106 protein-coding genes and 2 pseudogenes are annotated in these 111,583 nt (G+C 71.6%); 51 read left to right on the top strand and 57 right to left on the bottom strand.

What is annotated here, in order from left to right; all coding sequences use genetic code 11:
• Nucleotides 1-125: 125 nt before the first annotated feature.
• Nucleotides 126-497, top strand: coding sequence for a DUF6479 family protein (locus tag AB0L95_RS23025; RefSeq protein ID WP_365163979.1), 372 nt, complete (start codon nucleotides 126-128; stop codon nucleotides 495-497).
• A gap of 95 nt (nucleotides 498-592) precedes the next feature.
• Here AB0L95_RS23025 and AB0L95_RS23030 read toward each other — a convergent pair whose 3' ends face one another.
• Nucleotides 593-1,558: an ATP-dependent DNA ligase gene (locus AB0L95_RS23030; RefSeq protein ID WP_365163980.1), complete on the bottom strand. Its 966-nt coding sequence runs from the start codon at nucleotides 1,556-1,558 to the stop codon at nucleotides 593-595.
• A 135-nt stretch (nucleotides 1,559-1,693) separates the two neighbouring features.
• Nucleotides 1,694-2,587, bottom strand: a complete 894-nt coding sequence (locus tag AB0L95_RS23035) for a Gfo/Idh/MocA family oxidoreductase (RefSeq protein ID WP_365163981.1) — start codon at nucleotides 2,585-2,587, stop codon at nucleotides 1,694-1,696.
• A gap of 163 nt (nucleotides 2,588-2,750) precedes the next feature.
• Here AB0L95_RS23035 and AB0L95_RS23040 point away from each other — a divergent pair, with 163 nt between their 5' ends.
• On the top strand, nucleotides 2,751-4,202 hold the full coding sequence (locus AB0L95_RS23040) for a M1 family metallopeptidase (protein ID WP_365163983.1): 1,452 nt from the start codon (nucleotides 2,751-2,753) through the stop codon (nucleotides 4,200-4,202).
• Here AB0L95_RS23040 and AB0L95_RS23045 read toward each other — a convergent pair.
• Nucleotides 4,180-5,736 carry a phospholipid carrier-dependent glycosyltransferase gene (locus AB0L95_RS23045; protein ID WP_365164202.1) on the bottom strand — a complete coding sequence of 519 codons (1,557 nt, stop codon included), beginning with the start codon at nucleotides 5,734-5,736 and terminating at the stop codon, nucleotides 4,180-4,182. The genes AB0L95_RS23040 and AB0L95_RS23045 overlap by 23 nt on opposite strands.
• Nucleotides 5,737-6,027: 291 nt before the next feature.
• A complete protein-coding gene (locus AB0L95_RS23050; RefSeq protein ID WP_365163984.1) occupies nucleotides 6,028-6,528 on the bottom strand; it encodes a hypothetical protein in 501 nt (166 codons plus the stop codon).
• A 250-nt stretch (nucleotides 6,529-6,778) separates the two neighbouring features.
• Between AB0L95_RS23050 and AB0L95_RS23055 the strand changes: the two genes are divergently transcribed.
• Nucleotides 6,779-7,309 (top strand): hypothetical protein, encoded by a 531-nt coding sequence (locus AB0L95_RS23055; protein ID WP_365164204.1) that lies wholly within the window; start codon nucleotides 6,779-6,781, stop codon nucleotides 7,307-7,309.
• Between the two features lie 259 nt (nucleotides 7,310-7,568).
• Here the strand turns inward: AB0L95_RS23055 and AB0L95_RS23060 are convergent, their stop codons facing one another.
• A complete protein-coding gene (locus tag AB0L95_RS23060; protein WP_365163985.1) occupies nucleotides 7,569-7,829 on the bottom strand; it encodes a hypothetical protein in 261 nt (86 codons plus the stop codon).
• 152 nt (nucleotides 7,830-7,981) lie between these two features.
• Nucleotides 7,982-8,374, bottom strand: coding sequence for a helix-turn-helix transcriptional regulator (locus AB0L95_RS23065; protein ID WP_365163987.1), 393 nt, complete (start codon nucleotides 8,372-8,374; stop codon nucleotides 7,982-7,984).
• A 234-nt stretch (nucleotides 8,375-8,608) separates the two neighbouring features.
• Between AB0L95_RS23065 and AB0L95_RS23070 the strand changes: the two genes are divergently transcribed.
• The 6 genes from AB0L95_RS23070 to AB0L95_RS23095 all read left to right on the top strand — a co-directional run bounded on the left by AB0L95_RS23070 (nucleotide 8,609) and on the right by AB0L95_RS23095 (nucleotide 13,742).
• A complete protein-coding gene (locus AB0L95_RS23070; protein ID WP_365164205.1) occupies nucleotides 8,609-8,821 on the top strand; it encodes a hypothetical protein in 213 nt (70 codons plus the stop codon).
• Nucleotides 8,822-9,029: 208 nt separating this feature from the next.
• The gene (locus tag AB0L95_RS23075; RefSeq protein WP_365163988.1) at nucleotides 9,030-9,248 is read left to right on the top strand and encodes a hypothetical protein; all 219 of its coding nucleotides are present in this window, start codon (nucleotides 9,030-9,032) and stop codon (nucleotides 9,246-9,248) included.
• Nucleotides 9,249-9,327: 79 nt separating this feature from the next.
• Nucleotides 9,328-11,214, top strand: coding sequence for a hypothetical protein (locus tag AB0L95_RS23080; protein WP_365163989.1), 1,887 nt, complete (start codon nucleotides 9,328-9,330; stop codon nucleotides 11,212-11,214).
• 137 nt (nucleotides 11,215-11,351) lie between these two features.
• On the top strand, nucleotides 11,352-12,026 hold the full coding sequence (locus AB0L95_RS23085) for a hypothetical protein (RefSeq protein ID WP_365163990.1): 675 nt from the start codon (nucleotides 11,352-11,354) through the stop codon (nucleotides 12,024-12,026).
• Between the two features lie 332 nt (nucleotides 12,027-12,358).
• Complete coding sequence (locus AB0L95_RS23090; protein WP_365163993.1) at nucleotides 12,359-13,009, top strand: DUF4360 domain-containing protein; 651 nt, start codon at nucleotides 12,359-12,361, stop codon at nucleotides 13,007-13,009.
• A gap of 217 nt (nucleotides 13,010-13,226) precedes the next feature.
• A complete protein-coding gene (locus tag AB0L95_RS23095) occupies nucleotides 13,227-13,742 on the top strand; it encodes a YceI family protein (RefSeq protein ID WP_365163995.1) in 516 nt (171 codons plus the stop codon).
• 92 nt (nucleotides 13,743-13,834) lie between these two features.
• Here the strand turns inward: AB0L95_RS23095 and AB0L95_RS23100 are convergent, their stop codons facing one another.
• Both AB0L95_RS23100 and AB0L95_RS23105 read right to left on the bottom strand, forming a co-directional pair.
• Nucleotides 13,835-14,302 (bottom strand): peroxiredoxin, encoded by a 468-nt coding sequence (locus AB0L95_RS23100; protein WP_365163997.1) that lies wholly within the window; start codon nucleotides 14,300-14,302, stop codon nucleotides 13,835-13,837.
• Nucleotides 14,299-14,679: a hypothetical protein gene (locus AB0L95_RS23105; protein ID WP_365163998.1), complete on the bottom strand. Its 381-nt coding sequence runs from the start codon at nucleotides 14,677-14,679 to the stop codon at nucleotides 14,299-14,301. Before AB0L95_RS23105 ends, AB0L95_RS23100 begins: the two co-directional genes overlap by 4 nt.
• A 228-nt stretch (nucleotides 14,680-14,907) precedes the next feature.
• Between AB0L95_RS23105 and AB0L95_RS23110 the strand changes: the two genes are divergently transcribed.
• On the top strand, nucleotides 14,908-15,726 hold the full coding sequence (locus AB0L95_RS23110; protein WP_365163999.1) for an SAM-dependent methyltransferase: 819 nt from the start codon (nucleotides 14,908-14,910) through the stop codon (nucleotides 15,724-15,726).
• Nucleotides 15,727-15,776: 50 nt separating this feature from the next.
• On the opposite strand, the gene AB0L95_RS23115 is transcribed toward AB0L95_RS23110, so the two are convergent.
• Together AB0L95_RS23115 and AB0L95_RS23120 are read right to left on the bottom strand one after the other, a co-directional pair.
• Nucleotides 15,777-16,697, bottom strand: coding sequence for a helix-turn-helix transcriptional regulator (locus AB0L95_RS23115; RefSeq protein ID WP_365164000.1), 921 nt, complete (start codon nucleotides 16,695-16,697; stop codon nucleotides 15,777-15,779).
• Nucleotides 16,698-16,794: 97 nt separating this feature from the next.
• On the bottom strand, nucleotides 16,795-17,061 hold the full coding sequence (locus AB0L95_RS23120) for a DUF397 domain-containing protein (protein WP_365164001.1): 267 nt from the start codon (nucleotides 17,059-17,061) through the stop codon (nucleotides 16,795-16,797).
• 262 nt (nucleotides 17,062-17,323) lie between these two features.
• On the opposite strand from AB0L95_RS23120, the gene AB0L95_RS23125 reads away from it, so the two are divergent.
• From AB0L95_RS23125 to AB0L95_RS23140, 4 genes and pseudogenes are all read left to right on the top strand, one after another.
• Nucleotides 17,324-17,797: a hypothetical protein gene (locus AB0L95_RS23125; RefSeq protein WP_365164002.1), complete on the top strand. Its 474-nt coding sequence runs from the start codon at nucleotides 17,324-17,326 to the stop codon at nucleotides 17,795-17,797.
• 5 nt (nucleotides 17,798-17,802) lie between these two features.
• A pseudogene (locus AB0L95_RS23130) lies at nucleotides 17,803-17,990 on the top strand (SpoIIE family protein phosphatase); the annotation flags it as partial.
• Nucleotides 17,991-18,051: 61 nt separating this feature from the next.
• Nucleotides 18,052-18,213, top strand: coding sequence for a hypothetical protein (locus AB0L95_RS23135; protein WP_365164004.1), 162 nt, complete (start codon nucleotides 18,052-18,054; stop codon nucleotides 18,211-18,213).
• Between the two features lie 420 nt (nucleotides 18,214-18,633).
• On the top strand, nucleotides 18,634-19,086 hold the full coding sequence (locus tag AB0L95_RS23140) for an ATP-binding protein (RefSeq protein ID WP_365164006.1): 453 nt from the start codon (nucleotides 18,634-18,636) through the stop codon (nucleotides 19,084-19,086).
• A gap of 263 nt (nucleotides 19,087-19,349) precedes the next feature.
• Here the strand turns inward: AB0L95_RS23140 and AB0L95_RS23145 are convergent, their stop codons facing one another.
• The gene (locus AB0L95_RS23145; RefSeq protein WP_365164206.1) at nucleotides 19,350-19,781 is read right to left on the bottom strand and encodes an ATP-binding protein; all 432 of its coding nucleotides are present in this window, start codon (nucleotides 19,779-19,781) and stop codon (nucleotides 19,350-19,352) included.
• 332 nt (nucleotides 19,782-20,113) lie between these two features.
• Here AB0L95_RS23145 and AB0L95_RS23150 point away from each other — a divergent pair, with 332 nt between their 5' ends.
• Complete coding sequence (locus AB0L95_RS23150; RefSeq protein WP_365164008.1) at nucleotides 20,114-20,581, top strand: MarR family transcriptional regulator; 468 nt, start codon at nucleotides 20,114-20,116, stop codon at nucleotides 20,579-20,581.
• Nucleotides 20,582-20,621: 40 nt separating this feature from the next.
• On the opposite strand, the gene AB0L95_RS23155 is transcribed toward AB0L95_RS23150, so the two are convergent.
• From AB0L95_RS23155 to AB0L95_RS23180, 6 genes are all read right to left on the bottom strand, one after another.
• The gene (locus AB0L95_RS23155; protein ID WP_365164011.1) at nucleotides 20,622-22,388 is read right to left on the bottom strand and encodes a SpoIIE family protein phosphatase; all 1,767 of its coding nucleotides are present in this window, start codon (nucleotides 22,386-22,388) and stop codon (nucleotides 20,622-20,624) included.
• Nucleotides 22,385-23,455 (bottom strand): ATP-binding SpoIIE family protein phosphatase, encoded by a 1,071-nt coding sequence (locus AB0L95_RS23160; protein WP_365164012.1) that lies wholly within the window; start codon nucleotides 23,453-23,455, stop codon nucleotides 22,385-22,387. Before AB0L95_RS23160 ends, AB0L95_RS23155 begins: the two co-directional genes overlap by 4 nt.
• Complete coding sequence (locus AB0L95_RS23165) at nucleotides 23,452-23,847, bottom strand: anti-sigma regulatory factor (RefSeq protein WP_365164209.1); 396 nt, start codon at nucleotides 23,845-23,847, stop codon at nucleotides 23,452-23,454. Before AB0L95_RS23165 ends, AB0L95_RS23160 begins: the two co-directional genes overlap by 4 nt.
• Nucleotides 23,848-23,894: 47 nt before the next feature.
• Nucleotides 23,895-24,314 carry an STAS domain-containing protein gene (locus AB0L95_RS23170; RefSeq protein ID WP_365164015.1) on the bottom strand — a complete coding sequence of 140 codons (420 nt, stop codon included), beginning with the start codon at nucleotides 24,312-24,314 and terminating at the stop codon, nucleotides 23,895-23,897.
• A complete protein-coding gene (locus AB0L95_RS23175) occupies nucleotides 24,311-25,210 on the bottom strand; it encodes an STAS domain-containing protein (protein WP_365164016.1) in 900 nt (299 codons plus the stop codon). Before AB0L95_RS23175 ends, AB0L95_RS23170 begins: the two co-directional genes overlap by 4 nt.
• Nucleotides 25,211-25,469: 259 nt before the next feature.
• On the bottom strand, nucleotides 25,470-26,636 hold the full coding sequence (locus AB0L95_RS23180) for a SpoIIE family protein phosphatase (RefSeq protein ID WP_365164018.1): 1,167 nt from the start codon (nucleotides 26,634-26,636) through the stop codon (nucleotides 25,470-25,472).
• An 84-nt stretch (nucleotides 26,637-26,720) separates the two neighbouring features.
• Here AB0L95_RS23180 and AB0L95_RS23185 point away from each other — a divergent pair, with 84 nt between their 5' ends.
• The gene (locus AB0L95_RS23185; protein WP_365164019.1) at nucleotides 26,721-27,257 is read left to right on the top strand and encodes a MarR family transcriptional regulator; all 537 of its coding nucleotides are present in this window, start codon (nucleotides 26,721-26,723) and stop codon (nucleotides 27,255-27,257) included.
• Between the two features lie 265 nt (nucleotides 27,258-27,522).
• Here AB0L95_RS23185 and AB0L95_RS23190 read toward each other — a convergent pair whose 3' ends face one another.
• Together AB0L95_RS23190 and AB0L95_RS23195 are read right to left on the bottom strand one after the other, a co-directional pair.
• On the bottom strand, nucleotides 27,523-27,900 hold the full coding sequence (locus AB0L95_RS23190; RefSeq protein WP_365164020.1) for an STAS domain-containing protein: 378 nt from the start codon (nucleotides 27,898-27,900) through the stop codon (nucleotides 27,523-27,525).
• Between the two features lie 247 nt (nucleotides 27,901-28,147).
• Complete coding sequence (locus tag AB0L95_RS23195; RefSeq protein WP_365164022.1) at nucleotides 28,148-29,374, bottom strand: hypothetical protein; 1,227 nt, start codon at nucleotides 29,372-29,374, stop codon at nucleotides 28,148-28,150.
• Between the two features lie 282 nt (nucleotides 29,375-29,656).
• Between AB0L95_RS23195 and AB0L95_RS23200 the strand changes: the two genes are divergently transcribed.
• The 3 genes from AB0L95_RS23200 (at nucleotide 29,657) to AB0L95_RS23210 (ending at nucleotide 31,888) form a co-directional block, all read left to right on the top strand.
• On the top strand, nucleotides 29,657-31,024 hold the full coding sequence (locus AB0L95_RS23200; RefSeq protein WP_365164025.1) for a transaminase: 1,368 nt from the start codon (nucleotides 29,657-29,659) through the stop codon (nucleotides 31,022-31,024).
• A 25-nt stretch (nucleotides 31,025-31,049) separates the two neighbouring features.
• Nucleotides 31,050-31,490 carry an Lrp/AsnC family transcriptional regulator gene (locus tag AB0L95_RS23205; RefSeq protein WP_365164026.1) on the top strand — a complete coding sequence of 147 codons (441 nt, stop codon included), beginning with the start codon at nucleotides 31,050-31,052 and terminating at the stop codon, nucleotides 31,488-31,490.
• A 143-nt stretch (nucleotides 31,491-31,633) separates the two neighbouring features.
• Nucleotides 31,634-31,888 carry a DUF5133 domain-containing protein gene (locus AB0L95_RS23210; RefSeq protein WP_365164028.1) on the top strand — a complete coding sequence of 85 codons (255 nt, stop codon included), beginning with the start codon at nucleotides 31,634-31,636 and terminating at the stop codon, nucleotides 31,886-31,888.
• 103 nt (nucleotides 31,889-31,991) lie between these two features.
• Here the strand turns inward: AB0L95_RS23210 and AB0L95_RS23215 are convergent, their stop codons facing one another.
• The gene (locus AB0L95_RS23215) at nucleotides 31,992-32,198 is read right to left on the bottom strand and encodes a hypothetical protein (RefSeq protein WP_365164029.1); all 207 of its coding nucleotides are present in this window, start codon (nucleotides 32,196-32,198) and stop codon (nucleotides 31,992-31,994) included.
• A gap of 275 nt (nucleotides 32,199-32,473) precedes the next feature.
• Between AB0L95_RS23215 and AB0L95_RS23220 the strand changes: the two genes are divergently transcribed.
• Together AB0L95_RS23220 and AB0L95_RS23225 are read left to right on the top strand one after the other, a co-directional pair.
• The gene (locus AB0L95_RS23220; RefSeq protein ID WP_365164030.1) at nucleotides 32,474-32,965 is read left to right on the top strand and encodes an Lrp/AsnC family transcriptional regulator; all 492 of its coding nucleotides are present in this window, start codon (nucleotides 32,474-32,476) and stop codon (nucleotides 32,963-32,965) included.
• A 180-nt stretch (nucleotides 32,966-33,145) separates the two neighbouring features.
• Complete coding sequence (locus tag AB0L95_RS23225; protein WP_365164031.1) at nucleotides 33,146-33,631, top strand: DUF2000 domain-containing protein; 486 nt, start codon at nucleotides 33,146-33,148, stop codon at nucleotides 33,629-33,631.
• Nucleotides 33,632-33,656: 25 nt separating this feature from the next.
• On the opposite strand, the gene AB0L95_RS23230 is transcribed toward AB0L95_RS23225, so the two are convergent.
• The 7 genes from AB0L95_RS23230 to AB0L95_RS23260 all read right to left on the bottom strand — a co-directional run bounded on the left by AB0L95_RS23230 (nucleotide 33,657) and on the right by AB0L95_RS23260 (nucleotide 40,780).
• On the bottom strand, nucleotides 33,657-35,153 hold the full coding sequence (locus AB0L95_RS23230; protein ID WP_365164034.1) for a multicopper oxidase family protein: 1,497 nt from the start codon (nucleotides 35,151-35,153) through the stop codon (nucleotides 33,657-33,659).
• Nucleotides 35,154-35,363: 210 nt separating this feature from the next.
• A complete protein-coding gene (locus tag AB0L95_RS23235; RefSeq protein ID WP_365164035.1) occupies nucleotides 35,364-36,158 on the bottom strand; it encodes an N-formylglutamate amidohydrolase in 795 nt (264 codons plus the stop codon).
• Between the two features lie 57 nt (nucleotides 36,159-36,215).
• A complete protein-coding gene (locus AB0L95_RS23240; protein ID WP_365164036.1) occupies nucleotides 36,216-37,064 on the bottom strand; it encodes a fructosamine kinase family protein in 849 nt (282 codons plus the stop codon).
• Nucleotides 37,065-37,231: 167 nt separating this feature from the next.
• Nucleotides 37,232-37,426: a DUF2795 domain-containing protein gene (locus tag AB0L95_RS23245; RefSeq protein WP_365164037.1), complete on the bottom strand. Its 195-nt coding sequence runs from the start codon at nucleotides 37,424-37,426 to the stop codon at nucleotides 37,232-37,234.
• Between the two features lie 103 nt (nucleotides 37,427-37,529).
• Nucleotides 37,530-38,093 carry a hemerythrin domain-containing protein gene (locus AB0L95_RS23250; RefSeq protein ID WP_365164039.1) on the bottom strand — a complete coding sequence of 188 codons (564 nt, stop codon included), beginning with the start codon at nucleotides 38,091-38,093 and terminating at the stop codon, nucleotides 37,530-37,532.
• A 188-nt stretch (nucleotides 38,094-38,281) separates the two neighbouring features.
• Nucleotides 38,282-39,304 carry a cytochrome d ubiquinol oxidase subunit II gene (locus AB0L95_RS23255; RefSeq protein WP_365164041.1) on the bottom strand — a complete coding sequence of 341 codons (1,023 nt, stop codon included), beginning with the start codon at nucleotides 39,302-39,304 and terminating at the stop codon, nucleotides 38,282-38,284.
• A gap of 66 nt (nucleotides 39,305-39,370) precedes the next feature.
• On the bottom strand, nucleotides 39,371-40,780 hold the full coding sequence (locus AB0L95_RS23260; protein WP_365164042.1) for a cytochrome ubiquinol oxidase subunit I: 1,410 nt from the start codon (nucleotides 40,778-40,780) through the stop codon (nucleotides 39,371-39,373).
• Nucleotides 40,781-41,046: 266 nt separating this feature from the next.
• On the opposite strand from AB0L95_RS23260, the gene AB0L95_RS23265 reads away from it, so the two are divergent.
• Entirely contained in the window at nucleotides 41,047-41,574 is a 528-nt protein-coding gene (locus AB0L95_RS23265) for a hypothetical protein (RefSeq protein WP_365164044.1), read from the top strand.
• A gap of 21 nt (nucleotides 41,575-41,595) precedes the next feature.
• A complete protein-coding gene (locus AB0L95_RS23270) occupies nucleotides 41,596-41,754 on the top strand; it encodes a hypothetical protein (RefSeq protein ID WP_365164045.1) in 159 nt (52 codons plus the stop codon).
• Here the strand turns inward: AB0L95_RS23270 and AB0L95_RS23275 are convergent.
• From AB0L95_RS23275 to ppk2, 4 genes are all read right to left on the bottom strand, one after another.
• Nucleotides 41,703-43,058 (bottom strand): glycosyltransferase, encoded by a 1,356-nt coding sequence (locus AB0L95_RS23275; RefSeq protein WP_365164046.1) that lies wholly within the window; start codon nucleotides 43,056-43,058, stop codon nucleotides 41,703-41,705. The genes AB0L95_RS23270 and AB0L95_RS23275 overlap by 52 nt on opposite strands.
• A complete protein-coding gene (locus AB0L95_RS23280; RefSeq protein WP_365164047.1) occupies nucleotides 43,055-44,020 on the bottom strand; it encodes a glycosyltransferase in 966 nt (321 codons plus the stop codon). The genes AB0L95_RS23275 and AB0L95_RS23280 overlap by 4 nt, the downstream gene beginning before the upstream one ends.
• 289 nt (nucleotides 44,021-44,309) lie before the next feature.
• The gene (locus AB0L95_RS23285) at nucleotides 44,310-45,209 is read right to left on the bottom strand and encodes a DMT family transporter (protein ID WP_365164048.1); all 900 of its coding nucleotides are present in this window, start codon (nucleotides 45,207-45,209) and stop codon (nucleotides 44,310-44,312) included.
• A gap of 58 nt (nucleotides 45,210-45,267) precedes the next feature.
• Nucleotides 45,268-46,071, bottom strand: a complete 804-nt coding sequence (ppk2, locus tag AB0L95_RS23290; RefSeq protein WP_365164050.1) for a polyphosphate kinase 2 — start codon at nucleotides 46,069-46,071, stop codon at nucleotides 45,268-45,270.
• A gap of 221 nt (nucleotides 46,072-46,292) precedes the next feature.
• On the opposite strand from ppk2, the gene AB0L95_RS23295 reads away from it, so the two are divergent.
• Together AB0L95_RS23295 and AB0L95_RS23300 are read left to right on the top strand one after the other, a co-directional pair.
• Entirely contained in the window at nucleotides 46,293-47,036 is a 744-nt protein-coding gene (locus AB0L95_RS23295) for an SOS response-associated peptidase (RefSeq protein WP_365164052.1), read from the top strand.
• A gap of 104 nt (nucleotides 47,037-47,140) precedes the next feature.
• A complete protein-coding gene (locus AB0L95_RS23300; protein WP_365164054.1) occupies nucleotides 47,141-49,951 on the top strand; it encodes a SpoIIE family protein phosphatase in 2,811 nt (936 codons plus the stop codon).
• 12 nt (nucleotides 49,952-49,963) lie between these two features.
• Here the strand turns inward: AB0L95_RS23300 and AB0L95_RS23305 are convergent, their stop codons facing one another.
• Nucleotides 49,964-52,396 (bottom strand): SpoIIE family protein phosphatase, encoded by a 2,433-nt coding sequence (locus AB0L95_RS23305; RefSeq protein ID WP_365164055.1) that lies wholly within the window; start codon nucleotides 52,394-52,396, stop codon nucleotides 49,964-49,966.
• A 282-nt stretch (nucleotides 52,397-52,678) separates the two neighbouring features.
• Here AB0L95_RS23305 and AB0L95_RS23310 point away from each other — a divergent pair, with 282 nt between their 5' ends.
• The 4 genes from AB0L95_RS23310 to AB0L95_RS23325 all read left to right on the top strand — a co-directional run bounded on the left by AB0L95_RS23310 (nucleotide 52,679) and on the right by AB0L95_RS23325 (nucleotide 55,146).
• Nucleotides 52,679-53,059, top strand: a complete 381-nt coding sequence (locus tag AB0L95_RS23310; protein ID WP_365164056.1) for a hypothetical protein — start codon at nucleotides 52,679-52,681, stop codon at nucleotides 53,057-53,059.
• A gap of 346 nt (nucleotides 53,060-53,405) precedes the next feature.
• The gene (locus AB0L95_RS23315) at nucleotides 53,406-54,098 is read left to right on the top strand and encodes a hypothetical protein (protein WP_365164057.1); all 693 of its coding nucleotides are present in this window, start codon (nucleotides 53,406-53,408) and stop codon (nucleotides 54,096-54,098) included.
• Nucleotides 54,095-54,385, top strand: a complete 291-nt coding sequence (locus tag AB0L95_RS23320) for a BON domain-containing protein (protein WP_365164059.1) — start codon at nucleotides 54,095-54,097, stop codon at nucleotides 54,383-54,385. Before AB0L95_RS23315 ends, AB0L95_RS23320 begins: the two co-directional genes overlap by 4 nt.
• Nucleotides 54,382-55,146, top strand: coding sequence for a metallophosphoesterase (locus tag AB0L95_RS23325; RefSeq protein WP_365164060.1), 765 nt, complete (start codon nucleotides 54,382-54,384; stop codon nucleotides 55,144-55,146). Before AB0L95_RS23320 ends, AB0L95_RS23325 begins: the two co-directional genes overlap by 4 nt.
• Before the next feature lie 64 nt (nucleotides 55,147-55,210).
• Here AB0L95_RS23325 and AB0L95_RS23330 read toward each other — a convergent pair whose 3' ends face one another.
• Together AB0L95_RS23330 and AB0L95_RS23335 are read right to left on the bottom strand one after the other, a co-directional pair.
• Nucleotides 55,211-55,987, bottom strand: a complete 777-nt coding sequence (locus AB0L95_RS23330; protein ID WP_365164061.1) for an HAD family phosphatase — start codon at nucleotides 55,985-55,987, stop codon at nucleotides 55,211-55,213.
• Between the two features lie 269 nt (nucleotides 55,988-56,256).
• A complete protein-coding gene (locus AB0L95_RS23335) occupies nucleotides 56,257-57,105 on the bottom strand; it encodes a ScbA/BarX family gamma-butyrolactone biosynthesis protein (protein WP_365164062.1) in 849 nt (282 codons plus the stop codon).
• A 210-nt stretch (nucleotides 57,106-57,315) separates the two neighbouring features.
• On the opposite strand from AB0L95_RS23335, the gene AB0L95_RS23340 reads away from it, so the two are divergent.
• The 3 genes from AB0L95_RS23340 to AB0L95_RS23350 all read left to right on the top strand — a co-directional run bounded on the left by AB0L95_RS23340 (nucleotide 57,316) and on the right by AB0L95_RS23350 (nucleotide 61,401).
• Complete coding sequence (locus AB0L95_RS23340) at nucleotides 57,316-58,029, top strand: ScbR family autoregulator-binding transcription factor (protein ID WP_365164064.1); 714 nt, start codon at nucleotides 57,316-57,318, stop codon at nucleotides 58,027-58,029.
• A gap of 96 nt (nucleotides 58,030-58,125) precedes the next feature.
• On the top strand, nucleotides 58,126-60,591 hold the full coding sequence (locus AB0L95_RS23345) for a SpoIIE family protein phosphatase (protein WP_365164066.1): 2,466 nt from the start codon (nucleotides 58,126-58,128) through the stop codon (nucleotides 60,589-60,591).
• 18 nt (nucleotides 60,592-60,609) lie between these two features.
• Entirely contained in the window at nucleotides 60,610-61,401 is a 792-nt protein-coding gene (locus AB0L95_RS23350; RefSeq protein WP_365164067.1) for a DUF429 domain-containing protein, read from the top strand.
• 68 nt (nucleotides 61,402-61,469) lie between these two features.
• On the opposite strand, the gene AB0L95_RS23355 is transcribed toward AB0L95_RS23350, so the two are convergent.
• The 4 genes from AB0L95_RS23355 to AB0L95_RS23370 all read right to left on the bottom strand — a co-directional run bounded on the left by AB0L95_RS23355 (nucleotide 61,470) and on the right by AB0L95_RS23370 (nucleotide 66,523).
• Nucleotides 61,470-63,539, bottom strand: coding sequence for a SpoIIE family protein phosphatase (locus tag AB0L95_RS23355; RefSeq protein ID WP_365164069.1), 2,070 nt, complete (start codon nucleotides 63,537-63,539; stop codon nucleotides 61,470-61,472).
• A gap of 277 nt (nucleotides 63,540-63,816) precedes the next feature.
• Nucleotides 63,817-64,335 (bottom strand): hypothetical protein, encoded by a 519-nt coding sequence (locus AB0L95_RS23360; protein WP_365164070.1) that lies wholly within the window; start codon nucleotides 64,333-64,335, stop codon nucleotides 63,817-63,819.
• Between the two features lie 122 nt (nucleotides 64,336-64,457).
• Nucleotides 64,458-65,840, bottom strand: coding sequence for a HAMP domain-containing sensor histidine kinase (locus AB0L95_RS23365; RefSeq protein ID WP_365164071.1), 1,383 nt, complete (start codon nucleotides 65,838-65,840; stop codon nucleotides 64,458-64,460).
• Nucleotides 65,837-66,523, bottom strand: a complete 687-nt coding sequence (locus tag AB0L95_RS23370) for a response regulator transcription factor (RefSeq protein WP_365164072.1) — start codon at nucleotides 66,521-66,523, stop codon at nucleotides 65,837-65,839. The genes AB0L95_RS23365 and AB0L95_RS23370 overlap by 4 nt, the downstream gene beginning before the upstream one ends.
• Nucleotides 66,524-66,878: 355 nt before the next feature.
• Between AB0L95_RS23370 and AB0L95_RS23375 the strand changes: the two genes are divergently transcribed.
• Nucleotides 66,879-69,320, top strand: a complete 2,442-nt coding sequence (locus tag AB0L95_RS23375; protein WP_365164073.1) for an MMPL family transporter — start codon at nucleotides 66,879-66,881, stop codon at nucleotides 69,318-69,320.
• Nucleotides 69,321-69,322: 2 nt separating this feature from the next.
• Nucleotides 69,323-70,057 carry an LmeA family phospholipid-binding protein gene (locus AB0L95_RS23380; RefSeq protein WP_365164074.1) on the top strand — a complete coding sequence of 245 codons (735 nt, stop codon included), beginning with the start codon at nucleotides 69,323-69,325 and terminating at the stop codon, nucleotides 70,055-70,057.
• Between the two features lie 24 nt (nucleotides 70,058-70,081).
• On the opposite strand, the gene AB0L95_RS23385 is transcribed toward AB0L95_RS23380, so the two are convergent.
• Nucleotides 70,082-70,774: a hypothetical protein gene (locus AB0L95_RS23385; RefSeq protein WP_365164075.1), complete on the bottom strand. Its 693-nt coding sequence runs from the start codon at nucleotides 70,772-70,774 to the stop codon at nucleotides 70,082-70,084.
• 274 nt (nucleotides 70,775-71,048) lie between these two features.
• Nucleotides 71,049-72,287, bottom strand: a complete 1,239-nt coding sequence (locus AB0L95_RS23390; RefSeq protein WP_365164076.1) for a PP2C family protein-serine/threonine phosphatase — start codon at nucleotides 72,285-72,287, stop codon at nucleotides 71,049-71,051.
• A gap of 251 nt (nucleotides 72,288-72,538) precedes the next feature.
• Between AB0L95_RS23390 and AB0L95_RS23395 the strand changes: the two genes are divergently transcribed.
• Both AB0L95_RS23395 and AB0L95_RS23400 read left to right on the top strand, forming a co-directional pair.
• Nucleotides 72,539-73,351, top strand: a complete 813-nt coding sequence (locus AB0L95_RS23395) for an SAM-dependent methyltransferase (RefSeq protein WP_365164077.1) — start codon at nucleotides 72,539-72,541, stop codon at nucleotides 73,349-73,351.
• 248 nt (nucleotides 73,352-73,599) lie between these two features.
• The gene (locus AB0L95_RS23400; RefSeq protein ID WP_365164078.1) at nucleotides 73,600-74,589 is read left to right on the top strand and encodes an aldo/keto reductase; all 990 of its coding nucleotides are present in this window, start codon (nucleotides 73,600-73,602) and stop codon (nucleotides 74,587-74,589) included.
• 178 nt (nucleotides 74,590-74,767) lie between these two features.
• On the opposite strand, the gene AB0L95_RS23405 is transcribed toward AB0L95_RS23400, so the two are convergent.
• The 7 genes from AB0L95_RS23405 to AB0L95_RS23435 all read right to left on the bottom strand — a co-directional run bounded on the left by AB0L95_RS23405 (nucleotide 74,768) and on the right by AB0L95_RS23435 (nucleotide 81,132).
• Nucleotides 74,768-76,765, bottom strand: coding sequence for a collagenase (locus AB0L95_RS23405; RefSeq protein ID WP_365164079.1), 1,998 nt, complete (start codon nucleotides 76,763-76,765; stop codon nucleotides 74,768-74,770).
• A gap of 162 nt (nucleotides 76,766-76,927) precedes the next feature.
• Nucleotides 76,928-77,887 (bottom strand): LysR family transcriptional regulator, encoded by a 960-nt coding sequence (locus tag AB0L95_RS23410; RefSeq protein ID WP_365164080.1) that lies wholly within the window; start codon nucleotides 77,885-77,887, stop codon nucleotides 76,928-76,930.
• A 129-nt stretch (nucleotides 77,888-78,016) separates the two neighbouring features.
• Nucleotides 78,017-78,988 carry an ATP-grasp ribosomal peptide maturase gene (gene tgmB / locus AB0L95_RS23415; protein WP_365164081.1) on the bottom strand — a complete coding sequence of 324 codons (972 nt, stop codon included), beginning with the start codon at nucleotides 78,986-78,988 and terminating at the stop codon, nucleotides 78,017-78,019.
• A gap of 16 nt (nucleotides 78,989-79,004) precedes the next feature.
• Nucleotides 79,005-79,196, bottom strand: a complete 192-nt coding sequence (tgmA, locus tag AB0L95_RS23420; RefSeq protein WP_365164082.1) for a putative ATP-grasp-modified RiPP — start codon at nucleotides 79,194-79,196, stop codon at nucleotides 79,005-79,007.
• A gap of 285 nt (nucleotides 79,197-79,481) precedes the next feature.
• Entirely contained in the window at nucleotides 79,482-80,408 is a 927-nt protein-coding gene (locus AB0L95_RS23425; protein WP_365164211.1) for an anti-sigma factor RsbA family regulatory protein, read from the bottom strand.
• A gap of 5 nt (nucleotides 80,409-80,413) precedes the next feature.
• Entirely contained in the window at nucleotides 80,414-80,764 is a 351-nt protein-coding gene (locus tag AB0L95_RS23430) for an STAS domain-containing protein (RefSeq protein ID WP_365164083.1), read from the bottom strand.
• A 194-nt stretch (nucleotides 80,765-80,958) separates the two neighbouring features.
• Nucleotides 80,959-81,132, bottom strand: a complete 174-nt coding sequence (locus tag AB0L95_RS23435; protein WP_365164085.1) for a CsbD family protein — start codon at nucleotides 81,130-81,132, stop codon at nucleotides 80,959-80,961.
• Nucleotides 81,133-81,307: 175 nt separating this feature from the next.
• Between AB0L95_RS23435 and AB0L95_RS23440 the strand changes: the two genes are divergently transcribed.
• Nucleotides 81,308-82,210, top strand: coding sequence for a hypothetical protein (locus AB0L95_RS23440; RefSeq protein WP_365164086.1), 903 nt, complete (start codon nucleotides 81,308-81,310; stop codon nucleotides 82,208-82,210).
• A gap of 99 nt (nucleotides 82,211-82,309) precedes the next feature.
• Here the strand turns inward: AB0L95_RS23440 and AB0L95_RS23445 are convergent, their stop codons facing one another.
• Nucleotides 82,310-83,221, bottom strand: coding sequence for an SGNH/GDSL hydrolase family protein (locus tag AB0L95_RS23445; RefSeq protein WP_365164088.1), 912 nt, complete (start codon nucleotides 83,219-83,221; stop codon nucleotides 82,310-82,312).
• A 255-nt stretch (nucleotides 83,222-83,476) separates the two neighbouring features.
• Here AB0L95_RS23445 and AB0L95_RS23450 point away from each other — a divergent pair, with 255 nt between their 5' ends.
• Both AB0L95_RS23450 and AB0L95_RS23455 read left to right on the top strand, forming a co-directional pair.
• A complete protein-coding gene (locus AB0L95_RS23450) occupies nucleotides 83,477-84,457 on the top strand; it encodes a D-cysteine desulfhydrase family protein (protein WP_365164089.1) in 981 nt (326 codons plus the stop codon).
• A 131-nt stretch (nucleotides 84,458-84,588) separates the two neighbouring features.
• Nucleotides 84,589-84,795, top strand: a complete 207-nt coding sequence (locus AB0L95_RS23455; protein ID WP_365164090.1) for a DUF6417 family protein — start codon at nucleotides 84,589-84,591, stop codon at nucleotides 84,793-84,795.
• Nucleotides 84,796-84,845: 50 nt separating this feature from the next.
• On the opposite strand, the gene AB0L95_RS23460 is transcribed toward AB0L95_RS23455, so the two are convergent.
• Nucleotides 84,846-86,567, bottom strand: coding sequence for a SpoIIE family protein phosphatase (locus AB0L95_RS23460; RefSeq protein WP_365164091.1), 1,722 nt, complete (start codon nucleotides 86,565-86,567; stop codon nucleotides 84,846-84,848).
• A gap of 236 nt (nucleotides 86,568-86,803) precedes the next feature.
• Here AB0L95_RS23460 and AB0L95_RS23465 point away from each other — a divergent pair, with 236 nt between their 5' ends.
• Complete coding sequence (locus AB0L95_RS23465) at nucleotides 86,804-87,868, top strand: biotin/lipoate A/B protein ligase family protein (RefSeq protein ID WP_365164093.1); 1,065 nt, start codon at nucleotides 86,804-86,806, stop codon at nucleotides 87,866-87,868.
• Nucleotides 87,869-87,940: 72 nt separating this feature from the next.
• Here AB0L95_RS23465 and AB0L95_RS23470 read toward each other — a convergent pair whose 3' ends face one another.
• Nucleotides 87,941-88,396 carry a hypothetical protein gene (locus AB0L95_RS23470; protein ID WP_365164094.1) on the bottom strand — a complete coding sequence of 152 codons (456 nt, stop codon included), beginning with the start codon at nucleotides 88,394-88,396 and terminating at the stop codon, nucleotides 87,941-87,943.
• An 88-nt stretch (nucleotides 88,397-88,484) separates the two neighbouring features.
• The gene (locus AB0L95_RS23475) at nucleotides 88,485-89,066 is read right to left on the bottom strand and encodes a GNAT family N-acetyltransferase (RefSeq protein ID WP_365164096.1); all 582 of its coding nucleotides are present in this window, start codon (nucleotides 89,064-89,066) and stop codon (nucleotides 88,485-88,487) included.
• Between the two features lie 736 nt (nucleotides 89,067-89,802).
• On the opposite strand from AB0L95_RS23475, the gene AB0L95_RS23480 reads away from it, so the two are divergent.
• From AB0L95_RS23480 to sbnA, 5 genes are read left to right on the top strand one after another with little or no spacing between them, the layout of a single operon-like run.
• Complete coding sequence (locus AB0L95_RS23480; protein ID WP_365164099.1) at nucleotides 89,803-92,412, top strand: Pls/PosA family non-ribosomal peptide synthetase; 2,610 nt, start codon at nucleotides 89,803-89,805, stop codon at nucleotides 92,410-92,412.
• Nucleotides 92,413-92,424: 12 nt separating this feature from the next.
• On the top strand, nucleotides 92,425-95,688 hold the full coding sequence (locus AB0L95_RS23485; RefSeq protein WP_365164101.1) for an amino acid adenylation domain-containing protein: 3,264 nt from the start codon (nucleotides 92,425-92,427) through the stop codon (nucleotides 95,686-95,688).
• A 42-nt stretch (nucleotides 95,689-95,730) separates the two neighbouring features.
• Nucleotides 95,731-96,735 carry a TauD/TfdA family dioxygenase gene (locus tag AB0L95_RS23490; RefSeq protein WP_365164102.1) on the top strand — a complete coding sequence of 335 codons (1,005 nt, stop codon included), beginning with the start codon at nucleotides 95,731-95,733 and terminating at the stop codon, nucleotides 96,733-96,735.
• Nucleotides 96,732-97,802: a 2,3-diaminopropionate biosynthesis protein SbnB gene (gene sbnB, locus AB0L95_RS23495; protein ID WP_365164104.1), complete on the top strand. Its 1,071-nt coding sequence runs from the start codon at nucleotides 96,732-96,734 to the stop codon at nucleotides 97,800-97,802. Before AB0L95_RS23490 ends, sbnB begins: the two co-directional genes overlap by 4 nt.
• Nucleotides 97,803-97,840: 38 nt before the next feature.
• A complete protein-coding gene (gene sbnA / locus AB0L95_RS23500) occupies nucleotides 97,841-98,869 on the top strand; it encodes a 2,3-diaminopropionate biosynthesis protein SbnA (protein WP_365164106.1) in 1,029 nt (342 codons plus the stop codon).
• Nucleotides 98,870-98,927: 58 nt separating this feature from the next.
• Here sbnA and AB0L95_RS23505 read toward each other — a convergent pair whose 3' ends face one another.
• The 3 genes from AB0L95_RS23505 to AB0L95_RS23515 all read right to left on the bottom strand — a co-directional run bounded on the left by AB0L95_RS23505 (nucleotide 98,928) and on the right by AB0L95_RS23515 (nucleotide 102,496).
• Nucleotides 98,928-100,667, bottom strand: coding sequence for an MFS transporter (locus AB0L95_RS23505; protein ID WP_365164213.1), 1,740 nt, complete (start codon nucleotides 100,665-100,667; stop codon nucleotides 98,928-98,930).
• 77 nt (nucleotides 100,668-100,744) lie between these two features.
• Entirely contained in the window at nucleotides 100,745-101,212 is a 468-nt protein-coding gene (locus tag AB0L95_RS23510; RefSeq protein WP_365164108.1) for a MarR family transcriptional regulator, read from the bottom strand.
• Between the two features lie 45 nt (nucleotides 101,213-101,257).
• The gene (locus AB0L95_RS23515) at nucleotides 101,258-102,496 is read right to left on the bottom strand and encodes an MFS transporter (RefSeq protein ID WP_365164109.1); all 1,239 of its coding nucleotides are present in this window, start codon (nucleotides 102,494-102,496) and stop codon (nucleotides 101,258-101,260) included.
• A 236-nt stretch (nucleotides 102,497-102,732) separates the two neighbouring features.
• On the opposite strand from AB0L95_RS23515, the gene AB0L95_RS23520 reads away from it, so the two are divergent.
• The 4 genes and pseudogenes from AB0L95_RS23520 to AB0L95_RS23535 all read left to right on the top strand — a co-directional run.
• The gene (locus tag AB0L95_RS23520) at nucleotides 102,733-103,320 is read left to right on the top strand and encodes a hemerythrin domain-containing protein (RefSeq protein WP_365164111.1); all 588 of its coding nucleotides are present in this window, start codon (nucleotides 102,733-102,735) and stop codon (nucleotides 103,318-103,320) included.
• A gap of 116 nt (nucleotides 103,321-103,436) precedes the next feature.
• Complete coding sequence (locus AB0L95_RS23525; protein WP_365164112.1) at nucleotides 103,437-103,955, top strand: hypothetical protein; 519 nt, start codon at nucleotides 103,437-103,439, stop codon at nucleotides 103,953-103,955.
• Nucleotides 103,956-104,013: 58 nt separating this feature from the next.
• The gene (locus AB0L95_RS23530) at nucleotides 104,014-104,328 is read left to right on the top strand and encodes an ANTAR domain-containing protein (RefSeq protein ID WP_365164113.1); all 315 of its coding nucleotides are present in this window, start codon (nucleotides 104,014-104,016) and stop codon (nucleotides 104,326-104,328) included.
• A gap of 246 nt (nucleotides 104,329-104,574) precedes the next feature.
• Nucleotides 104,575-105,360, top strand: a pseudogene (locus tag AB0L95_RS23535) (L-seryl-tRNA(Sec) selenium transferase); the annotation flags it as partial.
• A 299-nt stretch (nucleotides 105,361-105,659) separates the two neighbouring features.
• Here the strand turns inward: AB0L95_RS23535 and AB0L95_RS23540 are convergent.
• Entirely contained in the window at nucleotides 105,660-106,622 is a 963-nt protein-coding gene (locus tag AB0L95_RS23540; RefSeq protein ID WP_365164114.1) for an AraC family transcriptional regulator, read from the bottom strand.
• A gap of 329 nt (nucleotides 106,623-106,951) precedes the next feature.
• Between AB0L95_RS23540 and AB0L95_RS23545 the strand changes: the two genes are divergently transcribed.
• Both AB0L95_RS23545 and AB0L95_RS23550 read left to right on the top strand, forming a co-directional pair.
• Nucleotides 106,952-107,320 carry an ANTAR domain-containing protein gene (locus AB0L95_RS23545; protein ID WP_365164115.1) on the top strand — a complete coding sequence of 123 codons (369 nt, stop codon included), beginning with the start codon at nucleotides 106,952-106,954 and terminating at the stop codon, nucleotides 107,318-107,320.
• 182 nt (nucleotides 107,321-107,502) lie between these two features.
• Complete coding sequence (locus tag AB0L95_RS23550) at nucleotides 107,503-108,597, top strand: alpha/beta hydrolase (protein WP_365164116.1); 1,095 nt, start codon at nucleotides 107,503-107,505, stop codon at nucleotides 108,595-108,597.
• Nucleotides 108,598-108,781: 184 nt separating this feature from the next.
• Here AB0L95_RS23550 and AB0L95_RS23555 read toward each other — a convergent pair whose 3' ends face one another.
• A complete protein-coding gene (locus AB0L95_RS23555) occupies nucleotides 108,782-109,522 on the bottom strand; it encodes a YhjD/YihY/BrkB family envelope integrity protein (RefSeq protein ID WP_365164215.1) in 741 nt (246 codons plus the stop codon).
• Nucleotides 109,523-109,948: 426 nt separating this feature from the next.
• Nucleotides 109,949-111,301 (bottom strand): cytochrome P450, encoded by a 1,353-nt coding sequence (locus AB0L95_RS23560; RefSeq protein ID WP_365164118.1) that lies wholly within the window; start codon nucleotides 111,299-111,301, stop codon nucleotides 109,949-109,951.
• Nucleotides 111,302-111,583: the final 282 nt, after the last annotated feature.

Consider the following 111,583-nt stretch of genomic DNA (forward strand, 5'->3'; position numbering starts at 1 on the left):
ACGTTCGGGCAGTCCTTCTCTCCGCACTCGCCGTTGCCATTGCCCGTGAGCCGGGTGAGTGCCGAACGCTCGGACATGCCAAACCCCCTTGCTCTATTTCCATTCGGCGGGAGTATGGTCGAATTATGAATACGATGAGCTACGTACTGCTGGCGGTATCGCAGGAACAGGTCAACGTGTTCCTCGCCTTCATCGGCGGCATGATCGTCTCCGGGGCACTGATCTGGGCCGTACGGATCGGCATGATCGTGCGAGACCGGGAACCTGACCCACCGACCCCCGAGGAACAGCCCCACCTCCCCGACACCGGCCCGGTCCTGGAGGAGCGGGAGGTCCGGGAGCCGGAAGAGGTACCGCACGCCGCGCAGGAGAGCGAGCGGCTCATGCCGTACGAGCTCCATCACGCGGCGAGCAAGCGCTGCGACGACCAGCATCGCAAGCGCTGGCTCCCCGGCTCCAGCGGTGCGTTCGGCAGCGGCGGCCCGGGTCACGTCTGAGCCGCCCACGACCCCCACGGCACGGTCCCGGCGCGTCCGACCCGGCACGTACTCAGACAGTACGTCCGGGACGGACGCGCCGGGTTTCGGCGCCCTCACGGCAGCTCGGCCGCCGACTCCTCCGGCGTCAGATCCGGGCGCATCCGCAGCCACGACGGCTGTCTGAGCAGCCCGGACCGGGTGCGCGTGCTGTAGCGGACCTCGCCGACGAGTCTCGGCAGGACCCAGCGGGCCCCTGTCACCCGGGGGTCCCGGTCGAAGGGGCACGCCCGCGACTCCAAGGGCTTGAGCATCCGGGCGAGTTCTCCACGCTCCGCCTCGCTCCAGCCCGTCCCCACCCGGCCCACATAGCGCAGCCGCCCCGCCTCCCGCTGCCCCACCAGCAGCGCCCCGGGCAGTCCCGACAGCCGGCCCTGGCCGGGCAGCCAGCCGCCGACGATCACATCCACGGCGCGAACATTGCGGATCTTGATCCAGGACCGGGACCGCACCCCGGGCTCGTACACCGAGTCCAGCCGCTTGCACACCAGCCCCTCCAGACCGCTCTCCCGGGTCGCCTCCAGGGCCTGGGCGCCGTGGCCCACGATCGCGCCCGGCGTCGACCAGTGCGGCCCGGCCAGGCCGAGCGCCTCCAGTTCCCGCCGACGCTGTGCGTAGGGGAGCCGGGTGAGGTCGCGCCGCAGGAACATCACGTCGAACAGGACCAGATGCACCGGCGCCTGTGCCGCGCGGCGCGCCGCCAGCGCCGGCGAGTGGGCCAGTCCCATCCGGGACTGCAGCCGCTGGAAGTCCCCCCGCCCCCGCTCGTCCGGTGCCACCACCTCCCCGTCCAGCACGGCGGGTGTCGCGCCCAGGACGCCCCCCAGCGGACGCAACTCGGGATACGCCCCCGTGATGATCTCCCCGGACCGGGCGCGCAGTTCCAGGCTGCCGTCGCCGGGCAGATAGACCACCGCCCGCTGGCCGTCCTGCTTGGTCTCGTACGCCCACCGGTCGTCCTGCCGGGCGGGTGGCAGGACGCCGGGCGTGGCGAGCATGGGGGCGATCAGCGGAAGTCTCACGGGTCAGTTGTCGACGCCGCCGGGCACCGCCACGCGTACCGTCCCGGCGTTTTCCCCTGAACGGCGCCGGAGCCGGTGCTGTGGCCGGAAAGGTCTGCCGGGGTCGCGAGCCGGTGAACCTATCCGGTCGCGGCACTACGGCAGTGCGGCCTGAGCGGTCAGCTCCTGCAACCGCAACCCGCGCCGCACATCCAGCTCGCCGGACACCCCGGTACGTACCGCGGTGGCGAACTCGCGGCGCAGCACCGGCCAGGCCTCCTCGTAGTCGAGCCCGGCGGCGTCGTAGACCAGGGGAGGCCGCGGTCCGAACAGCTCGACCCGGGTGCCGCCCCGCGGGACGTCCACCGAGCCGGACAACGAGCACTGGCTGATCGCGCCCGTGGTGTGCTCGCATGTCAGCTCGATCCAGCGGCGGGGATCCCCGGTGCCGCGGACGTGGGCGACAGGTCCGACCGCCGCGTCCAGCAGATCGAGCAGATGCGGTCCCATGTCGAGCAGCGCGCCGTGCTCCAGGCGCCACGGGGTCGCGAAGTCGCCGCCCAGGAAGGCGCCGCTCAGCCCGCTGGAGCGCGCGCCGACGACCTCCGTCTCCCGCGCGGCGGTCAGGAACCGACGGGCCGCCGGGTGGTAGCGGTTGCTCAGGACGAGCTGGGAGACGACCCCGGCCTCCCCGACCGCGTCAGCGAGCCGCCGCGCCGAGGACAGATCCCCTCCGAGCGGCTTCTCCAGCAGCAGGGCCCGGCCCGCCCGCGCGGCCCGCCCGGCCAGTTCGGCCTGGACCGCCGGAGGGACCGAGAAGGCCACCGCCTCGCAGGAGTCCAGGAGTTCCTCGAACCGGTCGGTGGCCTTCGCGCCGTACGGGGCCGCGGTCTCGCGGGCCGCCTCCTCGCGGCGCGCCCACACCGCCGTCAAGCGGGTCTCCGGCCCGGCCGCGAGCACCCGTGCGTGCACGGCGCGCGCCCAGGGCCCCGCCCCGACGAGCCCCACCCGCAGGGGCTCACCGGTCCACGGCGGCAACAGATCTGTCATGGCACGAACTCCATCACGTCTCCACGGGCTTGAACAGTCTGCTCCCCTGACCGGTCCAACCCGGCCCGACATCAGGGAACTTGACCGAACACAGGTGATTCCCGGGACGGGCCGCGCCCTAAGCTGACGGCCGTTGATCATCCGTTCCTCGACAGGAGTCACCGTGACGCCACCCCGTCCGCACAGCCGCAGACGCCCCACCGTCCTTCCCCGGCAGGCCGTCGCTGGAACGGTCCCCGTCGCCCTCGCCGCCCTGCTCGCCGCCGCAGGTCCGGCCTCGGCCGGCATCGTGGGCGCGTCCGGGGCAGGCGACCCGTACTTCCCGTTCGAGGGCAACGGCGGCTACGACGTGAGCCATTACGACCTGACCCTCGGCTACACCCCGGGCAGCGGCCACCTCGACGGCCGGGCCGTCCTGCGCGCCCGGGCCACCCAGCGCCTCACCCGCTTCGACCTCGACCTTCAGGGCCTGAAGGTCACCGCGGTCACCGTCGACCACAGGAAGGCGTCCTTCCGCCGCGACGGACAGGAACTCGTGGTCTCCCCGCGGCACGCGCTGCGCAAGGGCCAGGACTTCGGTGTCGTCGTCAGCTACCAAGGCACGCCCAAGCCGGTCACCGACCCCGACGGCTCGCTCGACGGCTGGATCCCCACCGACGACGGCGCGTTCGTGGCGGGCGAGCCGCAGGGCGCCATGACCTGGTTCCCCGGGAACAGCCACCCGCGGGACAAGGCGTCGTACGACATCACCATCACCGTCCCGCAAGACCGTACCGCCGTCTCCAACGGCGTCCTGGTCAGTCGGAAGACCGCTCACGGGCACACGACGTTCCAGTGGCGCCAGAGCGAGCCGATGGCCGCGTACCTGGCCACGGCGACCGTGGGGAAGTTCGACGTCGAGCAGTACACCACCCCAAGCGGCATCAAGGTTTTCAACGCCGTCGACCCGCGCGAGGCGTCCGCCGCCGCCCCTGTGCTCAAGAAGCTGCCCTCCGTCCTCGCCTGGGAGAGCAAGCTCTTCGGCCCCTATCCCTTCCGCGCGGGCGGAGCCATCGTCGACAAGGCCACGAACGTCGGCTACGCGCTGGAGACACAGACGCGGCCGGTCTACGACCGGGCCCCCGATCTGAGCACCCTGGTGCACGAGAGCGCCCACCAGTGGTTCGGCGACTCGGTCAGCCTGACCCGCTGGCAGGACATATGGCTCAACGAGGGCTTCGCCACCTACGCCGAGTGGCTCTACAGCGAGCAGCACGGAGGCACGACGGCGCAGCAGACCTTCGACTCGCTCTACGCCCGCCCGGCGAGCGACGACCTGTGGGCCTTCCCGCCCGCCGATCCCGGCAGCGGGGCCCACATCTTCGACACGCCCGTCTACGCCCGGGGCGCCATGGCCCTGCACCGGCTGCGCACGACCGTCGGCGACCCGGTCTTCTTCCGCATCCTGCGCACCTGGGCGGCCGAACACCGAGGCGGCCACGGCACGACGGCCCAGTTCATCCGCCTGTCGGAGCGCCTGTCGGGCAAGGACCTCGGCGCGCTGTTCCACACCTGGATCGGCACGGCGGGCAAGCCGTCCGCGCCCGGAGCTCTCAGGGCCGCCGGAAGATCGTGATCGAGTGTCCGACGTCGTCGATCGCCCTGCTGCCGCGGATCAGCCGCTTCAGCGGGCCCTGCGCCTTGGCGATCGACGAGTCGGACACCACCAGCAGCCCGTGCACCCGGTCCGGCGGCACCTGAAGCGGGTCACGGCCGTGGATGCCGTACCAGGAGGGCACACCGCTGCCCTTGTACACCAGCCACACCTCCCGGTCCCGCGGGTAGCGCTCGCGCAGCCGGTCGGCCAGCCGCCCGAGATCCTGGCCCCAGTCGACGTTCGAGTCGTGGAGCCTGAGACGGGTCTTCGCGGGACCGCCGAAGGCCTCATTGGAGTACGGCAGGTAGTACGGGTACGTCCGCAGCGAACTGACCGCGACGAACGCGACCAGCACCGCCGTCACGGCGTACGCCCCCCGCCGGCGCAGCGCGAGCACACAGGCGGCCGCCACGGCCAGGAACACCGGCACGAACAGCGCGTAGCGCACCCCGAGGTCACGTGAGCCCTGCGTGGCCGCCGCCAGCAGCACCGTCGGCACCCCCAGTACATACGGCACGGCGGCGCGCAGCGAGGGCACCGCCGCCATGACCCCGGTACCGAGGAGCCACAGCGCCAGCATGCCGAGCGGCGTCTTCACCAGCAGCGCGGCCGGCAGGTAGTACCACAGCGCGCCGGTGTAGAGATGGCCGAACAGAAAGCCGTGCCAGGTCGCGCTCTCGAAGCCGAACTGGATCCGCATCCCGTCGCGGTACGCGTCGGGGAACGGCAGCCAGTCGATCAGCAGCGCCCGCAGGCCGTGCACCGCCGGTACGTTCGCCGGTGTCGTCCACCGCAGCCGGGGATCCACGGCCAGATACGCGGCCCACACGACCGCGACCAGCACCAGTGCGACACCGGCGGCCGCCACCAGGGCGTGCGCCGCGCGGCGCCGTCGGGGCACGGTGTCCGGGGTAGCCCGCCAGTACGACCAGGCGGCCAGCGCCAGCAGGACCGGGACCGCGGGCAGGGTGCTCATCTTCGTGGCGACGGCGGCTCCCGTCGCGAGACCGGCGAGGAGCAGATACGGCAGCGGCCGGCGCCGGGCACGCCACACCATCCACGTCGCGGTCACCACGAACCCCGCGGCGGGCAGGTCGAGGGTGGCCAGCGAGCCGTTGGTGATCAGATCCGGGGAGAACGTGTACAGAGCGAGCGCCACCAGGCCGCCCACCCGTCCCACGAGATCGCGCGCGAAGCCGAGGACGACCAGCCCGAACAGCAGCGTCACCACCATCACCGGAAGCCGGGCCCAGAACATCACCCGCCAGGGGTCGTTGCCCGACTCGTACAGCAGCCGTCGCCCCAACTGCCCCTGGTCACCGCGGAATCCGGGCTTCAGATGCGGATGCGCGAACACCGTGCCGGCCGCGACGATGAGCTTGCCGAGCGGGGGGTGCTCCGGGTTGAACCGCAGACTGTGCTCCCGGACGTACACCACGGCCGTGCCCACGTAGACGGGTTCGTCGATGGTGGGCGTCTGCCGCACGGCGGTGGTGACCATCGCCACGGCCATCTGCGCCAGCAGCGCGACCACCACCAGCGCCAGCAGCGGCCGACGGCGGCGCCGCAGCCGCTCCCAGTGGTTGCCGCCCCGCCGACCGCCGGCCGGCGCCGCACCGGGGGCCGCGGCGGGCCCGTCGTCGGCTGCGAGGAGCGACCGTTGTTCGTACGTCATCATGTCCTCTGCTACGTCGGAACGGCAGGACCTTGCTCAACTGGGCACGGGGGACGGGTCACGGGGCACGGCGGGCCACGCGTGCGCGCACCGGAGGAGAAGAGCGGGACGACACAGGTGCGGGACCCATCAGGGCCGTACGTACTCCTGCCGCACAGTGGAGGCGAGATGGGCGAGGGCCTCCTCGGCCCGGGTGCGGTCGGCGTCGTCGAGCGCGGCGAGCGCGTCGGCCGCGGCCTCCCGCACCAGCCGGGGCACCTCGTCCAGTGCGGCCATCCGATAGGCGACCGTGCGCCGCGCGGCCCGCTCCTCGGGGGTGACCCCCGCCGGCCCGGTGCGCGGGAAGACCGCGGCCTCGTACACGGCGATGTACAGCAGCACGCCGTGGGCTATCCCCTCGGCGTAGCCGCGCACCCCGGCCTGCCGCCGGGCCGCCGCGAAGTGCGCGAGCGCCCGTCGACGGAAGAAGAACGTGACGAGCGCGGTCGCGGCACCGGCGCCCGCCGCGGCGACCAGGGCGATCCGCGCCCCGCCGAAGAGTGCGCCGAGGAGGGCACCGCTTGCGGTGGTCAGACAGACCAGCCCGATGACGAGCAGACGCAGTGCGCGGGCGGGTGTGATCGGGGCCATGGCGTGCAGTGTGCCAGCCGTCACGACGGCCCCACACGGGAGCCCCGGTGCCGCCGCGCCACGGGTGGCGGCGGGCGTGATGTGCGACACGTGCGCGATGATCCCCGTCGGGGCCTTCGGGGGATCCTTGCTGCGCATCGCTTGATCGGTGATCAAGCAGGGTAAATCCGCTGACCACGCGGTGTTCTCCGCATTTGACACTTTGTTGCGTGCGCGGATAGGAAACAACGCGGAAGTGGAGAGGTGGACTGTGCGCGAGCCCCATGTGATCGGTGACTGGCAGGAATGCTCGGACGAGCATGCCGGTCTGCGTATTCGCGTGCACCGCCTGGAAAAGGCGGAGCCGCCGCGCGGGCGCGACGACGCAGCCGAGGGCCTCACGTATTTCCGCTTCCGGGTGACCGTCGAAAATCGCGGCGGGGACGTCGTCGGCATCCATCTCGAGGACGGTCAACTCGACGTCCGCACCGGCTCCGACGGGGAGAGCGCGTTCCTCGACTGGCGCAACTCGCAATTCATCGAGGGTTTCGATCTCTATCCGCTGCGCCGCGCGACCGCGGTGCTGTATGCCGCTGCCCCGGAGTCCTGTCTGCAGCTCGTCGACATCCAGGTGCAGGTGAAAGCCGGCGACGAATGGGCCGACCGGTATCTGTGGTCCGGCGATCTGAGCGCGCCGGACGGTATGCCCGAAGCGGGCGCCCGTCCCGACGGTGTGTCGGAGATCCTGGCCGGACAGATCAGCACGTTCCTGCGCGAGCAGGCGGAACGAGGGCCGAGCTGACCCGGCGCGCCGGGGCTATTCACCGCGGTGCCGCCAGTACCACACGACACCGGCCACGAGCGCGATCAGGAAGACGAGCGGCACGATCAGGCCAGGAACGCGGGCCGGGTTCATGGTGCCGTCCGGCAGGCGGGGCGGTGGTGCTCAGGTGCGGTCTTTCCCATGGCGGTGATGGTGCCCTGTGCAAGGCCTGGTAGCCATGGTCCCGACGTCCGGATTTGCGTACGAGACCACCCCCGCCCCTGCGGCGGGCCCGTGGTCACTCGCGGTAGACGGTGAGCACGGCGCCGTTGACCTCGATGCGCTGAGGAGTGGGGCCCTCGCCGCGGCGGAGCATGGCGAGGCACTGGTCGAAGAGCGCGAGTTCGTCCTCGCTCAGGACGGCCGCCGCGAGGTCGAGCAGTTCACCGATGGCCGTGTCGGTGAGGTCGGCCGGCAACTCGCCGGAGAGCAGGACCACGGATTCTCCCGTCGGCCCCTTGACGATGGCGGTGGCGGGGCCGCCGTGTACGAAGAGCAAAGTTCCCCCCAGTCGACCCGGGTCGTGCGGCTCACGGGTCCCGGGCAGGAGGAGAGACTAGCGGCGGATCATGGGCCTTTAGGCGGGAGTGGCTACTTTTTGCGGAAGTGGCAGACGGGGTGCGAAACCGCTGCGCTTGCCGCCTCCTGCGGTCAGGAAGCGTCCGAACCGCGGTGCAGCAGTGACTCGACCAGCGCCGCGACATGGCGGCGGTCCTCGGTCGACAGTCGCTGGACGCTGGCGATGAGCACGTCGACCTCGGGGTCGCCGGGGGTGTCGGAGACGGGCGCGGGTTCACCGGCGGGGGCGTAGAGGTGGATGCCGCACGCCTCCGCGGCGGCCTGGCGGATGGCCCCCAGGGGCAGTCCCAGACCCTGGGCCAGCCCTTCGAGGGTGGCCGGCTGGGGCATACGGGCCATGTGTTCGGTCGTGGCCAGATGGTGGACCGTGGAGCGCGGGATGCCTCCGCGGCGGGCGACGTCGCCGTAGGACCAGCGTTCGCCGTCCAGCCGGTCGCGGATGATCTGCTGCAGTGCGTTGGCCACCGATGGTCACTTCCTGCTCGCCGCCGGGCGGAACTCTTCCGTGTCGGATCATTCTAGGGGCGACTTGGGTGTGTGACGGAAGGTGTTCTCCCGAACCGCTTGCGTCACACCGGTCGCGGCCCCTAGTGTCCAATCTCGTTGGACAGCCCGTCCGACGGAGTTGGACACGATCCGGGGGGACCTGACCGTGTCCGACGGAAACGCGACACGAACCCTGAGGGGGAAACGATCATGATGGATCCTCGTGAGCTGGACGCCGAGTCCGCGGAGCTGCTGCCGGGCCGTGAGGCGCTGGGTCGCCTGAAGTTCAGCTTCGGCAAGACGGTGAACGTCACCAAGCACGTCGCCAACGTCTCCGCGCACAACGAGTCGGCCGCGCTCAACGACCACTCCGTGTGGTCGGTGGCGGACTCGGGCGCCGCCCAGTCCATCAACATCGGCCAGTGATCCGGTGCCGCACGGGCCGGCGCCCCGGCGTCGTGCGGCACTCGGTACCGCCGCGGCGACACATCACCACACACCTCCGCCCGCCGCGGTGGTACCCCCAGCCGGCCTCGTCGTCTGACGACACGTCACCACCTCTCGCCGGGCGGTGCCTTGAGCCGCCCGGCTCCCATCAAGCCTGTCAACGAAGGTCTTTCGGAAAGGACACGCTATGAGCATGAACGCGTACGAACTGGACGCCGAGTCCGCGGAGCTGCTGCCGGGCCGTGAGGCGCTGGGTCGCCTGAAGTTCAGCTTCGGCAAGACGGTGAACGTCACCAAGCACGTCGCCAACGTCTCCGCGCACAACGAGTCGGCCGCGCTCAACGACCACTCCGCGTGGTCGGTCGCCGAGTCCCAGGCCACCCAGTCGATCAACATCAAGCAGTAACCCCCGTACAACGAGGGCATGTCCGGCGGACCGCGCACGGGGCAGGCGCGGTCCGCCCTTGGGGGGAGGAAAGGCGCATATGACGCTGCTGGGGGACAACACCGCGGCACTGTACGACACCGGCCCCGTACCCGGGCCCGGGGGAATGCCGGTGACCTACGAGCAGGTCACCGCAGGCACCCCGACCGTCGTCGGCTTCGAGAAACCGCTCGTGCCGCGGCTCAGCGCCGGACTGCAACTGCACGGCGAGTATCAGGGATCGGGCTTCACCGAGCCCAAGTACATCGCCCGTCGGGGGGACGGGCAGGTCGTGCAGCTGTCCCGGCTGCTGCACCTGGTGGCGTCGTCGGTCGACGGCCACCGCGACATCGAGACGATCGCCCACCGGGTCAGCGCCCGGTTCGGGCGCGAGGTCAGCGCGGAGAACATCCGCTATCTGGTCGAGAACAAGCTGGACCCGCTCGGGGTGACGGTCCCCGAGGGCCAGGAGGGAGACCAGGTCGTAGCGCCCCGCTCGGACCTGCTCCTCGCCCTCAAGGGCCATCGCGTCCTGTTCAACGAACGACGGGTGGCGAGGATCGCCCGGGCACTGGCCTGGCTGCACCGCCCCCTGGTGGTGGCGGCGGTGCTCGCGGGCGTCGCCGTGCTGGACGTCTGGCTGTTCGTGTTCTTCGGCGCGATCACACCCGTGCTCGAAGTGCTGGACCAGCCGGTGCTGCTGCTCGTGGTCTTCGTGCTGACCGTGGCGTCCCTGGTCTTCCACGAGTTCGGCCACGCCTCGGCCTGCCGCTACGGCGGCGCCCGGCCAGGCTGCATCGGCTGCGGTCTGTTCCTCATCTGGCCCTCGATGTACACCGACGTCACCGACGTGTATCGCATCGGGCGGGCCGGCCGGCTCCGCACCGACCTCGGCGGCGTCTACTTCAACGTCGTCTTCATGCTGGCCATGGCCGGTGCCTACGCGGTGAGCGGCCAGGCGTTCTTCCTGGCCGCCGTCTATCTGGGGCACTTCGAGATCCTCGAACAGCTGATGCCGGCCGTACGGCTGGACGGCTACTACATCCTCGGCGACCTCGCCGGTGTGCCCGACCTCTACGGCAAGATCAAGCCGATCCTGCTGAGCCTGGTCCCCGGGGCCAAGGGGCGCAAGGCCCGCGCCGAGGTCGCCGCGCTCAAGAAGTCGGCCCGTGTCATCGTCGCCACCTGGGTGCTCACCATGGTGCCCCTGCTGGTCGGCGAGCTGAGCTACGCGCTGTGGAACCTGCCCCGGATCACCACCACGATGGTCCGCTCGCTGACCGAGCAGGTCCTCGGCACCGGTGGTGCGTTCGCGCACGGGGAGCTCGCGGCGGGGCTGATGGGCGTGGTCGGCTGCGTCATGCTGCTGTGCCCCATGGCGGGCGTGGTCTATCTGTCGGTGAAACTCGGCGGACGCCTGTGGCGGGGCGCCGCGAAGTCGACGGCCGGACGGCCGGGTCTGCGGATGGCGCTGTGCGGGGTGCTCCTGGTCACCCTGGGCGGCCTCAGCTACGCCTGGGTCTCCGGTCTGACGCCGGAGCCGCTGCCGAAGCGGCCCCCGATCGCTCCGATCCTGCAGCCCGGTGTGTCGACCTCGGCCCCGCCCGCGCGGGTCGCCACCCCATCGGACCCCCGGCACGCCACGCCGTCGGCGACGGCCGCCGGTGTGCCCTCCGGCGGAGTGTCCCCGAGCGCCTCGGCCGCTCCCTCCGCCTCGGCGAGCCCGTCCGACTCCGCGAGTCCCGGGCCCAGCGCCTCCAAGACGCCGCCCGGGGCCCCCGGCGGCAAGCCGACCGGCAGTCCCGCCGTGAGCGGCCCCTCGGTCTCCGCGCCCGCGGATCCCGGCTCCGCCTCTCCGTCCCCGTCGTCCTCCCCGACCGGCTCTCCGTCCCCGTCGGTCACCGTGAGCGAGTCGTCCGCCGGGGCGCCCACGCCTGCCGCTTCCTGAACACCCCGGGCCACACCCCCGGGGGTCGTGCGGACCGGCCCTGGGCCCGGGGCCGGTCCCCGCCGCCGGCCGGGAGTGCCGTGCACCCCGGTCCGGCGGCGCACCGTTTGTCGACACCACTCCAGCAGGAGACCCAAGTGAACCAGCACCGCAAACCACGTACACATTCAGCCTTCACCCAACGCGCCGTCCGCGTCGGGCTGTTCGCCGCCGGCGCGGCCGGAATCGCGACTGCGGTTCCTGCGCAGGCGGCGACGGGGGCACCGCAGCACACGGCGGTCGTCACCGACCAGACCTTCAGCCGCGCCGACTTCCATCACCACACGCAGGCCAAGGACTCCTTCACGGTGCGCCAGTTCGGCACGGTCAACGCCGCCACCGTGCGCAACCAGGCCAACGCCGTCGGGGTGGGCTGCTCGGTCGACGACCACTGTCGCTCGGTCGCCCTGTCCTTCCAGATCGTCACGATGGCCGGTGAGCACACCCATCTGAACGCCCTGAACCGCGGTGACGCGGTCAACAACCACTGCGACGGCTGTCAGACCCTGGCCGGCGCCTATCAGTTCGTCGTCTCCACGCCACGCCCCCTCACCCTGGACCAGGAGACAAGGCGGCGTCTCGACGACATCCATCGTCGGCTGGACGCCCTGACCCGCTCGACCCTTCCGGCCACCGAGGTGAAGCAGCGGGCCGACGCGCTGGCCGCCGAGGTGAAAACCGTGCTCGACAAGGCGGTCGCGAAGGCGCCCAAGGGTGCCGAGCGGCCCACCGTGACGCTCCACCGCCACCTGGACGGCTGGCCCGCCCACTGACCGGGCCGGCCCGGCCCGCCGCCCCCGGAAGGGCCCGGGGCGGCGGGCCACCCGCGTTCCGGCGACCGACCGGCCGAACACGGCGAACGATTGGCCGGAGATGGCCGTTCCGGATCGGTGGCGCAGTACATACGATGCGGTCGCTCCCGGTCTTCACAGCTCGTTCACAGGCCGGGTGACGCGCTTGGCCTTCTTTGGCATGCGCATGACCGAGCAGCTCGGTATCTGATCCAACGCACCTGGTCCGCGACGGTCCCGCCTGCGCGGGGCCGCACCCCCCAGAACCGGCGGTGTCACGCCGCCGGAGAACCGATGCAACGGATGGGAGAGCCATGGCTGGTGGACTGTTCCTGGGTGGCGCGATAGCCGCGCTCCTCGCCACCGCGTTTCCCGTACAGGACCCGTCGGGCGGGTTCACCGACCCGCCCCCGGACAAGATCGTCATCAAGATCGCCACGGTGAACGGCTCCGGCTGCCCCCAGGGCACCGCGGCGATCGCCGTCTCGCCGGACAACACCGCCTTCACGGTGACCTACAGCAACTACCTCGCTCAGATCGGGGGGAACGCCGATCCCACCGCGTTCCGCAAGAACTGCCAGCTCAACCTGATCGTGCACGTGCCGCAGGGCTTCACGTACGCCATCGCCAGCGCGGACTACCGGGGCTTTGCCTCACTCCAGCGCGGGGCCGGCAGCACGGAGAAGGCCTCGTACTACTTCCAGGGCTCGTCGAGCACGGCGGCGCTCACCCACCCGTTCTCCGGTCCGTACAACGACAACTGGCAGGCCACGGACACCACGGACTGGGCGCAACTGGTCTGGGCGCCCTGCGGGGTGCAGCGCAACTTCAACATCAACACCGAACTGCGGGTCAACGCCGGCACATCGGCGCCCGGCAGTACGAGCTTCATGACGATGGACTCGACCGACGGTGACCTGAGCACCGTCTACCACCTGGCCTGGAAGGAGTGCCCCGACTCCTGATCCCCTGTCCGTCCGGTGTCAGCGTCTCCTTCGCACCGGAGCCGGTGACACCGGACGCGGCGCGGTCCGTGGCTCGGGCTCGCGGGTGTCATCCAATTTTGAACCAGTGCGTTGTTCAAAATTGGAGAAGAGGGTAGCGTGAGGTCATCCAATATTGGATGACTCCGTTGTCGTCCCATGGCATCCGCTTCTCCACGTATCAGCCAGGAGCTCACTCATGACCGTCGCCGTCGAAACCGGACTGTGGCAGCTCGACCCCACCGCCTCCACCGTCGCCCTGCGTCACCGGACCATGTGGGGCCTGGTCACCGTCAAGGGGACCTTCACCACCCTGAGCGGCCAGGGCGAGGTCAAGCCCGACGGCACCGCCGAGGGCGTCATCACCCTGGACGCCGCCTCCCTGGACACCAAGCACACCAAGCGCGACCGGCATCTGCGCTCGGCCGACTTCTTCGACACCGACCGCCACCCGGAGATCACCTTCGTGGTGCGCGGCGCCGAGGCGGGCTCGGACGGCACGGCCCCGATCACCGGTCAGCTCACCGTGCGCGGTGTCAGCAGGCCCCAGGACCTCACCGCGCGCATCGTGCGGGCCGACGCGGAAGCCGTCACGCTGGAGGCGGAGTTCACCGTGGACCGCGAGCAGTTCGGCATGGGCTGGAACCAGCTGGGGATGATGCGCGGCCTGACCATCGTCAACGCCACCCTCCGCCTCACCCGCTCGGCGGCGTGAGGGCGGCCTCGCGCACACGGGGACACGAACGGGCCCGGACCGCTCGATGGTGAGCGGTCCGGGCCCGTGGGTTCCGGACGTGCGGCCGGCCGTCAGGCGCGGTGGGCCCGCAGTGCGGCCAGTGCCCGGTCGGCGTGCGCGCTCATCCGCAGTTCGCTGCGCACCACCTCCAGGACCGTGCGGTCCTCGCCCATGACGAAGGTGACCCGCTTGGTGGGGGCGAGGGAGAAGCCACGCTTGACGCCGAAGCGCTCGCGCACCGTCCCGTCCTCGTCCGAGAGCAGCGGATAGCCCAGGGTGTGACGCGCGGCGAACTCCTGCTGCCGGTCCACCGCGTCACCGCTGACGCCGACCAGGGTCGCGCCGGCGGCCGCGAACTCGGCGGCCAGGTCCCGGAAGTGGCACGCCTCGGCGGTGCAGCCCGCGGAGAGGGCGGCCGGGTAGAAGAACAGCACGACCGGCCCCTCGGTGAGGAGTTCGGACAGCCGTCGCTGTGTCCCGGTCTCGTCCGGCAGAGCGAAGTCCTCGACCCTGGTGCCCACCTCGACACGATCCGTCATGACCGCACCTCCGCGTTCTTCGCCACGCCACGCGCCCACAGCACCAGCGGCACCTGGAGCGGGAGCCGGGCCAGCGCCGCGGCCCGCAGGGGTGCGGGACGGTCGCGCCAGTCCACGGCCATCTGTACGTTCGCCGGGAGCACGCCGACGAAGAAGGCCGCCGCCGCCCGCGCGGCCCTACGTCGTGTGCGGGGCAGCGCCACTCCGGCCGCGAGTGCCAGCTCCGCGGCGCCGCTGGCATAGGTCCAGGCCCGGGCCGAGCCCGGCAGGGCGCGCGGGACCAGCGCGTCGTACTGCCGCGGCGCGACGAAGTGGCTGACGCCCGCGGTGGCCAGCAGGCCCGCGAGCAACAGGGGTGAGCGTTCCGACCGTGACACCGTTCCTCCTCAAGGCCTGGCCGGGCGCATATTACTGGACGGTACCGCTCCGGGTGGGCATGCCCCCTCGCGATGGGACCCGTCCGTAGAGGAGTTGACGGCGACCTCCGAACCGCGCGATCGCCCCCCTGTCCTCTGTCGAAGGGCTGGCACCGGCAAACGTCCCTTCCCTAGGATGGGGTGCCGGTCGAGCCGGTCCCGTCGGCACGGCATGGATCTGGGGGAGCGATGCAGCCAGGCAGGCAGTTGTCCACATCCATCGACGCCACGGTGCCGACGGCCGCCCGAATGTACGACCACTATCTCGGCGGCAAGGACAACTACGCGGTCGACCGGACGGCCTGCGAGGAACTGGACAAGGTCGTGCCCAGCACCCGGGCGCTCGCACTGAACAACCGGAGGTTCCTGCAGCGCGTCGTGGGGACCCTCGCGAAGGAGCACGGGATCCGGCAGTTCCTCGACCACGGATCAGGTCTGCCCACCCAGAACAACGTCCACCAGGTCGCACAGCGGGTCGACCCCGCCAGCCATGTGGTGTACGTGGACAACGACCCGATGGTTCTGGTCCACGGCCGGGCGCTGCTGGAGCAGGACGAGCGCACCGCGGTCATCCAGGCCGACATGCGGGACACCGATGCCATCTTCGCCCACCCCGACACCCGGCGCCTGATCGACTTCTCGCAGCCGGTGGCCGTGCTCTTCAACTCCGTGATGCACTGCATCCCGGACAGCGAGACCGACGGGCCGCCCGCCCTGGTCCGCCGGGTGGTCGAGCGTCTGGTGCCCGGCAGCTGTCTGGTGATGTGCCAGTTGGTCAGCGAGGACGCCGAAGTCCGGGACTTCGTCACCGGTTTCATGGACCAGGCCACCCAGGGGCACTGGGGGCGCGTTCGCCAGGAGAAGGACGTCGCGGCCTGGTTCGACGGGATGGACATCCTCGAACCGGGCCTGGTGGAGGTGTCCACCTGGCGGCCGGACAACGAGGTGGCGCCGCGTCAACTCACCCGGGAGTGGATCGAGTTCGGCGGAGCGGGCCGGATCCGCTGACGCGGCCACCTTCCGCGGCCGACCGACCCCGGGCCCGCTGACCCTGAAGGTCAGCGGGCCGAGTAGCGCTCCTCCAAGGTCCTGCGCAGCAGCTGGAGTGACGCACGGGGGTCGAGGGCCTCGTCCGCGAGCCGGTCCAGCACTACCCTGTACTCCTCGGTCTCGTCGCGGTCCTCCAGGAAGTTGGCGCTCCTGATGTGCTCCAGGTAGACGATGTCCGGCAGTTCGAGTCCGCCGAAGCGCAGATAGGTGACCGGTATCGACGGGGCCGAGGCGTTGGTGACATCCAACGGCACGATCTGCACGGTCACATGGGGGAGCACGGCCGTCTCGACGAGATGCTCCAGCTGTTCCCGCATCACCTCGCGGCTGCCCAGCACCCGCATCAGGACCGACTCGTCGAGGATCGCCCACAGTTGCGGGGCGTCGGGGCGTGACAGCAGCTCCCGTCGGCGCATCCGCAGCTCCACCCGGCGCTGCACCTCGGCGGCCGACGCCGTCGGCAGTCCGCGCTCCACCACGGCCCGGGTGTAGGCCGCGGTCTGCAGCAGCCCGGGAACGTACTGGATCTCGAACGTACGGATGGCGGCGGCCGCTTCCTGCAACCCGACCAGGCGGTCGAACCACTCGGGCATCAGACGCTTGTCGTAGCGCTGCCACCAGCCGGGTTCACCGGCCCGTTGCAACAGCTTGACCAGGACCGTGGCCTCGTAGTCGTCGGCCGCGTACAGCCCCAGCAGGGCACGGACGTCGCCTTCCGTGGGCGGCTTGCGACCCTTGCCCGCCTCGATGCGGGACAGCTTCGCGGGGCTGAAGCCGAGGGCACGTGCCGCCTGTTCCTGAGAGAGGCCGGCATCCTCCCGGATGCCCGCCAACTGCACGCCGACCAGCATCTTCAGCAGAGTCGGAGCGGGCTGTGTCTGCGTCAGATACGGTTCGAGGCGGGAGATGCGGTGCGACTCGGCGGACATCGTGGCTCCCTGCTGGCCGACAGAAAAGCAGACCCGCAGTATCGCATTCGAACGGGTTCCGCCGCATGCGCCGGAGAGACGACTTTCCGGGCCGTCCTCAGGCGAGGTGGTCGAACTCGCCGTCCTTCGCGCCGGCCAGGAAGGCCGCCACCTCCGCGGGCGTGTACACGAGGGCGGGCCCGTCCGGATCCCGGGAGTTGCGCATCGCGACCCTCCCGTCGGCCAGGGCGGCCAGCTCGACGCAGTTGCCCTCGGCGCTGCTGTGCCGGCTCTTGATCCAGCGGGCGTCCAAGGCGCTGGCCCGCACTCCGTTCTGCTCTGAAGACACCGCAGTCTCCTCGCTGACGTTCCGCCACGGGGGCATCGGAGTGCACCGGGTGGGGTGCACTGGCCGGTTCCCGAGGCTCTCCTACCCGTCGTGCAATTTCCCATGCAATTGCACGACGGTGCTGACTGCGTGGATAATAGCGGCGGCGTCAATCGCACGACACACGCCGCTTGATGACGTGGCATCAGGAAGATGCCACGTCATCGCCTGGGTACCGGATGCCAGGCCCACTCGTCGGGGCCGCGCGCGGAGCAGGGACGACGAGGGCCCGGCTCCACACTGTTTGCGGGGAGCGGATATGGCGACAGCACTGAAAGGCCTGGAACGCGTGCCGTGGGGTGCGATCAAGGACTCCAGCGGATCCGCGGAGGCCATCCCATTCCTGCTTCGCACCCTCGTGCGAGGCGACGAGTCCGCCGCGAGAACGGCACTGGGCGATCTCCGGTCCCGTATCTGCCAGTACGGCTTCGTCGTCGACCAGGCGACGGCCGCCACGGTTCCCTTCCTGTGGGAGCTGGCCCGGCTTCCCCAGGTGACATGTCGCGTGCAGATAGTCCACCTGCTCAAGAGCATCGCCGCCGCCCGGCAGTGGGAGAGCACCGCCTCCGTGTATCCCAAGCTGCTCAACCACCGTCATGACTACGTGGGTTGGGAGCGGCAGGCCCGTAGTGCGGTCCGCGCCGACCACGGCACCCTGCGGCAACTGCTCTCGGAGCCGGACGCCGAACTCGTCGAGGCCGCGAGCGAACTGGCGTCCGCACTCGCCGCCTGAGTGCCCTCGCCCTGCTCAACGGCGCGCTGATCAACTCGCATCACACACGGTTCGCCACCCTCGCCCTGGCGTCCGTCATCCGCCGCGGCGGCACGGTACGGCTCCGAGTCACCAGCGCGGGACACCCCGCTCCCTGCTCGTCCGGACCGACGGCCGGGTCGAGGAGGCGGACACACACGGCACCCTGGTGGGGGTCTTCCCGCCACGCCCACCTGAGCGCGGTCGACGGCCGCACGCGGGGGGAGGTACACCGTGTGAGCACGACGCCCGTCCGCTCCGCCACGACGGCCGGACCGGAGGCGGTCCGCGACCGGCTGTGGCAGGCCGTCCGCGCGGGCGGCGAGTACGCCGCCTCCGGGGTCGTGCTCGCCGCCCCTGGAACGGCACCGGGACGGAGGCCGCCCTGCCGGGCCTGATCGCCCCGGTGCCGGCCGGAATCGGCACGGAGCTCTCGGCGCGGTACACGGCGCTATGACGGTCACGCCGGGGAGCAGGCCCGGGGCGGGCTGACGGCGAGGCGTCCGAGAGGGCCTCGAAGAGGGTTCTGCGGGCGCACGGTGGCCGGCCGCCGGACCCCGGGACGGCCGCCGCGTCCCGGGGACGACCCCGGGCGCGCGTTCGGACCCATGGCCTCGGCGAGGCCGGGTAGAGGAGGGGGTGATGAACGTACGAGATCACGCCATGCCACCCCGTGTCCGCAGGGAATCCTGCCGTCGTCCCGACGGGATTCCCTGCGGACAGGGCGATGCCCGCCTCCGCGCCCAGCGCGCGCCGGGCCCGCCGTTCCCGTCCGTTCGCCGGGGCCGGCCCGCACCGTCCGACTGTCCGAGCGAGCGATGAGACCGGTCGAGCTGCCGGCCCAGGACGGGGGGAACCGGGTCTTCGGGGAGAGGACGACCGCCGCCTCGGCCCGCGCACACGTTCTGGCGGTCGTCCGGGGCCACCGGGGCACCTCGGGCCGTCCGCCCGCCGAGCAGGCCGTCACCGATCTGCTGCTGGTCACCTCGGAGCTGGTGTCCAACGCGATCCGTCACGGCGGCGGTGTCGTGGCCTTCGAGGCGACACCGGCACGGGACGGGATCCGGCTCACCGTGCACGACCGCAGTCCCGACATCCCCACCGTCGCCTTCGGGCCCGGAGCGCTGCCCGCGGGGCACGACGGCGGGGGGTACGGGTGGCCGTTGATCATCAAGCTCGCGTACGACATCGTCATCGAGCCGTGTGCGGACGGCGGCAAGGCCGTGAGCGTGGTTGTGCCCCTGGGCACCGGACCCGAACCTGCTGGATGAGGGCCCCCGTCCGGGTTCGTCCGCGTGGTGCCGGCCCTCGGACGGTACGAGGAACGCGTGCCGGGCCCGGGGGACGCCGAGGAGGCGCCAGCCGCGACCGACGGCCGCCGTCTGCCTGTCGTGCCCGTGCCGAGGTCACGGAACGCGCCGGGCCCCGGCCCCCGGACGGGACCGGCCCGCTCCGGGACGCCGCGCCGGGCCGTCCGACAGGCGCGGCGAGTCCCGCGGACGTGCCCTGCCGAGGGAAGCCACACCTGTGTGCCCTACCAGGGAAGAAAGACGTGCACGTCCTTGCCCTCCGGCTGGATGACCACACTCACCTGGTCGCAGAGCGTGTGCACGAGATGCCAGCCGATTCCGCCCGGGCGCCCGGGGCGGAAGGGGCGCGGAGTGGGCGGGGTCGTGCTGCTGTCGTGCATCGTCACATGGACCCCGTCGTACGTCGGACGCATTCGCAGCGCGAAGTGGCCCGGCGCGTACTGGACGGCGTTGGCGGCCAGCTCGTCCACCACCAGCAGTACATCGTTCCAGTGCTCCGGACTGGCCGGAGGCGAAGCCCGCGCCAGCCGACGCAGAAACCCCTCGGCGGCCAGCCGCGCGTCGGTCACGTCGTGCAGTTCGCCCTTGAAGTCGGCAACGAGGTGCTCGACCGCCTCGAACGGCCAGGCCTTGTCCCACTGCGGCTCGGTTGCCATGCCGTCCTTCCCCCGGCCGTCGTACCGGCCGGTACTCGTCATCCATCGTGCTGTCGCCCGGCCCCCTTATCACGGTTGCCAGAACGCCGAGAGCTACGCATCCCGAATCACAGGTCCCTCGCCCGGGCCACGGTGACCCATCCGGTCGGGGGCGTCGTGCAGCGATCTCGTGAAGATGACAGGGCCCGGCGGCGTACCCGGGGGCGTGCTGGGTACGGGCGCCGATCGGGCCGACCATGTCGGCCGAGACGAAGGGTGAACCGGTCGTGGGCGGGTGCGGGGGAGCGGACGGCGCGGCGGGCAGGAGAAGCGCGGCGGGAGATGACCGTGAGGTGACGGAGGCAGAGGAGACTGGGGGCCGTCCCCGGGCGCTGGCCCGGCAGGTCGCCGACGCGGTGGAGAGCCTGGTGGCGCTGTGGACCGGGGCGGCCGAGGCGGTCACTCCACGGCTGTCCAGCCATCAGCTGAAGGCGCTGACCGCCGTCCGGCAGCGCTCGGAGCTCAATCTCACGGCGCTCGCGGAGACGCTCGGCATCGCCCTGCCCGCGGCCAGCAGACTCTGCGACCGGCTGGAGGCCGCGGGACTGCTGGAGCGGGTGACCCATCCCCGCAACCGGCGCGAGCTTCAGCTGCGGGTCACCGCCCATGGGCGCACGGCGCTCGCCGAGATCGCCGAACGGCGGTCCGCGAGCCTGGCCCATGTGCTGGCCGCGATGACCCCCGCCCAGCGGGCCGCGCTGGAACACGGGCTGCACGCCTTCCGCGCGGCCCGAGCGGCGCAGCCGGACGAAGAGACGTAGCCCCGCGTCCTGGGTACGCCGTGGCCGCCGAGCGGCGCCTTCATCGCCGTAGAGGCGGCGTGGCGGCCTTTACCGTCCGCTGCTCGCTGTCGACGTGGCACAGCAGCAGGCACACGTCGTCGTCGCCCTCGGAGTCCTGCAGCATCGGGTCCAGGACCCGGTCCGCGGCGCCCTCCAGATCGTCGGCCAGATCCGGCGGGTCGAGCGCGGACAGCGCTTCGGTGAGCCGCTGGATGCCCGGGTCGATACCCAGGGCCCGCCGCTCCACCAGGCCGTCCGTGTACAGGGCGAGGGTCGATCCGGCCGGCAGCGGGGCGGTGTGGTCCCCGATGGCCTGCCGCAGCGGAATGCCCAGCATGGCCCCCGGTTTGTCGTCGAGGGTGTGGACCAGGCCGTCGGGTGTGCGCAGCACCGGGGGCGGATGTCCGGCTGCCGCCCAGGTGAGGACGGGTTCGCCGGGGCGGAACCGGGCGATGACCGCCGTGGCGTACAGATCCGGCTGCAGATGGTGCAGAAACAGGTGCAGCCGGGTGAGCAGTTGGCCCGGGGTGCCCCCGTCGACGGCGTAGGCGCGCAGGGCGGTGCGCAGTTGACTCATCATCACCGCCGCGTGCAGCCCATGGCCGGTGACGTCGCCGATGACCGCGATCAGACTCCCGTCGGGCTGGCGAAAGGCGTCGTACCAGTCTCCGCCGACGTTGAGGCCGTGGGTCGCCGGAAGGTAGCGGGCGGCCAGTCGCAGCCCCGGGGTGGTGGGCAGATCGGTGAGCAGCGCCCGTTGCAGCGTCTCGGCGATGTCCCGGTTGTGTTCGAAGCGCTGGGCGTTGTCGATCGCGATGCCGGCCCGGCGGGCCAGCTCGATCAGCATCACGGCGTCGTCCGGGTTCCACCGGTCGCCCGGCGGCGTGAGGATCAGCACGCCCAGGGCCGTCCGCCGGGCCGACAGGGGAACGCACAGCAGGGGCCGGGTGGGGTGCAGGGCGGAGGGCGGCCGGTCGTCCACGCCGGGCAGGCCGCCGGGGTGGGCGGCCGCGTACTGCGGACGTCCGGTGCGGGCGGCGACGACGGCGGCGGCGGGACGGGGCGCGTGTGCCTGCGCCGGCTCCTCCTCGTCGCCGAGCAGCCATACGTCGACGCTGCGCGCGTACGTCGGGATCAGCAGTTCGGGGAGCAGCCGGACGATGTCCCCGTGATTGAGGGACGCCGTGAGAGCAGCACTGGCGTCGGCGAGGAACGTCAGCCGTCGGCGTGCCTCCTCTGCCTCGGTACGGGCGGCCCGCTCGGCGGCGAACAGTTCCTGCTGCGCCCGTCCCGCGGCGTCCAGTTCTGCGTGCAGGGCGAGGACGCCCTGGTTCGTCTGGTGCAGCTCCTCACGGTGGAAGGCGACCAGCGCCTCCTGCTCGGTCAGCGCGTCCAGCACGCGTGCCGTGTCGTCGTCGGCGCCCCACAGGCCCTCGGCGAGGGCCGCCGTTCGGGCGGGGACCACGGCCGGGCCGGCACTGCCCGCCCGCTCCGAGGCGGGAGCCGAGGCCTGCCACGTGAGATCGGCGTCGGAACTGTCGTCCGGGTGGGGGCAGAGAGTGAGCCACAGCCGCGGCTGGTCCCCGGACGGGGACGGGGGAGTGGTACTGAGGGTCAGCCGCCAGGCGCCTCCCTTGGTGAGGCACTGCCGCAACTGTGCGGTGAGCGCGGTGACCAGCCGGGTGCGGTCAAGGACGGGGACGCCGTGCCCGGCCGCTAGCCGGGCGGTGGCGATCCGGGCCCGGGCGGCGTCGACGGCGGTCGTGATCTGCCAGGTGTGGGTCATGGTTCACGATTCGGCGGTGTGGGGGACAGCACGGCCACCGTGGTGTCGTCCCGGACGGGCCGGGCCGAACTGCTGGAGTCGCGCACGATCAGTGCGGCCGTCACCCCCGGGTCCAGGGTCGCGACGGGCACCTCCGGGCGGAGCGACCACCGGCTGGGCAGGCCGTCGCTGTGCAGGACGAGAAGGCAGTCGGGGCTCCAGGGCAGCCGATGGCGGGGGATGTGCGCGGGGCGGTGGGCGCCGACTATGCCGGGATGCGACACGAGCGGCTGCCAGCCGTCGCCGGTGCGGAGCCGCGCGCCGATGTTGCCGATGCCGGAGAACTCCAGATGTCCTGCGGCGAGATCGAGTTGGGCGACCGCGACGGCGGCGCCCCGGGTGTCGCGCAGCGCGGTGTGCAGCGCGGCGAGCAGCTCCGGTGCCGTCAGCCGGGGGCTCTGCCGCAGTTGTCGTACGGCGGCGTCGGACGCCTCGGCCGCGCGCGGGCCGTGTCCCAGGCCGTCGGCGAGGAGCAGCGTGAGGCGCTCACCAGAGCGTACACAGGCCCAGGCGTCGCCCGAATGACCCTCGACGAGGGGGATGTTGACGCCTCCGGCGCGCACCGGCGCCGGTGCGCGCCGGGCCCGCTGACCGTTCCTGCGCCCGGCGGAGGCACCTATGCGGACCAGGGCCACGGTGCCGCGCCCGGGCGAGCTGTGCAGGTCGAAGTCGTCCGCCAGGCGCCGGCAGGTGCCGAGCCCGGCCCCGAGCGAGGCCGTGGTCGAGAAGCCGTCGTGCAGCGCGGCCGACAGGTCCGGGATGCCGGGGCCGTGGTCGATCGCGACGATCTGCACAGCGGCCCGCTCGCCGTCCGCAGCGGCACCGTCCGGCGCGGCCGGTGTCTCCAGCAGTATCTGGCCGCCGCCCGCGTGCTTGAGCAGGTTGGTGGCGAGTTCCGTGGCGACGAGCACGGCGGCCGCCTCCCGGTCCGCGCCGAACCCGGCGTGACCGCAGGCCTCCTCGGCCGCCACCCGGACGTCCCGGAGCCGGGTCGTGTCGTGCACGGGCACGTCCCAGACACGGGTCATCGCGCCTCCTCGCGCGGGCGTGGGGGTCCGGCCGTCCAGCAGACCACGGTGACGGAGGTGCCCCCGCCGGGCCGCGTGTCGATCGAGAACTCGTGGACCAGCCGCCGGGCCCCGCCGAGCCCCAGGCCGAGCCCGCCGCCCGAGGTGTAGCCGTCGGTGAGCGCCTGCTCGACGTCGGCGATGCCGGGTCCCTCGTCGGTGAAGGTCAGCCGGAGGCCACGGGCCCTGCCGTGGTCCAGGACGACGGACTCGACCTGTCCGCCGCCGCCGTGGACGAGTGTGTTGCGTGCGAGCTCGCTCGCCGCGGTGATCAGTTTGGTCTGTTCCACCAGACCGAAACCGATCTCGGCAGCTGCCTGCCGCACATGCTGTCGTACCCACGCCAGATCCATGTCCGAGCGGATGGGCAGGCATGTGGCGAGGCGGCCCGATGTCTCCGTCACGCGTTCTCCTGGCGCTCTGGGACGTGGGACAGGGGGGCGGAGGCCCGGGTCAGCATCCGCAGGGCCTCGTCGGCGTCGAGCGCGGTCCGCAGGCCCGGCAGGGTGAGGCCGAGTTCCACCAGGGTGATGGCGACCGCGGGGCGCATGCCCGCGACGACGGTCTCCGCGGCGAGCAGTCCGGCGCTCGCGGCGATCTCGGCGAACACACGGCCCAGGAAGGAGTCCACGATCTCGACTCCGGAGACGTCGATGACGACCCCGTTCACGGGGCTGCGGGTGATGGCCGCCGCGATGTGCTGCTGGAGCTGCTCGGCCGCCTTGTCGTGCAGTTCGCCCTGGAGCGTGACGAGCAGGACGTCACCGAGCTTCAGTACGGGGATCTGCGCGCCGTCCGGGGCCCGGAGATCCCCGGTCACGGCGTGCCCCCGCCGGTGGACGTCCGGTCGACCATCACGGCATCCAGCCGGTGGAGGGCGTGGGCGAGGGCGTCGGCGAGGGTGGCGCGGGTGACGACCGGACCGAGGTCGATGCCCAGATGGACGATGGTCTGGGCGATCGCCGGCCGGATGCCGGAGACGATGCACTCCGCCCCCATCAGGCGGGCCGCGGCGACCGTCTTCATCAGGTGCTGGGCCACCAGGGAGTCGACGGTCGGCACTCCGGTGATGTCCAGGATCGCGAACCGCGCCTGCTGGCTGACGATGGCCTCCAGCAGGCTCTCCATCACGACCTGGCTGCGGGCGCTGTCCAGGGTGCCGATCAGCGGGACGCCGACGATGCCGTCCCACAACTTGATGACGGGGGTGGCCACTTCGAGCAGTTGCAGGCGCTGTCGCTCGATGATGTCCTCGCCGGCGCTGAGGGCCGTCTCCATGACGACCAGGCGCAGCGTGCCGAGCAGGACGGTGAGCGTCACCAGATGCGGCCCGGGCGCCTCCCCGTCCGCTTCGGCCAGATCGGCGGCCAGCAGTTCGCTGACCGAGGGGCGCAGCGCCGCCACCTCCTCGGCGATGTGGCCGGGGCTGGTGCCGGCCCGTGCGCGCGAGGCGGCCATGCGGGCGAGCTGTTCGCGCACCCCGAAGAAGCCCGGAGCCCGGAAGTCCTCGATCCGCCCGGCGGCGGCCACCACGGCGAGCGCCTCCACCAGGGCACCGGCGGCCTCCACCGCCTCGTCGCGGGAGACCGTGAAGACCGTCCGGAACAGAGTCTCGTCGGCCCAGCGCTGGGAGATCTGCTCCCGGCGGCGTTGCAGGAAGTCCCCGACGACTCGTGCCGATGCTCCTCGGTCGGTTGCCGACTCCTGGTCCGTCACGTCCCTGTCTCCTTTGTGTGTATGCTCCCCCGGCTGCCAGGGAGCCTCCTCGGAGAGCGCGGTTCATGTCGCGCGACAACTGTAATCATGGGAGATCTCACCGGGCACCCGTGGCCTCCCGGGCGATCGTCCAACGAACGGGGGACCCCGCCGACTGCCGTCCGTATCCGGGGCGTCGGAGCCCGGGCGGGTGGCGCCGGCGAAGGCGGAGCTGTGCCCCTTCCCGCGGAGCGCGCGACTCCCCTGGGAGGACACCGCCTCAGGAGCCCTGCTGCCGTCCGAACCAGTCCAGGCACACCACGAGCGCGTCGTCATCCGCCGTGGGCCCGCCACGATGGTCCGACAGCTCCCTCAGGACCGCGCGCGGCACGTCGGCGGCCGGGAGCAGCCGCGTGGCCGCGATCGCCTTGGCCAGTGCCTTCTCGCCGTAGGTCTCGCCTCCCGGTGCGGCGACGCCGTAGACGCCGTCGCTGACGAAGACGAGCCGGTCACCCGGTGCCACGTCGAATTGCTGTGTGACGTAGTCGGTCTCCTCGAACATGCCGAGTGGCAGTTGCGCGTCGAAGTCGACCGCTTCCACGGTCCGGCCGCGCATCCGCATCATCTGCGGGGAGCCGGCGTCCACGACCTTCACCCGGCCGGTGGACAGCTCGAAGTCGAGCAGCAGCACGGACAGATAGCAGGCGCCCCGGTAGTGGGCGTAGACGGCCTGGTCGGCGAGGGCGGCCTGGTCCTCGATGGGGATCCCGGCACGCCGGGCGTTGCGCAGCGCGTTGATGCCGAGGTTGGTCAGCAGCGACGCCTCGATGCCCTGGCCCATGCCGTTGGTGATGTACACCATCAGCCGGTCCGGCCCGGCGGACCAGTCGAAGTTGTCGCCGAAGATCGCGTACGCCGGCTCCAGCTGGGCCCCGAGCGCGTACTCCGGCCGGCGGCACGAGCGGCCCGGCAGCAGCTGCCACTGCATCTCGGCCGCGAGCGTCAGCCGGTCCCGGCGCCTGGCCTGGACATAGACATCCGTGTCCCGCTCGGCCACGAGCATCTCGTGGCCGAGAACCTCGGCGATGTCCACGAGTTCGGGAAGGGCCTCGGCGGCCGTCCCGGACGGCAGCGCGACCGCCAGTACGCCGAGCCGGTCACCGCGTACCGTCACCGGCAGATGGGCGAGGGTCAGCTCGCCGGTCTCCTCCACGACGGGGTCCTGCGCACCGAAGGCCCGGCCGGCCGTGGTGCCGTACATCGCCACGGAGTCGGTGACGGGGAACTGCGCGGAGACGGGCTGCAGTACGGTGAGCCCGTAGTCCGCCATCAGGAGTTCGACGGACTCGGCCGCGTACTGGCTGCGCAACACGTCCCGGAGCGCCTCCACCAACCGGTGGGGAGCCGCGTTCCGGAGCGCCCTCTCGGCTGTGACGAATCTGTTCACGATGTCGGATACGCCATTCTTCCACTAGTACGATTCCGGACCCATGCCCTGAGGGACACCGCGTCCGTGCTCGTATCTATCGTTATGCGTGAGCTGTCGCCCCGGCAGGCCGACAGGATTCGAGAAGCCTGGGAGAATGAGACGGTGACTTCCTCCAGCCCGCGTCCCGAGCCCAGCGAAGTGGCGCGTGTGACCTCAGAGGCGGCGGAGCTGCTGGAGGTCCTGTGGGGGCGCGCCTCGACGGCCCCCGTCTCGGCTTCCCAGCTGCGGGTGCTCTTCATACTCGAGCACAACGAGGGCATCAATCTGCGTACGCTCGCCGACGCTCTCGGGTCGACCCCGCCGTCGACGAGCCGCCTGTGCGACCGCCTGCAGGCCGTCGGGTACGTCGAGCGCGCCGCCAGCTCGACCAGCCGGCGCGAACTGCGCCTGTACCTGAGTCGTCGGGGCAGGTCCTTCCTGGCCGAGCTGCGCGAACGCCGCGAGCGTGCGCTGGAGTCCGTCCTGGCCCAGATGCCGGCGGCCAAGCGCACCGCACTCCTGCAGGGCCTGGAGGCCTTCTGCGCCGCCGCGGCGGCACAGCTCCACGAGGCCGAGGGAACCGACGCGCGTACGGCCTGAGCCGCGGGCGGGCAGGCGCGCCCCGCAGGTGTGCCGGACGCCTGCCGCGGTCGGTCGGCGCGCGCAGCCGGCTCCGCCCACCGCAACATCCCAGTTCCTTCCATGCTTTTGCTGACCCAACTTTGTTGCCTGATGGCTACAGTTGTCAAACGGCAAGTGTTGGGGGTGGCGGGGCCGCCCGCAGGGGCGTTCGCCCGTGCGTGGGCTCGCTGTACCCAGGAAGCCAGCCGTGCGGGCCCGGCCCGGGACGCCTCCGCGCCCTCCTCTAGGGACGGCTCAGGGTGTCGCCGAGCGCGTCAAGCGCGTCGTCCGCGTTCGCGTAGGAGGGGACCGTCAGGGTCACCCCCGTCAGATCGAGGATTCGCTGGACGGCCGGGGCCGGATCGATGAGCCCGACCGAGCCGCCGATCTGCCGGGTCTCCTTGTAGGCCTTGAGAATGATGTTGATGCCGGACGAGTCCATGAACGGCACCGACGAGAGGTCGAGCAGCAGATGGCGGCGACCGTGGTGGGCCTGGTTGGCGAGGTGGTGATGCAACTCCGTCGCGGTGTCGACGTCCAGGTATCCCTGCACGACGACCAGCGCGACATCCTCTCGGGGCATCGTCACCTCGATGGACAGGGGGGTCTGCTCAGCCGACACAATGTCCTCCCATACGTACGGCGTGCGGAACTCGCCTACCCCGGGGCGGACAGCGGATGCACCGCGGACCGCGCACCGGAGGTGATCAACCTCTCGCCGCCGGAGCGGTGCCCCGGCGGCGAGTCCGGCACCGCGTACCCCTCAGACATCGCTCCACACCAGCGGATCGCGGGCACGGGCGTACGGGATCGGGGGGCGACGCACGGCATCGCGCGGGGCGCCCCCGCCGCCGGCACCGTTGCTGCGGTTACTCCCGTGCCCGGCCGTCGGACGGACTCAGCGCCCCCTCGTCCTGTTCCCGGCCGCCGGGCGAGGCGTCCGGGGCCGTCTCCTCGTCCGCCGGATCCAGGGCGCGGGGCTCCTCGGTGCCCGGCGGGCGGAGCAGCTTGGCGCCGTCCCGGACGCGCTCCAGCGACTTCGTCAGGGTGCGCAGGGAGAAACCTTCCCGCTTGCGTGCTTCCTGCCGCGGCGGGGGCAGCGCGCCGGACGAGTCCCGGTAGGCAGCCAGCGCCTCATGGGCCAGGTCGGCCGCCTCCCGGTACAGGTCGCGCGACTTGGTCATGGCGTCCAGGGCCTCGGCGTAGGCGGCGAGTTGGAGCCGTGCCGCGGCCAGTTCCTCTTCGAGGGTCGTCAGATGCCACTGCACGCGCAGCTCGGACAGCGCCTCCTCCGCGCCCTCGGGCAGCGGTCGGGGCTCCAGGGCGTAGCGGCACACTGTCTCGAGGAGCTCCTGCGGTCGGGAACCGTCCAGGAACACGGTGCGCACGGCGAAGTCGTCGTCCCCGACGCCGGGGGCGGCCGGCGCCGAGGGCAGCACCACGGCGCCTCCGCGGGGTACCCGCGCCCCGAGGTCGTAGAGCGCCCAGTTGACCACCTGGAACTGTTCGGGCGCGGCCCGGTGTTCCACGATCCGGTGCCGCAGGCCGGGCGGCAGCAGAGGGGCGAGGGGACGCAGCCCGCGCGCGTCGGGCGTCATCGCCTCGTGGACGATCACATGGATGCTCCAGGAGCGGCGCGCACAGTCCCTCAGCAGGCGTCGCAGCGCCCGGTCCTCCGCGGGCAGCGGGTTGATCCCCCGGAAGCGCAGATCCCCGACCACGTCGTGGTCCCAGGGCGCGTCGGCGTCCTCCGGCCAGAACACGGTGGCGGGCGAGGGCCAGTCGAGGTCCCAGGTCCGGTCCGCCTCCGCGACCAGGACCCACTCCTGCGAGCCGTCCTTCTCGTCGGGTGCCTCGAGGTCCAGACGGGCCCGCACGACGACGTCGTCGGCCACGAGCCAACGGGCTTCGAAGGCGCGATGGGGCACGCCGTCACGCGAGCCCTCGAATTCGAGGTGGTCCTGGATGACCGCACTGTTCTTCAGTTCCCGCAGCCGGTGCCGGACGGTGTCCTCGGCGTCCGGGCCGAGGTGGCGCCCGCGCGCCGGCCACACGGTGTCGGGAGCCGTGGCGGGGGCGGTGGGGGACTTTGCCATGAGGTCACTCTGCGAGGGATCGGGACGGGTGCGCTTCCCGGTGTGGTCGCGCCCGTCGCGGGGTCGGGGACGGAGGTGGAGTCGGGGTCATGATCGCTTGTTCCCACCGTATGCCCCCGCTGCGGACGGAGCCGCACCGCATCGCCGCACCGAATCCGCCGACCTCGCGGGAACGCGCGAATCGATTGCTGAAACGATCGATTCAGCGGTCAAGCATTGCTGGAACACATGATTCAGTCGTACAGTCCTGGCATCTTGTGTTGCCTGACATAGGGGTACGCCATGGACCGAGCCCGTCTGCGTCAGCTCCTCGCCCGCGAGAGCGCCGAGGCCGAGCGGCGCAACCCGCGCTCGCGGGCCGCCTATGCAGGCGCCGACCATCTCTTCGGCCGGGTCCCGATGACCTGGATGAACAAGACCGCGGGAGCCTTCCCGCGCTATCTCGCCGCCGCCCGCGGCGCCCGGGTCACGGACATCGACGGCCACGACTACATCGACTTCTGCCTCGGCGACACCGGCGCGATGGCGGGCCACTCCCCGGACCCGGTCGCGACGGCCGTGCACCGGCGGTTCACCGAACTCGGCGGTGCCACGGCGATGCTGCCCACGGAGGACGCCGAGTGGGTCGGCGCGGAACTCACCCGGCGCTTCGGACTCACCCGGTGGAGCTTCTCGCTGACCGCGACCGACGCCAACCGCTGGGCGATCCGGCTCGCACGGGCGGTCACGGGCCGCCCCAAGATCCTCGTGAACAGCTACAGCTATCACGGCAGCGTCGACGAGTCGCTGATCGTCGTGGGGCCGGACGGGCACGGCACGGCCCGCCCCGGCAACGTCGGCGCGCCCTGCGACGTCACCCTGACCAGCCGGGTCGCCGAGTTCAACGACCTGGACCAGCTCGAACGCGAACTCACGCACGGCGACGTGGCCGCCGTCCTCATGGAGCCCGCCCTCACCAACATCGGCATCGTGCTGCCCGAGCCCGGATATCTCGCGGGCGTGCGGGAGCTGACCCGGCGCACGGGCACCCTGCTGATCAACGACGAGACGCACACCTTCTCCGCGGGCCCCGGCGGCTGCACCGCCGCCTGGGGCCTGGAGCCGGACCTCCTCACCATCGGCAAGGCGATCGGCGGCGGCATCCCGGCAGGCGCCTACGGACTCTCCGCCGAGCTGGCGCATCGGCTGCTGGGCCGGGAGGACCTGGACCTCGTCGACATGGGCGGGGTGGGCGGCACCCTCGCGGGCAACGCGCTCTCCGTGGCCGCGACCCGGGCGACCCTCGAACACGTTCTCACCGACGAGGCGTTCGCCCGGATGGCGAAGCTGTCCGAGCGGTTCGAGGACGGCGTGCGGTCCTGCGTCGAACGGTGGGAGCTGCCCTGGTCGGTCAGCCGGCTCGGCGCCCGTACCGAGTACCGCTTCGCGAACCCCGCGCCGCGCACCGGCACCGAGTCGGCGGCCGCCTCCGACCCCGAGCTGGAGGACTACCTCCATCTCTTTCTGGCCAACCGGGGCGTGTTGCTCACCCCGTTCCACAACATGGCGCTGATGTGCCCCGCGACCACCGAGGAGGACGTCGACACCCACACCGGGTTGTTCGACGCCGCCCTGGCCGAGCTGGTCGGCGGGCCGGCGTCGGTAGGCTGAGCGGCGATCACCGGGAAGGAAGAGCGTGGACGAGATCGACCGGGCCATTCTGCGTGAGCTGCAGACCGACGGCCGTATCGCGTACGCCGACCTCGGCCCCCGGGTCGGGCTCTCCGCCTCGGCGGCCCGCCAGCGTCTGCAACGGCTGCTGGACACCAAGGTCGTCCAGGTCGTGGGCGTCACCGATCCGATGCGGATGGGCGGCCAGGCGATGGCCCTGCTCGGCGTCACGGTGGACGGCGATCCGCGGGTCGTCGCCGACGAGTTGGCCGCCCACCCGGAGGTGGTCTACTCGGTCCTGACGTCGGGCGGCTTCGATCTGTTCGTGGAGGTCGTCTGCGCCGGTCCACGCGAGCTGCTCGACTTCGTGGGCGATGTCGTCCGTGTGGCGGAAGGCGTCGAACGCGTGCAGGCCTTCCCCTACTTCGGCATCCACACCCACCGCTTCCTCTGGAACGTGGGGTAGCCGCCTTCTCCCGGTGCTTTCCGGGCCCTCGCCCGGATCCGGGCGTAGAAAATGTGCCAAAAAAGTCCCCGCGTGCGGGGAGTTGCGCATGGTTTACGGAGGATAGGGCACACGGCTCGAAAATCGAGAGAGAGGGCCTGGCTGTGCTCGTTCCGGATCTGAAGGTGGTCAGAGGACTGCTGACCCGGTACGCGTCCCTGCGGATCGCACTCGCCGAGAGGGACACGCCCGAGGGGGCACAAGAACTGGAGGACGTCAGCTACACGCTGTGCGTCATGATGGGGACCCGCACGGTGCAGGAGGCGGTGGAGGCCGCGGACGCGCTGCTCACGGCGGGCACCGGGCAGGTCACCTCGCGGGAGGCCGACGGGGAGAGCGGTCTGCCGGTGGCCGTCTGACCCGCGTCGCTCTGCGTGCCGCGGCCGAGCCCCGGCTCGGGCCGGTCCGGAGTCACCCCACCGGGATCCCGCGTCCTTGGTGCGGAGACTTCGGGCCGGATTACTAGGGCAGCAGCTTCTCGAACGCGGCCCGCCCCTCGGACGCGAGCTTGCGCTCCGCCCACGCGAGCGTGCTGGGGGTGATGTCCCTGCCCGAGGCGAGGACCAGGTCCTCCGGTGTGGTGTTCGCCGGAAGCTCGTGCAGCAGCTCGTCCGGCGTGGCACGGTCATCGGACGGACGACGTGACGCATCAGGCTGTGACGTCGACATGGTGTCTCCTATGCGAGTCGATCCGCAGTGGTGGCACCCGCGGTCGTCCGAGGGCAGGACACCACACTCTTCCCTCACCTTTCATCGAGATGACGCCGAGCGCATCCCGAGGAACCCAGGACAGACGGCGACCGAATCCCCGCACCCGGCCATCGGGTACGGGGAGTTGTGATGTGTGTACGTACGGCGACGAAGAGGTCACACCCCTCACGCGGGGCCGTCCGTACGGGCCGAGCGGGATCCGGCCGAACGTCGTACGGCGTACCGTGGATCCCATGGACCTCGACGCCCTCGACCGCGCGCTGCTGCGGGAGTTGCAGACCGACGCCCGCCGGACCAACCGGGACCTGGCCGCGAGGACGGGCGTGTCCCCGTCCACCTCGCTGGAGCGGGTACGGCTGCTGCGCGAGCGCGGAGTGATCACGGGCTACCACGCGGCCGTCGACCTGGAGGCGGTGGGCCGCCCGGTCCAGGCCCTCATCTCCGTCCGCATCCGGCCGCCGGCCCGCCCCGTCATCGAGGGGTTCCGCGAGTGGGCCGCCCGGCTCCCCGAAGTCATCGGCCTGTTCGTGACCTCGGGCGCGCACGACTTCCTCATCCACATCGCCGTTCCGGACGTCAACGGCGTCTACGCCTTCGTGATCGACCGGCTGACCGAACGCCGCGAGGTCGCCGATGTGCAGACCACCCTGGCCTACGAGCATGTCCGGTCCCGTCATGTCGAGCCCGCGGCCGACCGCCCACGCGACCGGGGAAGGACCCGGTGAGGAGGCCGGACCCTGCTCCCTCACATCCGGTGCCCGGTGCCGCGGATCGCCGAATGAAGTGCGCCACCGCTGTCCGTCGAGCCGCCCACACGGGCATAGATTCGGTCACCCTGTTCTCTTGGCACATATCTGCCTAGGCTCACGCTGCCTCACCGCAGAAACGCTCAGGAGAGATGTCACATGGCCATCGAAAGCACGACCAGCGCACCCGTCGGTTTCGCTCCCGACGAGGTCGACCCGACCGCCGCGACCCGCGCCGCCCGGCTGAAGTGGGTCGTCGTCGTGGACCGGGAGCTGCCGCCGGGGCGCGCGGTCAACGCTGCGATCTGCACGGCGGCGGCGACGCAGTCCGCGGTCAGGGGCCTGCTCGGGGAAGACGGGGCCGACGCTGACGGTGCCGTCCACCCGGGGCTGCCCTGGGCGGGGTGCTCGGTGCTGGCCGCGGACGCCGAAGCACTGCGTACCATCCGCACGAAGGCGGCCTCGTACGCCGACACCTTCGTCGCCGATATGCCGGTCCTTGCCCAGGAGACGCTTGTGTACGCCGACTACCGGGCCGCGCTGGGCACGACCGCGGCCGACGACCTCCGCTACTGCGCCGTGAGCATCGTCGGTCCGCGCAACCGCGTCAACAAGATCGTGGGAAAGCTTCCGCTGCTGCCCTGACGCACCGGCGCTCGCCCCGCGGCGGTCACCGGGTGGTACGGGGCTTGGGGCTCGCTGGACGGGGCCGGACGATGTCGAGCACGGCCATCATGCCCGCGTCCTCGTGGTTGAGGATGTGGCAGTGCAGCACGGTCCTGCCGATGAAGTCGGTGAAGTGGACGCGCAGCACGGCAGACCCCCGCGCGGGCACGTTCACGGTGTCGTACCAGGCCCGGGAGGCCGGCCGGGCCTTCCCGTTGATGCTCATCAGCTGGAAGTCGTCGGTGTGGAGATGGAAGCTGTGGGCCTCGTCCGAGTCGTTGCGGACCGTCCACTCCTCGACCGTGCCCAGAGTGGAGGTGAAGTCGGTCCGGCGGGGGTCGTACGACCGGCCGTTGATGAAGAACTTCGTGCCCGCCTTGTTCTCCGTGAAGACGACGGTCTTGCGGGCCGCGATCTTCGCGCGGATCAGGTCCTCGTGCCGGGCGAAGGAGGTCGGGACGGTGGCCAACGGCATGGGCGTGCCGCTGGTGACGACCGTCGCGAGGTCGGCCCGGGGGAACTTGTTGCCCGCCGGGCCGCTGTCGTAGGGGAGTGTCTGCAGCCGGACGGTGCCGGCACCGCCGCCCTGGACGAGGACGTCGAAGCGGGCGCCCGCCGGGATGAGCAGGGTGTCCTGGGCGTAGATCCTGCGCACGGGAATGCCGTCCTGGGCGATCACATGGAAGCGGGTGCCCGGCAGACGGAGCCGGTAGTAGATGTTGGCGCCGATGTTGGCGAGCCGCCACAGCTGTGTCTCACCCGGCCGCATGGTGATCACCGGATTCTGCTGGCCGTTGACGGTGCGCTGGGTGGGCGCGCCGATGCTCAGGGGGCGGGTCTTCACCGAGTCGCCCTGGACCTGGAAGTCCTTGAGCGCGATCGTGTGCTCGGTGATGCCGCGCAGCGACGCAGGCAGGTACTGCTGCAGGCTGTCGACGATGAGGATGCCCGACTCGCCGCCGGCGACCTGCGGGGCGGAGAGCATGTCGGCGTGGGAGTGGTACCAGTAGGTGCCGATCGGCTGGTTGAGCGGGAGCCGGTAGGAGTAGTGGTACGACTGCTTGTACTTGATGGCGAGGAAGATGTCGTCCGAGGGGGAGCGCGGCGAGACATGCAGGCCGTGCGTGTGCAGATTGGTGTCCTGGTCGATGGTGTTGGTCATGGTGAGGTCGATGCGGTCGCCGGGCCGCACGCGCAAGGTGGGCGGCATGTAGGCGCCGTTGTAGGTGGTGGCGTACAACCGGCGGTTGCCGACCTGGACCCTGCGTCGTTCCACGACGAGGCTGACCTTCAGGACACCGTCGTGGCTGGCCAGTTCCGGAGGATCCTGCAGCCGTGGGCCGAGTCCCGCCGCCGCGGGGCCGTCCTGCCCCGCGGGCTCGTGCGGTCCATCGATCTGTTCGGTCGGGGACCCGGTCGTGCAGCCGGCCAGCCAGGCCGAGGCGAGGGCCAGGCCGAGCACCGAGCGGATCAGCGGAGAACGAGTAATGGGCCCGAACACATCTCTCCCCAGAAGAGCCGTGCGGCCGCGCAGGTGACGCCCGGCCCGAGGTGCTGACGGAGCAATGACGGTCCGTCAGCGGGAGCGTAGGCAAGAGCGTGTCCTTCTCCGCACCGCCGACGCGCACACGGCGGCAGCATCCACTCGATCAGCAGTACGCGAGGTCCCGGGCGTTGCGGGCGCCGGGCCCCGGCACGGATCCCCCGGCCGTCACGACACGGCGTCGACCAGGGCGGCCAGCGCCGACGCGAGCCGGGTCAGCCCCGCTCCCGGGGCCCCTCCCGGCTCCGCCATATAGGTGTCGCGGCGGATCTCCAACATGAGGGCGGACACCTCGGGTCGCGTGCCGTAGAACTCCAGCGGCACATACGCGCCCGCGAACGGACTGTCGACGCCGGTCTCCGTGCACTCCGCGAAGGCCCCCCGCGCCAGGGCCAGAAGCTCGGGCGGCGTGTGGAAGGAGTCGGTGCCCAGGCAGACGGGCGGCCGGGGGCCCTCGCCGTGGAGTTCGTAGGGCAGGCGCGCGGTGGGATAGGAGTGCACGTCGAGGATGACCGCACGCCCCGTGGCGGCCAGCCGGTCCGCCACCGCCGCCGTCATCGCCCGGGCGTACGGGTGGAAGTAGTCGCTGAGCAACGGCTCGGGATCGGTCCTGGCCGCGCGCAGGGGCCGATGGTGCGTGGTCCGCGTGTAGACGGCGCCCATCCCCACGGCCAGCATCTCCTCGCGCTCGTCCGGGAACCGTTCCGGGTCGACCACCAGTCGCGACAGCCGGTTGACGAACCGCCAGGGCGTGGCCGCGCAGGCATCGCCGGCGAGAGCGGCGAGTTCCGCGGTGTGCGCGTCCGTGATGTGGTCCAGTTCGCGGGCGAGGGCCGTGTCGTCGAGCAGGATGCCGGCGCGTACCGCGGGCGGTATCCGGCGTGCGGAGTGCGGCACATGAAGGATCACGGGTGAGTCGTCGGCACCGGGCAGCAGCTCGAATGGTACGGCGGCACGGGACACGGCGGCTCCTTGGGCGCGGTGATCAGCCGACCGTACACACGCCGGGCCGGCGCCAAGTCAGACACCCCGAGCCGCCGCGAGTGCCTGCTCGCCGTAGCCGCGGCCGAACAGGACGGTGTGGACCAGCAGCGGGAACAGCTGGTGCAGCGCGATACGGTCCGCCCAGCCGTCGGCCAGGGGTGCCGTCTGCTGGTAGCCCTCCAGGATCTCGCCGAGACGAGGGCATCCGAAGAGGTGCAGCATCGCCAGGTCGGTCTCCCGGTGACCGCCGTGCGCCGCCGGGTCGATCAGCCAAACCTGTCCGTCGACGCCCCACAGCACATTGCCGTTCCACAGATCGCCGTGGAGTCGTGCCGGCGGCTCGGCGGGGCCCGCCAGTTCGGGCAGCCGCTCGCACACGTCCTCGACCGCCGCCGCCTCGCCGGGCCGCAGCGTGCCGCCGTCGACGGCAGCACGTAGGTAGGGCAGCACCCGGTGCTCCGCGTACCAGGTCGGCCAGTCGGCGCCCGGAACATTGCGCATCGGCGCCAGACCGATGGTCGCGTTCTCGGGACCGCCGGGCGGCGGCGCGCCGAACGCGGACGCCCCGGCGCCGTGCAGCACGGCGAGATCGCGGCCGAAGCGGACCGCCGCGCGGGCGCTCGGCCGGCCGGGCGGTACACGGTCGGTCACCAGCAGGTGCCGGTCGAGGCCGTGCACGGCGGGGACACGGACCGTGCCGGCGTCGGCGAGCCAGCGCAGCCCCGCCGCCTCGGCCCGCAGCGCGCCGGGGTTGGCGCCGCGCTTGACCATCACGACCCGCCCCCCGTCCAGGGTGACTTCGGTGAGCGATCCGGACACCGGGCGTTCACCGGCCACCGGCAATCCGGTGAAGCGGGCCGCGGCGGCTCCCTCCGTGGTCGGCACGCCTCGTCTCCTTCCGGGTCCTTCCGGGCGCGTCCCGCGGGGCGGCCGGGCAACTCATCATGCCTTGCGCGCGGGGGAGTTCTGCCGACCGGGTGGTTCGGGACCGACGGCGCGGCGGCCGGGATCGATCCCCGGCCGCCGCGTCACGCGTCTGTGGCGCGTGACGGTCACTCGCTCTGGAAGATGGCCTTGCTCACCTCGGCCGGATTCTGGAACTTCTTCTTGCCGAGGTGGGAGATGCGCTCGGTGATCTCCTTGGGCGCATGGTTGTTCTGGGCGACCTTCGTGAGCTGCTGGGTGTCGGCCGGGTAATCCGCGCCCGACAGTGCCTTCTGCAGGTCGGTGGGGCTGACAGCAGCCATGGTTCCTCCCAGGCACTGAGATGGTTGATTTCCGGTTGGATCGACGCCGGCAAAAGCGCCGGAGCACGAGTACCCGTGCCCCGGCGGAACGATGCGGAAGGGCTCAGTCCTTTCGCCCGCGGCCCGTGAGCGCGTCGCGGATCCGGTCGACGAGACCGGTCCCGGGCGCGAGCAGCTTGTTGGCCGGCGGGGTGTCGGGTGCGGCCGGGTGCGGGCGGGTCGGAGCCGTCTTCTTGGTCCGTCGTACCTTCTCGCCCAGCTCGTCCAGCGCCTCCGGGGAGGCGGCTTCCCGCAGCCGGGGGAAGAGGTTCTCCTCCTCGTCGGCGATGTGCGAGCGCACCTCGGCCATGAGCATCCCGATGAGACGGTCGAATTCCGGATCGTCGGCCTCGTGGCCCTCCAGGTCCTTCATGATCCGCTCGGCCCTGGAGTGGTCCTCGATCTCCTTGTCGGCGATGGCGTCCCCGCCGGACAGGTACTCGCGTACGGCGGGGTAGAGATAGGCCTCCTCGGCCACCGAATGGCGCACGAGTTCCATGGTGACCTGGTCCGCGTAGATCTTGCGGTCCCTGTCCCCGGGCGTCAGCCCCTCGATGCGGCCGAACAGCTCCTCGACCTCCCGGTGATCCGTCACGAGCTCCTCGATGACGTTTCCTCCGTGTCCCATGTTCCGCACCTCCACTGCGATATGCGCATATACGACGGCGGCCCTGCGACCGGGCCGGCACCGCACGCCGGGTGCCCAGGCCGGCGTCCGCCTAACGCGTCCACTGCGGCAAGGCGCCCGTACGGCCGATCAGGGCCCCCGACCGCCCGATCCCAGGGGCCCGAGGGCGCGCGGTGCCGTCTGCCGACTCAGGAGCCTCGCCGGTCCTGCGTGTGCGCGGCCGCCGGGCGCCGCTGGAATAGGGCGTACAGCCACCACAGCGACGGCAGGAGCAGCACCGCGCCGACCGCCAGGGCGGCCAGACTCGTGCCGAGCACGGAGGCCTGGGACGCGCTGGCGCTGACCGTGACCGACGGGGGCAGCATGACCGGGTACTGGGCGAGCCCCCAGCTCCACAGGACGGCTGCGACGGCGGCGGCCGCCGTGACCCGCACGAAGGTCAGCTCGGAGCGCCACAACAGCACCAGACTCGCCACGCCCAGCACGGCGGACACCAGGACCAGGGGCAGCGCCCGGTGGGTGAGACCGTGGAACAGTTGCGGGGCGTCCGCGTGCAGGATCGCGATACCGGCCAGGGCCACGACCCCGGTCACCACCCCCGTGGCCAGGGCCCGGTGCCGGAAGTAGACCGCCAGGTCCGCTTCGCCGGCCCGGGCGGCGTCCCCGCTCAGAAAGACCGCCGCCAGATAGGCGCAGGCGAGGACGGCCAGCACACCGCCGAGCGCCGACGTCGGATTGAGCCAGCTGGTGATCACATCGCCCTTCGCCAGGCCCGGCGGAACCCGGCCGGAGGCCACGGCCCCGGCGACCGAGCCGAGGAAGTAGGGCGTGACGACCGAGGAGAGCGCGAAGCAGCCGCCGAACAGCCGCTGCTGCCACACCTGCGCGCTGGCCTTGCGGAAGGCGAACGCGGCGCCGCGCGCGATGATCCCGAGGGCGGTCAGGGTCAGCGGGATGTACAGCGTGGACATCACGGCGGCGAACACCGGGGAGAACCCCGTCCACAGCAGGACCACGACGAAGATCAGCCACACATGGTTGGCCTCCCACACCGGGCCGATGCTGTGCTCGATGAGCCGACGGGGCGCTCTGCCGTGCGCGCTGCCGCCGGCGAGGAGATCCCACAGGCCCGCGCCGAAGTCGGCGCCGCCGAAAAGGGCGTAGCAGGTCAGGCCGATCCACATGACGGCCAGTGCCGTGTTGGCGAGCATCAGCGTTCTCCTGTCCCCGCCGTGCGGGAGGATCCGCCACGGCCGAGAGACCCGGCGGGTGAGCGGTCAGACAATGGGGTACTCCTCCACGTCGCTCTCCTGGGGCGCGACGGGGACGGGCCGCTCGTGGGTCAGCAGGCGCAGGACGTACACCGTGGCGACGGTCATCAGCGCATACACGGCGAGCACCAGCCACAGCCCGATTCTCAGTCCCGGAGCGACGTTCACCGCGTCGTGCACGCGCATCAGGCCCACCACCACCCACGGCTGGCGGCCCTCCTCCGTCACGGTCCAGCCGCACTCCAGGGCCACGACCGCCGCGAGACCGGTGAGGGCCCCCAGCGCGAGGAAGATCCGCAGCAGTCGGCCGGTTCCCTCCAGCCAGGGGCCGGGTCGGCGGCGGTAGCGCAGCGCGAGCACGAGCAGCCAGACTCCGACCGCGATCAGGAACATGCCGCAGCCGACCATGAGGTCGAAGGCGATGTGGACCCCGGTGACCGGGGGCCGGTCGCCGGGCGGGACCTCTTCGAGCCCCTTGATCACGGTGCTCGGGCTGAAGCCGACCAGCAGGGACAGCCCGTTGGGGATCTCCAGCCCGTACTGCAGACCGCCCCGGCCGGCGATGCCGCCCAGGGTCAGCGGGACATGGCTCCCGGTGTGGTAGACCCCTTCCATCGCGGCGAGCTTCACCGGCTGGTAGTGGGCGACGAAGCGGGCGGCCCAGTCTCCGACGACCAGCTGGGCCGGAGCGACGATCGCGCCCAGGGCCAGCGGAACGGTGAAGCCCAGGCGGTGGTAGCGGTCCTGGCGGCCGCGCAGCAGCGCGACCGCGTACACGCTCGCGGTGAGGAAGGACGCCACCATCAGGGCCGCGAGGATCATGTGCGTGGTCTGCGGCGGTGTCGCCGGGTTGAACATGGCCGCCCACGGGTCGACGTGGACGACCTTGCCATCGCGGAGGGTGAAGCCACGGGGCTGGTTCATCCAGGCGTTGGCGCACACGACGAAGAACGCCGATGCCACTCCGGCGACGACGATGGGTACGCCGGTGAGCATATGGAGGCGGGGCGACAGCTTGTCCCACGCGTACAGATAGATGCCGAGGAAGATCGCCTCGATGAAGAAGGCGACGCCTTCCATGGCGAACGGCAGCCCGATGACCTGCCCGTAGGTCCCCATGAGCCCCGGCCACAGCAGGCCCAGTTCGAAGCTGAGGATCGTGCCGGAGACCGCGCCGACCGCGAAGAGCACCCCCATGGCCCGGGCCCACCGGCGTGCCAGCAGCCGGCACGAGGGGTCCTGGGTGCGCCAGCCCCACCACTCCACGAGCAGGGTCAGCAGGGGCAGTCCGACGCCGAGGCAGGCCAGCACGATGTGCCAGGCGAGGGAGAAGCCCATCTGGGCCCGGGCCGCGTCCAGGTCGGCCGGCCTGACGGCGGCGGCGAGTGCTCGCGGCAGCACGAAGACCGGTTCCATCGGACACTTCCTCTCTCCCATGGCACCACCGACCGACGGCAGTCTCTGACACGGTTGCCGCTCTCGTGGTCCGAAGCGCGTGCGCCGCGCGTGCCCGGTGGGTTTTCCCGCGAACGGAGCATCACCGCAGGCTCCCGGGACCGGCGCACCGGCACGGCGGACGGCCGACGAGCGTGCCCCACGGCGGGTGGGGCACAGGGCGCGCGGGTACTCGTCGGGCGCCGTGGCCGCCCGTGGACACGGCGCTGGGAAAGGGGTGAGGCGGGATGAACGACGTTCGGAGTGCTGTCGCGCGCCGGGCCGGCCCCAGACGGTCGGACCTGCTCGGCATCTACCTCAACGACCATCTGGCGGGCTCGACCGTGGGGACCCGCCGCGCGGCCCACCTGGCCCGGTCGCTGCGCGGCTCTCCGTACGAGGCGGCGCTCGGGACGATCGCGACGGAGATCACGGAGGACCGCGCGACCCTGCTCGCGCTGATGAGGAAACTCGGGGTTCCGGCGCGCCGCTACAAGGTCCTGGCGGGGGGCGCGCTGGAGCTGGTCGGGCGCCTGAAGAGCAACGGACGTCTCATCGGCCGCTCACCGCTCACCACGCTGCTCGAACTGGAGCTGCTGCGCCTCGGCGTCGAGGGGAAGGCCGCGGCATGGCGGTCGCTGCGCCGGATCGCGGAGAGTGACCGGCGTCTTGATCCGGAGCGACTGGACCAGCTGATCGAACGGGCACAGCGGCAGGTGCAGGTGCTGGAGGACCTGCGGCTGCGGCAGGCACAGCAAGCGTTGCCGGCCGGCTGACGCGTACCGGAGGAGGCAGGGATGAGCGAGACCACACCTTCGCAGGCGGAAGGCGAGCGGTTCCCGGACGAGACGGATGCCCCGGACCAGCCGCCGCGCACCACTCCCTCGCAGGCCGAGGGCGAGGACTACGACACCGAGGAGGACGCCGGTCCTACGGCGGGCGACACCCGGACCTGACCGACGGGCCCGCCGGGCGCCCGGCCGCGGCGGGCGGCGGCGGCCGTCCCGGACCACCTCATGACGGCGCACTGGGCGTCCAGGACGACGCAGTACGCCTCCTCGGTGGCCGCGGCGACCCGCTCCCAGCCGTATCTGCGCAGCGCGCGGCGCCGGCCCGCCGCGCCGCACGCCTCCCGGGCCTCTGGGCCGGCGAGCAGCTCGCCGACGGCCCGGGCGAGGGCGTCCGGGTCCCCGGGCGGTATCAGCCTCCCGGTGCTCGGGTCCGCGACCGTGTCCAGTCGGCCGCCCACGGCGGTGGCGACGACCGGTCTGCCACAGGCCATCGCCTCCAGCGCCACGATGCCGAACGGTTCGTGGTCCGTGGGGCACACCACTACGTCAGCGCCCCGCAGCAGTGCGGGCACCTCGTGGCCGGGTACCCCGCCGGTGAAGCGGACCCGGTCGGCGACCCCGGCGTCCGCGGCGGCACGACGCAGTCGGCGCACCTCCGGATCGCCGTCGAGCCGGTCGGCGGGGGGCCCGCCGACGACGACGAGTTCGGCGGTGGGCAGCAGAGCCAGCGCGGCGATGGAGAGAGCCGTGCCCCGGTGCGGGCCGAGGCTGCCCAGCTGGAGCAGCCGATGGCACGCGGTCCCGGGTGCGGCGGCCGGTCCGTGCGGGGTGAACACGGCGGTGTCGACTCCGTACGGCACGACGCTGATCCTGTCCCTGGGAATGCCCATGCGGCCCAGTTCCGCGACCTCGTCCCGGCAGGTGGCGATGATGTGGTCGCAGCCCTGGCCCACCTCCCTCTCGTGGGCGATGCGTCTCGTATCGCCGGGGCCCGTCGGCTGCTGCTGTCGTCGCGCCACGGTGCCCAGCGTGTGGTACGTGTGCAGCAGGGGCAGCCCCAGCTCCCGCACCACCCGCAGGGAGGCGAGCCCGGACACCCAGCCGTGCGAGTGGACCAGGTCGGGGGGCCGCACTCGCCAGGTTCTGGCCAGATGCCGTCCGAACTCCCAAAGATGGGGGAGGAGTTCGTCCATGGACAGGGGCTCGGGCGGCCCCGCCGGGACACGGCGCAGCTCGACCCCGACGCGCAGCGCCGCCCGGTCCGGCAGATCGGCGTCGTCGCGGCGGGTGTACAGGGTCACCCGGTGGCCCCGCTCGGCGAGCGCACCGGCGAGATCGGCGATCTGTGTGCTCCGCCCGCCGGTGCCGGCCCCGCCGAGCGGGCCGGGGTGTGCCGAGACGAGCGCGATGGCGAGCGAGCCGGGACCCTCCGGGGCGAAGGCGCCGAGGGCATACAGGGACGTGGTCATGAGCAGGCCTCCGTCATCACCCGCTCCCAGTCGGCGAGGAAGCGCTTGAGCCCGTACCGGCCGAGGGCCGCCTGCCGGGCGCGGGCGCCGTCGGCCGCCGCGGCTTCCGGTTCGTGCAGATAGTGCCGGGCGGTGCGGGCCAGGACGTCGGGGCGGGTGGACAGCGTGCCGGCGCCGCGCGGGACCGCCTCGGCGGCTTCCGTGGTGGCGAGCCCCACCACCGGCATGCCGAGGTGCATGGCCTCCACGAGCGGCAGTCCGAGGGACGTCCACCGCATCGGGTGCAGATAGAACCGGCGCTCCGCCATGGCCCGGTGCAGCTCCGCCTGGGGCAGATCGGCGCTTCGGCACCGCTCCCCGGGCAGGCCGAGGTGGGTGGCCAGGCCGTCGGTGCCGCTGCCGAAGACGTCCAGCGGCACGGCCTCGGCGAGGGCGGGCAGCAGGTCCGTGCCCAGGGCACGGCCGCGCCGCACGGGTTCGTCGACGACGACGGCCGCGCGGGCCAGGCGGCCGGTGTACTGGTGCCCGGGGTCGACGACGCCGTGTTCGATGACCTCGGTGCGGGTGCGGCCGGAGTCCCAGAACAGCCGGTTGAAGTGGGTGATGTGCACCAGGGTCAGGTCCGGCCGGTCGGCGAAGGGGTGCCGGGTGCGGGGGACGTCTCCGTCCGGCACGTCGTGCTCCAGGTAGACGGCGGGCAGGTCACGGCCGGGCCGGCGGCCGCCGAGGAGCCGCTCGGCCAGCTCCGGCTCGTGCGGCCGTTGCAACAGGACGAGATCCACCTCCGTGGCCCCCAGTTCCTCCGGTGTCACCTGCCGCACCGAGGCGGGCCAGGCGAGCGTACGGGCCCGCTCGGGTCCGTACGGATCGCGGCCCGGTGCCACGGGGACGAGGTAGGTGTGGGGGCCCTGGACGAACGCCGTCGTCCAGGAGCTGTGCACACGCCACAGCAGGATGTTCATACCGTCGCTCCTCGTCCCGTTCCGGACCCGCCCCGGACCGGGGCGTGGCCATGCCGGCGAGCACCTCGGGCCACTCTCCCCGTCACGAGACGGACGGCCCGGTACGGCCTTCCGCCGGTCGCGCGGAAGGCCGTCAGGTACCCGATCAGCGTCTGTCGCCGGGGCGCCGGAGGCTCGGTGGTATACGGCATTCGGGTGATGCGCACGGGGCGAGGCCCAGCGCCCGGGTCCAGCCGCACCGTCCCGTCCCGGCGCGCGGGACAGGGGGAACGGCGGCGCCCGGGCGCCCTCAGGACGTCACGGGCGGCGTACGGCTCAGCCGGTCGCCGACGTCCTGCGACCCTCCGTGGACGCTCTGCACCACATGGCTCAACCGGACCACGCCCCACACGATGAGCGCGACTCCGACGGCCTCCGGCAGGACCCACCAGCCGGTGCGGATCCGCTCGTCGAACAGCGTGATGCCGAGCAGCAGGCTCACCGTGGCGTCCCCGATGGTGAGGGCCGGCTGGGAGGCCGCGAGCCAGCCCGCCTGGAGCGCGTTCTCCAGCAGCAGGATGGCGCAGACACCGGTCACCGCGAAGCCGTAGGTCTGCCAGGCGGTGAGGAACCCGGGCAGCCCGGCCGCCGCGAACGTCCCGGTCGCGGACTTGAGCAACGCGGCGGTCAGGGCGTTGCCGATGGCCGAGGCCGTGGCCAGCACGGCGGCCCGGAACAGCGGCGGCCGCCCGGGGCGGGCCAGAGCCACCGCCACCGCCATGCACCCCAGGCAGACCACCAGGGCCGGGAACCAGCGGACCATGGGCGCCTGGTCCCGGTCGCCGGAAGGGGCGGCGGCGGCGAGGACCAGCGCGAGACCGGTCACCACGCAGGCGATCGCCCACCAGCCCGTGTTCGGCAGGGGCCGGTGCATCAGGCGACTGACGATCAGCAGGGCGAACGGCAGTTCCAGCACGAACAGGGGCTGCACCAGGGCGATCGGGCCGTTCACCAGGGCGAGCGCCTGGAACAGCGCGGCACCGACGACTCCGGCGACACCGATCAGCCAGACGGGCCGGTGGGCGAGCGCGATCACCAGCCGCAGGCCGCCGCCGCGGGTGACCGTGGACGCGGCCTTGCGCTGGAAGGCGGTGCCCATCGCGTTGCTGGCTGCCCCGGTGACGGCGAACAGCGCTGCGAGGATGATCACCTCTCCAGCATGCCCCGGCGCGCCGGACCCGGCCTGTGGGCTGCCGCGGTCCGCCCCGTCACAGACTCGCCGCGTGGTCGGGCACGTAGGTCTGCAGATCGCGCGGCGGGCGCTGGTAGCCGGTCGACGGCGGCCGCTCCGGCAGCTTCAGCACCGGCGGCGGCACCTCGTGGTAGGGCACGGAGGCCAGCAGATGGGCCATCATGTTGAGCCGCGCCCGGCGCTTGTCGTCGCTCTCGACGACGTACCAGGGGGCCTCCGAGATGTCCGTGTGCACCATCATCTCGTCCTTGGCCCGGGAGTACGCCTCCCAGTGCGTGATCGACTCCAGGTCCATCGGCGAGAGCTTCCAACGTCGTACGGGATCCTCCAGACGGCGGCGGAAGCGCTCCTGCTGGACATCGTCGCTCACCGAGAACCAGTACTTGCGCAGCAGGATCCCGTCCTCCACGAGCATCCGCTCGAAGATCGGGCACTGGCGCAGGAAGAGCCGGTGCTCCTCCTGCGTACAGAAACCCATGACGTGCTCGACACCGGCCCGGTTGTACCAGCTGCGGTCGAACAGCACGATCTCCCCGGCCGCCGGCAGATGCTCGACATAGCGCTGGAAGTACCACTGGGTGCGTTCGCGTTCGGTCGGCGTGGGCAGCGCCGCGATGCGCGCCACCCGGGGGTTGAGGTGTTCCGTGACCCGCTTGATGGTGCCGCCCTTGCCCGCCGCGTCACGTCCCTCGAAGATCACGACCAGACGGGCGCCCGCGGCCCGTACCCATCCCTGGAGTTTCACCAGCTCCGTCTGCAGCCGCAGCAGCTCCTGTTCGTAGGCCCTGCGCGGCAGCGTCGCCGTACGGTCGCCGGCCATGGCGCCTCCCGAGGTCGAGGATGTGCGTCCCTCCCCGCCCGGTCTGGGTACGAGCCGGACGCGCGCACATCAGGACGCCACCGTACTGATCGGCACGGCGGCCCGCGCGCGATCTCACCACCGCCCGACGGCCGCCCCGGCGGGGCACCTGCCACCTGCGCGCAGGCGTGTCCGCAAGGCGGCGACCAGCCGGCCCGGCGGCGTCGTGAGACAGTGGCGGTATGTGCGGCCGTTATGTCTCCAGCCGCGGCCCCGAGGACCTGGCGCGACTCTTCCGCGTGACCGACTGGCGCCCCGAGGAGGCCGTGACACCGAGCTGGAACGTGGCCCCGACCGACGACGTCTGGGCCGTTCTGGAACGTGCCCCGCGCACCGCGGACGAGGCGGCACCGGTACGGCGGCAGCTGCGGCCGCTGCGCTGGGGCCTGGTGCCGTCCTGGGCCGAGGACGTGAAGATCGGCGCGCGGATGATCAACGCCCGGATGGAGACCGTGCACGAGAAGCCCGCCTTCCGCCGCGCCTTCGTCAAGCACCGCTGCCTGCTCCCGGCCGACGGCTTCTACGAGTGGCAGGAGGCGCGTGCCCGGGACACCGGCAGGACCCGCAAACAGCCGTACTTCGTCCACCCCGAGGACGGCCGGGTCATGGCGCTCGCCGGGCTCTACGCCTACTGGCGCGACCCGGCCGTCGAGCACGACGACGATCCCGCGGCATGGCTGACGACCTGCACCATCATCACCACCGAGGCCACCGACGCGGCCGGCCGGATCCACCCCCGTATGCCGCTCGCCATCGCCCCGGACCACTACGGCGCCTGGCTCGACCCCCACCATCAGGACCCGGACGGACTGCGCGCCCTGCTCACCCGGCCCGCGGACGGTCACCTCGACGCCCGCCCGGTCTCCACGGCCGTCAACGACGTGCACAACGACGGCCCCCGCCTTCTGGAGGAGGCGGCGCCCTGACCGCCCACGGACCGGGACCCGCCCGGGAGACCTCCGCGCCCGCGGGGCCTTCTCCGGCTGTCGCGGCCATGGCCACCCGGGATCACCAGTGCTACAAAGGGTCCATGGCGGACCGTTTCGCCCGGTTTCGACGCGTGTCGTCGCGGTCACTGATAGGCAAGAGCCCGCGAAGCGTCGCCGGGCAGGTCTTCGTTCTGCAGGTGGCGCTGGTCGTGCTGCTCGTGGCCTGTGCCGTGTTCGCCCTTGTGCTGCAGTCGGAGCGGGACACCAGCGCCGAGGCCAAACGCCGTTCCGTGGCCGTGGCCCAGACCTTCGCCCATTCCCCGGGCCTGTTGGCGGCGCTGCAGACACCCGATCCGTCCAAAGTGCTCCAGCCGTTGACGGAGGTCGCGCGCAAGGCCTCCGGCGTCGACTTCATCGTGGTCATGAACACCCAGGGCATCCGCTACACCCACCCCCTGCCGAGCAAGATCGGCAAGCGGTTCGTGGGCACGATCGGGCCCTCGCTGGCGGGCAAGGTCTACACCGAGAGCGTGCACGGCCCGCTCGGGCACGAGGTCCAGGCCATCGTCCCCGTGGAGAACCCGGCCGGAAAGGTGGTGGGCCTGGTCTCCGCGGGCCTCAAGGTGAAGAACGTGGTCAGCGAGGTGGACCGCCAGCTGCCGATCATCTTCGGCGCCGGAGCGGGGGCGCTCGCGCTGGCGACCGGCGGGACGGCGCTGATGAGCAGACGGCTGCAGCGGCAGACCCACAGCCTCGCCCCGGACGAGATGACCCGGATGTACGAGCACCATGACGCGGTGCTGCACTCCGTACGCGAAGGGGTCCTCATCATCGGCGACGACGGGCGGCTGCTGCTGGCGAACGACGAGGCCCGCAGGCTGCTGGAGCTGCCCCCGGACGTCGAGGGACACCATGTGTCGGAGCTGTCGGGGCTGTCGGGCCTCGACCCGGAGACGGTGGCGCTGCTCGCCTCCGGCCGGGAGGCCACCGACGAGGTCCACTTCGCCGGGGAACGGCTGCTGGCGGTCAACCAGCGGCCCACGGACCGTGGCGGAGGCCCCAAGGGCACCGTGGTCACGCTGCGCGACACGACCGAGCTGCAGGCACTGTCCGGCAGGGCGCAGGTCGCACGCGAGCGGCTGAAACTGCTGTACGACGCCGGGCTGAGCGTCGGCACCACCCTCGACGTCGTCCGCACCGCCGACGAGCTGGCCCGGGTCGCCGTCCCCCGTTTCGCCGACTTCGTCACCGTGGATCTCGCCGACGCCGTACTGCACGGGGAGGAGCCGGCCGGCACGGCGACGGACATGCGGCGCGTCGCCGTGGCCGGCGTACGCGACGACCATCCGCTGTACGAGAAGGGCCGGCTGATCGACTTCCTGCCCTCCACGCCCCAGGCGCGGGGCTATGGCACGGGCCGCTCGGTGCTCGTGACGGATCTGTCCACCGCCACGGGCTGGCACGCACAGGACCCCCAGCGGACCAAGAACATCCTGGACTACGGCATCCACTCCCTCATCGCCGCCCCGATCGCGGCCCGGGGTGTCGTGCTCGGCATGGCCAACTTCTGGCGCTCCAAGCAGCACGACGCGTTCGACGACGAGGAGCTGTCGCTGGCGGAGGAGCTGGTGGCCCGTGCCGCGGTCAGCATCGACAACGCCCGTCGGTACACCCGTGAGCACGCCCTCGCGGTCACACTGCAGCGCAGTCTGCTGCCGCGGGCCCTGCCCGAGCAGAGCGCCCTCGACGTCGGCTACCGCTACCTGCCCGCCCAGTCGGGGGTGTCCGGCGACTGGTTCGACGTGATCCCCCTGTCGGGTAGCCGGGTGGCACTGGCCGTGGGGGACGTGGTCGGCCACGGTCTGCACGCCGCCGCCACGATGGGCCGGCTGCGCACCGCGGTGCACAACTTCTCCACCCTCGACCTGCCGCCCGACGAACTGCTCAGCCATCTGGACGATCTGGTCGGACGCATCGACCAGGACGAGGCGGGCACCGACAGCGCCGCGGGCGTGGTGGGCGCCACCTGCCTGTACGCGATCTACGATCCCGTGGCGCGCCGTTGCGCCATGGCGCGCGCGGGTCATCTGGCGCCCGCGCTGGTCCACCCCGACGGCAGCGTCACCTTCGCCGATCTGCCGGCCGGGCCGCCGCTCGGCCTCGGCGGCATGCCGTTCCAGACCGCCGAGCTGGACCTGGCGGCCGGCACCCAGCTCGTCCTGTACACCGACGGCCTCATCGAGGACCGCACCCGCGACCTGGACGTGGGCATGGAACTGCTGCGCGAGGCGCTGGCGGGCCACCCCGACCGGCCGCCGGAGGACAGCTGCCAGGCCGTCCTGGACGAGCTGCTGCCCGACCGGCCCAAGGACGATGTGGCGCTGCTCATCGCCCGCACCCGGCCGCTGCCGCCCGCGCGGATCGCCGACTGGGACGTGCCGGTCGACCCGGCCGCCGTCGCGCGGATGCGCGGGGCCGTGTCCGAGAAGCTCGACGAGTGGGGCCTGTCCGAGCTCGCCTTCATCATGGAGCTCGTCCTGAGCGAGCTGATCACGAATGCGATCCGCCACGGCTCCGAGCCGATCCATGTACGACTGATCTATGACCGCACGCTGATCTGCGAGGTGGCCGACGGCAGCAGCACCTCACCGCATCTGCGCTACGCCGCGACGACCGACGAGGGGGGCCGGGGCCTGTTCCTCGTCTCGCAGATGACCGAGCGCTGGGGCACCCGGTACACGCCGCAGGGCAAGGTGATCTGGGCCGAGCAGGCACTGCCGTCCCCCGACGGGGACGGCGCACTGTCGGCCGAGGCCCTCCTTGCGTTCGGCGACGAGGACTTCGGCGACGAGGACTTGCCGGAGGCGCGGGGCGCCGGGGACGAGCCGCACAGCGACAACGGCGAGGCGTAGGCGCAGCCGGGGTCAGGGGGCGGAGGCGGCGGGTGGCCCGTCGTCCGGTCGTGGCCCGTCGTCCGGTCCGGAGTCCAGCGTCTGTTCGGCCCAGATGGTCTTGCCCCGGTCGTTGCGGCGGGTGCCCCAGCGGTGCGCGAGCTGGGCGACGAGCAGGAGTCCACGACCGCCCTCGTCGGTGGCGCGCGAGTGCCGCAGGTGCGGGGCGGCGCTGCTGCCGTCGGTGACCTCGCAGATCAGCGTGCGGTCCCGGATCAGCCGTACCTGGATGGTGCCCCGCGCGTACCGGATGGCGTTGGTGACCAGCTCGCTGATGACCAGTTCGGTCGTGAAGGACAGGGCGCCCAGTCCCCACGCGGCGAGCTGGCGGTCGACCAGGGTACGGGCGGTCGCCACGATCGCGGGATCGCTGGGAAAGGTCCAGGACGCGATCCGGTCCTCGCTCAGAACGCGGGTGCGCGCGAGTACCAGCACGACGTCCAGGGTGGGCCGGCCGGACAACTCGGAGTAGATCACCGCGTCACAGGCCTCCTGCACGCTCGCGTGCGGCTGGCCGAGGATGCACTGCAACCGCGCGATGCCCTCGGCCGCCGGACTGCCGACGAGTGCCTCGCTGTAGAGCGCGATCAGAGTTCCCTCGGGCAGTTGCGTCTCCCAAGGGGCGTACGAAGCGCTGCCGCTGCCGAGCGGAGGCCCCGCGGGCGCGTCGACCGGTTGCACATGTCCGTCGGGATGGACGAGGACCGGGGGCAGATGTCCGGCGCAGGCCACCTCGGCCCGGTGGTTCGCGGGGTCGTAGATCACGCAGGTGCAGCAGGCGGTGGCCGACTGCATCTCCACGGGATCGTCGGCGGCCTCGGGACGGCGCTCCTCGCCCAGACGGAGCATCAGATCGTCCAGGTGGGCCAGTACTTCATCGGACGCCAGGTCCAGGGCCGCCAGGCTGCGGCTCGCGGCGCGCAGCCGGCCCATGGTGGCGACGGCGGGCAGGCCCTCGCCCGCCACGGCCCCGACCATCAGCGCCACCCGCGCACCGGAGAGCGGGATGACGTCGTACCAGGTTCCGCCGGCGTGTCCCGGCAGAAAGCTGAACGCCACGTCGACGGCGCTCTGGGTGGGCAGCTGCCGGGGGAGCAGGCTGTTCTGGAGGGTGAGCGCCGTGTTGCGCTCGCGCGTGTAGCGACGGGCGTTGTCCACGCACAGGGCCGTCTGCGCGGCGAGTTCGGTGGCGACGGTCAGATCGTCCCGGTCGAAGGGATCGTGTGTCACGGACCGGTAGAGGGTCGCCACGCCCAGCACGATCCCGCGCGCGGCGAGCGGTACCACGATCAGCGACCGCACCCCGCCGGCGCGGATGCGGTCCCTCCTGAGCGGATCGTGTGCGAGCCACTCGCCGTCCTCGTCGATCCGCGGTATCAGCCGGGGGCGGAGATCGGTCAGGGTCTGGGTGAGCGGTGTCGGGAAGCCGTACGAGGCCGTCTCGCCGATCGCGTAGGCGGGCTGGAGGGCAGCCGCGTCGGTCGACCGGAACGCCACGCGCCGGAACGTGATCTCCCCTGCGATCGGGCCCGGTGCGGGTGCCTCGCCCCGGCAGACGCAGTCGAGCACGTCCACGGAGACGGCGTCGGCCACCCGGCCGACCGCGACCTCGGCCAGCTCGTCCGCGGTACGGACGATGTCCAGGGTGGTGCCGATCCGCATGCTGGCGTCCTTGAGCAGTTCGAGGCGTAGTCGGTACTTGTGGCGTTCCGTGACGTCGAGGAGCAGGGTGGCCACTCCGAGGACCCTTCCGGTGCGGTCGCACAGCCGGAATGCCGACAGGGAGAACATGTGCTCGTGGGAGTGGTCGGCCGGCGGATATCCCGGCTGGGCGAAGTCGATGACCGGCCGTCCGGTGTGCAGCACCCGCCTCAGCGCGTCCACGACGGTGTCGGTCACCACGCTGGGTGCGACGGCGGTGCCAGGCTGTCCGATGATGTCCTCGGCGTGGACGCCGCGCATGCCGGGTGACGCGATGTTGAACCGCACCACCTTCAAGTCGGTGTCGAGAAGGTGCAGTCCGATCGGTGACTCGGTCATCAGTGCGTCGAGCACGGCCCGGTCGAAGTCGCCGCCCTGTGTCCCGTCCGCCCGGGAGAGCAGGACCGTCCAGGCCGCCGCCCCCTCGGCGGTGAGACGCGGGCACATCCGCCACTCGGTTTCGACCGTGCGGCCGGACCGGTCGCGCAGGCGCACCAGGCGGTCGTCGTCGGCCGGCGAGTCCGGATCGGGAGGGACGAGGAGCGGCCACAGCGGTCGGCCCACCATCTCCGCGGGGCCGTAGCCCAGCAGGGCCTCGGCCTCCTCGCTCCACTCGGTGATCACACCGGCGGTGTCCAGGAGGATCCTCGCCGGCGGTGTCGCCGGTACGTCACCGCTGCCCGGCACCTTGTCTGGAGTGGTCATCGCAACCCTCCACTCGCCCGGTGGTCCGTGCCGTCCGCCCGTGGCTCGCGTCGCCCGACGCATTGCCGGACGACCGGTACGTCTCTCAGATTGGCAGGCGCCCGCGCCGCTCGCTCGGCGGCGCGTGATCGACGCTCGGTGCGGCCCGGCGCGTGATGCGGCTCACCCATGTAGTTCATTGTTCAACTACATGCTGCGGCGTAGCGTGAGGGATGCCGGAACAACGGCGGTGACCGCGGTGTTCGCAATCGTGAAACACCGGTGGTGCAAGGAGGAATGACCATGAACAAGCTCGTGCGGCGTATGGCCACTGCGGCGGTTTCCGCCGCGTTCGTCGGCGGCGCTGTCTTCGCCGCCGGAGGCCCCGCCGCGGCGGCCGCCCCCCAGACGACCGGGCACATAGCCGCCCAGGTCGCCGTCGTCCAGGGTGGCCACGCCGGTGCCGCCGAGCACACCACGGTGAACGGCCGCATGGACCCCTGGATCGCGGACCAGCTGGCGATGTTCGCCCCCACGGCGGCGCACCGCACGGTGACGTCCGACACCTGGATCGCGGGCCAGGTGGCGATGTTCGACCACTCGGTCGCGCACCGGTCGGTGACGTCCGACGCCTGGATCATGGGCCAGGTGAACCAGTTCGCCGGGCACGCTTCCCTTCGCTGACCTCCGGGTGACCGTCGGGCGCCCTTCGGGCCCCCGCTCCGTCCCCACCGCGGCGGCCACCCGGCCCCGCTCCTCGTCGCCGCCCCGCCGCCGTAGCGGCGTTCTCCGGGCCCCGACCGAGGACCGCGACCGGCCTGCCGGCCGCCGGGACCAGCTGCTCCACCGGATCGAGCCCACGTAGCGGCTCCCGCCCCACGCCATCCGTCGCGCGCCGGCCGCCGCCGTGCGCCCCGGTCGGGATGTGCTGTGTCGAAGAGGGCGCATCGGGTACTCAGGGGAGCACCGAAGTCGTCCGGAACCGGACAGCACAGGTCAGGGGCTGCCCGGTGCGGCACATGGAGTGGTCATGACGCAGAACGGGGACGACGTGACGCCGGCCCGGCCGTCCGGGACGCCCGAACTCCGTCTGGCGGCGACACCGTCCGAGCGGCGACCGGGGCGTCACCCTCAGCCGCCCGAGCAGGGCCTGCCTCCCGATCACAGCCAGGCGATCCTGGAGGCGACCAAGCGCGTGGGCGCCCTCCTGAAGCGGGAGGGGCATATGTTCGCCCTGGCCGGGAGCGTCGCGGTCTACGCGCACGGGGGAAGCGAGCACCTTCAGCACGACGCGGATTTCTGTGTGCGGCCCGAGGACGCCGAGGCGGTCGCGGCCACGCTGCACGGCGCGGGACTCACGGTGTACAGCCCCCCGGAGGACTGGCTGCTGAAGGCCAAGTGCTTCGACCAGGACATCGACGTCATCTTCGAACTGGCGCACCGCCCCGTCTCCACGGACATGCTCGGTCGGGCGCAGGAACTCCCCGTCGCCTCGGTGCGGATGCCCGTGCTGTCGCCCACAGATCTGCTGTGGAGCCTGATCGCCGCCTTCTCCGAGCACCACTGCGACTTCGGCGCGGTCCTTCCCGTCGCCCGCGCGCTGCGCGAGAAGGTCGACTGGGATCAGGTGCGGCGGCACTGCGGCGAGGACCCCATGCCTGCCGCGTTCTTCTTTCTCCTCGAACGCCTGAACGTCATCGGCCCGCGGAAGGAGGCGCCATGAGCAACCGCGACGCAGGGCGGGCGCACTCCGGTGCTCCGGCGGCCGGCAACACGGAGTACCGCGTCGCCCACCTTCTCGATCGTCTCGCCGCCGGTCACCCCGGTGAGCTGGGCGTACGGGTCGAGGTACGCGGTCAGGCCGTGCAGCTGACCGGCACGGTCGCCTCCGCGCAGTGCCGCGAGGAGATCCTGGGCATCGTGCGGGAGGAACTGGCGGGAGTGCCGGTCCACAGCGACATCGTGGTGGCGGAGGCTTCCGCGCCCGGCCAGGCGGAGGAACTCGCATGATCCGGGTGGCGGCGGTCGGAGACATCCATATGGGGCCGGAGACCCAGGGCGCGCTCCGCCCGGCCTTCGAGTCCCTTGCCGAGTGCGCCGACGTGCTGTTGCTGGCCGGCGACCTCACCCGCCACGGCGCCCTGGAGGAGGCACGGGTGGTGGCAGGGGAGGTCAGGGAGCTGCCGGTGCCGGTCGTGGCGGTGCTGGGCAACCACGATCACCACGACGAGCGGCCGGACGAGGTCGCGGCCGTCCTGGAGGACTCGGGCGCCCGAGTCCTCGAAGGGGGCGGAACCGTCATGAGCGTCGGGGACACCAGGGTCGGCGTGGCCGGGACCAAGGGATTCGGGGGCGGTTTCGTCGGCCGTAGCGCGGGCGAGTTCGGCGAGCCGCTGATGAAGGAGTTCGTACGGTGCTCACGGCGGTGCGCCGACGCCCTGCGGGCGGCCCTGGAGGAACTGGACGAGCAGGGCTGTGATGTACGCATCGCCCTCACCCACTATTCCCCCGTGCCGGAGACGCTGGCCGGGGAGCCGCCGGAGATCTACCCCTTCCTCGGCAGCTATCTGCTGGCCGAGGCGATCGACACGGCCGGTGCGGACCTCGCGGTGCACGGGCACGCCCACGCCGGTACGGAACACGGCATGACCAGCGGCGGCGTCAAGGTGCGGAACGTGGCCCAGCCGGTCATCGGACGGGCCTTCCGCGTGTACCACCTGCATGCGCGCGAGCCGCTGACCGCCGACGTGTCCGGCACGGCACCGGACTGAGCCGGACCGCCCGCCCTTTTGGAGCCGTACGTCCCCCGGAGCGCCCGTGGCGCGCCCGGTGATGTCAGAGAGTGGTCCTGGTCTCGGACTGGGCCCGGCCGCCCTGGTGGGGAACCTTCGGCCGTGGTGGGGTGGTCCGCGGTGTGCCGGTCTCCTCCCCACGGGGCGTGGACCGGCTCTCCGCCCAGGCCACCAGCTCCGGGTCCGCCAGTGTGTCCACCCACAGATCCGCGAGGTCCAGGGCTTCGGGGCCGGGATTCCGGCCGACCCCGATCACCCGCAGTCCCGCACCGACGGCCGCCTTCAGGCCGCTGAGCGAGTCCTCGACCGCCAGGGCGCCGCCGCAGTCCACGCCCAGGCGCCGTACGGCCTCGGCATAGGTGTCGGGAGACGGCTTCGGCGCAACTCCCGGCTCCGGCACGACGATATGCCGGAAGTGCTGTCTCAGGCCCACGGACTGGAGGCTGAACTCCACGACGTCGGCGGGGCAGTTGCTGGCGACGGCCAGGGGAGCGAACCGGCCCAGGCCCCTCACCAGACCCGGCGCTCCGGGCATGGCCATGGGGCACTGCGCCACCAGTGCGCGGAAGGCGGCCAGGAGTTGCCCGGCCATCTCCTCGCTGCTGTCCGGTTTGCCGATGAGGCGTGCCATGAGGGCGCCGCACTCGGTGTAGTGCAGGCCCTTGCTGCTGTGCGTGAACTCCGGGTCGGGGGCGGCGCCGTTCTCGCGCAGAACGATGTCGCGGGCCTGTTGCCAGTGGCGTTCGGAGTCCACCAGGGTGCCGTCGCAGTCGAAGACGACGGCCTGGGGTGTCCAGTCGAGGATGCGATGGGGGGTCATGTGCTTGCTTGCCGTTCTGGTGCAGGACGGAACTGCCGAAGGGCGGCGCGATCCGCCGGTGGAGGGTTCCGGTGCGCCTGTGGGGGTCGATTCACTGCGGAGAAGAGTGAAGCGCAGTGCGACGGTGGCCCGTTCACTCGTGCGGTGGTCGTACACCGCACACTGCCGTGGTCCCGGGCGCATCCGGAACCAGAAACATAATGAACGCTACGCTCTGTTTGACACGTTGGGGAGAATTGCCGACGCAATACCCACGTGTGGGTGACATCTCAGCGATAGCGCAGCATTCCCGTGACGGTCTGGGCGCCTCCCTGACGGCAATGAAAGAGGGCCGAACGGCCGTATTCGGAACAGTGAATGACGGCGGGCGGCCGGTGTTCGGTGAACCGCAGTGCGGTCATCCGGCAGGAGACCGGCCGCAGCAGCCGCCCGCCGCTGCGCAGGGCGACGGCCTGGCGCGCCGCCTCCAGCAGGGCCATCCCGGGCACATGGTCCGTGCCGTGGTCGAAGAGGAAGGGGTGCCGGGGGTCGACGGGATCCAGGAGGACGTCGTCGCCCGCCAGGGAGACGATGACGTCCGACGCCGAGTCCAGCCCCAGCAGGGCCGGTTCGGGCCGAGGCTGCCGGTCCGTGTGCCCGGCCGGGGCGGCGCCGGATCTCAGGGCGGCGTACCGCCCGGCGTCGAGGAACCGCGCCCCGCCCGCCGCGTGCGCGAACGCCCGGTCCCCGGCGAGGAACGCGACCCGCATCCGCAGACCCGTCACCGTGGTCCCGCTCCGGTCGGTGCGCACGTCCCCGACGGATGCCAGGCAGGTGATCTCGCTCGCGCCGTGGGGCGCCCGGGGTTCGGCCGCCGGGTCGAGTTCGTACGCCACGTCGTGGATCAGGAAGCGGGCCGTGGGCGGCACGTCGAAGTGGCGCAGCGGAATGCAGATGCCGAGTTGGCGCAGCGTCTCCACGACCATCCACGGGCTGTGGCGGTCGTCGCGTCCACGGGGGAACGTGGGATGCGAGCGCGTCCAGGCCGCCGCCGCGCAGAAGCTGAGCGGACCACAGCGGCGGACATCCGTGAGCAGGACCTCGGCCACCGAGACCCGGTGCACGCATTCACGTGCCACGGTCCGGGACCAACTCAGCGCGGGACAACAGGCCCCGGAGGCGCCCCGGGTGCACCCGTCGAGCGAATTCTGCGCGCCCCGTATCGGCTGCCGAGAGTCCATGTAATACAGCTAATAAGACAATTGTTGGTTCCGCATGCGCGGCCTCGTGCCCGCGCGGCAGGAGGGCTACATTCCTCTCGCGCTCCACCGACAGACAAAGGAACACACGTGCAGGATCGGGCAGAAGAAACCCGCCGAGCCGTCTTGCAGGCGGCGGCTCACCTGTTCTTCGAACGGGGATACGCGGCGACCAGCATCAATGACATCAGCGAACGGTCCGGCCGCACCAGCGGGGCGATCTATTTCCACTACACCAACAAGGAACAGCTCGCGCTGGCCGTGGTCGAAGCACATTTCGCCGCCTGGCCGGCCCTGGTGGCGCACCACGAGGCCGCCCTCGAACCCACCCTCCGGAAGCTGGTACGCCTGAGCTTCGCGGTCGCCCGCGCCTTCCGGGACGACGTCCTCGTCCGTGCGGGCGCCCGGCTCTGGGCCGAGCGCCGGTCCATCGCCGTGGAGATGCCCCCGCCCTTCGTCGACTGGATCGCCACGGTCGAGCGCATGCTGGCCCGAGCCCGGGCGGAAGGCGATCTCGCCCCCCACGCGGAACCCAGCCGCGACGCCCCCACCCTGGTCGCCGCGTTCTTCGGACTGCACACCCTCTCCGACGCCCTCGACGACCGCGTACTGATCGAGGACCGCCTGACCGATCTCTGGCTGCTGCTTCTGCCCGGCCTCCAGGTCGGCCCCGCACCCCGGGCACTGCTCGCCGAGGTGAGCGGCCGCGCCACGGGCCCGGCGGACGGCGACCACGCCCTGACGGCCCACCGCACGGCCGGACCGCACGACCCGGCGCCGCGCCCCGGAGTGATCAGCGGTTGAGAAAGGCCCAGCGCGGGAGCAGCCTGGACGCAGTGCTGCGGATCGGCCCGTCGAGGACTCCCGGCGGGGCCCGGACGACAGAACGAGGGCGACGACATGGCGCAGGGCTCCGCGATACCGGACAGACACCGTTTCACGAGGCGGGAGCCCGCGCCGGACGCTGGGGTCATCGTGGATCCGCGGGGCATCGTGACCGCGCTGAGCCCGGGCATCTGCCGGCTCCTCGGCTACGAGCCGGAGGACCTGGTCGGCCGGCCCGCGACGGAGCTGCTGGCTGAGCCCCCGCCGTCGGCCGTCCTGCGCAGCCACGCCCGGCGGGAGATCTGGAGCGCCCGCATCGCCCTCCGGCACCGGGACGGCCACCCGCTGGCCTGGACGCTGCGGGCCGAACCGTTGCGGGACGCGACCGGGAAGACGTACTGGCTCCTCACCGCCGAGGGCGTCGAGCCGTCCGGACTCCCACCGGGGAACGTCGGCGAACCGGACACCGCGCTCCTCAAACAGTGGGCGCTGGACCAGCTGCCGCTGCCCATGGCCATCTACGACCGCAGGGGAGTGCGGCTGGAGGTCAACACCGCCATGCGGCGCGAGTCGGGCCGGCAGGACCACGAACTCCTCGGCTGGCCCATCGGGGAGTCCCGGTGCGGGAACACACTGCTGGGGCTGCAGGGCATCGGCGAAGCCATGACGGAGGTCCTGCGCACCGGGAGAACGGTGATGTGCGAGGCGCACTCGCCCGGCTCCGACACCGCCGGTTCGCGGGTGTGGCTGCTGTCGTTGTATCCCGTACGCGGCCCCGGCGGCCAGGTCTGCGGCATGTCCGCGGCGGCCGTGGACACCACCGAGCAGTACCGCGCCCGCAGACGTCTGGTCGTCCTCAACGAGGCGGCGCTGCGGATCGGCACCACCCTCGACCTCAGCCGCACCGCCGACGAGCTGGCGGCGGTCGGCACGGACCACTTCGCCGACTTCGTGCTGGTGGACCTGCTCGACAGCGTCCTCAAGGGCGAGGAGACGGTCAGCGGACCGCACAGCCTCCTCGTCTTCCGCAGAACCGCCCAGCGCTCGGTCCTCCCGCGGTGTCCCGAGTCGGTGGTCCCCATCGGGGGCACCTACACCTATCCGGAGGACTCCCCGCCCGGACGCGCCCTCGCCGCGGGCCGGGGCGCCCTGCACCGCGCCGAGGACATCACGCACTGGTGGGCGGAGAGCTCGCCCGCGCGCGCCCGCAAGATCCGCGAGTTCGGGATCCACTCCTTCATGGCCGTACCGCTGCGGGCCCGGGGGATCACGCTCGGGCTGGCGCTGTTCTTCCGCCACCGCAACCCCGCGCCCTTCGAGGCGGACGATCTGCGGCTCGCCGAAGAATTGAGCGCCCGTGCGGCGGTCCACGTCGACAACGCCCGCCGCTACGGCCAGGAACGCGCCACCGCGCTCGCCCTGCAGCAGACCATCCTCCCGCACCCCGCGCTGCACCACCCCGCCGTCGAGACCGCCTCCCGGTATCTGCCCGCCCACGCCGGTGCCGGCATCGGCGGCGACTGGTTCGACGTCATCCCCCTGTCCGGGGCCAGGGTGGCCCTCGTGGTGGGGGACGTGGTCGGCCACGGCATCACGGCCTCGGCGACCATGGGCCGGCTGTGTACGGCGGTGCGCACCCTGGCCGATGTGGACCTGGCTCCCGACGAACTGCTCACCCACCTCGACGACCTCGTGCTGCTCATGGACCGCAACGAGGCCGCCGACCCCGCCGGCCGCTCCGCCCCTAGTTCGGGCGAGGTCGGCGCCTCCTGTCTGTACGCGGTCTACGACCCCGTCTCCCGGCGCTGCTCCATGGCCAGAGCCGGCCACCCGCTGCCCGCCCTGGCCACCCCGGACGGCGATGTCCGCTTCCTTGACCTGCCGGCCGGGCCGCTGCTGGGCCTCGGCGGCCTGCCCTTCGAGTCCGCGGAGTTCGCCGTCCCGGAGGGCAGCGTCCTCGCCCTCTACACCGACGGGCTGATCGAGTCCCCGGCACGCGACGTGGACGAGGCCTGCGATCTGTTGCGCGCCGCCCTCGCCGACCCCGGCCGCCCGCTGGAGGAGACATGCGACCGAGCGCTCGGCAGTCTGCTGCCCGAGGCCCGCACCGACGACGTCGTGCTCCTGCTGACCCGGACCCGGGCCCTGAGCGCCGACCGCGTGGCCACCTGGGAACTGCCGTGCGAGCCTTCCGTCGTCGCCCTGGCCCGCGAACTCGCCTGCGAGCGGCTGGCCACCTGGCAGCTCGGGCACACCGCCTTCGTCGCCGAACTCGTGGTCAGCGAGCTGGTCACCAACGCGATCCGCTACGGCTCCCCGCCGGTGTATCTCCGGCTCATCCGGGACACGGCCCTGATCTGCGAGGTAGGCGACGCCAGCAGCACCGCGCCGCATCTGCGGCGCGCCCGCCTCTCCGACGAGGGCGGCCGCGGCCTCCTCATCGTCGCCCAGCTCTCTCAGCGCTGGGGCAGCCGCCACCACCGCTCCGGCAAGACCATCTGGGCCGAACTCCCGCTCACGCCTGAGATGCAGCCGATATGAACGGTCGAGAATGGGCGCATGACACGAGGGCAGGCGGTGACGGTCGGCATCGACCTGGCCGCGAGCGCACGGCGTACGGCGGTGTGCCGGGTGCGCTGGACGGACGAGGGCGGCCCGTCGGCGGAGTTCGTGGTGCCACGGGACGACGAGGACCTGCTGGAGCTGGTCCGGACGGCGGACAAGACGGGCCTGGACTGCCCGCTGGGCTGGCCGTCGCACTTCGTGGCCACCGTCGAGGCCCATCACCGGGGCGAGCGGCTGCCCGAGCCGGTCCGGTTCACGGAGCGGACGGACGGCAGAGCGGGCCTGGACGCGCTGCGGTTCCGGCTGACGGACGACCTCACATGGAAAGCGACCGCGATGCGACCGCCGCTGTCGGTGTCCACCGACCTGCTCGGCGTCGTGGCGCTACGGGCGGCCCGTCTGCTGGACCGCCTCGCCGCCGACGGCGCCGCCGTACCCCGGGACGGATCCGGGCCGGTCGCCGAGGTCTATCCCGCCGCGGCGCTGCGGCGGTGGGGGATCCGCCCGGCCCGGAGCTACAAAAGTGGTACACCCGAGGCGCGTTCCGTCCGGGAGGACATCGTCCGCTCGCTCGAAGCGGGCCTGGGAGCGCCCCTGCCCGAACCGCTGCGCACGATCTGTGCCGGCAGCCACGACCACCTCGACGCCTTCGTCTGCGCCCTGGTCGCGCGCTCCGTCGGCCTCGGTGACACCCAGTGGCCGCGCTCCCCGGAGGAACGCGAGGCGGCCCGGCGGGAGGGCTGGATCCATCTGCCCGGTACCGACCTCGCCGCCCTACGCCGCTGACGGGAGCCTCGGCGGGCCTCGGCGCACACGGAGCGAGTCACATATGTCCACTCGTACGAGAACCGGGCCTAGCCGGTCCGGACCGCGAGCAGGGCCACGTCGTCGTGGTCGTCGGGGTGGCGCAGCCCGTGCAGCAGCAGGTCGCAGGTCTCCTCCAGGGGCCCCTCCGGCTTGTCGAGGAGGGCCAGGAGCGAGTTGAGCCGGTCGTCGATGGCGTGGTGACGGGTCTCCACGAGACCGTCCGTGTAGAAGATCAGCACGTCGCCCGGGAGCAGCTCGACGGTCGTGGTGCAGAACGGCACACCGCCCACGCCGAGCGGTGCGGCGGTGGGCAGGTCCAGCAGCGCGGGTTCCCTGCCCGGACGGGCCAGCGCGGGCGGCATATGGCCCGCGTTGGCCAGGTGGCACCGCCTGCTGTGGGGGTCGTACACCGCGTAGACGCAGGTGACGATGTAGTGCTCCAGATCGCAGGTGATCTTGTCGAGATGCTGGAGCACGGTGCCGGGGGGCAGATCGAGGTCCGCGTAGGCGCAGGTGGCGGTGCGCAGCCGGCCCATCGTGGCGGCGGCGTCGATGCCGTTTCCCATGACGTCGCCCACGACGAGCGCGGTCTTGTCGTCGTCGAGGGGGATGACGTCGTACCAGTCCCCGCCGACCTCGCTGGTGGCCTGGGCGGGCTGGTAGCGGTAGGCGATTTCCAGCCCGGGGTGGTGGGGCGGGTGCTCGGGCAGCAGGCTGCGCTGGAGGGTGAGGGCGGTGTTGCGCACACTCTGGTACCAGCGGGCGTTGTCCATGGCCACGGCGGCGCGACCGGCCAGCTCGGTGGCGAGGACGACGTCGTCCTGGTCGAAGGGGTGCGGATTGCGGGTGCGTTTGAGGTCGAGGGCGCCGAGCACTTCGCCGCGCGCGATCAAGGGCACCGCCAGATAGGAGTGGACGCCGGCGCTGGCGAGGAGGGAGGCGGCCTCGGGATCGCGGGCGATGCGCCGCAGATCCTGGGGGGCGACCTGACGTACCAGGACCGGCCGGCCGGAGTGCACGCACAGGGTGACCAGCCGGTCCCCGTCGTAGGCGGCGAGGTCTCCGGGCGGGTCGGCGGCGCGCAGGGCCACGGTGGGATGGGACGCCTTGAGGGCCAGCGCGCGGAAGAGTTCGGGGCCGCCTCCCGGCCGCCCCGTGCGGCGGCAGGCCAGGGCGGAGTCCAGGACGTCCACGGCGACGACGTCGGCGAGATCGGGGGTCGCGACCTCGGCCAGTTCGCGGGCGGTCTGCTCCACCTCCAAGGTGGTGCCGACGCGGGCGGAGGCGTCCGCGATCAGGGCCAGGCGCCGCCGGGCACGGTCGGCCTCGATGGCCGCGCGATGCCGCTCGGTGACGTCGACGACCGAGGCGGCCGCGCCGAGGACCCGGCCGCCGGGGTCTTCGAGCCGGTAGAACGACAGGGACCAGGCGTGGTCGTTGTCGGGATCGGTCGGCGTGCGGCCGACGGCGTACTGGTCCAGGAGCGGGTCGCCGGTGGCCAGCACCTGGTGCAGGGCGGACTCGATGGTCTCGATGTCGGGGAACGGCGGGGCGGTCTCCCTCAGATGGCGGCCGATGTGCTCCGCGGCGGGTATGCCGTCGATGCGCTCCAGCGCCTGATTGACGAGGAGAAAGCGCAGGTCGGGGTCCATCAGGGCCAGTCCGATGGGGGACTGGTCGATCAGCCGCTGGCACAGGGCCAGATCGGTCTCGACGCGCTGCATCATGCCGTGGTCGGCGGCGATGCCCAGTGCGTAGACGTCGCCGACATCGTTGAGGAGCCGCATGTTACGGAACTCCATCAGGCGAGTGCTGCCGTCCCTGTGCAGGATGGGGAAGGCGCCGGACCAGCTGCGGCCCGTCTCCATCACCTCGCCGAACAGACCGAGAATGGTCTGCAGGTGCTCCGGGCGGACCAGCAGCCGCCCCGCGTACTCGCCGAGAGCCTCCTGCGCCGAGTAGCCGAAGAGATCCTCGGCCTGGGGACTCCAGAACACGATCCGACCGTTGGTGTCCAGCACCACCGCGGCGATGCTGAGGAGATCCAGCAGGCTGCCGGCCCGGGGTCGGCCCGGGTCGGTTCGGTCGCCGTCGGCCTGGAAGGGTTCGGTTGTCATCCCAGATCTCCCTCCGTCTGCCGGCGTGCCGCGGGGCCACTCGTCGGTGTCGCTCCACACCCAGGTCTGGCTCCCCGTACCTCCATGCTGCCCCCGGCCGTGCGGCCGTGCCCAGCCCGGAACGCGGTGGGTGTCCGGCGCCGTACGGAGCGTGACGGCGGGCGAACGCCCCAGCGGTCACGGGTCGGCGGCCGACCGGTCAGGGCCGGCCAGGTCTGAGCCGAAACAGGTCAGAGCCGGACTGGTCAGAGCCGGACTGGTCTGAGCCGGACTGGTCTCAGCAGACGACGGCCGCGGCCTGGGTCAGCCCCATGTCCTCGACCAGGCCGCAGACCGCGAACGGGTCGGTTCCCTGGCGCGACGGGATGGCGAGCCCATGTGCGGCGGCGGGCCTGGCGGACGTGGCGTGACCGGGTGCGTACGGCACTTGGTGCGGCGTCGGCGCGGCGGCGGGCCGCCGCCCGGCCCGCACCTGCGACGTCGGCTGCTCCCGTGGCGCCCCGAGACGGCGGGCGTCCGGAACGACCGAGCGCTGTGCGGGGACGGGCCGGCGCTCCTGGGAGGAGGAGCGGAGCCCGGCGGGCGAGGAAGGCGCCAGCCACGGACGAGACACGGAACCCGTGCGTACGAGCGCCGCCGTCCCTCGCGGGGGCCGTGGTGCCGAGGGACGCGGAACGATCGGCGCGGGCGCATGGGCGTCGGCGGCCGCGGCCTGCCGGTCACCGGAATCGTGCCGAACGGTCACGCACCCGGCGGCGAGCAGCGCGACGGCGACGGAGAGGAACGTGCGGCGCATCCGCCCACGGTCGCGCACCGACGGCACGGGGGAGGAACGACGCGCGGGCGAGCCACCGGGACGGGTGAGGGCCGTGGTCGGGCGCACATATGAAGATCGGTCCGAGCGTTGCCCGGGGCGTGTCAGGAGCGCGGGGACGAGCCCGGCTCGGCCGGCAGCCGTACGGTGAAGCAGGCGCCGCCTTCCGGGCCGTGGCCCTGGGCGGTGACGGTGCCGCCGAGGAGCGTGGCCAGACGGTGCGCGAGAGCCAGGCCCAGACCGCTGCCGACCGGGCGGACGTCCCGGTAGCGCGCCGTGAGCGCGCCGCGTTCGAAGGCGACCGCCACATCCTCCTCGGTGAGTCCGGGACCGCCGTCGCGGACCTCCAGCCGTGCCCCGGCGCCGTCCTGGCACAGGGCCAGCACCAGGGGCCGGCCGGCCGGGGTGACCCGCAGCGCGTTCCCCAGGAGGCCGTCGACGAGCTGCCGTACCCGGAAACGGTCCGTGGTGACCCGCACCGGGTGTCCGGGACGTTCGGCACGGAAGGCGACGTCGTGCCCGGTGCAGCGGGCCGACCAGACGGTCGCCGCCTGTGCCACGAGGGCGTCCAGATCGACTTCGTCGATGTCCAGCCGGAAGTCGTCCGCCTCCAGCCGGGCCAGGGCGAGCAGATCGCCCACGAACCGCTCCAGCCGTTCGATCTCGCCCCCCAGGATCCGGCCCGCCTCGGGCACCTCGTCACCGGTGATCACCTTGTCGGCCAGCGCCTCGGCATAGCCCCGCACGGTGGTCAGCGGGGTGCGGATCTCATGCGAGACCGACATCAGGAAGTCCCGCTGCCGCTGCTCGCTGCGGGCCAGCGCCGCGTCCAGCGAGTTCAGGGCGGTGGCCAGCTCGGCGACCTCGGCGGGGCCTTCCGCCGGCACCCGGAGTCCGCGCTCGCCCTCGGACAGCCGATGGGCGGTACGGGCGGCCGAGACGAGCGGGCGGGCCAGACGCCGGGCCAGCAGCGCCCCCGCCAGGGCGGCACCGGACAGTCCGAGGCCCAGGGGCAGCACCAGCGCACCGCGCATCCGGTCGGCGGCCTCGTCCACGGAACTCATGGGCCGGGTCAGCACCAGTCCGCCGCCCGTGCGCGTGGGCACCCCCTCCACCAGCACCTCCCGCCCGCCCAGGAACCCGGTGCCGGACACGTACCGCCCCGCGAGCAGTGCCGTGCGCCGGGCGGTGCCGACGACGGGCGCCGCCGGACCCTGCACCGCGCCGGAGGTTGCGACAAGGGCGAGTTCGGTGCCGTTCGGGCCCGCGATGCGCTGCTGCCGGTCCAGCATCAGGGAGGCCAGTGCGGGGGTGCGGGCCATGACCTCCGCCTGGCGGGAGAGCTGGTCGCGCTCCTGGGACTCGGCAGTGGTACGGATCGTCCGCCAGGCGAAGAGAGCGGTGACCAGTACGGCGACCGCTGCCACGGCCGTGGTCAGCAGAACGACGCTCCCGGCCAGCGCGGCGCGGCGGCGTGCCGGAGTCACCGGCCGGTGTCCGCGACGCCGTACCCCACTCCGCGCACGGTGCGGATCGGGCTCGCGTCGCCGAGCTTGGCGCGCAGCTGGGAGACGTAGACGTCGATCATGCGGGTGTCCCGGTAGCCGGCGTACCCCCACACCCGCGCGAGAAGCTGGTCGCGGGAGAACACCTGCCCAGGGTGGCGCATCAGTTCGGCGAGCAGATTGAACTCGGTGGTCGTCAGCTCCACCGGGCGGTCGTCCACCCGCAGGGTGCGGCGCCCGGTGTCCAGCGCGAGACGGCCCACCCGGCGCACGGTGTCGCGCTCCGGGCCCGCGGCACGCCGCAGCAGGCTCTTGACCCGGGCGACGAGTTCGTGCGGGGAGAACGGCTTGGTGAGGTAGTCGTCGGCGCCCAGCTCCAGCCCGAGGATGCGGTCGGTGACCTCGTCCCGGGCGGTCACGAACAGCACGGGAGTCCAGTCGCCGTCCTCGCGCAGCCGTCTGCAGACCTCCATGCCGTCCAGGCCGGGCAGGGCGATGTCCAGCACGATCGCCACCGGACGCATCCGGCGGACGGCGGTGAGCGCCCCGTCGCCGTCGGCTTCGACGTGCACACCGAAGCCCTCCCGGGCCAGATAGCGCCGTTGCAGCTCGGCGATGTGCGGCTCGTCCTCGACGACCAGGACGAGGCCCTTGTTCTCCGGCATGTTCCTCTCTCCGCCCACCCCGGTCCCGGGGGCCGCTCTCTCCCCGCACCCGGACCCGAGGGCCGACCCGGGGCGGCGGGACGCTCGATGCTAACCAGCGCCACCGGCCCGGACCTCGGTGGGAGCCGATCCTTACACCGCCCGAACAATCACCGAACCTCCCGCTCGTACGCCTCCGCCACGCTGGGGCCGAGATCGAACGACCGGAGGACCACGTGAACAGCAGCGGCACCGCCGCCTCCCCGCACCGCCGGACGCCGCGCCCGGCGGGGGACGACCGCATACCCGACGGGACCGGCGCACCGGCGCGACCGGCGCCCGTACTCGGCGCCGTACCGGGGAGGGCGAGCTGAGCATGGCGTTCCCGCACCTGTGGGCCGGACCGGGCCCGACCGCCCCCGCTCCGACCGCGCGACTCGCCGACGCGGCCGCGTCCGGCACCGGCTCCGGAACGCGCGCGCTCCTCGTACTGGGCATCGTCACGGCCGTCGCACTGCTCCTGGCCGTGACACTGTTCCTTCTCCGCACCCGTGCTACCCGCCCCCCCGCCGACACCCCGCGCCCCCGCCCGTCCATCGGACGTCTGCACCGGCTCGGCCGATGGTGTGCGCGCCGGCCGTGGTGGGTTCTGGGCACCTGGCTGCTGATCACCCTGGCCGCGCTCGGCGCCGACCGGACCTGGGGCGGCTCGTACGACGACGACTTCTCGCTGCCCGGCACCTCCGTGCAGACCGGCGCCGACCTGCTGGACGCGCACGGTTCGGCCGCCGTGCGCGGCACCGCCTCACCCATCGTGCTGCACCCCGACCACGGGTCGCTCGCCGCTCACCGGGCGGCCGTCGAACAGGCCGTCGCCGCCCTGCGGAAGCTGCCCGAGGTGACAGCCGTGGCCGATCCGCTGGGGACGCCCGGCGCGGTCTCCGCCGACGGCTCCACGGCTCTCGTCACCGTCCACTTCGCCCGCAACCCCGTGCGCTTCGAGACGTCGTTCCTGGACGGCGTCGACGACGCCGTGCACCCGCTGCGCGCGGCCGGCGTCGAGGTCGAGTACGGCGGCCCCCTGGGCCGGCTCGCACGGCCCAAGGCCGCGGACCGGTTGTCGGAGGCGATCGGTCTCGCCACCGCCGTGGTCGTTCTGCTGACGGGCTTCGGCAGTCTGGCCGCGGCCGGACTCCCGCTGCTCACCGCCGTGATCGGGCTGCTGACCGGCGTCTGCCTCCTCGGTCTGCTGGCCGCGGCCTGGACGTTCGGTACCGCCGCGCCGACGCTAGCCACGATGATGGGCCTGGGCGTGGGCATCGACTACGCCCTGTTTCTCGTCACCCGCCACCGTCGGCTGCTGCACGACGTCGACGACCCGGCCGAGGCCGCGGGGCGGGCCGTGGCGACCAGCGGCCGTGCGGTGATCGTCGCCGCCACGACCGTGGCACTGGCGCTCGGCGGCCTCTACGCGTCGGGCGTGGGCTTCATCGGCACCCTCGGTGTCGCCGCCGGTCTGACCGTCGTCGTGGCCGCCGTCGCCGCGCTCAGCCTCACCCCGGCCCTGCTGGGCATCGCGGGCCGCCGTATCGACCGCTGGCGGGTGCGCCCGCCGGTCGACGAGCCCAACGGGACCGCCGACACCTGGCACCGCTGGGCCGGCCTCGTGGGCCGCCGCCCCTGGCCGTTCCTCCTCGTCGGCGTCCTGGTCCTGGCGGTGCTCGCCGTCCCCGCCGCATCCATGCGCCTGGGCCACATCGACGACGGCGCCGACCCGGCCGGCTACACCGACCGCCGCGCCTACGACCTGATCTCCGATGGCTTCGGCTCCGGCACCAACGGCCAGTTCACCGTCGTCGCCGCCCTGGACCGCCATCGCACCGACAGCCCCGACACGATCCGGGCCCTGTCCGGCACGCTGCACGACGCCCTCGCCCGGACCCCCGGCGTCGCCCAGGCGTCCACCCCCGTCGCCACCGGTGACCGGGCCCTGCTGGTCACCACCGTCACCCCCACCACCGGCCCCCAGGACCGGGCCACCTCCGATCTGCTGCACCGGCTGCAGGACGACGTTCTCCCCGGCACTCTCGCCGACTCCGGCGCGGTGGGCCATGTCACCGGCACGACCGCGGCCCAACTCACCTTCCGGGACGTGGTGGTGGACCGGCTGCCGGTCATCATCGCGGTCGTGGTCGCGGCGGCCTTCCTGCTGCTGCTCACCGTCTTCCGCAGCCCGGTCGTCGCGCTCAAGGCGGCCGTGCTCAACCTGCTGTCCATCGGCGCCGCCTACGGAGTGGTCGTGGCGGTCTTCCAGTGGGGCTGGGGCGCCTCGCTCCTCGGCGTCCCGGAGCCGGTGCCGGTCGAGTCCTACGTCCCGATGATGATGTTCGCGATCGTCTTCGGACTGTCCATGGACTACGAGGTCTTCCTGCTGTCCCGCATCCGGGAGGCCTGGCTGCACACCGGCGACAACCGTCGCAGCGTCGCCACCGGACTGGCCGGCACCGCCCGGGTCATCACCTGTGCCGCCCTCATCATGACCAGCGTCTTCCTCGCCTTCCTGCTCTCCACCAACGTCGTGATCAAGATGCTGGCCCTGGGCCTCGGCGTCAGCGTCGTCATCGACGCCACGCTCGTCCGGCTCGTCCTGGTGCCGTCCACCATGTATCTGCTCGGCCGGGCCAACTGGTGGCTTCCCCGGTGGCTCGACCGGATCCTGCCCCGCTTCGACCCCGAGGGCCCGTCGCCCGCCCCCCTCCCGGACCCGGTGGGGGACTCCCGGGACGCAGCCGTCACCGCCCCCTCGAAGGACCGGTGACGATGAGCCGCTCACCGACTCCGGCGACGGCGACGCGCTCGCTCCTACGGCGCCACCGCACCGTCACCGCGCTCGCCCTCGCGCTGCTGCTCACCGTCGCGGGCGCCGAACTCACCGCCCGTATCGTGCTCCACGACCGCCTGGCCACCGTGGCCGGAAGAGTCCTGGGCAAGGGCAGTGACATCCGTATCGAGGGCGGACCGGCCCTGTTCGACCTCTGGGAGCGGCACCTGGACGCCGTGACCGTCCGCAGCGATCACGCCCGGCTCGGACGCATCCCCGATGTGGCCGTACGGGCCCGCCTCGACGACATCCGTCTGACGGGTCGGCACGCCGGCACCGTCGCCCGCACCCACGCCGAGGTCGCGGTGCCCGCGGCCTCTCTTCAGGCCCTGGCCGCCGCGTCCGGCAGCAGGCTCCCGGTCACCGGAGTCCGCCCCGACCCCGGGGCCGGCACCATCGCCCTCGATCTCGGGCAGGGCGGTCTGGCCCAGGTGACCCTGCGGCCCCGGCTGAAGGACGGACGGCTGACGCTCGCAGTCGACAGCGCGGAGGTCCTGGGCGGCCCCGCCCCCGTCGCGCTCGTCGACCGCATCCGCGGCACGCTGTCCGACCGCACCGGCGCCGACTATCCCCTGGGTCTCAAGGCCACGGCGTTCGACATCACCGAATCCGGTCTCGATGTGACCCTGGCCGGAGGACCCGCTCGGCTGCCGACCCGGAACAACACCTCCTGAGCAGGTCGCCGGTGCCGCGGGGGCCTACTCGGTCCGCTCCGCCGCCGCGCTGCCCTCGGCCGACGCGGCCTTGTCCGCGGCCTTCTCCGCGGTTGTGTCCGGGGTGCTGTAGAAGACCGAGGCGCCCTGCTTGCTGCGCTGCGCCTGGTTCTTGGCCACGAGTCCTTCGAGCGTCGTGCGGATCACCGTGGTCTTGATGCCGCGCTCGGGATGGACCTGGCCGAGGCCCGTGGTGATCTCCGCGGCGGAACGGGGTTCGCTCTGCTCGGAGAGGTGACGGCGGACCAGTTCGACCAGCGTGGGCTCGGCGGGCTTCGCCTCGGCCGGCTGGGCCGCGGTCTTCTTGGCCGGCTTCTCGGCGGCGGTCTTCCCGGCGGCGGTCTTCCCGGCCGCGCCACGGCCGCGCGCAGGGGCGCTCTTCTTGGGCTTCGCCTGCTTGTCCGTACCGGACTTGGCGGCCGGCTTCCGGCGGGCGGCGGGCACGGTGGCACGGTCCTCCGTGGTGGCAGGCGCGACCTGAGGCGGCGTCAGACCGAGGGCCTGCTGCATGTTCACCAGCACCACATGGTCCTGCTGCAGCCCGGCCAGTTGCTGCTGCAGCGCGGTGATCTCCGCGCTGATGCGGTCCTGCTCCTTCACATTGCGTTCGAGGTCGTCGGTCACCTGGGCGGCGTACTGCGATGTCAGATTGGTGGCGGCGGTGGTGGTCTCGGACATGAGGTCGACCTTTCTCGGGTTCTTGTGGTGCGGCACGGAAAGCCACAAGCACATGTTCTGGGGCTGGCGTCCGTGTGACGGCGGCGATAACTACGCGAACACCCCGGCGTAGTGATGGTACGGATGAGTGGAGCCTCTTGCTCTACTGGAGTCATGTCTTTTCCTCGAGCTGAGCTTGAGGGTTACGGCTGTGTGTCGCCTTGCGGGTACATGTGTGCGAGCGAGGGGAGAGCCGGGACGTGTGTCCGCCCTCCCCCTGCGTGAACGCCGGCCCTCACTCCGACGAGGGCATCAGCGCGGCGAGCAGCACGGTTCGGTCGTCCGTGCCGCCGGCGACCGACGTGTGATGAAGAATCCGTTCGCACCACGCGTGCAGGGTGTCGGGGGCCGTGATGTCGGCGGACGCGTCAACGGCTTGGGCGAAGAGGCCTGCGAGGCGGGTGATGCCCTGGTCGATGTCGGATTGACGTGACTCGACCATGCCGTCGCTGTAGAGCAGGAGCAGCGACGGTTCCGGCACCTTGAGCACCGTGGGTTCGCAGGTGCCGGTGCCGAGTCCCAGCGGCAGGCCCGGACTGGTGAGGGTGACGGGTGCGGCCTGTCCGTCCGGGCCTCGGATCAGCGGGGGAGGGTGACCGGCGCCGACGAGGGTGCAGGTGTGGTGTTGCGCGTCCCACTCGGCGTACATGCATGTCGCGAAGGAGGCACCGGGGATGTCACAGGCAAGTGTGTCGAGCCGGTGCACCAACTCGGCGGGGGAGATGTCGATCCCGGCCAGCGTGCGGGCGGCCGTGCGCAGCTGAATCATCGCCACGGCGGACTCCGGGCCGTGCCCCATGGCGTCGCCGACGACCAGACCGATACGGCCGCCCGGCCGCGGCAGTACGTCGAACCAGTCGCCGCCGATGACGGTGTCGTGGCCGGCGGGCGCGTAGGCATGGCTGATATGGCAGCCGTCGAACGTGTGGGCTGTGGCGGGAAGCAGACTCTGCCGGATGGCCAGCGCGGTCCGGCGCTCGCGCTCGTACCGGCGCGCGTTGTCCAGGGCCACACAGGCCCGCGCGGCGAGCGCCTCGACGGCCGCGGTGTCGCCCGGCAGGAAGCGGGCCCGGTCGGGGCCGCGACCGCAGATGACGAAACCGACGGCGGCGCCCCGCAGATGCAGGGGCACGACCAGGAACGAAGCCGTCCGGAGCAGCCGGCCGACACGGGCGTCGTCGCCGCTCGACGCGCGCAGCCGTTCGGAGGTATGGGCGTCGACCGCGTCCAGCAGTTGCGGACGCATGGTGGCCAGGGAACGCGCGTACGGCGTCTCACGCGGGAAGACGATCACCTCGCCGACCGGCAGTATGCCCTCCCACGTCGCGGAGGCCTCCGCTCCCACGCGCAGTGCCAGCCGACGGGCCTCGATATGGGGCCGATCCCCGGCCGGGTACGCGTTCTCCTCGACGAGCCAGCGCTCCAGCAGATAGACCGACGCCGCGTCGCAGAAGCCGGGTGTCAGCGCCTGCACGATATGACGACCTGTCAGATGAAGGTCGAGTTCCGAACCGATGACATCGGCCCCGGGTGAGAAGGCCGGCCGACGGCCCGAGCGGGCGGCGGCCGGTGGTGCGTCGAGATGGCTGCGCGCTTGGTTCCGCAGGGTCGTGCCTTTCCGGGTGGGGCCGGTTGAGACCGCTCGGCAGCGGCATTGCCTCGCCGCGGTCCAGAGCGCAACTATATGATGGAACATCAAGATCATTGTGCGAGGGGAGAGTTGCTGTGCCGGGTGATGAGTTCTTCCCCAAGGGTGTCGATCCCGGTAAGGCCAGCGTCGCCCGGATGTACGACGCCATGCTGGGCGGGGAGCACAACTTCGCCATCGACCGGGAGGCTCTCGCGGCCTTCACCGCCATCGACCCGCAGGTGCGCACCCTGGCGCGGGCCAATCGCACCTTCCTCCAGAGAGCGGTGCGCTTTCTGATAGACGCCGGAGTGCGGCAGTTCATAGACCTCGGCTCCGGCATCCCCACCCAGGGCAATGTCCATGAGGTGGCGCAGTCGGCCGCTCCGGGGGCGCGCGTGGTGTACGTGGACAACGACCCGGTCGCCGTGGCGCACAGCACCTCCCTGCTCGCCGGCAACCCGGACGCGGTCATCGTCGACGCCGACATCCGCCGGCCGGCCGACATCCTGTCCTCCCCGCAGGTGCGCAAGCTCATCGACTTCGACCAGCCCGTCGCCGTACTGATGGTCACCATCCTGCACTTCATCACGGCCGAGGAGGATCCGGCCGGTATCGTCGCGGCCTTCAGGGACGCCCTTCCCGACGACGGCTGGCTGGCGCTGACACACGCCACCAACGAGGACCGCCCGGACACCGCCGCCGCCGTGGGGCAGCTGTACCGGTCCAGGGCCACATCACCGGTCACCGCGCGTTCCCGCGACGAGATCCTCACCCTGTTCGACGGCTTCGACCTGGTCGAGCCCGGCCTGGTCCATGTGCCCCTGTGGCGCCCCGGCCCGAGTGACATGATCCCGGACAACCCCTCGGAGTACTGGGTGTACGCGGGCGTCGGCCGCAAGCGTCCCTGACACGCGCCGGACACCCGTCTTCTTCGGAGCTCCGAGCCGGCCGGGCATGCGCCGGCCGGGCATGCGTCGGCAGGTCGGGAAGCGCATCCTTGACTTCGAGCGCACTCCACGTCATAGCGTCCACGGCATGGCCCCACCGAGCTCCGTGCCGCCGGGATGCCGGTGCGCGACATCCGCGGTTCCGGCGAGGCGGGGGAGGGCGGTGAGGCCGGAAAGACGACGATCGCAGGGAAAGTCTGGAGACGATCATGAAGCAGCGCAGGCTCCGGGACCTCGAGGTGTCCGCCATCGGTCTCGGCTGCATGGGGATGTCCGCCTTCTACGGCTCCGCCGACGAGGAAGAGGGCATCAAGACCATCCATCGCGCCCTTGAGCTGGGCATCGACTTCCTCGACACCGCGCAGATGTACGGCCCGCTCACCAATGAGTCGCTGGTCGGCCGTGCGATCAAGGGGCGCCGCGACGCCTATGTGATCGCTACGAAGTTCAACTACCGCATGGACAACGCCGTCCCGGGCGACATGAGCACGGTCGGGCCCCAGGACGGTTCCGCGGAGCACGTACGCAGCTCGGTCCACGGTTCGCTGAAGCGGCTCGGGACCGACTACATCGACCTCTACTATCAGCACCGGGTCGACCCCAAGGTGGAGATCGAGGAGACCGTGGGCGCGCTCGCGGAGTTGGTCGCCGAGGGCAAGGTGCGCCACATCGGCCTGAGCGAGGCGGCCGCGGAGACGATCCGCCGGGCGCACGCCGTCCACCCGATCACGGCCGTGCAGACCGAGTACTCGCTGTGGACGCGCGACCCCGAGGCCGAGGTGCTGCCCACCTGCCGTGAGCTGGGGATCGGGTTCGTGCCCTACTCCCCGCTGGGCCGCGGCTTCCTGGCCGGCCGGTTCGCCTCTCCCGAAGACCTCGACGAGGGCGACTTCCGGCGCACCGGCCCGCGCTTCACGGGAGAGAACCTCAAGGCGAACCTCGGGCTCGCCGAGAAGGTGAAGGAGATCGCGCAGGAGAAGGGCGTCACCCCGGCGCAGCTCGCGATCGCCTGGGTGCTGGCCCAGGGCGAGGACCTGGTCCCGATCCCGGGCACCAAGCGCCGCACCTACCTGGAGCAGAACGCGGGCGCGGCGGACGTCGAGCTGACGAAGGACGACCTCGCGCGCATCGACGCGGAGCTTCCGAAGGCGGCGGGGGAGCGCTACGACGAGGCAGGCATGAGGACCGTGAACCGCTAGGCGGTCTCCGCCGGCTCAGACCGGCCACGGCACTAGGCCTGGCACGCAACTTTCCCAAGCTGCTTCGAGCAGGGGTCCCCGCGGCTCTTCGAGCGGGGGACCCCCAGCCGCGTTGTCGTCGGTGGCCGACGCTCCGGTGCCATCGCCGGCGGCTCGGATCAGGTCGGCGGTGCCGGTCTCACTGGTGCGTCGGGCCGTGAGTGCCGGGCCGGGGAACGCCCGCTCCCGGTTCGGCGCAGGCGCCCGCGGCACAGGCGGTGAGCCAGGCGTCGAAGTCGGCGTCGTAGCGGGTACCGATGTCGGTGGCGTAGACGGCGTAGCCGCCCGGGTAGTCGCCGACCCGGAAGCGGGCGAGCATGCGCTGGATGTCCGCCGGGTGCCTCTCGACCATGTAGCGGACCGCGAGGTAGCCCCAGGGATAGGTGCGCGTCACATCACTGTTGGCGTAGGTGCTCTGGAACAGCGTGCTCAGAGTGTAGGTGTGTTTGCCGGCATCGGCGACCGCCTCGGCGTCGGTGACGCCCCGGTAGCCGTAGGAGACGTACTCGGCCAGCCCCTCGATCCACCAGATGTCCGGGACCGCCGTCTGTTGCGTGAAGTCGCCCTTCATGTCGTCGCGTGCGTCGAGATAGTGCGTGTACTCGTGGTTGAGGTTCCAGATCCGGGCCGTGAAGCCGTCGTCGCTGGCTTTCTGGTACATGATCGACATCGGCTGGTTGTGCGGGTCGGCCGGGTTCCCGACGAGGGTGATGCCGCCGTTGTCGGTGCTGACGCCGAAGATGGCCCCGGCGTAGGTCCGGTAGTCGGTCGGGCCTGCGAACACCACGAGCTGGAGGGTCGACTCGTACTGGCCGGGTATCGGTCCCTCGTCCTTGACGAGGTCGTGCACATACGGGTCCTGGCCCAGCACGCTCGCACACGCCGCGTCGAGGTCGGCGGCCGTCAGCGACTGGGCCCGTATGGTGTGCGTGGCGTCGCAGGCGTGGGTCACCGGCAGCGCCGCACCGCTCAACCGGCTCGCGAGGTCGCAGACGTCGTAGTACGAGCAGTCGGCCTTGTCGTATGCGTCCAGCTGGGTCGCGACCGCCACCCACAACTGCGCCGTCGGGCCGGTGATCCGCGAGGAGTCCAACAGGTTCTTGGCGGGTGGCCGGACCAGGGCCGTGAGTGCGGGGTGCTCGACATGGCGGGCGAGGCTCATCCCGGCGTTGGAGTCCAGATAGGCGCGGTCGGTCCCCAGCAGGTCCAGATGGTGCAGCGCGAAGGTGTGCAGGGTGCCGATGATGCGCGGGTCGGCCGCGACGGCGTCCACGTAGGCGGGATTCCAGTTTCCGCGCCACAGCGGGGTGTAGACGTCGTTCACGGCGGCCATCATGCTCGCGACGGCGTCATAGGACCCGTCGTATCCGCCGAGCAGGCGCCGGTAGGCGGTGAGATAGCGGCCCTGCAGATCGGCGCTGTCGGTGAGGATGACGATGTCGCCCAGGACATCGCCGTTGGCGGAGGTGACGTCCCGCGCGTGCCGGCGGGCGAAGAAGGCGTCCAGTCCGCGGGCCGTGGCGTCGGTGAGCCGCTCGCTGTAGGGGCCGGTGTCCGACGGGTCGTTGAACTGCACGTAGTAGCCGGCCCGCAGGAACAGCACCAACTGCCAGATGCCGGCCGAGTTGTCGCCGTCGTATCTCTGCGCTGTGCTCGTGAAGGCCTTGGCGACGGTGACCATCTGGGACTCTCTGAAGACCGGGCCCGCGTGGGCACCGGTGACAGCGAACAGGGTGTCGACGCACTCCACGGTCGACGCTCTGATGAACGCGACGAGCGCGGAGCCGGTCCTGCTGCCGAAGTCGGCGGGGGAACAGGCGGCCTTCGACGCGGCGGGCATGTGCGGGGACGCGGCGGGCCGCAGCGGCGGCAGCTGGGCGGGAGCCATCCGCCGGCTCTGCACGGCGTGCCCGGGAGTCACCAGGGTGGAGCCGGTCGGGGCGGGCGGGGCGGAGTCAGCTACGGCGGTGGGGGCGCCCACGGCGGCGGGCGTCGCGGAGCCGTGGACCGTGGCGGGGGCGTCGGTGCGGGCCGGTGACCCGGGCGCGGCGAGGGCGGGTGGCGCCAGCAGACCGACGAGCGTGACCCCGGCGGCGAGCGCGCCGGCCACGCGTCCGGGCAGGGCGAAGTAGCGCATCCGGACTCCTTCCTGGATCGATGCGCCTCGGAAGGGGTGATGAGGCGTGAGAGGCACCATCGCAGTGCCCTCATGCGCCGACAATGGGGTGTGACATAGCACATTGCACTGTCAGGCCATAACACACGCGGCGCACACGGCGGCTGCCTACCCGGCCCGCCTCTACCGCCCGGCCACGCTCCAGGTCCTCGCGGCCCAGGCCCTCAGATGCGGTGACTGCGCGACGAGTTCGCGGTAGGCGGCCGTGGCGGACGAGAACAGCGTCTCCACCACCTCGCCGGGCACCGCGTCACGCCGCCAGACCAGCACATAGCGGCACCACAACGGTGTGCCGCTCAGAGGCCTCACCAGCACATCGGGGACGGTCCGGAGCGTCGCCTGCACCAGGGACACCCCGAGTCCGTCGGCGATCATGCTCAGCAACTGCTGCCGGTCACCGAGGAATTGATGGACCGTCACCGGCGAGAAACCGGCCGCCTCGCATGCCGCGTAGAAGACGCCCGGCCAGCCGGCCCCGTCGTCCGGTGTCACGAACCACGCGTCATCGGCCAGGTCGGCGAGCGGGATCTGAGGACGGTGTCTCAGTCGATGGCGAGCCGACAGGGCCACGAACGTCGGCTCGGTGACGATCCCGCGGTGTGCCAGCGCGGGGGAGTGGCGCAGTTCGCTGCCGGGGTAGTCCGCGGCGACCGCGGCGTCCACCTCGCCCCTCTCCAGGAGTTCGACGATCGCCGAGGAGGCGTACACGCTGCTCACCGTGAGCGACACGCCCGGCAGTCGGTCCCGGACCCGGGTGACCATGCCGGGCAGAACGGGTGAGTTGGTCACGGCCAGACGCACCACCGGGCGCGCGCCTGCGGCGTTCGCCGCCCGCCGGTGCCCGATCGCCTCCGCGCGGGCCAGGACGTCCCGTGCCTCGGCCACGACCTCCAGGCCGTACGCGGTCAGCGTCGCACCCGACACTCCGCGCTCGAACAGAGGGCTGCCGAAGAAGCGCTCGATGCGCTGGAGCTGGGTGCTCAGGGCCGGCTGGGAGTACCCCAGGTCCGACGCGGCCCGGCCCACGCTGCCCGCGTCGGCGATCGCGCACAGCACACGCAGATGCCGAAGCTCCAACTCCATCCGCCCGCTCCTCCCTCCTCCTGGCCCGGTCGGTCCGGCGGCCGGCGTTGCACCGGCGGTGGGGAAGCGTTCCATCGTGAACTCGCGCCCACAAGACGGGGATCCGCCTACCTCAGGCGCCGTGGCCGGTCAGTGCGCCCGGCCGGGGGAGGGCGGCGGCTCCTTGTCCGGTTCCTCCCGCGCCAGCCAGTGGGCGAGGGTACGGGCGATGGGCTGGCCGGTCTCCAGCTCCACGAACCCGAACTGACCCGACTGATTGCACTCCAGGAACCACCAGATCCCGTCGGCGTCCTCCGCGAAGTCGAAGGCGCCGTAGGCCAGTTCGGCCTGGCGCAGATAGGCGTGCACGGCCGGTGCGATGCGGGGCGGGACGTCGACGGGCTCCCAGGGGCCGGTGGAGGGGGCGAACCGGACGTCCACGTCGTCGGCGTCCGGGACGGCCGGTTTGCGCGCCGCCAGCAGTTGGTCACCGACGGCGGTGAGACGGATGTCGGCGCGCTTGGCGATCCGCCGCTGCAGCAGCGTGGGGCCGAAGGCCACGGCGGCGAAGTCGGCGTCCGGTGCGATACGGGTGGTGGGCACCGCCCGGGGCGGGTCCTGCGGGTGCGTTCCGGAGACGGGCTTGACCACCAGATCGGGAAAGCGCTCGGCGAAGTCCCGGGCGGCCTGCGGAAACGTAGTGATCAGAGTGGCCGGTACGGGCAGTCCGCTGCGCTGGGCGAGATGGAGCTGCCAGGGCTTCTGACGGGCCCGGCGGGCCGCGTCGGGGCGGTTCATCCAGCGTGCGCCGGTGCCGTACAGCATTCCGTACAGCGCCTGCGAGGCCTCCTCGGTCAGCCAGGCGGACGGCTCGGGGGCCCGTGTGGCCGGGACTCCGGGCCGGCGCACCCAGACGGACCGCAGCCCGCTCGTGCTCACCAGACGGCCGGCGGCGGAGAGATGGCCCTGGAAGGTGCCGTGCACATACTCCCCCGAGAGAGCGACGGCGCCCGGAAGGTCCGCCGGGTCGAGCCGGACCACGGGTACACCCGCCCCGTGCAACTCGGCCACCACCATGTCCGCCGTCACATCCTGTTCAGAAGTGAGGATCAGCACGGTCATCGTCGACGCTCCGCGTTCAGTCGTCGAAGTGTGTCTTCGAGCCCGCCGTGGAGGTCGTGGCTCCCCACTCCCGCAACACCGCGTAGTCACGGGCGGCTATCCGTCCGTCGGGGAGGACGTTCAACTGCAGGGCGGAGTCGTAGCTGTACGGAGTGCTGACCTCCGACTCCTCGGCCGGGCGAGCGTAGTGCAGCGCGAACGGTCGCATCGTCTCTCCTTGTTCCGTGCTTCCTCGGCAGGCGGATGGTGACGCTCCGATAGGGCCGCCGGCTGCCGGGTCGCTGTGGCTCCACCCACTTATACGAATCGAACGGGTGAATGGTTGCGTCACGTTGTGTCACGGCCCGGCGGCCGGCCCCGGAACGTTCGCCTCACCCGGGCGGGACTGCGGCCGCCGCCGAGCCGGACCGACCTGGGTACGGTGCGGGAACCGGCCGTCCCGCCTGGTCGCACAGCCCGCGAGGCGGCCCCGAGGACATCCGTCCGGCGAAGGTCAGAGGGCGAGGTAGAAGCGGATGGTGGTGCCCGGATCGCCGGTGTGGACACGGACGAGATCGGCGACATGATTGACCAGCAGCAGCCCGCGGCCGCCCGGCCTGCTGGGCGCCTGGGGGCGGCGCCCGGCCAGCGGATCGATCAGCCGGCCCGTGTCGTGCACCTCGCACACGACCTGGCCGTCCTCCGCCCAGATCCGCAGAGTTCCGCCGCCGGCACCGTGCAGGACGCTGTTGGTGGTCAACTCCGCCACCGCGAGCGCCAGATCCTCCAACCGCGGAACGGACAGGCCCATGCGCGCCCCGTGCCGGACGGCGAACTCCCGCGCCCGGGACAGCTGCCCGCCGCTGTCGAAGGCGAACTCCACGGCATCCGGCGGTACCGCCAGGGGCTCGTTGTAGCGGGCGACGACCGCCTCGGGGCTGTAGACGGCGGACGGTGTCTCCCCGTACTCGTCGATCACCACCGGATGGGTCGCCCATGCGTCGTCGAGCACACCGCTGTCGAGCCCGGCGGCATCGTACGGACACAGGATGGTCACCTCGCGCCCGGTGAACGCCGCGTTGATGAGCGCCTCGTGCTGCGCGCACGCCGGATACTCCACCGCGCTACGGCCGGGCCAGACGGGTTCACCGATGATCCGCACCCGCCCGTCGCCGTGGGCGTCGGCGAACCTGCGCAGCACCCCCGGGATGATCCGTCCCGGGTTGCGTCCAGCCTGGGTCATGTCCACGAAGCACACCTCGTCGGCACGCGTGCCCAGGCCGTCCTGGATCAGTGCGAGCCGGTCCGGCGGAGCTGCCACGGCGACCGGCTCACCCGCGGCGAGTCCGGCGAGAACGAAGGGGACCGTCCCGGCCACGTACTGCTGCGGGCCGCGATAGAAGAGGGCCGGGTGGACGAACGCCTCCCGAGTGGCGAGCATGTCGGTCACGGTGCCACCTCGATCCCGTCCGTTCCGGGCCAGAAGATGTCGAGTACGCGCGTCAACTGCGGCGGCGGCCGGTGGACCACGATGTGTGCCTCGGGCCGCGACCGTGCGGCCGTCACCAGGTCCGTGACCCCGGCCACGTCGATGAACGCCAGCTCCGACAACTCCATATGGAGCGGTGTGCCCTCCTGCCGCATCAGCAGGCCGAGCGCCTCCCGCCAGACGCGTCGTGTGTCGAGGGTGACTTCCCCGACGACCCTCACACCGGGACGTCCCGGCAGGGGGTGGGCCTCCAGCTGGTCCACCTCGCGGGGCGGGGCGGTCGGGAGTTCCCCGAGTGAGACGTCCACGCTCCACCTCTCTCCGCCCTCGTGCCGTTCCACACACAAGCACCATAGCCCTGACGGACCACCGACAACGCCCTTCGACGGCGCCGGGCGCGCCGTCCGCCGTCCGGGCCGACCGGACGCCGGACGGGGGCTCTCCGGCAAGCGGAAGGGTCCCCGTCCGATGCACGGGGACCCTTCCGCGGGCGTCTCATGTGTCAGCGCTTGAAGACGTCCTTGGTCTTCTCCTTCGCCTGGCGAGCGTCGCCCTTGGCCTTCTCGGCCCGGCCCTCGGCCGTCAGTTTCTCGTTCCCGACCGCGCGGCCGACGGTCTCCTTGGCCTTGCCCTTGGCCTGTTCCATCTTTCCTTTGGCCTTCTGCTCTCCAGCCACCTTTGCTCACTCCACGTCATATCGACTACGGGGGCATTACACCGAGTGGCCCCGGGGCCGGTGTTCAAACCTGGACATCCGGCCCCTGGTGTTCCCATGACAACGTCAGGGAGATGTGCTATGACAGCCGTCATGACCAGGGTGGTGCCCGGCCTACGCGGACAGGAGGAGCACAGTGACCGAGGGCCTGTCCCGGATGATGTGGGAGCTGGCGGAGCCGGTGCACGACCTCGTGTACTTCACGCCGGAGGCACGGCAAGCGGCCGACGAGGTCGGTATGCGCGGATTCTGGATGGGGTACGTCGCCCTGCGCGCCGCGCCCCTCGGACCGGTCCCGCCGGCGGTGGTGACCAGCGCCTTCTACGTGTTCCACCCCAGCCGGGTGACGCGGGCGCTGCCGGACGCATGGCGGTACGCGACGGTGGCGGACGTCCTCGCCGCGCGACAGCGGGGGGTCGGTCTCGCCATGCGGCGCCTGTACGGGGAGGACGCCCTGCGCAGTGCCCGGACGGCCGAGGCGGCTGATCTGGCCTGGGCCGCGGCCGAGGCGGCCGACACCGCGGGGCGGGTGCTCGGCGCGGCCAACCAGGCCCTCGACCGTCCGGCCGAGCCGCATGCGCGGCTGTGGCAGGCCGTGACCACTCTCCGTGAGCACCGTGGTGACGGGCATGTGGCCGTGCTGGTGAGCCGCGGCATCAGCCCGGTCGAGGCGCTGGTGCTCAAGGCCGCCGCGGGCGAGTCGGACGGTGCGTTGCTGCGCGAGGGCCGGAAGTGGGACGACGAGGCCTGGCACGCCGCCGAGGCTGCGCTGCGGGAGCGGGGGTGGATCGACGACAGTGGGCGGCTGACCGCCCGGGGGGTGGCCGAGCGCCGCGCGGTCGAGGACGCGACCGACGCGGCCGCCGAGGCGCCGTGGCGCGCCCTGGGCCACGACGCCACGCTGCGGCTGGCGGACCTGCTGGCTCCATGGGCCCGGGCGGTGGCGGCGGCCGGAGTCATTCCCTCGGGCAATCCGGTGGGGCTCACGGGTGCTCCGCACAGTGACTCCGGCGGCGCTCGCCCCGCGACCACGACCTGACGTACACGGGTCTCGCGCGGGAGCCCGCCCGTGCGCGGCGCACGGGCGGGCGGAGGCGAGGCGGGCCGCGTCACCAGGCCCGCGGCCCGCCGGGGACGGTCACCCGCGCCGCCACCCGTGACACCCGAGGGCGTGCTCGACGGCCGCCGCCATCGCTTGCTCCCCCTGGGCGTTGGGATGCAGGGGCGCGGCGGGCGTGGCCGGGGCGAGGGTCTCGATCCAGCGCTGCCCGGTCGGCCGGCACAGGTCGTGCCCGATGGTCGGCGTGTACGTGTCGACGTACCGCGCGCCATGCCGGTGCGCCTCCCTGGCCAGCATCGCGTTGAGCTCCTTCTCCTTGTCCCGCAGATAGGGGAAGTCCCCGGCGGCGAACGGGACCGCGGTGCTCGTGCAGCCCACACCGTTGTCCGGGAACAGGTCCGGGTAGCCCACCACCAGGATCCGGGCGTGCGGAGAGCGCTGCCGGATGCCGTGAAGCACACGGGCTATCTTCGGCGCCGTCCGCTCGACCGTCTCCTTGAGCCGGTCACCGCCGCCACTGGTGAAGTAGGCACGGCACGGGGCACCGGCCGGATCGGACGGGGTGAGGCGGGCACAGGTGCCGAGCACGGTGGTGAAGCCGACGTCGTTGCCGCCGATGCTGACGGTCACCAGGTCCGTCGTGCGGCTGAGCGCGGCGAACTGCGCCGGGGCCGTGCCCTGAGGGGCCGTCATCTCGACGGTCGTGGCCCCGGAACAGGTCACGTCCGTCAGCCGCGCCGGCTCGTACGCGGCCACCAGGGAGGGGTAGTTGTGGTCGGACCGCTTGCAGTTGGCGTCCACCTGGCCGGGGACCGCCGGTGCCGACGCATAGGAGTCGCCGAGGGCGACATAGTCACCGCCCCGCGCGCCGACGGGGGCGGTGCTCGCCGCAGCGGCGCCCGGGCCCGCCAGAACGGCGGCGCCGCTGATCACTGCCGCACTGAACGCCAACGCACGTCTCGCACCGAGACTCCGTGCCTTCTTCGCCACGGCCGGTCCTTTCATGGAAGGGAACAGAGCCTCCGGCCGGGCGGCCGGAGCCGACGCGGGGTCAACTCGCCCGGCCCGCACGGGATCTGAGGATCACAAAGAACACCGGCCTGCGGTACCTGCTGTGCCGTAACGAATCGGCGGGCCCGCTGGGCCGGCGCCCCGCTCCCGCCCGGCCCCCTCGATCGCGGTGGATAATGCGGATCACCTGGACCCTTGGTGTGGTCCCTCGTTCGTCCGTCCGCTGGAGATCGCATGAGTGACAGGATCACCCTGTCGACGTGGCCCACCCCGCTGGAGCCGATGCCCCGCCTCGCGACGGCGCTCGGCCTCGGCGAGGACGATCTGTGGGTCAAGAGGGACGATCTCATCGGCCTCGGGGGCGGCGGCAACAAGGTCCGCAAACTGGAGTGGACCGTCGGAGCCGCCCTGGCGGACGGCGCGGACACACTGGTCACCACCGGGGCCGCGCAGAGCAACCACGCCCGCCTCACCGCGGCCGCCGGTGCCCGGGTGGGACTCGACGTCGTCCTGGTCTTCCCCGGTACGGGGGCCGACACGGCGAACGGATCCGGCAACCTCGTCCTGGACAGCCTCTTCGGGGCGCGGATCCACTGGGCCGGGGACGGGGCTCCCAGCGCCCTGGGTGACGCCGCCGAGAACCTGTGCGCGCGACTGCGCGAGAGCGGCGCGCACCCCTGCCTCATCCCCTTCGGTGGTTCGAGCCCTCTGGGAGCAAGGGGATACGTGGACGGCGGGGAGGAACTGCTCGCCCAACTGCCCGACGTACGGCATGTCGTGGTCGCGCTCGGTTCCGGCGGCACCATGGCCGGGCTGATCGGCGCGCTCCGCGAGGAACGTGTCCTCGGCGTGCACTGCGGCGCGGTGGCCGAGCCCGCCGAGACGGTCGCCGGCCTCACGACCGCCCTCACCCGCCGCGATGTCGCACCCGGCTCCCTGCGCATCCGTACCGACCAGGTGGGCGCCGGATACGGAACACTGCACGAACCCGTTCTGGAGGCGATGCGAACAGCCGCCACCACCGAGGGCATCGTCCTGGACCCGGTCTACAGCGGTCGCGCCCTGGCCGGTCTGATCAGCGCCGTCCGGGACGGCGACATCCGCCGCGGGGAACGCACCGTGCTGCTCCACACCGGTGGGCTGCCCGGCCTGTTCGGCCATGCGGAGACCGTACGGCGTACCGTCAGCGCCCTGTGCTCCCACCCGGTCGGCTGAGACCGGACAGCCGCTCCCGTGCGTGGCGCCGTACCGGTGCGCCACGGCGCGTCAAGGGGACGGCGCCACGCCTTCGCGCATCGGCCCCCGTTCCGCGTGACCAGCCGCGCACCGGGTACGTTGCCCAGGACATGGACGACAACGACCCCCTCGACCTCGATGGCCTCGAGTCCGCTCCCGTCGAGCAGACGATGGAGCGGCTGGCACTGATGAGCCGCGAGGAGGCGGACGATCTGCTACGACTGCTGGCGACGGTCGCCGAGCAGGGCGGCCCGCTGTCCGCGGAGGCGGAACGGCTGGCCCGGGAGATCGCGGCCCGCATCCCGTCGGAGAACTGACCGCCGGGGCCCGCCGGGCCCGGGTGCCCGGCGCGCGCGAGAGGCGGCCGTCACGGCACCTCGGGCGTGCGCAGGGCCAGAACGGCGACGTCGTCGTCGTTGTCGGCCGGACGCGTGCGTTCGAGCAACTCGTCGGCGAACGACTCCAGCGAGCGGCGGGCCAGCGCGGCGGCGTGCCGGCGCAGCCGGTCGAGTCCCTCGTCGAGGGAATGACCCCGGGATTCGATGAGACCGTCGGTGTACAGCAGCAACGTCGACTCGGGCGGCAGCACCACGGTCGCGTCGCGGCGGTGCCGCCGGGGCCTGATGCCGAGGAGCGGGCCGTGCCCCTCGGTGAGGTACTCCGTCAGGCCCTCACGCGTCACCAGCAGGGGCGGGGGGTGACCGGCGTTGGTCCACATCAGGGTCCATCGTCCGTCGCTGCCGACCGCCGTCCGGGCGAAGACCGTGGTGGCCATGGAGACATCGGTGAGGCGGGTCATCGCCTCGTCGAGCCACTCCACTATGCGGCTCGGCGGTTCCTTCTGGGACCAGGCGTGGCCACGCAGCATGTTGCGCACCTGCGCCATACCGGCCGCCGCGTCCAGATCGTGTCCGGCGACGTCCCCGATGGCGAGCGCCGTGTCGCCGTCGGCGAGCGCGAAGACGTCGTACCAGTCGCCGCCGACCTGTGAGGCGTCGGGAGCGGGCAGATACCGCGCGGTCATCTCGAGCCCGGGCAGCCGCGGCAGCTGGGGCAGCAGATGGCGCTGCATGGTCTCGGCTACCTTGCGTTGCCGCTGGTAGAGCCGCGCGTTGTCCAGGGCCAGCCCGGCCCGGCGGGTGATGTCCTCCAGCAGTGCGAGGTCGGCGGAGGTGAACGTCTCGGGCCGCTCCGACCGCCCCAGGGTCAGGGCCCCGAGCACCTCACGCAGGCCGCGGATCGGCGCGATGGCCGCGGAGTGCATACCGGTCGCCTCGAACAGCCGGCGCTGCGCGACCGCGAGCCCCGAGTCCGGCGCGCGTCGGTAGGTCCCGGGGCCCGTCAGGGTCGACGCGACGCCGCGCAGGGCGCGTGACAGCGGCATCGGGGAGTCCTCCGGCACGGGCGGCATCGGCCCCTGCAGGTCGTCCCGGTGCACCAGAACACCGTTCTCCCCATGGACCACGGCCGTGCGCCACACCTCGTCGCGCTCGGTGATCTGGTCGATGACGGCCCAGTCCGCCAGCCGCGGCACCACCAGGCCCAGCAGCCGCCGCAGCGCCTCGTCCACATCGAGCGTCGAGGTCAACTGGGTGGTCGTCTCGGCGAGCAGGGCCAGCCGTTCCAGCTCGAGGAGCGGCGCCGTGGTCGGCTCCGTGCGGGCACGGGGGGTGTCCATGTCGGAGGACGGGTGGAAGAGCACCAGCGTGCCGCCCTGCGGCTCACCGATGTCGTACGGGGTGACCAGCCAGGACACCGGCAGCAGAAAGCCGTCCCCGCGGACGAACCAGACGTCCCCGGCCTGTGCCGTCTGCCGGCCCAGGAAGGCCCTTCTCATCACACACTGCGCCCTGGGCACCGGCTCCCCATGAGCGTCGCGGTGCAACAGGTCGTGGGCGTCCTGCCCGAGGAGTTCCCCGGCGGACCGGATGAGCAGGTGCTCGGCGCGGGAGTTGACGGCGACGATGTGCCCCTGCTCGTCGACGACATAGGCGCCGGTGCCGAGGGCGTCGAGCGCCGGTTTCAGAGACTCCTGACCGGTTCGCCGAGAGGGCTCGTCGACGGTGTCGATGCCGTTGAGGTTCATCATCCCCGGCCTCCTCCCCTCCGCGCCGCGGCCGACCGTGCCTCCCTGCCCGCGCAGGGACCGACGGCGACCGTATCTGGTGCCGATATTCTCACCGGCTTCCGAGCGGTGCGCACACACCGTTTTGGACTCCGTGAACAGGCCACTGCTACGCCGCACGCTCGGGCAGGCGTGTGGAACAGGAGACAAGCGAGCGGCGTTAGCGTTACGGCAGTCCAGGAACGATCAAGGCGGTGGGCATGCACGGCGAGTACAAGGTCCCCGGGGGCAAGCTGGTGGTGGTCGATCTCGACGACCGCGACGGCGTCCTGCGCGATGTCCGCGTCGCGGGAGACTTCTTCCTCGAACCCGATGAGGCCCTGCTCGCCATCGACCGGGCTCTCGAAGGCGCCCCGGTGACCACGGAAGCCTCCGAACTCGCCGAGCGCATCCGAGCGGGCCTGCCCGAGGACACCGTCATGTACGGCCTGACTCCTGAAGGCATCGCGACCGCCGTCCGGCGCGCGCTCGCCCAGGCCACCGACTGGACCGACTACGACTGGCAGCTCATCCACGAGGAGCCCCAGTCGCCCGCCCTGCACATGGCCCTGGACGAGGTCCTCACGGCTGAGGTCGCCGCCGGGCACCGGCCGCCGACTCTGCGGGTGTGGGAGTGGGGCGGCCCGGCCGTCGTCATCGGCAGCTTCCAGTCGCTGGGCAACGAGGTGGACGCCGAGGCCGCGCAACGGCACGGGATGACCGTCGTACGGCGCATCTCGGGGGGAGGTGCCATGTTCGTCGAGCCCGGGAACACCATCACCTACTCCCTGTCCGCGCCGGCTTCCCTCGTGTCCGGACTGTCCTTTGCCGACTCCTACGCCTACCTCGACGACTGGGTGCTGGGCGCTCTGGACGACATGGGCATCAAGGCCTGGTACCAGCCCCTCAACGACATCGCCACCGAGGCCGGCAAGATCGCCGGAGCCGCGCAGAAGCGCATGGTCGGCCCCGAAGCCGGCCCGGGCGCGGTCCTGCACCACGTGACCATGTCCTACGACATCGACGCCGACAAGATGGTCCAGGTGCTGCGCATCGGCCGGGAGAAGCTGTCCGACAAGGGGACCAGGAGTGCCACGAAGCGCGTCGACCCGCTGCGGCGGCAGACCGGGCTGTCCCGGGAGGCCGTCATCGACCGCATGATCCAGTCGTTCCGCACCCGCTACGGCCTCAGCACGGGCCACATCACCCCGCAGGAACTGGAGTACGCCGAGGAGCTGGCCGCCACGAAGTTCTCCGCCCCGGAGTGGACCGCGCGCGTGCCGTAGCCGTGCACGGTTCGTGCGTGCGGCCGGGCCGACATCAGTGTCACAACATCACTCTCACAACGGATACCGACGTCAGTCCCACAGCGGATAGGTGACGACGCGCTGGAACCCGTCGGGCCTCGCACCGGTGTAGACGAGGCTCAGCTGTGTGTAGTGCTGCAACTGCGGATCCTTCTTCCAGGGCTCCGGCCGGCCGAGCCGCACGAGGACCGGGTACGAGTGGAACGTGCCCGCCGCGCAGTACGGGTTGCAGTCGTTGACCACGTTGACGCCGCTGGCCGTGGCCGAGCCCGGGTCCCAGTGCGACCAGTGCAGCGAGGACAGGCGGCTGTTGCCGTCACCGCAGGCGAGCATGAAGTCGGCGGGTCGCACCTGTGCGTGCCAGACACAGTCGACGATCACCGGACGGGCGGCCTGTCGCTCGGGGCTGTGTCCGGCGGGCGGGGCGGCGGAGGCCGTGCCCATGGCTGCTGCGAGCAGGGCGACGGCACCCAATGCGACCGCCGTCCTCACCGTGTGGATCCGCATGTTCGCTCCTGGCCGTCGGCGCGGGCACCTGTGTACCGACGCTACGACCGCGACCGGGGAACGCACCACTTGTACGCGCCGCTCATCATCACCAGAGCTTGTCGATCTCCCCCGGATACAGCCCGATGCGGCTGTCGTGGAACGATATCCGGTCCTGTCGGGCTCTCACCGAGAAGAAGTCGCCCAGAGTGACCTTGTCGAAGCCGGGCCGGTCACTGGGAAACGGGTCCTGCGGTGTCCCGCCGATCAGCACCGCGCCGGGCAGCACCTGCCAGCCCGCGCGTTCGTAGAACGTCCGGAGCGGGCGGTCGCAGGTGAACAGCCCGAGATCCAGCCGCCGGGTGATCATCGTCTCCCGCGCCGCGGCGACCAGGCACCGGCCGTGTCCGAGGCCGCGGCTGTCCTTCCGGGTCACCACCGTGCTCAGTCCGCCCGCGGTGTAGCGCGCGCCCGCGTGGGAGATCTCCTTGGACAGGATGTCCAGAGCGGCGAGCACCGTCCCCTGGTCCACGAGCAGCATCGACCAGGGACGCAGCAGGGGATCGTGGGTCGGGGCACCGTCCGAGGCGACCGTGCCCTCCGCGGAGGGCCACGCCTCCTCCTGGAGGTCGCGCACCTGTGTGCGCAATTCGACCGGGGTGGCTTCTTCGGGAAACGACAGGATCTGCACGTGCTGATTGTGTTGGCCCGGCACGGAGACGCAAGCGGTTTTCGGGGCGCCCGAAGCCCGGGACGTCGTCGGGGCCGCTCCGCCGGGGCCGTCGGCCGGCGGTGGCCCCGTTGCCCGGCGGCGCGCCGGGTGCCTTTTCCATCAACTTGGTCGAGAAGGGCTCCGGCGACGGGTTTTTGATGCCCGCTCACACCATGTGTGAGCGCTGCAACGGTGTGCTCGGCGGACTGTGCGATGCCCGGCGACACCGAGGGTCACGACCCCTGGATCCTGTGTTATGACCCTCAAGGCCCGTCAGTTGTCGAACCGTCCGGATGGATTTCACCCGTTTGGATGAGCCCCCCATGCTTGTCGAACGTTCATTTATTGAAATAGCATCCTATCGAAGGCGCGCGGGACGCCTCGCGGAAGCGATGCTGTGGGGAGCTCGGCGTATTTCCTTGTCACGTTCGGGTCAGGACCTTCCTGGCGTGCGCAGAGGCTGCGACCTGCCGAGATATGGCTGTTCGGCATGAGGGAGAGCCGCCATCCGAGTGCATATCACCGTGTTTCCGGGTGTGGCGAGCCCAGGAATACCGGCTCGTTGAGCGATAGTGTCGAGTTGTCGAGATCGATTCCGAGTGGCCTCCTGATCGCGACAGACTGACACTGAAGCGCACGGTTTCGAGCCGGGCGTCAGGACATGGGCCTGACCATCGTAAGGCGATGGTCAGCGATATATCCGCAAGGAGTTAGCATGGGAGAGAAGTCTGCCGAGGTGTTGATACCCGGCCCGGACGAACCTCCGAACGCCAGGCGAAGCAGCGCAGGCCCGTCGACCATGGAAACCGAGAGGAAATTCGCCGAAGTACTGGCTGATGTCGTGTGCGTCGAACGCGTTTCGGCCGACAGCCACTTCTTCGAAGATCTCGGTGCCAACTCCATGGTGATGGCGCAATTCTGCGCGCGCGTCAGGAAGCGGGCGGATCTGCCCTCGGTGTCCATGAAGGACATCTATCGCAACCCCACGATCCGCAACCTGGCAGCGGCAGTCGCGGACGCCATCCCCGCTCACGTCGACGGACACACCCTGCCGACACGGCCGGTGCAACCGGCGGTGACGGCTGCGGAGGCTCCGGTGACACGGGCGAGCACGGCGGCCTATGTCCTGTGCGGAACGCTCCAGTTGCTGTTCTTCCTGGCGTACTCCTTCGCCACCGGACTGGCCGCGGCACGGGGCTACGACTGGGTGTCCGACGGAACGGGTGTCAGCGACATCTATCTTCGGTCCCTCATGTTCGGCGGGAGCGGATTCCTCGTCGTGTGCTTGTTCCCGATCCTGGCCAAGTGGACTCTCGTGGGCCGCTGGAAGCCGGGTGAGTTCCCCATCTGGGGCCTGACCTATCTACGGTTCTGGATCGTGAAGGCGCTGCTCCATGCCAACCCGATGATTTTCCTTGCCGGCAACCCGCTGTATGTGCTGTACCTGCGGGCTCTCGGCGCCCGAATCGGCAAGGGAGTCACGATCCTCTCCCGGTCGGTGCCGGTCTGCACCGACCTGCTCACGGTCGGCGAGGGCACCGTCATCCGCAAGGACGCGTTCTTCATGTGCTACCGAGCGCATGCCGGGCGTATCCAGACCGGGCGGGTCACCCTCGGCCGCGATGTGCTCGTCGGGGAGAAGACCGTGCTGGACATCGACACCTCGATGGGTGACGGGGCCCAGCTCGGCCATGCGTCCGCCCTGTACCGGGGCCAGTCCATCCCGGACGGCGAGCGCCGGTACGGATCTCCGGCGCAACCCACGGAGATGGACTTCGTACGGGTCGAGCCGGCCAAGTGCGGCACGCTGCGCCGGGCCTGGTTCGGGATCGCCACCCTGCTGCAGCTGTTCCTCCTGTACATCCCGCTGTTCGTCGGCGGTATGTACATGGTGTTCAGCTGGGTGCCCGCGCTCGAGGACCGCCTGAACCCGAACGACGTCGACTCCTTCCCGGAACTCCTGACCGACTCGGTGCTCATCTCCTGCGTGGCGTTCTTCGGTCTCGTCATCGGCGGCCTCGTCGCGGTGTGCACGCTTCCCCGTCTGCTGAACCTGGCCATCAAGCCCGACAAGGTCTATCCGCTCTGCGGCTTCCGGTACGCGGCGCAACGGGGCATCGCCCTCATGACGAACATCAGGTTCTTCACCTGGCTCTTCGGTGACAGCTCGTACATCGTTCACTACCTGAGGGCTCTCGGATACGACCTGACGCAGGTGGAGCAGACCGGCTCCAACTTCGGCACCGAAGTGGTGCACGAGACCCCGTATCTGGTCTCCGTCGGCAGGGGCACGATGGTGGCCGACGGCCTGTCCATCATCAACGCGGACTTCTCGAGTACGTCCTTCCGGGTGTCCCGGGCGACGATCGGAGCGCACAACTTCGTCGGCAACAACATCGCCTATCCCGCAGGAGCCAGGACGGGCGAGAACTGCCTGCTGGCCACCAAAGTGAAGATTCCCCTCGACGGAGAGGTACGCGAGGACGTCGGACTGCTCGGCTCGCCGAGCTTCGAGATTCCCCGCACGGTCGAGCGCGACTCGAGGTTCGACCACCTCAGGACGGGCGACGAACTGCGCCAGCAGCTCCCCCGGAAGAACCGTTACAACCTGCGCTCCATGGTCTTCTTCCTCTGTGTCCGGTGGCTGCACGCATTCGTTCTCACAGCGATCGGTCTCGCCACCCTCAATCTGTACGGAGCGCTCGGGTACATCGTCATCGCCTGCTATCTGACGTTCAGCCTCGGATTCACCGCCGTGTACTTCGCCCTGGTGGAGCGCTGCATCGCACGGTTCCGTCCGCTGAGCCCTCAGCTGTGCTCCATCTACGACCCGTACTTCTGGTGGCACGAGCGTCTGTGGAAGGTGCCGGACCGCCACGTGATGGTCTTCAACGGCACCCCGTTCAAGAACCTGATCTGGCGGATGATGGGCGTGCAGATCGGCCGCAGGGTCTTCGACGACGGCCTCTATGTGACGGAGCGGACCCTCACCACCATCGGGGACGACTGCACCCTCAACATCGGCAGCAAGATCCAGTGCCACTCCCAGGAGGACGGCACCTTCAAGTCCGACCGCACCACGCTCGGTGCCGGCTGCACCCTCGGCGTCGCCGCACATGTCCACTACGGCGTGATCGTGGGCGACAACGCAGAGCTGGCACCGGACTCCTTCCTCATGAAGGGCGAGGAAGTCCCTCCGTACGCACGGTGGGGCGGCAATCCGGCGGCGGAGAACCCGGACGCTCCCGGCCGGCCCTTCGGAGTCGGTCCGGCCGCAACGACAACCACGTCCACGGCACCCGGTGCCGCGCCGACGGTGAGTTGAGGAAGGCCTGTGATGGAAGCGCACCTGAACGCGGACCGGGAGTTCTGGAGCCGCGTACTGACCGCCGGCGGGAGCACCGCGATCCCCCGGTGGGCGCCGGAGCCGGTCGTGGGTGTCGCCGCGCACGAGGCGGTGGTACCGGACGAGACGGTCGAGGCGGTGCGCGCGCTGGCGGGCGAGCTGGGGGTTCCGCCCAGCGCGGTGCTGCTCGCCGCGCACGCCAAGGTGCTGGCCGCCCTGTCGGGCGAACAGGACGTGGTCACGGGATATGTCGCCGGTCCGGGCGAGACCCCGTTGCCCTGCCGGCTGACCGTCGCGCCCCGCACCTGGCGTGATCTGGTCGCTGGCACGCATCGCGAGGCGACGAAGCTGCTCGCGCACCGGGCGTTCCCGGTGCGGGAACTGCGCCGGGAGCTCGGGATGGCCGGGCCGTCGTACGAGATCGTCCTCGACCCCGAGGGGACCGGGAGCGCACTCGCCGACGACACGGTGCTGGCGGTGGACTGGGACGACCGGGGTGAGCGGACGCGGCTGCGGCTACGCCATCGCACCGAGGCACTGGATGCCGAGTCCGCGGCCCGGATCGGGGGCTATCACCTCGCGGCACTGAGGCAGCTGACCGCCGATCCGGATGCCGAGCACGCACGAGAGAGTCTGCTGTCGGCCAAGGAGGTGCAGGAGCAGCTCGAAGGGCTGGCCGGGCCCCCGCGGACGCTGCCGGAGCACCGGGTGCACGAGCTGTTCGAACAGCAGGTGCGGGCCCACCCCGAGACCGTGGCCGCCGTGCACGGCGACCGCACCTGGACCTACGGGGAGCTCAACGCCCGAGCGAACCGGCTGGCCCGGGCGCTGCTGGCCCGGGGGCTCGCCCGCGAGGACGTCGTCGGCGTGGTCACCGAGCGCAACCTCGACTGGCTGGCTGCCGTGCTGGCGGTGTTCAAGGCCGGGGGTGTGTATCTGCCCATCGAGCCGCACTTCCCGGCCGGCCGCATCGAGGCGACGCTGTCGCGCGCGGGCTGCCGGCTGGTGCTGACCGAGTCCGGCAGCACCTACACCCTCGACAAGGCCCTGGCCATGCTGCCCGACATCGAGCGGCTGACCGTCGGGATGGCGTACGAGGAACAGCAGGGCGACACCGATGTCTCGGTCAAGGTCACCCCCGACCAGCTCGCCTACATCTACTTCACCTCCGGCTCCACCGGCGAGCCGAAGGGCGCCATGTGCGAGCACGCGGGCATGCTGAACCACATCTTCGCCAAGATCGACGATCTGGGTGTCCACGAGGGAACTGTGGTGGCGCAGACGGCCCCGCAGTGCTTCGACATCTCGCTGTGGCAGCTGCTCGCCGCCCTGCTGGTCGGCGGGCGCACCCTGCTGGTCCGGCAGGACGTGATCGTGGACGTCGAGCAGTTCGTCGACACGCTGGCCCGCGGCCGGGTCGGCGTCGTCCAGGTCGTGCCCTCCTACCTGGAGGTGGTGGTCTCCTATCTGGAGCAGCACCCCCGCGAACTGCCGGACCTGACGTGTGTCTCCGTGACCGGTGAGGCGCTCAAGCGCGAGCTGGTCCAGCGCTGGTTCACCATCCAGCCCAGGATCAAGCTGGTCAACGCCTACGGGCTCACCGAGACCTCCGACGACACCAACCACGAGGTCATGGACCGGGTACCGGACCGGGTCCTGCTGGGGCGCGCCGTCAACAACGTGCGGGTCCATGTCGTCGACGAGCACCTGTCCCTGGTGCCGCTGGGCGCCCCGGGCCTGATCGCGTTCTCCGGGGTGTGCGTGGGCCGCGGGTACGTCAACGACCCCGAACGGACCCGTGAGGCGTACCTCGACGATCCGTACCGGCCGGGGGAGCGGCTCTATCTGGGAGGCGACTGGGGACGCTGGCACCCCGGCGGCAAACTGGAGTTCCTCGGACGCCGCGACAACCAGGTCAAGATCCGTGGCTTCCGCATCGAGATCGGCGAGATCGAGAACAACCTGCTCAGAGTGCCCGGAGTACGCGACGGGGCGGTCGTCGTCGCCGAACTGGCGGGCCGCAGCGCCCACCTGATCGCCTTCTACACCGGCCGGTGCCAGCCCGCGGACGCGCTGCGCCAGGCGCTGAACGTCGTGCTGCCCGCCTATATGGTCCCCTCGGCCTTCCACTGGCAGCAGAGCCTGCCGCTGACCCCCAACGGCAAGATCGACAGGAAGGCCCTGAGCGCGCTGGCCCAGCAGACCGCCTCGGCCGGGGAAACCGGCGCCGACGGGAAGCAATTCCAGCCGCCGCGCACCTCCTCCGAGCGGAAGCTGGCGGCCGCCTGGGCCGAACTGCTGGGCGTCCCCCAGGACCACATCGGCCGACAGGACCACTTCTTCGACTCCGGCGCCACCTCGCTGTCGGCGGTGAAACTCACCATCGCCCTGGGCCGGGCGGTCTCCCTCAAGGACATCACCCGTCACCCGGTGCTCGCCGATCTCGCCGCGCTCCTCGACGGCGCGACCCAGCGGCGCCCCGAACTGCTCCAGCCGCTGACCGCGCCCGAGAGCGCGCGGGACTGCGCCCTGGTGTGCTTCCCCTACGCGGGCGGCAACGCGGTCAACTTCCAGCCGATGGCCGGAGCCCTGGCGGGCAGCGGGACCGCGGTCTACGCCGTCGACCTGCCAGGCCATGACCTCGCCGCCAAGAGCGAGCCGTTCGCGCCGATCACGCGGGTGGTGGAACAGGTCACCGCCGAGATCGCCGCACGCGGCCTGGCCAGGGTCATGCTCTGGGGGCACTCCTCGGGCGCCGCCCCGGCCCTGGAGACGGCGAGGAGGCTGCGCGAGGCCGGGGTGGACGTCCCGCGGGTGTTCGTCGGCGCCCAACTGCTGGGCACCGCAGCCGACCGTCGCTCCGCCATCGCCGAGCTGACCCGGCGGAGCAACGCCGAGATCGCCGCGCAGCTGACTGCCGACAGCGGCTACACCGAACTGGGCGAGCTCGACGCGCCGCACGCCGAGCACGTCGGTGCCGCCTACCGGCACGACTGCGTCTGCGCGCACCGCTACTTCGCCGACGCCCTGGACAGCCCGCCGACGGTCAAGCTGGCCGCGCCGGTCACCGTCGTCCTCGCCGCCGACGACCCGCACACACGCGGTGCCCCCGACCGGCACCGCGACTGGCGGCTGCTGGCCGAGCACGTGGACCTGCACGAACTCGCCGACGGCGGCCACTACTTCCCCCGCACCCGGCCGGCCGAAGCAGCACGGGCCGTCCTGGGCGCAGCCGAATTGCTGACCTCCTCCTGAGCCTCCCCCGAGTCTCCCGAGTCGCAAGGAAAGGAAACCGAGATGTCGTCCTCATCCCCGGCATCACTGCTCGAGGTGGAGCTGGTCCCGGACAAGCCCCCGGTCCTGCATGTCGAGGCACCCGGCGACGCGGCAGGCTGGGCGGCCGATCACCGCGATGCGCTGCGAGCGCAGGTCACCGAGCACGGGGCGCTCCTCGTCCGCGGTCTGGGCGTACGGGAGACGGACCAGGTGGGGGCCGTCTTCGCGGGCCTCGCCGACGGCCTGATGACGGAGCGGGAGGCCTTCGCCCCGCGGCAGAGCCTCGGCCCGGGGCTGTACTCCTCCTCGGCCTGGCCGGACAACCAGCCGATGTGCATGCACCATGAGCTGAGCTACACGCTGGACGTCCCCGGCCTGATGCTGTTCGCGTGTCTGCGCGCGCCCGGCCAGGGCGGCGCGACCGCCGTCGCGGACGCGGAGCGCGTGCTCCAGGCACTGCCCACCACGCTGAGCGAACGCTTCGAACGCGAGGGCTGGCTGCTCACCCGTAGCTACAACGACGAGATCGGGGCGTCCCTGGAGGAGTCGTTCGGCACCGATGACCGCGCCGCTGTCGAGCGCTACTGCCGTGACCACGCCATCGACTTCGCCTGGCAGGCCGACGGCTCGCTGCGGACCCGTCAGCGCCGTGCCGCCGTGGTGCGGCACCCGGTGACCGGCCGACGCTGCTGGTTCAACCAGATCGCCTTCCTCAACGAGTGGACGCTGGCCCCGGAGGTGCGCGAGTACCTGGTCGACGAATACGGCGCGGACGGACTGCCGTTCAACACCTGTTTCGGCGACGGCAGCCCCATCGGCGAGGACGTCGTCCAGCTGATCAACACCACCTACGAGGACCACACCCGACGCGAGCCCTGGCAGCCCGGAGACGTGATGCTCGTCGACAACATCCGCACCGCGCACAGTCGCGAGCCCTTCGCCGGAGAGCGTCAGGTGCTGGTCGCCATGGCCGAACCGCAGCGCCTCTCCGACAGCCGCCCGACCTCGGAGGTGAGTCCGCGATGACGACTCTGCCGTCCCCCGCCACCCAGTCCGCCCCGCCGCCCCCGGGCTCCATGCCGACCTTCGCGGTGATCTCCGGTGCGCAGGTGCAGCAAGCACTCGCGGGGCGCGAGAGACAGATCGTGGAACTGGTCGAGACCACTTACCGGCTGCACGGTGCAGGGGACTCGGTGAACCCGCCCTCGTACTTCCTGCGCTTCCCCGACCGTCCGACGGACCGGATCATCGCGCTGCCGGCCTCCATCGGCGGGTCCGTACGGGTCGACGGCCTGAAGTGGATCTCCAGCTTCCCGGGCAATGTGTCCGCCGGGCTGCCGAGGGCCTCCGCGGTCCTGATCCTCAACGACCCCGACACCGGCTACCCGCTGGCCTGTCTGGAGAGCTCCATCATCAGCGCCACCAGAACCGCGGCGTCCGCGGCGCTGGCGGCGGACTGGCTCACCCGCACCCGGACCCGCCCCACCCGGGTCGGATTCTTCGGCGCGGGCCTGATCGCCCGGTACATTCACTCGTTCCTCGTCGGCACCGGATGGGCGTTCGACACGATCGGGGTGCACGACCTGTCCGCCGACAGCGCCGCAGGCTTCTGCGGCTATCTGCGGCAGTCCCCGTCCCCCGGTCAGGTCACCGTCCACGACAGTGCCGAGGACCTGATCCGCTCCAGCGACCTGGTGGTCTTCGCCACCGTCGCCGGGAAACCCCATGTCACCGACCCGGCATGGTTCCGCCACAACCCAGTGGTCCTGCACATCTCCCTGCGCGACCTCTCCCCCCAGGTGCTGCTCGCGTCGGCGAACTACGTCGACGACGTCGAGCACTGCCTGAAAGCCGACACGTCCCCTCACCTCGTGGAGCAGGCAACCGGCAACCGCGACTTCCTGGACGGCACCCTCAACGACGTCATGACCGGACGGTCGACCCCTCCGGCCGACCGGCCGGTGATCTTCTCGCCGTTCGGGCTCGGCGTCCTCGACCTCGCCGTGGGCAAGTACGTCTACGACGAAGCCGCCCGGGCCGGACACCTCCATCTCATCGACGACTTCTTCCACGAACTGCGCCGCTACGGCTGACGACGACCTTCCCTCAGCCCTGGCACCAGGAGGCCACCGTGCCCGTCATAACTGCTCCTCACGCCTTCAACGAAAGCCAGCTGTACGTAGACCTCGAGCCGATCTTCGGGCGTTCTCTGTACCTGAAGTGCGAGGGCTTCAACTTCGCGGGCTCGATCAAGCTGAAGGCCGCCATCGAGATGGTGGAGACCGCCGAACGGGAGGGAGTCCTGAAGCCGGACTCGATCCTCGTCGAGTCCTCCTCCGGAAACCTGGGCGTGGCGCTCAGCATAATCGCCGCCAGCAAGGGCTACCGGTTCCTGTGCGTCACGGACTCGCGCTGCAACCTCTCGACCCGGCTCCTGATGGAGGCGCTCGGCAGCCAGGTGCACATCGTTGCCGACCTGGATGCCAACGGCGGCTTCCTGGGTGCGCGGATCGACTACGTACGCGAGCTGTGCGCTTCGGACGACCGGTATGTGTGGCTCGAGCAGTACACCAACCCGGGCAACTGGCGCGCGCACTACCGCACCACGGCACCGGAGATCGCCGAGGAGTTCCCGGAGCTGGACGTGCTGTTCATCGGTGCGGGCACCACCGGCACCCTGATGGGCTGTGCGCGCTACTTCCGGGAGTGGCACAGGCCCGTGCGGATCGTCGCCGTGGACAGCGTCGGATCGGTGGCCTTCGGCGGCAAGCCGGGCCGCCGGATGATTCCCGGTCTGGGCATGAGCATGCGCCCGCCGCTGCTGGACGAGTCCTTCGTGGACGAGGTGATCCGGGTCGAGGAGGCGGACACCATCCGTGCCTGCCACCGGCTGGCCCGCCGGGGATTCCTCTTCGGCGGCTCCACCGGCACGGTGGTCAGCGGCGCGATGCAATGGCTGTCCCGCCATGACACCCACGGTCTGACCGCGGTGGGTATCGCTCCGGACCTTGGCGAGCGCTACCTTGACACCATCTACCAGAGCAACTGGCTGGAGGCGCTGTACGGCGACGAGATCCTCCTTGACGAGGAGGAGATCACGAAGGATCCCCGGGGAGGCGAGGCCAGGTCGCGGGCGTCCCGCCGTCGCCCTGACGGCTAGCCCAGGGTCATTCCGCCCCGGGACATCGACGGACCGTCGATGTCCCGGGGCGGGGATGTCACGCGGAGGGCGTGTTGTGCCGTCCCTGCGCCTCCTTGGCAGGAGCGCCGGCGGCCGGCCCGTCCTGCGGCGCGCGATCCGGAGTGGGAGCGTGCCCGCCGCGCAGCGCCGAGGCGAGCGCGGAGACCAGGGCCATGCCCGCGGCCACCGCGAAGACGATGGTCAGCCCCTGGTGGAACGGACCGGAGACCAGCCGCGGGAAGAAGCTGTGACCGGTCAGGGCGGCACGCTGGGCCGCCGACAGATGGGAGAGCGTCCCGCCCGAGGCGAGCAGATGCTCGACGGGGTTGTTGCCGAGGAAGGTGGCGAACAGAGTACTGACCGGCGGCAGTGACGCCGCGTGCTGCGCCGCGGCGGCCGGAACGCCGTGCGCCGTCAGTCCGGACCTGAGGGCCGTGGGCAGCGACGAGGCCAATCCGGAGACCATCAGGGAGAAGAACACCCCGATGGACAGGGCGGTCCCTGAGTTCTGGAAGGTCGAGCGCATGCCCGAGGCGACACCCCGGTACTCCGGCGGCACGCTGCCCATGATCGACGATGTGTTCGGCGCGGAGAACATGCCCTGGCCCAGTCCGTTGAGCAGCAGCAGTGCCGCGAACGTGGCGTAGTCGAAGTCGACCGGCAGGGCGAGCAGTCCCAGGAAGGAGGCTGCTACGACGACCAGCCCTGCCGTGGAGAACACGCGGGCGCCGAACCGGTCCGACAGATAGCCGGAGACGGGACCGGCGATCAGGAAGCCCAGCGTCAGCGGCAGCATGAAGATGCCCGCCCACAGGGGCGTGTCCTCGAAGGCATAGCCGTGCAGCGGCAGCCATATGCCCTGCAGCCAGATGATCAGCATGAACTGCAGCCCACCGCGCGCGATCGCGGTCAGCAGAGCGGCCACGTTGCCCGCGGCGAACGCCCGCACCTTGAACAGGGCCAGCCGGAACATGGGCTCGGCGACGCGCGTCTCCGCGTAGCAGAAGAGCAGCAGCAGGGCGCCGCCGCCGAACAGCCCGCTGAGCACCCAGGGGTTGCCCCAGCCGGTGGCGCTCGAACCATAGGGCTGGATGCCGTAGGTGATGCCGGCGAGCAGGATCCCCGCGCCCGCCGCGAAGGTGATGTTGCCCAGCCAGTCGATGCGGCCGCGGCGGCCCGCCGCGGTCTCGCGCAGGCTCAGATACGACCAGATCGTCCCCGTGATGCTGACCGGCACGCTCACCCAGAACACGGCCCGCCAGTCGACGGCGGCGAGCAGGCCGCCGGCCAGGAGGCCGAGGAACTGACCGGCGAGCGCGGTGATCTGGTTGATGCCGAGGGCCATACCGCGTTGGCGGGCAGGGAAGGCGTCGGTGAGGATGGCGGCCGAGTTGGCGGTCAGCATGGAGCCGCCGAACGCCTGCACGATGCGCCACAGGATCAGCCACAGGGCTCCCGCGCCCGCCCGGAACGGGTCCAGGGACAACGCGACGGAGGCGCACGCGAAGATGAGGAAGCCGAGGTTGTAGATCCTGACCCGGCCGTACATGTCACCGAGCCGGCCGAGGACGACGACGAGCACCGCCGACACCAGCAGATAGCCGAGGATCATCCAGAGCAGGTAGCCGATGTTGCCGGGCGCGAGCGGGTCCAGGCCGATCCCGCGGAAGATCGCGGGCAGCGAGATGATCACGATGGAGGCGTCCATCGTCGCGATCAGTACACCGAGGGTGGTGTTGGACAGGGCGACCCACTTGTAGCCGGGGCCCGCGGGCAGGTCCCGTCGGCGCGCGGGACGCGGGGCACGGACGGCGGAGGAGCCGCCGTCCCCGGGCCGGTCGCCGCTGCCGGCGCTCACAGCCGGGCCGCCAGTCGGTCGAGGAGGGGCACGGCCGACGCGAGCGTCTCGCGTTCCTGGGCCGTGAACTCCTCCAGGGCCGCCGAGAGACGGTGGACGGACTCCGAGCGCCGCTCCGCCAGCATCGCCCGGCCCTCCTCGGTGATCGCGACGACGGCCCGCCGCCCGTCGGCCGCGTCGGGAGTACGACGGACCAGTCCACGCTGTTCGAGCCCGGCCAGCGTGCCGGCCATCGCCTGCGGCCGTACGCGCTCCAGGTCCGCGAGCGACCCCGGGAAACCGGGGCCTTCGGCGGCGAGCCGGGCGAGCACCGACACGCCGGAGAGCGTCACATCGCCGACGGCGTGCGCCTGGCGCAGCCGCCGGGTCATCCGGCCCACGGCCAGTCGAAGGCCGGAGGCGAGGCTGTGGATGTCCGCCTCGACGGCGATGCGATCGGGTCCGGTCTGTTTGTCTGCCTTCACAGGTAATAACACTAGGTTTATCAGCCTGGACTGTTCAATCAAATGTTAGTAATCGTCGGGCTGCCGCCGGTTGACGCGGTACACGTCGGGGACGCAGAGGTTGAGGACGACCGCGGCGGCGATGAGGGCGGCGCAGGCCACAAGGACCGTCCGGGTGTCCCACAGCCGGGCCGCGAGGGCGGTGAGGAGATAGCCGAGAGGGATGGCGAGGCGTTCCCCGAGGTTGTTGAACGCCCCCATGCGTCCCTGCTCGGGCCCCGGTACGTGCTGCTGGAACGCCGTGGCCCAGGCGACGATCGAGATGTCGAGCCCGATGCCCGCGAGCAGGGCGGCCGACAGGACCGCGGGCAGCGGCAGGGCCGCCCCCATGGCCGCCAGGGGAAGCGTGAGCGCGAAGCCGGCCGCGACCGCGACGGTCAGCAGGCGATGGGGCTTCCAGCGCAGACAGACCAAGGTCCCGGCCAGCAGGCCGCCCGCGAAGGCCGCCTGGACGAGCCCCCAGCCGCGGGCCCCGTCGTAGTGCCGCGCGGTCACGAGGGGGCCGAGGAGTTGGAAGCCCGCCAGCCAGGCGGCGACGAGGACGGTTCCGGCGGCCGTGTAGGTCCACAGCCAGGTGCGTGACCAGAACCCGGTCCATCCCTCGCGCAGACTGCTCAGCACGCTGCCGACGGCCGGGGGAGCGTCCAGGCGGAGCCCCAGAAGCAGCAGGGCCGCCGCGGCGAAGGTGAGGGCGTCCCAGGCGAGGGCCCAGGCGGGACCGTGGGCCGCCACGACGAGACCGCCGACGACGGGGCCCGCCACCTTGACCGCGTTGGTCGGCAGCCGGATCCATGCGTTGGCCTGCTGAAGGTGTTCCGGGGGGACGATCTGGGCGAGGGCGCCCTGGGTGGCGGGCTGGCTGAAGGCCACCGCGACGCCCGAGACCAGGCCGCACAGGGCGATGGACGCCGTCGTCGCCCGGCCGGTGCCCACGATCGCGGCGAGGGTGCCCTGGGCGGCGGCCGCCAGCAGATTGCCGAGGAAGAGGATCCGGCTGCCCGACAGCCGGTCCGCGAGGACTCCGCCGACGAGGAGGAAGGCGATCGTCGGGACCGTGTTGAGGGCGAGCACCAGACCGAGGGACCCGGCCCCCGCGCCCTCCCCGATGACGGAGTAGGCCAGCGCGAGGGGTGCCATCGCGGATCCGGTGGCCGACACCAGGCTCGCCAGCCCGAAGCGCCGGAAGGCCGGAACGCTCAGGGGGGTCGTGGAGCGGGGTGTCGGTAAGGCTGTCGCGGTCTTCATGATCTCCCTCGTGTCCGGCGAGGGGTGCACTTTATTGCACGAACGGCAGTGCGGTGCGGGGCGGTACGGGGCGGTGCGGGGTGCGGCGCGGTTTGGGGCGGTGTGCCGGAAGACGGCCCGTGCGCCCCAGGTATCGCCTCGACCGCGAGGATGTCCGCCGCGTCCCGTTTGCCGGGGCCCGCCAGGGTTACCCGCCCGGAGAAGCCGGCAGCCGACAAGGAGAGGAGGACCCCGCCGTGAGCAACGCGACGATGGAACGCGAGGAGGCGGCGCGGCTTCCCGAGGGCGACGTGGTCCGCATCCTGCTGGAGCAGCATGCGCGGATCCGAGATCTGTTCGCCGAGGTCAAGAGCGCACAGGGGGAGCAGAAGAGAGACATCTTCGACGAGCTGAGGGCTCTGCTGGCGGTCCATGAGACGGCGGAGGAGATGATCCTGCGCCCGACGGCGAAGAGGACTGCCGGGGCGGCCGAGGCCGAGGCCCGTAACCACGAGGAGGAGCAAGCCAACAAGGTCCTCGCCCAGTTGGAGAAGATGGACGTCGGCAGCCCCGAGTTCGACTCCAGGATCGCCGCCTTCGAGCGGTCCGTGATCGACCACGCCGAGCACGAGGAGCAGGACGAGTTCCCGGCCGTGCGTCAGGGCTGCGACGAGAACCAGCTCAGGGGCATGGGCTCCCTGCTCAAGGCGGCGGAGCAGCTGGCACCGACCCATCCGCACCCGAGCGCGGCGGGGTCGACCACCGCGCAGTGGCTGACCGGGCCCTTCGCCTCCATGGTCGACCGCGTCAAGGACGCTCTCACCCGGTCCCGGGGCGGCACCTGATACGGCGGGACCGGCTGCGCTTCGACGGCTGGATCGCCGGGATCGGTACGTCGTCCGGCACGCGTGTGGTGGTGGGCCGCTGGACGCGATCGCCGTTCGGGGCGTTCAGTGACGTGATGCTGGAGCGACCGGACGGCCACCGCCTCCTCCTGGCACCCTCCGCGCGGACGGCGCACTTCATCGCCGACACCTATGTCTTCGACGAGGTGCGGGTGACGCCGGTCCGGGTGGCTGCCGTCGGGAACGACTGGACGGTCACCGCCGCCGCGCTGCGTATGCGCTTCACCCTGGGCCGCCGCGGTGCGGTGGGACGGCTGCTCAGAGCCGTGCCCGGGCCGCTCGCCGCCCGTCCCGTCTGGGCGGCGTGGACGGCCCGGCCGGCGCGGCTGCTGCTGGGCGCACGCACCTGCGGCAGCGCGGGCGCCGGCCGCTACGAGTGGTACGGGGCGAAGGACCTGCACCCCATCGCCGCCGCGATGGTCTGCTACGAGGGCGAGGACCTGGGCTCCCTCGCCCCGGTCGAGCCACCCGTACGGTTCGGGTTCGGCTCGACCCCGCGCGGGCCCTGCCTGGTCCGCCTCACCACCACGGTGGACCTGGGGCACCGCAACCGGACCCGTCTTACCCGACCGTGAACAAGGCGTTACGCACGTTTGAGTCGTGCCCGGAGGTCTCCTGGGGGAAGGTGGAACTGTGACAGCAGGCGCCACGGAACTTGCCCGGGAGTGCGATCGGCTGCGGGTGGAGAATCGGCAACTGAAGCGTGCCGTGTCCTCGCACGCCCTGGTCGACCAGGCGATAGGCGCCGTGATCGTTCTCGGGCGGATCCGGCAGGACGAGGCGTGGGGGGTACTGCGGGACGTCTCGCAGCGCACCAACACCAAGCTGAGCCTCATCGCCGAGCACGTCCTCAAGTTCGCCCAGGGCGGTGACCTGCCCCAGCCGGAGTTGGACGAACTCAGACGGGCCCTGGAGCGCAACAGGATCGCCCCCCGCACGGATCTGTGATCCCCGTAGCGCAGATCGCCCGAGTTCCGTACCGCAGCTCTCTGAGCCGTGCGCCGCCGGCCGGCACCCGGTACCCCTCCCGCAGCCGTCCCGGCGTGTCGAACAGTCGGCCGCGAGCACTGGGAGACGATGAGGCCTCCCGGACAGCCGGAGCGGGGCCGAAGAGGGAGGGGCCGCATGGAGCGCCAGGCCGCAGCGGACGGGACCGGCGAACGTACCGCGACGGCCGCTCCGGGCGCCGACGGCTTGTCGCCGCGCTGCGACACCGCCGACGTACGACGGCGGATTCCGCGCACCGACGCCGTACGGCGTGATCCCCGGCTGTCCCAGGCCGCGCGCCGTGGGACCGCGTGTGGTGAAGGAGGCGGTCCGGCGGGCGCAGGAGCAGGCCCGGGAAGGCGGCATCGCGCCGGCACAGGTGGCGGACACGGCGGTCGCCCTGCTGCCCTCCACGGCCGGCGCACCGCGGCCGGTGATCAACGCCACCGGTGTCCTGCTGCACACCAACCTCGGCCGGGCGTCCCTGTCGGCGGCCGCCCGGCAGGCGGTACACGAGGCCGCCGGACCGACGGACGTCGAACTCGACCTGCACACCGGCGTTCGCGTGCGCCGTGGACGCACCGCGCTGCGGGCTCTGGACGACCAGGTCCCGTCCGCCGCCGCCGTGCACGTCGTCAACAACGGCGCCGCCGCGCTGGTCCTCGCCGCCACCGCGCTCGCCGCGGGCAAGGACATCGTCATCAGCCGGGGGGAGATGGTGGAGATCGGGGACGGTTTCCGGCTCCCGGACCTCCTCGTCTCCACGGGGGCCCGGCTCCGCGAGGTCGGCACCACCAACCGCACCACCGTCGGTGACTACGCCGCCGTGATCGGCCCGGAGACCGGCTTCGTGCTGAAGGTGCACCCCTCGAACTTCCGAGTCACGGATTCACCCGCGCCGCCGAGACCGGCGAACTGGCCGCGCTGGGCGTCCCCGTGGTCGTCGACATCGGCTCCGGTCTGCTGGTACCGCATCCCCTGCCGGACGCTCCCGCCACGTCGGGTTGCGGACCGAACAGCTGGTTGCCGCGCACCACGCCCTCGGCCGACCTGTCCGCCTTCCCGGCGCCGCCCTGTGTCATGCCAGACCTCCCTGCTCGGCTTGCCGGGCTGATGCGTCCGCCCGCCCGCCGGTCGTTCTCCGCGCGTGTCGTACTCCTGGTCGCGGCGCCGTTTCGAGCCTGACACGAGTCCCCTGGGGCCGCGCGCTCGAAACCGCCGGGGAAGGGCCGGTCCGCGCGCCGCACACATTCGTCGGACGCGCCCTTCCCCGCAGAAGGCTGCCCGCAGGGTCAGCGAGCGGTCTGCCGCAGCGTCGTCTGCGGTGTCCGGCCGTAGGCCTGGCGGTAGAGGGCGGCGAAGCGGCCCGGGTGGTGGAAGCCCCAGCGCGCCGCGATCTCGGTGACCGTGACGCCGCCGCCGGGGTCGGCCGAGCGGAGGTCATGGTGGGCGTGGGTGAGGCGGACCTGGCGCAGATACCCGAGCGGAGTGGTGTCCAGATGTCGACGGAAGGCGTACTGCAGGGTGCGGATGGTGACATGGGCGGCGGCAGCCATGTCGGCGACCGTGATGTCCTGGTCGGCGTGGTCGTCGATGTAGGCGACCGCGCGGCGCAGGGCCGCCGGGCCGGCGTCGGCGCGGTCGGAGCCGGTGGGGTCGGTCAGCGCGGTGCTGGGAAAGGCCGCGAGGACACCGGCCGCCAGATGCTGGGTGAGGGTCGAGACGACGAGGGGCTGGCTGGCCAGGCCGGGTTCCGCGAGAACGGTCCGCAGCCGGGCGATGGTGTTCTTCAAGTGTTCCGCGGCGGCGGGGGAGTGGGGCCGGTGCCCGGTCAGGCGTACCGGCTCGGCACGTGAGCGCGGAACGAGGTCGGCGACCTCGGTGAGCAGGCCGGGGTCGAGCATGGTGATGTTGTAGCGGGCCTGGCGGATGCGACCGCTGTAGGGCAGCTCCGGCGGCGCGAAGCACACGAGGTCCCCGGGGCCGAAATCGTCCCGGACCCCGTGGACGGTGTGGTCCTCGATGGTGCCGTCGTGCACGACACAGAGACAGATTCTGCCCAGCGGGGTGACGGAGTAGTCCATGTCGAAACGCAGGTCCAGCTCATCGATACTGATCCGGTCCGTGGCGTGGCGGACCAATTGTGCGTGGTTGCCGTCCGCGGTCCCGCTGCCGATGCGCATTCTCGCGTAGGCCAGGCTGAAGAACGCCTCGGTCTCCGCGAGGTCGTCGCTGTCGAAGGCCAGCGTGTCCATGACTGGTTTCTCCCTCCCCGCGGCGATGCGGATTCTTTCGGACAGCCGAGGACCGATCGGAACGGAGCCCCGGCAGGTTCACCGACTTTATAGATGCACGTTTTTCCGGTCCGTGAGGTGAAAAACGTGCGGATGGCGGAGCAGCCGCTCGACGCGATCGGCGGGCGGGCTTTCGTTTCCCGTACTGCGCGGCGTGAGCTGTTCGTTTGATGTATCGCCACAAGGGGGCCGCCGAGTACAGAGTGGGGCGCGAAGAGGCCGAAGCGGTCGTGGCGTGCCTGTGCGGACGGCAGGTCGACACGTCCCCCGTCTGCCCCGGAGGTGTGTCCATGGCGTTGTCCGGCCTCTCCGGGTGTCCTTCCCTGGAGCCGCTGTCCGTGACGGACCTGGCCCAGGACGTGCGGCGGCTCTGCGCGGAGAACGAACGACTGCAGCGAGCCCTCACCGCCGATGCCGTCCGCAATCAGGCCGTCGGTGTTCTGGCGGTCCTCGGCCGGGTCACGGCCGAGGACGCATGCCGGGTGCTGCGGGAGGTCGCACAGCGCACCGGCACCGGCCTCGACGACCTTGCCGCGGGCGTGGTGAGGTTCGCCCAGGGCGGCGACCTCCCCGACGAGGAACTGGGCGAGCTGCGGCGGGTACTCGACCGGTTCACGGGTGATGCCCGGGGCCAGGAGCAGGCCACTACAGGGACCTGAGCGTCGCGGCGACCCGAACCGGCCGCGATCGCGCGTACGGGCGCACCCGGCCGCAAACGGATCCGGTGCGTCGTTCACCCGCGCAGGCGTACGGCGCCACTCCTTCGGACCGGCCCGGCGGGCCGCGCAGGGGCGAGCACTTGACGCTCGCTGAGGAAGAACCCCTCGGAAGGAGGACCCCCATGAGCGCCACCCGACGCTCTCGCTGCCTGCGCAAGCCTCTGTCCGCTCTGACGGCCCTGGCCACCACCGCAGCCCTCGCCGCCGCCGTCCCGGCCTTGGCGACCCCGGCTGCCGCCGCCGCCAAGGACACCTGTGGTGACCCCCGGCAGAACCTGGAGCCGACTGCCCAGGCGTTCCTCGACAAGCTCGCCCAGGCGGGCGGCCCGCCGATCCAGGACATGTCGCCGGCCGCCGCCCGCAAGTCGCTGCTGGACCTCCAGGCCGCCTACCCGGTCGACAAGCTTCCCGCCGACATCACCGAACGCACCATCCCCGTCGGCCCCACCGACTCCGTCTCCATCCGTATCGTTCGGCCGCAGGGCATGACCGGCAAGCTGCCCGCGGTGATGTACTTCCACGGCGGCGGCTGGGTCCTCGGCGACGCCTCCACCCATGACCGGCTGGTACGGCAGATAGCCAACGGCGCCAAGGCTGCGGTGGTCTTCGTCAACTACACCCGCTCGCCCGAGGCCAAGTACGCGACCGCCAACGAGGAGGCCTACGCGGCCACCCGGTGGGTCGCCCAGCACGGTGACAAGATCAACGTCGACGGCTCCCGGCTGGCCGTGGCCGGCGACAGCGTCGGCGGCAACATGACCGCCGCCGTCACCCTGATGGCCAAGCAGCGCGGCGGCCCCAAGCTGGCCCAGCAGGTGCTGTTCTACCCGGTCACCGACGCGAACTTCACCACCCCGTCCTACCAGCGCTACGCCAAGGGCTGCTGGCTCACCGCCGCGGGCATGAAGTGGTTCTGGAACGAGTACGCCCCCGACACCATGGACCGCAACCGGCCCACCGCCTCCCCGCTGCGCGCCACCACCGCCCAGCTGCGGGGCCTGCCCAAGGCGCTGGTGATCACCGACAGCGATGTGCTGTACAACGAGGGCCGTGACTACGCCGTCAAGCTGCACGCGGCCGGCGTTCCCGTCACCCATGTCCACTACGCGCACATGATCCACGACTTCGTGATGCTCAACGGCCTCGCCGGAAGCCACGCCGCCAAGTCCGCGGTGGCCCAGGCCAACGAGGCCCTGCGCCAGGCTCTGTACGGCTGACGCGGCCTACGCGTCCGTCGCCTCGTACCGTCTCCGTCTCGACGGCGTCCGATTGCGCCGCCCGACCGCTCCGTTCTCCTGACGCGGCCGGGCGGTGCTCGGCGCGCCATGGGCCGTTGTGGGCCGGCGGGTCGGCTGGGCTGACCGGGCCGGCCGTGTGGGTCGCCCGTGGAGGGTGGTGCCCTCACTCACTCGTTTCGCGGGCGCGCCGTCGCTCGGTGCGGGCCTCGTGGACGTGGCGGCCCAGCAGAGGGCCGCCGAAGACGACGAAGCCGACCCCGATGAACCAGGACTGGACGATGAGGACCGCGCCAACCGTGCCGTAGGTGACGGCGTTGTTCACGATGAGCGGGGAGAAGACCTGGTAGGAGAACCAGCGCAGGCCGACGAGGCCCAGCATGGTGGCCGCCGCGCCGGGCAGCAGCGCCCGCCAGCTCACCCGGCTGCCCAGCAGGAAGTGCTGGCCCCACCAGAAGAACAGCACGCCGAACAGGACGGTGAGGGTGATGCGGACGATGGACGGGACCATACCGCCACTCAGGATCGAGCCGCTCTGCACCTCGGCGAACAGATAGGCCGTCAGGGCAGTAAGCCATACGGCGCGGCGCCACACACTGTGCCAGCGACCCGCAGGTACATCCCACACCCGCTCATAACCCGTCTGGACGCTTGAGGCGAAGGCGAGTCCGAACAGGGCAAGGGCGACGACGCTGAAGACGCTGGTCGCGCTGAGTACTTTGCGGGGCGCGCTGAACAGGTGGTTCACGGCGTCCGCGGGGCGCCCCGTCAGGCTCATGCCGTCGGTCACCCAGGAGGCGAAGCCGCGCTGCTGGAAGGGGGCCGCGGCGGCGACGACGATCAGCAGCGGTGCGAGCGTGACCAGGGCCAGAGCGGCGAAGCCCATGGCGCGGTGCATCAGTTCCATCTCACGGCCGTGCTGCCAGAGCCGCCCGGTGGACGAACTGTGCCAGCGGTTGTGCCAGCGGGTGTGCCGTCCGCGGTGCTGGGGGCGTTCGTGCGGGGGCGGGCCTGAGGAACCCGTCATGCGTCCCCCAGTTCCCGAGCCGTCGTCAGCTGAAACCCTCTGCTCCCGCCGATCAGCCCTGGCGGTGCGGTGTACCGCGCGCGTGCGATACACTGGATCTAGTGAACGGCGCTGAACTTCGGTGCCCTGGCTCATGCGTTGGTGGTCCAAGGAAAGACGCCCCGCTTCCTGTGGGGAGATGCAGGTGCAAGGCCTGCCCGGCGCTCGACGAAACCCCGCTTCCGGACACTCCGGAGGCGGGGTTTTCTGTGTGTTCAGGACCCGGCGGGCGCCGTGGTCGTCGGCGGGTCGGGGGTTCGGCTGGCGTCAGTGACTGCCGCGCCGAGTGACCCGCAGCGGCAGTGCGTTGGGGCGGATCTGCACATGCTCGACGGCACGGACGCGGTGCCGGGGGACCGGGTGGAGCCGCCATCGCGTCATGATGGCTGCCAGGGTGATCCGCATCTCGTGCCAGGCGAAGGTGTCGCCGATGCATTTGCGGTTCCCGGCCCCGAACGGGATGTAGGCGCCGCGCGGCAGGTCACGCTCGGTCCGGGACAGCCAGCGGTCCGGGTCGAACCGCAGGGGATCGGGAAAAGACACCGGGTCGCGGTGCAGGGCGGCCGCGCTGAGGATCAGCTCGGCGCCTTCGGGGAGTCGTACCGAGCGGATGGTCGTCGGGCATGTGGTGCGCCGCATCATCAGCCAGTTCGGCTGGTACAGGCGCAGGACCTCCGTCAGGAAGCGGTCGGTGTACGGGGTTGCGGCACCGGGCTCGGTGGCGAGGCTGACGGCGCGGGCCTCCGCACCGATCCGTTCCTGGGCTCTGGGGTCGGTGCTGAGGACGTGCAGTGCCCAGGACAGCGTGGTGGCGGTGGTCTCCGCTCCTGCGATCAGGAGGGTGAGCAGTTCGTCGCGCGCCTGTTCGTCGGTCATGGCGGGGGTGGTGGCGCCCGCGCGCCCCAGCATGAGGGACAGCAGATCGCCGTCGCCCGCATGGATCCTGGCGTGCTGCACGGCGCGCTCGGCGAGCGTACGCAGGGTGGCGGCGGCGGCGAAGAAGTGGCGCCGGCCGCGCGTGGGAAGCGCGGCGACTCGGGCGGGGAGCACCGTGTGCAGGAACATCCCCTTGGTGAGCACATGCAGATACGCGGGGACTTTCTCGCCCATCACGGCGAGGTCGCGGGGGATCTCGTGCGACGACGCGAACAGGACTTGGAGGATGACGCTCGTGGCCAGGCGGCGCATCTCCTCGTCGAGTTGGACGACGGACCCCGGGCGCCAGCTTTCGGCCGTCTGCTCCGCGAGGGCGGCCATGGTGGCTGCGTAGTCGGCGATCCGGGCACGGTGGAAGCCCGGCTGGAGAATGCGGCGCTGACGCCGGTGGAATGCTCCTTCGGAGAGCGCGATGCCATTGCCCATGAAAGGGCGCGCCGTTTGGAAGAGGAGCCCTTTGCCCAGGTCTCTGCTCTTGTCCGTGAGGCTCTCGTGCACGGCGCCCGGTGAGTTGAGGACGAACGCGGGCCGACTGCCGAGCAGGATCTGGACGACCTCGCCCTGAGGGCGCAGGGAATCGAAGAACCGGGAGCGGCTCGCCGCGAGCTGTGGCAGATGACCGAGGACCGGACATCGGCCCTGGGCGACGGGAGCGAGGGCGCCGGTCCAGTGACTACTGGCCACGATGACTCCGTTCCATGCTCTCCCGCGGAGGGATGCGCTCCGGATCTGGGACGAGAGGAAGGCGGATCGGAAACGCTTGGGCTCCCTTGGATATCGTAACGGCGGCAGCGAGCGGCCGTAAAGGGCTGTGCCTGTAAATGCCGTTGGACTTGCCGTGGTCGCGCATTCTGGGAAAGGAGGCTTATATGTCTTTGGCATTCCCCCCGGAGCCTCGTGGGATTGATTGGCTTTTTATCGTAATTTCTGACCGGCGTGCCGACCGTGCGGCGGGCATCGCATGTG

Source organism: Streptomyces sp. NPDC052036, assembly GCF_040680495.1.
GTDB lineage: Bacteria > Actinomycetota > Actinomycetes > Streptomycetales > Streptomycetaceae > Streptomyces.

Excerpts from the sequence above, each read along its gene's own strand:
- AB0L95_RS23025 (WP_365163979.1), top strand. The coding sequence starts at position 126 with ATGAATACGATGAGCTACGTACTGCTGGCGGTATCGCAGGAACAGGTC.
- AB0L95_RS23035 (WP_365163981.1), bottom strand. The coding sequence starts at position 2,587 with ATGACAGATCTGTTGCCGCCGTGGACCGGTGAGCCCCTGCGGGTGGGG.
- AB0L95_RS23045 (WP_365164202.1), bottom strand. The coding sequence starts at position 5,736 with ATGGCCGTGGCGATGGTCACCACCGCCGTGCGGCAGACGCCCACCATC.
- AB0L95_RS23050 (WP_365163984.1), bottom strand. The coding sequence starts at position 6,528 with ATGGCCCCGATCACACCCGCCCGCGCACTGCGTCTGCTCGTCATCGGG.
- AB0L95_RS23070 (WP_365164205.1), top strand. The coding sequence starts at position 8,609 with ATGGATCCTCGTGAGCTGGACGCCGAGTCCGCGGAGCTGCTGCCGGGC.
- AB0L95_RS23075 (WP_365163988.1), top strand. The coding sequence starts at position 9,030 with ATGAGCATGAACGCGTACGAACTGGACGCCGAGTCCGCGGAGCTGCTG.
- AB0L95_RS23080 (WP_365163989.1), top strand. The coding sequence starts at position 9,328 with ATGACGCTGCTGGGGGACAACACCGCGGCACTGTACGACACCGGCCCC.
- AB0L95_RS23090 (WP_365163993.1), top strand. The coding sequence starts at position 12,359 with ATGGCTGGTGGACTGTTCCTGGGTGGCGCGATAGCCGCGCTCCTCGCC.
- AB0L95_RS23095 (WP_365163995.1), top strand. The coding sequence starts at position 13,227 with ATGACCGTCGCCGTCGAAACCGGACTGTGGCAGCTCGACCCCACCGCC.
- AB0L95_RS23100 (WP_365163997.1), bottom strand. The coding sequence starts at position 14,302 with ATGACGGATCGTGTCGAGGTGGGCACCAGGGTCGAGGACTTCGCTCTG.
- AB0L95_RS23110 (WP_365163999.1), top strand. The coding sequence starts at position 14,908 with ATGCAGCCAGGCAGGCAGTTGTCCACATCCATCGACGCCACGGTGCCG.
- AB0L95_RS23115 (WP_365164000.1), bottom strand. The coding sequence starts at position 16,697 with ATGTCCGCCGAGTCGCACCGCATCTCCCGCCTCGAACCGTATCTGACG.
- AB0L95_RS23120 (WP_365164001.1), bottom strand. The coding sequence starts at position 17,061 with ATGCCCCCGTGGCGGAACGTCAGCGAGGAGACTGCGGTGTCTTCAGAG.
- AB0L95_RS23125 (WP_365164002.1), top strand. The coding sequence starts at position 17,324 with ATGGCGACAGCACTGAAAGGCCTGGAACGCGTGCCGTGGGGTGCGATC.
- AB0L95_RS23140 (WP_365164006.1), top strand. The coding sequence starts at position 18,634 with ATGAGACCGGTCGAGCTGCCGGCCCAGGACGGGGGGAACCGGGTCTTC.
- AB0L95_RS23145 (WP_365164206.1), bottom strand. The coding sequence starts at position 19,781 with ATGGCAACCGAGCCGCAGTGGGACAAGGCCTGGCCGTTCGAGGCGGTC.
- AB0L95_RS23155 (WP_365164011.1), bottom strand. The coding sequence starts at position 22,388 with ATGACCCACACCTGGCAGATCACGACCGCCGTCGACGCCGCCCGGGCC.
- AB0L95_RS23160 (WP_365164012.1), bottom strand. The coding sequence starts at position 23,455 with ATGACCCGTGTCTGGGACGTGCCCGTGCACGACACGACCCGGCTCCGG.
- AB0L95_RS23165 (WP_365164209.1), bottom strand. The coding sequence starts at position 23,847 with ATGGATCTGGCGTGGGTACGACAGCATGTGCGGCAGGCAGCTGCCGAG.
- AB0L95_RS23185 (WP_365164019.1), top strand. The coding sequence starts at position 26,721 with ATGCGTGAGCTGTCGCCCCGGCAGGCCGACAGGATTCGAGAAGCCTGG.
- AB0L95_RS23195 (WP_365164022.1), bottom strand. The coding sequence starts at position 29,374 with ATGGCAAAGTCCCCCACCGCCCCCGCCACGGCTCCCGACACCGTGTGG.
- AB0L95_RS23200 (WP_365164025.1), top strand. The coding sequence starts at position 29,657 with ATGGACCGAGCCCGTCTGCGTCAGCTCCTCGCCCGCGAGAGCGCCGAG.
- AB0L95_RS23215 (WP_365164029.1), bottom strand. The coding sequence starts at position 32,198 with ATGTCGACGTCACAGCCTGATGCGTCACGTCGTCCGTCCGATGACCGT.
- AB0L95_RS23220 (WP_365164030.1), top strand. The coding sequence starts at position 32,474 with ATGGACCTCGACGCCCTCGACCGCGCGCTGCTGCGGGAGTTGCAGACC.
- AB0L95_RS23225 (WP_365164031.1), top strand. The coding sequence starts at position 33,146 with ATGGCCATCGAAAGCACGACCAGCGCACCCGTCGGTTTCGCTCCCGAC.
- AB0L95_RS23245 (WP_365164037.1), bottom strand. The coding sequence starts at position 37,426 with ATGGCTGCTGTCAGCCCCACCGACCTGCAGAAGGCACTGTCGGGCGCG.
- AB0L95_RS23250 (WP_365164039.1), bottom strand. The coding sequence starts at position 38,093 with ATGGGACACGGAGGAAACGTCATCGAGGAGCTCGTGACGGATCACCGG.
- AB0L95_RS23255 (WP_365164041.1), bottom strand. The coding sequence starts at position 39,304 with ATGCTCGCCAACACGGCACTGGCCGTCATGTGGATCGGCCTGACCTGC.
- AB0L95_RS23260 (WP_365164042.1), bottom strand. The coding sequence starts at position 40,780 with ATGGAACCGGTCTTCGTGCTGCCGCGAGCACTCGCCGCCGCCGTCAGG.
- AB0L95_RS23265 (WP_365164044.1), top strand. The coding sequence starts at position 41,047 with ATGAACGACGTTCGGAGTGCTGTCGCGCGCCGGGCCGGCCCCAGACGG.
- AB0L95_RS23270 (WP_365164045.1), top strand. The coding sequence starts at position 41,596 with ATGAGCGAGACCACACCTTCGCAGGCGGAAGGCGAGCGGTTCCCGGAC.
- AB0L95_RS23275 (WP_365164046.1), bottom strand. The coding sequence starts at position 43,058 with ATGACCACGTCCCTGTATGCCCTCGGCGCCTTCGCCCCGGAGGGTCCC.
- AB0L95_RS23280 (WP_365164047.1), bottom strand. The coding sequence starts at position 44,020 with ATGAACATCCTGCTGTGGCGTGTGCACAGCTCCTGGACGACGGCGTTC.
- ppk2 (WP_365164050.1), bottom strand. The coding sequence starts at position 46,071 with ATGGCCGGCGACCGTACGGCGACGCTGCCGCGCAGGGCCTACGAACAG.
- AB0L95_RS23295 (WP_365164052.1), top strand. The coding sequence starts at position 46,293 with ATGTGCGGCCGTTATGTCTCCAGCCGCGGCCCCGAGGACCTGGCGCGA.
- AB0L95_RS23300 (WP_365164054.1), top strand. The coding sequence starts at position 47,141 with ATGGCGGACCGTTTCGCCCGGTTTCGACGCGTGTCGTCGCGGTCACTG.
- AB0L95_RS23305 (WP_365164055.1), bottom strand. The coding sequence starts at position 52,396 with ATGACCACTCCAGACAAGGTGCCGGGCAGCGGTGACGTACCGGCGACA.
- AB0L95_RS23310 (WP_365164056.1), top strand. The coding sequence starts at position 52,679 with ATGAACAAGCTCGTGCGGCGTATGGCCACTGCGGCGGTTTCCGCCGCG.
- AB0L95_RS23315 (WP_365164057.1), top strand. The coding sequence starts at position 53,406 with ATGACGCAGAACGGGGACGACGTGACGCCGGCCCGGCCGTCCGGGACG.
- AB0L95_RS23320 (WP_365164059.1), top strand. The coding sequence starts at position 54,095 with ATGAGCAACCGCGACGCAGGGCGGGCGCACTCCGGTGCTCCGGCGGCC.
- AB0L95_RS23325 (WP_365164060.1), top strand. The coding sequence starts at position 54,382 with ATGATCCGGGTGGCGGCGGTCGGAGACATCCATATGGGGCCGGAGACC.
- AB0L95_RS23330 (WP_365164061.1), bottom strand. The coding sequence starts at position 55,987 with ATGACCCCCCATCGCATCCTCGACTGGACACCCCAGGCCGTCGTCTTC.
- AB0L95_RS23345 (WP_365164066.1), top strand. The coding sequence starts at position 58,126 with ATGGCGCAGGGCTCCGCGATACCGGACAGACACCGTTTCACGAGGCGG.
- AB0L95_RS23350 (WP_365164067.1), top strand. The coding sequence starts at position 60,610 with ATGACACGAGGGCAGGCGGTGACGGTCGGCATCGACCTGGCCGCGAGC.
- AB0L95_RS23355 (WP_365164069.1), bottom strand. The coding sequence starts at position 63,539 with ATGACAACCGAACCCTTCCAGGCCGACGGCGACCGAACCGACCCGGGC.
- AB0L95_RS23360 (WP_365164070.1), bottom strand. The coding sequence starts at position 64,335 with ATGCGCCGCACGTTCCTCTCCGTCGCCGTCGCGCTGCTCGCCGCCGGG.
- AB0L95_RS23370 (WP_365164072.1), bottom strand. The coding sequence starts at position 66,523 with ATGCCGGAGAACAAGGGCCTCGTCCTGGTCGTCGAGGACGAGCCGCAC.
- AB0L95_RS23375 (WP_365164073.1), top strand. The coding sequence starts at position 66,879 with ATGGCGTTCCCGCACCTGTGGGCCGGACCGGGCCCGACCGCCCCCGCT.
- AB0L95_RS23380 (WP_365164074.1), top strand. The coding sequence starts at position 69,323 with ATGAGCCGCTCACCGACTCCGGCGACGGCGACGCGCTCGCTCCTACGG.
- AB0L95_RS23385 (WP_365164075.1), bottom strand. The coding sequence starts at position 70,774 with ATGTCCGAGACCACCACCGCCGCCACCAATCTGACATCGCAGTACGCC.
- AB0L95_RS23400 (WP_365164078.1), top strand. The coding sequence starts at position 73,600 with ATGAAGCAGCGCAGGCTCCGGGACCTCGAGGTGTCCGCCATCGGTCTC.
- AB0L95_RS23405 (WP_365164079.1), bottom strand. The coding sequence starts at position 76,765 with ATGCGCTACTTCGCCCTGCCCGGACGCGTGGCCGGCGCGCTCGCCGCC.
- AB0L95_RS23410 (WP_365164080.1), bottom strand. The coding sequence starts at position 77,887 with ATGGAGTTGGAGCTTCGGCATCTGCGTGTGCTGTGCGCGATCGCCGAC.
- tgmB (WP_365164081.1), bottom strand. The coding sequence starts at position 78,988 with ATGACCGTGCTGATCCTCACTTCTGAACAGGATGTGACGGCGGACATG.
- tgmA (WP_365164082.1), bottom strand. The coding sequence starts at position 79,196 with ATGCGACCGTTCGCGCTGCACTACGCTCGCCCGGCCGAGGAGTCGGAG.
- AB0L95_RS23425 (WP_365164211.1), bottom strand. The coding sequence starts at position 80,408 with ATGCTCGCCACTCGGGAGGCGTTCGTCCACCCGGCCCTCTTCTATCGC.
- AB0L95_RS23450 (WP_365164089.1), top strand. The coding sequence starts at position 83,477 with ATGAGTGACAGGATCACCCTGTCGACGTGGCCCACCCCGCTGGAGCCG.
- AB0L95_RS23455 (WP_365164090.1), top strand. The coding sequence starts at position 84,589 with ATGGACGACAACGACCCCCTCGACCTCGATGGCCTCGAGTCCGCTCCC.
- AB0L95_RS23460 (WP_365164091.1), bottom strand. The coding sequence starts at position 86,567 with ATGATGAACCTCAACGGCATCGACACCGTCGACGAGCCCTCTCGGCGA.
- AB0L95_RS23465 (WP_365164093.1), top strand. The coding sequence starts at position 86,804 with ATGCACGGCGAGTACAAGGTCCCCGGGGGCAAGCTGGTGGTGGTCGAT.
- AB0L95_RS23470 (WP_365164094.1), bottom strand. The coding sequence starts at position 88,396 with ATGCGGATCCACACGGTGAGGACGGCGGTCGCATTGGGTGCCGTCGCC.
- AB0L95_RS23480 (WP_365164099.1), top strand. The coding sequence starts at position 89,803 with ATGGGAGAGAAGTCTGCCGAGGTGTTGATACCCGGCCCGGACGAACCT.
- AB0L95_RS23485 (WP_365164101.1), top strand. The coding sequence starts at position 92,425 with ATGGAAGCGCACCTGAACGCGGACCGGGAGTTCTGGAGCCGCGTACTG.
- AB0L95_RS23490 (WP_365164102.1), top strand. The coding sequence starts at position 95,731 with ATGTCGTCCTCATCCCCGGCATCACTGCTCGAGGTGGAGCTGGTCCCG.
- sbnB (WP_365164104.1), top strand. The coding sequence starts at position 96,732 with ATGACGACTCTGCCGTCCCCCGCCACCCAGTCCGCCCCGCCGCCCCCG.
- AB0L95_RS23515 (WP_365164109.1), bottom strand. The coding sequence starts at position 102,496 with ATGAAGACCGCGACAGCCTTACCGACACCCCGCTCCACGACCCCCCTG.
- AB0L95_RS23525 (WP_365164112.1), top strand. The coding sequence starts at position 103,437 with ATGCTGGAGCGACCGGACGGCCACCGCCTCCTCCTGGCACCCTCCGCG.
- AB0L95_RS23540 (WP_365164114.1), bottom strand. The coding sequence starts at position 106,622 with ATGGACACGCTGGCCTTCGACAGCGACGACCTCGCGGAGACCGAGGCG.
- AB0L95_RS23545 (WP_365164115.1), top strand. The coding sequence starts at position 106,952 with ATGGCGTTGTCCGGCCTCTCCGGGTGTCCTTCCCTGGAGCCGCTGTCC.
- AB0L95_RS23550 (WP_365164116.1), top strand. The coding sequence starts at position 107,503 with ATGAGCGCCACCCGACGCTCTCGCTGCCTGCGCAAGCCTCTGTCCGCT.
- AB0L95_RS23555 (WP_365164215.1), bottom strand. The coding sequence starts at position 109,522 with ATGGAACTGATGCACCGCGCCATGGGCTTCGCCGCTCTGGCCCTGGTC.